At 36.7% G+C, this 115,343-nt stretch carries 119 protein-coding genes, 1 tRNA gene and 3 riboswitches (1 of these 123 cut by a window edge); of the genes, 92 read left to right on the top strand and 28 right to left on the bottom strand.

Annotated features, from left to right (window positions below; translation table 11 throughout):
• Nucleotides 1-71: 71 nt before the first annotated feature.
• Nucleotides 72-935 carry an AraC family transcriptional regulator gene (locus BQ6100_RS17560; RefSeq protein WP_075982842.1) on the bottom strand — a complete coding sequence of 288 codons (864 nt, stop codon included), beginning with the start codon at nt 933-935 and terminating at the stop codon, nt 72-74.
• Nucleotides 936-1,266: 331 nt separating this feature from the next.
• On the opposite strand from BQ6100_RS17560, the gene BQ6100_RS17555 reads away from it, so the two are divergent.
• From BQ6100_RS17555 to BQ6100_RS17490, 14 genes are all read left to right on the top strand, one after another.
• Nucleotides 1,267-1,896, top strand: a complete 630-nt coding sequence (locus tag BQ6100_RS17555) for a phosphatase PAP2 family protein (protein WP_075982841.1) — start codon at nt 1,267-1,269, stop codon at nt 1,894-1,896.
• A 93-nt stretch (nt 1,897-1,989) separates the two neighbouring features.
• Nucleotides 1,990-2,637 carry an HAD family hydrolase gene (locus BQ6100_RS17550; protein WP_075982840.1) on the top strand — a complete coding sequence of 216 codons (648 nt, stop codon included), beginning with the start codon at nt 1,990-1,992 and terminating at the stop codon, nt 2,635-2,637.
• Nucleotides 2,638-2,799: 162 nt separating this feature from the next.
• A complete protein-coding gene (deoC, locus tag BQ6100_RS17545; RefSeq protein ID WP_075982839.1) occupies nt 2,800-3,480 on the top strand; it encodes a deoxyribose-phosphate aldolase in 681 nt (226 codons plus the stop codon).
• A gap of 836 nt (nt 3,481-4,316) precedes the next feature.
• Nucleotides 4,317-5,984, top strand: a complete 1,668-nt coding sequence (locus BQ6100_RS17540) for a peptide ABC transporter substrate-binding protein (RefSeq protein ID WP_075982838.1) — start codon at nt 4,317-4,319, stop codon at nt 5,982-5,984.
• A gap of 135 nt (nt 5,985-6,119) precedes the next feature.
• A complete protein-coding gene (opp3b, locus tag BQ6100_RS17535) occupies nt 6,120-7,049 on the top strand; it encodes an oligopeptide ABC transporter permease (protein WP_075982837.1) in 930 nt (309 codons plus the stop codon).
• Complete coding sequence (gene opp3C / locus BQ6100_RS17530) at nt 7,049-8,074, top strand: oligopeptide ABC transporter permease (protein WP_075982836.1); 1,026 nt, start codon at nt 7,049-7,051, stop codon at nt 8,072-8,074. Before opp3b ends, opp3C begins: the two co-directional genes overlap by 1 nt.
• A gap of 18 nt (nt 8,075-8,092) precedes the next feature.
• Entirely contained in the window at nt 8,093-9,127 is a 1,035-nt protein-coding gene (locus tag BQ6100_RS17525) for an ABC transporter ATP-binding protein (protein ID WP_075983618.1), read from the top strand.
• Between the two features lie 19 nt (nt 9,128-9,146).
• Nucleotides 9,147-10,091 carry an ABC transporter ATP-binding protein gene (locus BQ6100_RS17520; protein WP_075982835.1) on the top strand — a complete coding sequence of 315 codons (945 nt, stop codon included), beginning with the start codon at nt 9,147-9,149 and terminating at the stop codon, nt 10,089-10,091.
• 73 nt (nt 10,092-10,164) lie between these two features.
• Nucleotides 10,165-10,578 carry a MerR family transcriptional regulator gene (locus BQ6100_RS17515; protein WP_075982834.1) on the top strand — a complete coding sequence of 138 codons (414 nt, stop codon included), beginning with the start codon at nt 10,165-10,167 and terminating at the stop codon, nt 10,576-10,578.
• A 79-nt stretch (nt 10,579-10,657) separates the two neighbouring features.
• The gene (locus BQ6100_RS17510; RefSeq protein ID WP_075982833.1) at nt 10,658-11,962 is read left to right on the top strand and encodes a helix-turn-helix domain-containing protein; all 1,305 of its coding nucleotides are present in this window, start codon (nt 10,658-10,660) and stop codon (nt 11,960-11,962) included.
• Between the two features lie 113 nt (nt 11,963-12,075).
• Nucleotides 12,076-12,453: a MerR family transcriptional regulator gene (locus tag BQ6100_RS17505; protein WP_075982832.1), complete on the top strand. Its 378-nt coding sequence runs from the start codon at nt 12,076-12,078 to the stop codon at nt 12,451-12,453.
• 1 nt (nt 12,454) lies between these two features.
• Complete coding sequence (locus tag BQ6100_RS17500) at nt 12,455-13,972, top strand: class I adenylate-forming enzyme family protein (protein ID WP_075982831.1); 1,518 nt, start codon at nt 12,455-12,457, stop codon at nt 13,970-13,972.
• A gap of 37 nt (nt 13,973-14,009) precedes the next feature.
• On the top strand, nt 14,010-15,683 hold the full coding sequence (locus BQ6100_RS17495) for an acyl-CoA dehydrogenase family protein (RefSeq protein ID WP_075982830.1): 1,674 nt from the start codon (nt 14,010-14,012) through the stop codon (nt 15,681-15,683).
• A gap of 512 nt (nt 15,684-16,195) precedes the next feature.
• Nucleotides 16,196-16,744, top strand: coding sequence for a YobA family protein (locus tag BQ6100_RS17490; protein WP_084780456.1), 549 nt, complete (start codon nt 16,196-16,198; stop codon nt 16,742-16,744).
• 82 nt (nt 16,745-16,826) lie between these two features.
• Here BQ6100_RS17490 and BQ6100_RS17485 read toward each other — a convergent pair whose 3' ends face one another.
• Nucleotides 16,827-17,024 carry an IDEAL domain-containing protein gene (locus BQ6100_RS17485; RefSeq protein WP_075982829.1) on the bottom strand — a complete coding sequence of 66 codons (198 nt, stop codon included), beginning with the start codon at nt 17,022-17,024 and terminating at the stop codon, nt 16,827-16,829.
• A 144-nt stretch (nt 17,025-17,168) separates the two neighbouring features.
• Entirely contained in the window at nt 17,169-18,614 is a 1,446-nt protein-coding gene (locus tag BQ6100_RS17480; RefSeq protein WP_218921362.1) for a PAS domain S-box protein, read from the bottom strand.
• A gap of 302 nt (nt 18,615-18,916) precedes the next feature.
• Between BQ6100_RS17480 and BQ6100_RS17475 the strand changes: the two genes are divergently transcribed.
• From BQ6100_RS17475 to BQ6100_RS17430, 10 genes are all read left to right on the top strand, one after another.
• The gene (locus BQ6100_RS17475; RefSeq protein WP_075983616.1) at nt 18,917-19,816 is read left to right on the top strand and encodes a polyprenyl synthetase family protein; all 900 of its coding nucleotides are present in this window, start codon (nt 18,917-18,919) and stop codon (nt 19,814-19,816) included.
• A gap of 18 nt (nt 19,817-19,834) precedes the next feature.
• Nucleotides 19,835-19,996 carry a competence pheromone ComX gene (comX, locus tag BQ6100_RS17470; RefSeq protein ID WP_084780451.1) on the top strand — a complete coding sequence of 54 codons (162 nt, stop codon included), beginning with the start codon at nt 19,835-19,837 and terminating at the stop codon, nt 19,994-19,996.
• A 54-nt stretch (nt 19,997-20,050) separates the two neighbouring features.
• Nucleotides 20,051-22,390 carry an ATP-binding protein gene (locus BQ6100_RS17465; RefSeq protein ID WP_075982827.1) on the top strand — a complete coding sequence of 780 codons (2,340 nt, stop codon included), beginning with the start codon at nt 20,051-20,053 and terminating at the stop codon, nt 22,388-22,390.
• The gene (locus tag BQ6100_RS17460) at nt 22,387-23,043 is read left to right on the top strand and encodes a response regulator transcription factor (protein WP_075982826.1); all 657 of its coding nucleotides are present in this window, start codon (nt 22,387-22,389) and stop codon (nt 23,041-23,043) included. The genes BQ6100_RS17465 and BQ6100_RS17460 overlap by 4 nt, the downstream gene beginning before the upstream one ends.
• A gap of 156 nt (nt 23,044-23,199) precedes the next feature.
• On the top strand, nt 23,200-24,102 hold the full coding sequence (locus BQ6100_RS17455; protein ID WP_075982825.1) for a hypothetical protein: 903 nt from the start codon (nt 23,200-23,202) through the stop codon (nt 24,100-24,102).
• A 19-nt stretch (nt 24,103-24,121) separates the two neighbouring features.
• Nucleotides 24,122-25,579, top strand: a complete 1,458-nt coding sequence (locus tag BQ6100_RS17450) for a sensor histidine kinase (RefSeq protein WP_075982824.1) — start codon at nt 24,122-24,124, stop codon at nt 25,577-25,579.
• An 86-nt stretch (nt 25,580-25,665) separates the two neighbouring features.
• The gene (locus BQ6100_RS17445) at nt 25,666-26,355 is read left to right on the top strand and encodes a response regulator transcription factor (protein WP_075982823.1); all 690 of its coding nucleotides are present in this window, start codon (nt 25,666-25,668) and stop codon (nt 26,353-26,355) included.
• A 67-nt stretch (nt 26,356-26,422) separates the two neighbouring features.
• Nucleotides 26,423-26,761 (top strand): DUF1516 family protein, encoded by a 339-nt coding sequence (locus BQ6100_RS17440; protein ID WP_075982822.1) that lies wholly within the window; start codon nt 26,423-26,425, stop codon nt 26,759-26,761.
• 94 nt (nt 26,762-26,855) lie between these two features.
• On the top strand, nt 26,856-27,620 hold the full coding sequence (gene aroD, locus BQ6100_RS17435; RefSeq protein ID WP_075982821.1) for a type I 3-dehydroquinate dehydratase: 765 nt from the start codon (nt 26,856-26,858) through the stop codon (nt 27,618-27,620).
• 89 nt (nt 27,621-27,709) lie between these two features.
• On the top strand, nt 27,710-28,201 hold the full coding sequence (locus BQ6100_RS17430) for a DinB family protein (RefSeq protein WP_075982820.1): 492 nt from the start codon (nt 27,710-27,712) through the stop codon (nt 28,199-28,201).
• A gap of 125 nt (nt 28,202-28,326) precedes the next feature.
• Here the strand turns inward: BQ6100_RS17430 and BQ6100_RS17425 are convergent, their stop codons facing one another.
• A complete protein-coding gene (locus tag BQ6100_RS17425; RefSeq protein WP_075982819.1) occupies nt 28,327-29,025 on the bottom strand; it encodes an SDR family NAD(P)-dependent oxidoreductase in 699 nt (232 codons plus the stop codon).
• 269 nt (nt 29,026-29,294) lie between these two features.
• Here BQ6100_RS17425 and pepF point away from each other — a divergent pair, with 269 nt between their 5' ends.
• The 4 genes from pepF (at nt 29,295) to BQ6100_RS17405 (ending at nt 34,865) form a co-directional block, all read left to right on the top strand.
• On the top strand, nt 29,295-31,199 hold the full coding sequence (gene pepF / locus BQ6100_RS17420) for an oligoendopeptidase F (RefSeq protein ID WP_075982818.1): 1,905 nt from the start codon (nt 29,295-29,297) through the stop codon (nt 31,197-31,199).
• A gap of 233 nt (nt 31,200-31,432) precedes the next feature.
• The gene (locus tag BQ6100_RS17415; protein WP_075982817.1) at nt 31,433-32,866 is read left to right on the top strand and encodes an amino acid permease; all 1,434 of its coding nucleotides are present in this window, start codon (nt 31,433-31,435) and stop codon (nt 32,864-32,866) included.
• Nucleotides 32,867-32,972: 106 nt separating this feature from the next.
• Nucleotides 32,973-33,049, top strand: a riboswitch (glycine riboswitch).
• A gap of 96 nt (nt 33,050-33,145) precedes the next feature.
• Nucleotides 33,146-33,421: an ACT domain-containing protein gene (locus BQ6100_RS17410; protein WP_075982816.1), complete on the top strand. Its 276-nt coding sequence runs from the start codon at nt 33,146-33,148 to the stop codon at nt 33,419-33,421.
• Between the two features lie 82 nt (nt 33,422-33,503).
• The gene (locus BQ6100_RS17405; RefSeq protein ID WP_075982815.1) at nt 33,504-34,865 is read left to right on the top strand and encodes a PFL family protein; all 1,362 of its coding nucleotides are present in this window, start codon (nt 33,504-33,506) and stop codon (nt 34,863-34,865) included.
• A 57-nt stretch (nt 34,866-34,922) separates the two neighbouring features.
• Here the strand turns inward: BQ6100_RS17405 and BQ6100_RS17400 are convergent, their stop codons facing one another.
• The gene (locus BQ6100_RS17400) at nt 34,923-35,360 is read right to left on the bottom strand and encodes a ferritin-like domain-containing protein (RefSeq protein WP_075982814.1); all 438 of its coding nucleotides are present in this window, start codon (nt 35,358-35,360) and stop codon (nt 34,923-34,925) included.
• 195 nt (nt 35,361-35,555) lie between these two features.
• Between BQ6100_RS17400 and BQ6100_RS17395 the strand changes: the two genes are divergently transcribed.
• On the top strand, nt 35,556-35,789 hold the full coding sequence (locus BQ6100_RS17395; protein WP_075982813.1) for a hypothetical protein: 234 nt from the start codon (nt 35,556-35,558) through the stop codon (nt 35,787-35,789).
• A 120-nt stretch (nt 35,790-35,909) separates the two neighbouring features.
• On the opposite strand, the gene BQ6100_RS17390 is transcribed toward BQ6100_RS17395, so the two are convergent.
• Together BQ6100_RS17390 and BQ6100_RS17385 are read right to left on the bottom strand one after the other, a co-directional pair.
• Nucleotides 35,910-35,982 (bottom strand) — tRNA-Lys (locus BQ6100_RS17390).
• 175 nt (nt 35,983-36,157) lie between these two features.
• On the bottom strand, nt 36,158-36,949 hold the full coding sequence (locus BQ6100_RS17385; protein ID WP_075982812.1) for a TIGR00266 family protein: 792 nt from the start codon (nt 36,947-36,949) through the stop codon (nt 36,158-36,160).
• Nucleotides 36,950-37,212: 263 nt separating this feature from the next.
• Between BQ6100_RS17385 and BQ6100_RS17380 the strand changes: the two genes are divergently transcribed.
• The 6 genes from BQ6100_RS17380 to BQ6100_RS17355 all read left to right on the top strand — a co-directional run bounded on the left by BQ6100_RS17380 (nt 37,213) and on the right by BQ6100_RS17355 (nt 44,679).
• Entirely contained in the window at nt 37,213-38,037 is an 825-nt protein-coding gene (locus BQ6100_RS17380; protein ID WP_075982811.1) for an amino acid ABC transporter substrate-binding protein, read from the top strand.
• A complete protein-coding gene (locus tag BQ6100_RS17375) occupies nt 38,024-38,725 on the top strand; it encodes an amino acid ABC transporter permease (protein WP_075982810.1) in 702 nt (233 codons plus the stop codon). The genes BQ6100_RS17380 and BQ6100_RS17375 overlap by 14 nt, the downstream gene beginning before the upstream one ends.
• Nucleotides 38,726-38,742: 17 nt before the next feature.
• Nucleotides 38,743-39,477 (top strand): amino acid ABC transporter ATP-binding protein, encoded by a 735-nt coding sequence (locus BQ6100_RS17370; RefSeq protein ID WP_075982809.1) that lies wholly within the window; start codon nt 38,743-38,745, stop codon nt 39,475-39,477.
• Between the two features lie 270 nt (nt 39,478-39,747).
• Entirely contained in the window at nt 39,748-40,215 is a 468-nt protein-coding gene (locus BQ6100_RS17365; protein ID WP_075982808.1) for a MarR family winged helix-turn-helix transcriptional regulator, read from the top strand.
• Nucleotides 40,212-43,340, top strand: a complete 3,129-nt coding sequence (locus tag BQ6100_RS17360; RefSeq protein WP_075982807.1) for an MMPL family transporter — start codon at nt 40,212-40,214, stop codon at nt 43,338-43,340. The genes BQ6100_RS17365 and BQ6100_RS17360 overlap by 4 nt, the downstream gene beginning before the upstream one ends.
• A gap of 217 nt (nt 43,341-43,557) precedes the next feature.
• Nucleotides 43,558-44,679, top strand: a complete 1,122-nt coding sequence (locus BQ6100_RS17355) for a CaiB/BaiF CoA transferase family protein (protein ID WP_075982806.1) — start codon at nt 43,558-43,560, stop codon at nt 44,677-44,679.
• 61 nt (nt 44,680-44,740) lie between these two features.
• On the opposite strand, the gene BQ6100_RS21505 is transcribed toward BQ6100_RS17355, so the two are convergent.
• The 3 genes from BQ6100_RS21505 to BQ6100_RS17345 all read right to left on the bottom strand — a co-directional run bounded on the left by BQ6100_RS21505 (nt 44,741) and on the right by BQ6100_RS17345 (nt 45,954).
• A complete protein-coding gene (locus BQ6100_RS21505; protein WP_173719865.1) occupies nt 44,741-44,890 on the bottom strand; it encodes a hypothetical protein in 150 nt (49 codons plus the stop codon).
• Between the two features lie 69 nt (nt 44,891-44,959).
• The gene (locus BQ6100_RS17350) at nt 44,960-45,706 is read right to left on the bottom strand and encodes a (S)-benzoin forming benzil reductase (RefSeq protein WP_075982805.1); all 747 of its coding nucleotides are present in this window, start codon (nt 45,704-45,706) and stop codon (nt 44,960-44,962) included.
• Nucleotides 45,707-45,765: 59 nt separating this feature from the next.
• Entirely contained in the window at nt 45,766-45,954 is a 189-nt protein-coding gene (locus BQ6100_RS17345; RefSeq protein ID WP_075982804.1) for a hypothetical protein, read from the bottom strand.
• 245 nt (nt 45,955-46,199) lie between these two features.
• Between BQ6100_RS17345 and BQ6100_RS17340 the strand changes: the two genes are divergently transcribed.
• The 4 genes from BQ6100_RS17340 (at nt 46,200) to BQ6100_RS17325 (ending at nt 50,627) form a co-directional block, all read left to right on the top strand.
• Nucleotides 46,200-46,991 carry a DUF4931 domain-containing protein gene (locus BQ6100_RS17340; protein WP_075982803.1) on the top strand — a complete coding sequence of 264 codons (792 nt, stop codon included), beginning with the start codon at nt 46,200-46,202 and terminating at the stop codon, nt 46,989-46,991.
• Nucleotides 46,988-47,446, top strand: coding sequence for an SAM-dependent methyltransferase (locus BQ6100_RS17335; protein ID WP_075982802.1), 459 nt, complete (start codon nt 46,988-46,990; stop codon nt 47,444-47,446). Before BQ6100_RS17340 ends, BQ6100_RS17335 begins: the two co-directional genes overlap by 4 nt.
• Nucleotides 47,447-47,681: 235 nt before the next feature.
• On the top strand, nt 47,682-48,854 hold the full coding sequence (locus BQ6100_RS17330) for an FtsW/RodA/SpoVE family cell cycle protein (protein ID WP_075982801.1): 1,173 nt from the start codon (nt 47,682-47,684) through the stop codon (nt 48,852-48,854).
• An 855-nt stretch (nt 48,855-49,709) separates the two neighbouring features.
• Entirely contained in the window at nt 49,710-50,627 is a 918-nt protein-coding gene (locus BQ6100_RS17325; protein ID WP_075982800.1) for a proline dehydrogenase family protein, read from the top strand.
• 64 nt (nt 50,628-50,691) lie between these two features.
• Here BQ6100_RS17325 and BQ6100_RS17320 read toward each other — a convergent pair whose 3' ends face one another.
• Nucleotides 50,692-50,823: a YuzL family protein gene (locus BQ6100_RS17320; RefSeq protein WP_075982799.1), complete on the bottom strand. Its 132-nt coding sequence runs from the start codon at nt 50,821-50,823 to the stop codon at nt 50,692-50,694.
• A gap of 272 nt (nt 50,824-51,095) precedes the next feature.
• Here BQ6100_RS17320 and BQ6100_RS17315 point away from each other — a divergent pair, with 272 nt between their 5' ends.
• The 22 genes from BQ6100_RS17315 to BQ6100_RS21135 all read left to right on the top strand — a co-directional run bounded on the left by BQ6100_RS17315 (nt 51,096) and on the right by BQ6100_RS21135 (nt 74,418).
• Nucleotides 51,096-53,480 carry a 3-hydroxyacyl-CoA dehydrogenase/enoyl-CoA hydratase family protein gene (locus BQ6100_RS17315; RefSeq protein WP_075982798.1) on the top strand — a complete coding sequence of 795 codons (2,385 nt, stop codon included), beginning with the start codon at nt 51,096-51,098 and terminating at the stop codon, nt 53,478-53,480.
• Between the two features lie 58 nt (nt 53,481-53,538).
• Entirely contained in the window at nt 53,539-54,714 is a 1,176-nt protein-coding gene (locus tag BQ6100_RS17310; protein WP_075982797.1) for an acetyl-CoA C-acetyltransferase, read from the top strand.
• 58 nt (nt 54,715-54,772) lie between these two features.
• Nucleotides 54,773-56,557, top strand: a complete 1,785-nt coding sequence (locus BQ6100_RS17305; protein WP_075982796.1) for an acyl-CoA dehydrogenase family protein — start codon at nt 54,773-54,775, stop codon at nt 56,555-56,557.
• Nucleotides 56,558-56,762: 205 nt separating this feature from the next.
• A complete protein-coding gene (locus tag BQ6100_RS17300) occupies nt 56,763-57,122 on the top strand; it encodes an arsenate reductase family protein (RefSeq protein ID WP_075982795.1) in 360 nt (119 codons plus the stop codon).
• A 122-nt stretch (nt 57,123-57,244) separates the two neighbouring features.
• A complete protein-coding gene (gcvH, locus tag BQ6100_RS17295) occupies nt 57,245-57,628 on the top strand; it encodes a glycine cleavage system protein GcvH (protein WP_075982794.1) in 384 nt (127 codons plus the stop codon).
• 280 nt (nt 57,629-57,908) lie between these two features.
• The gene (locus BQ6100_RS17290; protein WP_075982793.1) at nt 57,909-58,265 is read left to right on the top strand and encodes a toprim domain-containing protein; all 357 of its coding nucleotides are present in this window, start codon (nt 57,909-57,911) and stop codon (nt 58,263-58,265) included.
• A gap of 19 nt (nt 58,266-58,284) precedes the next feature.
• On the top strand, nt 58,285-58,590 hold the full coding sequence (locus BQ6100_RS17285; protein ID WP_235816543.1) for a thioredoxin family protein: 306 nt from the start codon (nt 58,285-58,287) through the stop codon (nt 58,588-58,590).
• A gap of 211 nt (nt 58,591-58,801) precedes the next feature.
• The gene (locus tag BQ6100_RS17280; RefSeq protein WP_075982791.1) at nt 58,802-59,128 is read left to right on the top strand and encodes an SCP2 sterol-binding domain-containing protein; all 327 of its coding nucleotides are present in this window, start codon (nt 58,802-58,804) and stop codon (nt 59,126-59,128) included.
• 85 nt (nt 59,129-59,213) lie between these two features.
• A riboswitch (SAM riboswitch) is annotated at nt 59,214-59,315 on the top strand.
• A 133-nt stretch (nt 59,316-59,448) separates the two neighbouring features.
• Entirely contained in the window at nt 59,449-60,765 is a 1,317-nt protein-coding gene (locus BQ6100_RS17275) for an O-acetylhomoserine aminocarboxypropyltransferase/cysteine synthase family protein (RefSeq protein WP_075982790.1), read from the top strand.
• A 152-nt stretch (nt 60,766-60,917) separates the two neighbouring features.
• A riboswitch (SAM riboswitch) is annotated at nt 60,918-61,029 on the top strand.
• A 212-nt stretch (nt 61,030-61,241) separates the two neighbouring features.
• A complete protein-coding gene (locus BQ6100_RS17270) occupies nt 61,242-62,270 on the top strand; it encodes a methionine ABC transporter ATP-binding protein (protein ID WP_075982789.1) in 1,029 nt (342 codons plus the stop codon).
• Nucleotides 62,260-62,928, top strand: coding sequence for a methionine ABC transporter permease (locus BQ6100_RS17265; protein WP_075982788.1), 669 nt, complete (start codon nt 62,260-62,262; stop codon nt 62,926-62,928). Before BQ6100_RS17270 ends, BQ6100_RS17265 begins: the two co-directional genes overlap by 11 nt.
• A gap of 12 nt (nt 62,929-62,940) precedes the next feature.
• Nucleotides 62,941-63,777 (top strand): MetQ/NlpA family ABC transporter substrate-binding protein, encoded by an 837-nt coding sequence (locus tag BQ6100_RS17260; protein ID WP_075982787.1) that lies wholly within the window; start codon nt 62,941-62,943, stop codon nt 63,775-63,777.
• A gap of 260 nt (nt 63,778-64,037) precedes the next feature.
• Nucleotides 64,038-64,820, top strand: coding sequence for a Fe-S cluster assembly ATPase SufC (gene sufC / locus BQ6100_RS17255; RefSeq protein ID WP_075982786.1), 783 nt, complete (start codon nt 64,038-64,040; stop codon nt 64,818-64,820).
• Between the two features lie 17 nt (nt 64,821-64,837).
• Nucleotides 64,838-66,148 carry a Fe-S cluster assembly protein SufD gene (sufD, locus tag BQ6100_RS17250; protein WP_075982785.1) on the top strand — a complete coding sequence of 437 codons (1,311 nt, stop codon included), beginning with the start codon at nt 64,838-64,840 and terminating at the stop codon, nt 66,146-66,148.
• The gene (locus BQ6100_RS17245) at nt 66,148-67,377 is read left to right on the top strand and encodes a cysteine desulfurase (protein WP_075982784.1); all 1,230 of its coding nucleotides are present in this window, start codon (nt 66,148-66,150) and stop codon (nt 67,375-67,377) included. Before sufD ends, BQ6100_RS17245 begins: the two co-directional genes overlap by 1 nt.
• A complete protein-coding gene (gene sufU, locus BQ6100_RS17240; protein ID WP_075982783.1) occupies nt 67,367-67,807 on the top strand; it encodes a Fe-S cluster assembly sulfur transfer protein SufU in 441 nt (146 codons plus the stop codon). The genes BQ6100_RS17245 and sufU overlap by 11 nt, the downstream gene beginning before the upstream one ends.
• Before the next feature lie 57 nt (nt 67,808-67,864).
• Complete coding sequence (gene sufB, locus BQ6100_RS17235; protein ID WP_075982782.1) at nt 67,865-69,262, top strand: Fe-S cluster assembly protein SufB; 1,398 nt, start codon at nt 67,865-67,867, stop codon at nt 69,260-69,262.
• A 183-nt stretch (nt 69,263-69,445) separates the two neighbouring features.
• The gene (locus BQ6100_RS17230) at nt 69,446-70,804 is read left to right on the top strand and encodes a bifunctional metallophosphatase/5'-nucleotidase (protein WP_075982781.1); all 1,359 of its coding nucleotides are present in this window, start codon (nt 69,446-69,448) and stop codon (nt 70,802-70,804) included.
• 57 nt (nt 70,805-70,861) lie between these two features.
• Nucleotides 70,862-71,164 carry a YunC family protein gene (locus tag BQ6100_RS17225; RefSeq protein ID WP_075982780.1) on the top strand — a complete coding sequence of 101 codons (303 nt, stop codon included), beginning with the start codon at nt 70,862-70,864 and terminating at the stop codon, nt 71,162-71,164.
• Between the two features lie 267 nt (nt 71,165-71,431).
• Nucleotides 71,432-72,520, top strand: a complete 1,089-nt coding sequence (locus BQ6100_RS17220) for an HD-GYP domain-containing protein (RefSeq protein WP_075982779.1) — start codon at nt 71,432-71,434, stop codon at nt 72,518-72,520.
• 276 nt (nt 72,521-72,796) lie between these two features.
• Entirely contained in the window at nt 72,797-74,305 is a 1,509-nt protein-coding gene (locus tag BQ6100_RS17215; RefSeq protein ID WP_075982778.1) for a sodium-dependent transporter, read from the top strand.
• Entirely contained in the window at nt 74,305-74,418 is a 114-nt protein-coding gene (locus BQ6100_RS21135) for a methionine/alanine import family NSS transporter small subunit (protein ID WP_141770161.1), read from the top strand. Before BQ6100_RS17215 ends, BQ6100_RS21135 begins: the two co-directional genes overlap by 1 nt.
• A 79-nt stretch (nt 74,419-74,497) precedes the next feature.
• Here the strand turns inward: BQ6100_RS21135 and BQ6100_RS17205 are convergent, their stop codons facing one another.
• Nucleotides 74,498-75,448 (bottom strand): M23 family metallopeptidase, encoded by a 951-nt coding sequence (locus BQ6100_RS17205; RefSeq protein ID WP_075983615.1) that lies wholly within the window; start codon nt 75,446-75,448, stop codon nt 74,498-74,500.
• 293 nt (nt 75,449-75,741) lie between these two features.
• Here BQ6100_RS17205 and lipA point away from each other — a divergent pair, with 293 nt between their 5' ends.
• Complete coding sequence (gene lipA / locus BQ6100_RS17200) at nt 75,742-76,659, top strand: lipoyl synthase (RefSeq protein ID WP_075982777.1); 918 nt, start codon at nt 75,742-75,744, stop codon at nt 76,657-76,659.
• Nucleotides 76,660-76,742: 83 nt separating this feature from the next.
• Here the strand turns inward: lipA and BQ6100_RS17195 are convergent, their stop codons facing one another.
• Entirely contained in the window at nt 76,743-77,360 is a 618-nt protein-coding gene (locus tag BQ6100_RS17195) for a YhcN/YlaJ family sporulation lipoprotein (RefSeq protein WP_075982776.1), read from the bottom strand.
• 115 nt (nt 77,361-77,475) lie between these two features.
• On the opposite strand from BQ6100_RS17195, the gene BQ6100_RS17190 reads away from it, so the two are divergent.
• Nucleotides 77,476-77,751: a YutD family protein gene (locus BQ6100_RS17190; protein WP_075982775.1), complete on the top strand. Its 276-nt coding sequence runs from the start codon at nt 77,476-77,478 to the stop codon at nt 77,749-77,751.
• A 73-nt stretch (nt 77,752-77,824) separates the two neighbouring features.
• Here the strand turns inward: BQ6100_RS17190 and BQ6100_RS17185 are convergent, their stop codons facing one another.
• Together BQ6100_RS17185 and BQ6100_RS17180 are read right to left on the bottom strand one after the other, a co-directional pair.
• Nucleotides 77,825-78,109, bottom strand: a complete 285-nt coding sequence (locus BQ6100_RS17185; RefSeq protein WP_390622444.1) for a cytosolic protein — start codon at nt 78,107-78,109, stop codon at nt 77,825-77,827.
• Between the two features lie 67 nt (nt 78,110-78,176).
• The gene (locus tag BQ6100_RS17180) at nt 78,177-78,443 is read right to left on the bottom strand and encodes a DUF3055 domain-containing protein (RefSeq protein ID WP_075982773.1); all 267 of its coding nucleotides are present in this window, start codon (nt 78,441-78,443) and stop codon (nt 78,177-78,179) included.
• A 213-nt stretch (nt 78,444-78,656) separates the two neighbouring features.
• Between BQ6100_RS17180 and hepT the strand changes: the two genes are divergently transcribed.
• Together hepT and BQ6100_RS17170 are read left to right on the top strand one after the other, a co-directional pair.
• Nucleotides 78,657-79,094 (top strand): type VII toxin-antitoxin system HepT family RNase toxin, encoded by a 438-nt coding sequence (gene hepT / locus BQ6100_RS17175; protein ID WP_075982772.1) that lies wholly within the window; start codon nt 78,657-78,659, stop codon nt 79,092-79,094.
• Between the two features lie 56 nt (nt 79,095-79,150).
• On the top strand, nt 79,151-79,915 hold the full coding sequence (locus BQ6100_RS17170; RefSeq protein WP_075982771.1) for a TIGR01457 family HAD-type hydrolase: 765 nt from the start codon (nt 79,151-79,153) through the stop codon (nt 79,913-79,915).
• A 54-nt stretch (nt 79,916-79,969) separates the two neighbouring features.
• Here the strand turns inward: BQ6100_RS17170 and BQ6100_RS17165 are convergent, their stop codons facing one another.
• Entirely contained in the window at nt 79,970-80,467 is a 498-nt protein-coding gene (locus BQ6100_RS17165; protein ID WP_075982770.1) for a phosphatidylglycerophosphatase A family protein, read from the bottom strand.
• Between the two features lie 203 nt (nt 80,468-80,670).
• Here BQ6100_RS17165 and yutH point away from each other — a divergent pair, with 203 nt between their 5' ends.
• From yutH to thrB, 4 genes are all read left to right on the top strand, one after another.
• Nucleotides 80,671-81,681, top strand: a complete 1,011-nt coding sequence (gene yutH, locus BQ6100_RS17160) for a spore coat putative kinase YutH (RefSeq protein ID WP_315970026.1) — start codon at nt 80,671-80,673, stop codon at nt 81,679-81,681.
• 223 nt (nt 81,682-81,904) lie between these two features.
• Nucleotides 81,905-83,200, top strand: coding sequence for a homoserine dehydrogenase (locus BQ6100_RS17155; protein ID WP_075982768.1), 1,296 nt, complete (start codon nt 81,905-81,907; stop codon nt 83,198-83,200).
• Nucleotides 83,200-84,261, top strand: coding sequence for a threonine synthase (gene thrC, locus BQ6100_RS17150; RefSeq protein WP_075982767.1), 1,062 nt, complete (start codon nt 83,200-83,202; stop codon nt 84,259-84,261). The genes BQ6100_RS17155 and thrC overlap by 1 nt, the downstream gene beginning before the upstream one ends.
• Complete coding sequence (gene thrB / locus BQ6100_RS17145; protein ID WP_075982766.1) at nt 84,258-85,172, top strand: homoserine kinase; 915 nt, start codon at nt 84,258-84,260, stop codon at nt 85,170-85,172. Before thrC ends, thrB begins: the two co-directional genes overlap by 4 nt.
• A 56-nt stretch (nt 85,173-85,228) precedes the next feature.
• Here thrB and BQ6100_RS17140 read toward each other — a convergent pair whose 3' ends face one another.
• Entirely contained in the window at nt 85,229-85,465 is a 237-nt protein-coding gene (locus BQ6100_RS17140) for a NifU family protein (protein WP_075982765.1), read from the bottom strand.
• 175 nt (nt 85,466-85,640) lie between these two features.
• On the opposite strand from BQ6100_RS17140, the gene BQ6100_RS17135 reads away from it, so the two are divergent.
• Nucleotides 85,641-85,961 carry a YuzD family protein gene (locus tag BQ6100_RS17135; RefSeq protein WP_075982764.1) on the top strand — a complete coding sequence of 107 codons (321 nt, stop codon included), beginning with the start codon at nt 85,641-85,643 and terminating at the stop codon, nt 85,959-85,961.
• A 49-nt stretch (nt 85,962-86,010) separates the two neighbouring features.
• On the opposite strand, the gene BQ6100_RS17130 is transcribed toward BQ6100_RS17135, so the two are convergent.
• Entirely contained in the window at nt 86,011-87,075 is a 1,065-nt protein-coding gene (locus tag BQ6100_RS17130; RefSeq protein ID WP_075982763.1) for an NAD(P)/FAD-dependent oxidoreductase, read from the bottom strand.
• Nucleotides 87,076-87,404: 329 nt separating this feature from the next.
• Here BQ6100_RS17130 and BQ6100_RS17125 point away from each other — a divergent pair, with 329 nt between their 5' ends.
• On the top strand, nt 87,405-87,644 hold the full coding sequence (locus BQ6100_RS17125) for a YuzB family protein (RefSeq protein ID WP_075982762.1): 240 nt from the start codon (nt 87,405-87,407) through the stop codon (nt 87,642-87,644).
• Between the two features lie 87 nt (nt 87,645-87,731).
• On the opposite strand, the gene BQ6100_RS17120 is transcribed toward BQ6100_RS17125, so the two are convergent.
• Nucleotides 87,732-88,433 (bottom strand): DUF2225 domain-containing protein, encoded by a 702-nt coding sequence (locus BQ6100_RS17120; RefSeq protein ID WP_075982761.1) that lies wholly within the window; start codon nt 88,431-88,433, stop codon nt 87,732-87,734.
• A 182-nt stretch (nt 88,434-88,615) separates the two neighbouring features.
• Here BQ6100_RS17120 and BQ6100_RS17115 point away from each other — a divergent pair, with 182 nt between their 5' ends.
• On the top strand, nt 88,616-88,978 hold the full coding sequence (locus BQ6100_RS17115) for a HesB/IscA family protein (RefSeq protein WP_075982760.1): 363 nt from the start codon (nt 88,616-88,618) through the stop codon (nt 88,976-88,978).
• Between the two features lie 33 nt (nt 88,979-89,011).
• On the opposite strand, the gene BQ6100_RS17110 is transcribed toward BQ6100_RS17115, so the two are convergent.
• Nucleotides 89,012-90,010, bottom strand: coding sequence for an NAD(P)/FAD-dependent oxidoreductase (locus BQ6100_RS17110; RefSeq protein ID WP_075982759.1), 999 nt, complete (start codon nt 90,008-90,010; stop codon nt 89,012-89,014).
• 360 nt (nt 90,011-90,370) lie between these two features.
• On the opposite strand from BQ6100_RS17110, the gene BQ6100_RS17105 reads away from it, so the two are divergent.
• The 5 genes from BQ6100_RS17105 to BQ6100_RS17085 all read left to right on the top strand — a co-directional run bounded on the left by BQ6100_RS17105 (nt 90,371) and on the right by BQ6100_RS17085 (nt 94,946).
• Nucleotides 90,371-91,588, top strand: a complete 1,218-nt coding sequence (locus tag BQ6100_RS17105) for an NAD(P)/FAD-dependent oxidoreductase (RefSeq protein ID WP_075982758.1) — start codon at nt 90,371-90,373, stop codon at nt 91,586-91,588.
• Between the two features lie 209 nt (nt 91,589-91,797).
• Nucleotides 91,798-92,088 carry a YuiB family protein gene (locus BQ6100_RS17100; RefSeq protein WP_075983614.1) on the top strand — a complete coding sequence of 97 codons (291 nt, stop codon included), beginning with the start codon at nt 91,798-91,800 and terminating at the stop codon, nt 92,086-92,088.
• 188 nt (nt 92,089-92,276) lie between these two features.
• A complete protein-coding gene (locus BQ6100_RS17095; RefSeq protein WP_075982757.1) occupies nt 92,277-92,990 on the top strand; it encodes a 3D domain-containing protein in 714 nt (237 codons plus the stop codon).
• A 154-nt stretch (nt 92,991-93,144) separates the two neighbouring features.
• Nucleotides 93,145-94,650 (top strand): leucyl aminopeptidase, encoded by a 1,506-nt coding sequence (locus tag BQ6100_RS17090; RefSeq protein ID WP_075982756.1) that lies wholly within the window; start codon nt 93,145-93,147, stop codon nt 94,648-94,650.
• Between the two features lie 113 nt (nt 94,651-94,763).
• Nucleotides 94,764-94,946, top strand: a complete 183-nt coding sequence (locus tag BQ6100_RS17085) for a hypothetical protein (RefSeq protein WP_075982755.1) — start codon at nt 94,764-94,766, stop codon at nt 94,944-94,946.
• Between the two features lie 316 nt (nt 94,947-95,262).
• On the opposite strand, the gene BQ6100_RS17080 is transcribed toward BQ6100_RS17085, so the two are convergent.
• Nucleotides 95,263-95,670 carry a hypothetical protein gene (locus BQ6100_RS17080; RefSeq protein ID WP_075982754.1) on the bottom strand — a complete coding sequence of 136 codons (408 nt, stop codon included), beginning with the start codon at nt 95,668-95,670 and terminating at the stop codon, nt 95,263-95,265.
• A 173-nt stretch (nt 95,671-95,843) separates the two neighbouring features.
• Between BQ6100_RS17080 and BQ6100_RS17075 the strand changes: the two genes are divergently transcribed.
• Complete coding sequence (locus BQ6100_RS17075; protein ID WP_075982753.1) at nt 95,844-96,230, top strand: hotdog fold thioesterase; 387 nt, start codon at nt 95,844-95,846, stop codon at nt 96,228-96,230.
• Nucleotides 96,231-96,405: 175 nt separating this feature from the next.
• Nucleotides 96,406-96,963: a DUF5366 family protein gene (locus BQ6100_RS17070; protein WP_075982752.1), complete on the top strand. Its 558-nt coding sequence runs from the start codon at nt 96,406-96,408 to the stop codon at nt 96,961-96,963.
• Nucleotides 96,964-97,002: 39 nt separating this feature from the next.
• On the opposite strand, the gene BQ6100_RS17065 is transcribed toward BQ6100_RS17070, so the two are convergent.
• Nucleotides 97,003-98,862 carry a transglycosylase domain-containing protein gene (locus BQ6100_RS17065; RefSeq protein ID WP_075983613.1) on the bottom strand — a complete coding sequence of 620 codons (1,860 nt, stop codon included), beginning with the start codon at nt 98,860-98,862 and terminating at the stop codon, nt 97,003-97,005.
• 322 nt (nt 98,863-99,184) lie between these two features.
• Here BQ6100_RS17065 and kapD point away from each other — a divergent pair, with 322 nt between their 5' ends.
• The gene (kapD, locus tag BQ6100_RS17060) at nt 99,185-99,808 is read left to right on the top strand and encodes a 3'-5' exonuclease KapD (protein ID WP_075982751.1); all 624 of its coding nucleotides are present in this window, start codon (nt 99,185-99,187) and stop codon (nt 99,806-99,808) included.
• A 127-nt stretch (nt 99,809-99,935) separates the two neighbouring features.
• Here the strand turns inward: kapD and BQ6100_RS17055 are convergent, their stop codons facing one another.
• Nucleotides 99,936-100,316, bottom strand: a complete 381-nt coding sequence (locus BQ6100_RS17055) for a kinase-associated lipoprotein B (RefSeq protein WP_075982750.1) — start codon at nt 100,314-100,316, stop codon at nt 99,936-99,938.
• 154 nt (nt 100,317-100,470) lie between these two features.
• Between BQ6100_RS17055 and BQ6100_RS17050 the strand changes: the two genes are divergently transcribed.
• A complete protein-coding gene (locus tag BQ6100_RS17050) occupies nt 100,471-100,680 on the top strand; it encodes a hypothetical protein (protein ID WP_075982749.1) in 210 nt (69 codons plus the stop codon).
• A 38-nt stretch (nt 100,681-100,718) separates the two neighbouring features.
• Here the strand turns inward: BQ6100_RS17050 and BQ6100_RS17045 are convergent, their stop codons facing one another.
• Nucleotides 100,719-101,888 (bottom strand): MalY/PatB family protein, encoded by a 1,170-nt coding sequence (locus BQ6100_RS17045; protein ID WP_075982748.1) that lies wholly within the window; start codon nt 101,886-101,888, stop codon nt 100,719-100,721.
• 230 nt (nt 101,889-102,118) lie between these two features.
• On the opposite strand from BQ6100_RS17045, the gene BQ6100_RS17040 reads away from it, so the two are divergent.
• A complete protein-coding gene (locus tag BQ6100_RS17040) occupies nt 102,119-102,619 on the top strand; it encodes an Lrp/AsnC family transcriptional regulator (protein ID WP_075982747.1) in 501 nt (166 codons plus the stop codon).
• Nucleotides 102,619-103,785, top strand: coding sequence for an aminotransferase (locus BQ6100_RS17035; RefSeq protein ID WP_075982746.1), 1,167 nt, complete (start codon nt 102,619-102,621; stop codon nt 103,783-103,785). Before BQ6100_RS17040 ends, BQ6100_RS17035 begins: the two co-directional genes overlap by 1 nt.
• Before the next feature lie 218 nt (nt 103,786-104,003).
• On the opposite strand, the gene BQ6100_RS17030 is transcribed toward BQ6100_RS17035, so the two are convergent.
• Complete coding sequence (locus BQ6100_RS17030) at nt 104,004-104,201, bottom strand: helix-turn-helix domain-containing protein (protein WP_075982745.1); 198 nt, start codon at nt 104,199-104,201, stop codon at nt 104,004-104,006.
• A gap of 196 nt (nt 104,202-104,397) precedes the next feature.
• Here BQ6100_RS17030 and yugI point away from each other — a divergent pair, with 196 nt between their 5' ends.
• Both yugI and BQ6100_RS17020 read left to right on the top strand, forming a co-directional pair.
• Nucleotides 104,398-104,787, top strand: a complete 390-nt coding sequence (yugI, locus tag BQ6100_RS17025) for a S1 domain-containing post-transcriptional regulator GSP13 (RefSeq protein ID WP_075982744.1) — start codon at nt 104,398-104,400, stop codon at nt 104,785-104,787.
• Between the two features lie 222 nt (nt 104,788-105,009).
• Complete coding sequence (locus tag BQ6100_RS17020) at nt 105,010-106,200, top strand: ornithine--oxo-acid transaminase (RefSeq protein ID WP_075982743.1); 1,191 nt, start codon at nt 105,010-105,012, stop codon at nt 106,198-106,200.
• 96 nt (nt 106,201-106,296) lie between these two features.
• Here the strand turns inward: BQ6100_RS17020 and BQ6100_RS17015 are convergent, their stop codons facing one another.
• Nucleotides 106,297-106,530 (bottom strand): DUF378 domain-containing protein, encoded by a 234-nt coding sequence (locus BQ6100_RS17015; protein ID WP_075982742.1) that lies wholly within the window; start codon nt 106,528-106,530, stop codon nt 106,297-106,299.
• A 141-nt stretch (nt 106,531-106,671) separates the two neighbouring features.
• Here BQ6100_RS17015 and BQ6100_RS17010 point away from each other — a divergent pair, with 141 nt between their 5' ends.
• From BQ6100_RS17010 to BQ6100_RS17000, 3 genes are all read left to right on the top strand, one after another.
• Nucleotides 106,672-107,835, top strand: a complete 1,164-nt coding sequence (locus BQ6100_RS17010; RefSeq protein ID WP_075982741.1) for an iron-containing alcohol dehydrogenase — start codon at nt 106,672-106,674, stop codon at nt 107,833-107,835.
• A 193-nt stretch (nt 107,836-108,028) separates the two neighbouring features.
• Nucleotides 108,029-109,378: a glucose-6-phosphate isomerase gene (locus BQ6100_RS17005; protein ID WP_075982740.1), complete on the top strand. Its 1,350-nt coding sequence runs from the start codon at nt 108,029-108,031 to the stop codon at nt 109,376-109,378.
• A 93-nt stretch (nt 109,379-109,471) separates the two neighbouring features.
• Nucleotides 109,472-109,870 (top strand): YugN-like family protein, encoded by a 399-nt coding sequence (locus BQ6100_RS17000; protein WP_075982739.1) that lies wholly within the window; start codon nt 109,472-109,474, stop codon nt 109,868-109,870.
• Nucleotides 109,871-110,002: 132 nt separating this feature from the next.
• Here BQ6100_RS17000 and BQ6100_RS16995 read toward each other — a convergent pair whose 3' ends face one another.
• Nucleotides 110,003-111,001: a potassium channel family protein gene (locus BQ6100_RS16995; protein WP_075982738.1), complete on the bottom strand. Its 999-nt coding sequence runs from the start codon at nt 110,999-111,001 to the stop codon at nt 110,003-110,005.
• 280 nt (nt 111,002-111,281) lie between these two features.
• Complete coding sequence (locus tag BQ6100_RS16990; RefSeq protein ID WP_075982737.1) at nt 111,282-112,001, bottom strand: polysaccharide deacetylase family protein; 720 nt, start codon at nt 111,999-112,001, stop codon at nt 111,282-111,284.
• Between the two features lie 289 nt (nt 112,002-112,290).
• Here BQ6100_RS16990 and BQ6100_RS16985 point away from each other — a divergent pair, with 289 nt between their 5' ends.
• The 4 genes from BQ6100_RS16985 to efeB all read left to right on the top strand — a co-directional run.
• The gene (locus BQ6100_RS16985; RefSeq protein ID WP_075982736.1) at nt 112,291-112,656 is read left to right on the top strand and encodes a hypothetical protein; all 366 of its coding nucleotides are present in this window, start codon (nt 112,291-112,293) and stop codon (nt 112,654-112,656) included.
• A gap of 166 nt (nt 112,657-112,822) precedes the next feature.
• A complete protein-coding gene (locus BQ6100_RS16980; protein WP_075982735.1) occupies nt 112,823-113,098 on the top strand; it encodes a YqhV family protein in 276 nt (91 codons plus the stop codon).
• Nucleotides 113,099-113,231: 133 nt separating this feature from the next.
• Entirely contained in the window at nt 113,232-114,089 is an 858-nt protein-coding gene (gene efeO / locus BQ6100_RS16975; RefSeq protein ID WP_075982734.1) for an iron uptake system protein EfeO, read from the top strand.
• On the top strand, nt 114,090-115,343 hold the 5' portion of the coding sequence (gene efeB, locus BQ6100_RS16970) for an iron uptake transporter deferrochelatase/peroxidase subunit (protein WP_075982733.1). 39 nt of this gene lie beyond the right edge of the window; only the first 1,254 of its 1,293 coding nucleotides appear in the window; it begins with the start codon at nt 114,090-114,092; the stop codon falls past the right edge of the window.

Here is a 115,343-nt window from a genome sequence, read left to right as displayed (position 1 = left end):
ATCATCGTTGCTCTTTACAATTTATCGGTGCTGTGTTTTACATTGCACTATATACAATGATGTTCTGTGTGTTATTTCTTCCGAACAGGAATCCAAATTTCACTATAAGCATAATCCTTTTTACTCTTATCCATTTTAGTAAATGAAAAAGTAGGTGCTTGGATGATTTCATAGTCGGAAGTGGGAAGCCATTCTGAATATGTTTTTGCCATGGTTTCTTGTAATGTAAATGGGAATGGCCCTTCATTTGGGAATATCGCCCAGGTACATGCTCCAACTGGCACCTTATCTAATCGATCACTTACTTGATTTTTAGTCGTTAAAACACCTATCAAGTGAGTCAAATCTCCTTCTTCTTTTAGGAAATTTGCGTCAGCATTATAGGAAGCATTAACAATTTCGTAAGGCTCTATATTTTGAAGGGAACGCATTTCTTTTCTTTGATCATCCGTTATGCTTTTTGCAAGCTTTACTATTTCCTGATTTACCCCTTCAAATTGCATTGGGACACGTTTACTTACACCAACTAAATTAAATGCTGGCTTGTCTTCAATTCTAAATTCCATAGAAACCCCTCCTTTTACAGTAATTACAAATGAAAGTTTGGGAAATGTTTTGCTTATCCTCTTTTTTATTACATCTGAGGGTAAAAAACCACACCACTTTTTAAATGCTCTAGTAAAACCATCGACTGACTGATAACCATATTTAAAAGCAACATCCGTTACCTTTTCTCCGCTCAATAACTCTTTATTTGCTTCAGATAGTTTTCTGTTTTTTACATACTCATTTAATGTCATCCCTGAAAGATGAAAAAATACAGTTCTAAAGTGATAGTTGGAAACCCCAGCATAATCTGAAATGCTTTCAAGAGATAGGTCATCGGTTAAATGAAGATCAATATATTCAATCACTTGATTTAATTCTTTTAACAACATATCCCTCCTTTCTTGAATACATAATAGCAAAGCAAGTATAAAAATACTCGACACTTTTAGCATAAAAATATCGTATTGGTAAACCTTATGTAAGCTAAAGGGTGGAAAGAGTTAAGGAATGGAATGGCATTATGATTTCTGCATTCTAGATAGAAGGGTCTTAGTGAAGTCTAAGACTGTTAGGACAGAAATCATATTTTAGTTATTCCATTAACGGACGTTTTAGAAAGAAAATATTATAAGTATTTTAAAAGCATTTTTGGTATAGTTATCTCAGAATTATTACAATCTAACCTTTATACAAAATACATGAGGTGTGGGAATAATTATGAGCTTTAAATTCGAACTATCTATTTCCCTAATATTAAGTTTTATTTTCTTAGTGGGATTTAGTTCTGTTGCTTTTTTCGTTAGCGCTAATGATATTCTACAATTTGATAGAAGGATTATTTCGTTTATTCAAGGGCTGGAGTCGCCGATAATGACAAAGTGGATGGAGCTTATTACATTTATTGGGTCGACGAGGCAGGTAATAATCATCTCCATTCTTGTCATGTTGTTTCTATTTATTGTATTAAAGCATCGTTCTGAGCTTATTTTAATGATGGTTACGATTGCTGGTTCGGCTCTTATTAATCAAGGCTTAAAACATTTTTTTCAACGAGCAAGACCGGAGTTTCATCGACTTATTGAGATTGAAGGATACAGTTTTCCAAGTGGACATGCAATGAACGCATTTACCGTGTATGGAATTATCACGTTTCTACTTTGGCGTCATATCCATAAACGCAGCGGTCGTATAATATTGCTTCTATTCAGCACCCTTATGATTTTGGGAATTGGAATGAGCCGAATCTATCTCGGAGTACATTATCCAACAGATATTATCGGTGGTTATTTAGCTAGTGGCTGCTGGCTAACCATTGTAATTTGGGTCTATAGAAGGAAACGGAGGTGACAGGCACCATCCAAATTTTGGATGGTGCCTGTCACCTTTTGAAATTTACATGTATAATGAATGAGGAATACATACTTCAGGAGGAGACTCAAAATGATTAAGGCAATGATATTTGACTTTGATGGTACGATAATTGATACGGAATCCTTGTGGTTTAAAGTGTATAAAGAAGTATTACATAAGGAATATGACGTTGAATTACCGCTAGAAGAATTTGTGAAGGTGATTGGAACAACGGATGAGGCCCTGGTTGCATATATTAATAATCAATCGAAAAAAGAGGTAGATCATGTTGAATTAAATCAAAGGTTGCATGAGAGATTTCAGTCACTAAAATCCACTCTTGTGCTTAGAGATGGTGTCAAGGAATTGATGAATGAGGCCAATAAATTAGGTTTGGAGATCGCCATTGCATCTAGTTCAGGGCGTAAATGGGTTGAGGATTTCCTAATTCGTTTCCAAATAAGAGATTACTTTAAGGTTATTAAAACAAAAGAGGATGTTTTGAAGGTGAAGCCTTCTCCAGAGCTATATATGAAAGCAGTCAAGGATATCGGCATCAATCCATATGAGGCCATTGCTATAGAGGATTCTGTAAATGGAAGTATTGCCGCTATTAAGGCGGGGCTTTCTACGGTAATTGTTCCGAACGATGTTACTAGTTTACTAGAATTTGACGCAAGGGCACAGGTTTATAAGAATTTTTCAGAAGTTAAGCTTAGTGAAATAATAAAAAAATGAACGTTTTTGTGTCGAAAAATTGACGTAAATCCAAAAAGTGATAAAAATCCCTTAAATATGCATGCGACCTAACATCAAAGGATTATAATGATAGCAGAACATTAAAAACCACTTTTTCCATACAAATAAAGTTAATGGAAAAAACATATGAGGTGACAGCAAATGAAGAAATTTACAGAAAAAGAATTAGCCCAGTATATTGATCATACGATATTAAAACCATATGTTTCTTCTGAAGAAATAAAAGCTATTTGTGATGAATGCCGAGAATATGATTTTAAAATGATTGCCATTAATTCTGCACCGGTAGCATTTTGTAAGGAACAGCTTAAAGATACGAATGTTCATGTAGGGGCAGCCATTAGTTTTCCCTTAGGTCAAACTACGATAGAAACAAAGGTCGCAGAAGTAAGGAATGCCATTAAGGATGGCTGCGATGAGATTGACTATGTTATTAATATTACAGAGTTAAAGAATAAAAACTATGCGTACATAAAAAAGGAAATGGAAGAAATCGTTCATGTGTGCAGAGAACACGAGATTCTTTCAAAGGTGATTTTCGAAAACTGCTATTTAACTAAGGAAGAAATCGAGATTATGTCTAAAATCGCTCTAGAGGTTGGACCTGACTTTATCAAGACTTCCACTGGGTTTGGTACAGGTGGAGCAACAATTGAGGATGTTAAACTAATGAAAAGCATCGTAATAGATAAAGTAAAGGTGAAAGCAGCTGGTGGAATACGTGATTTACAAACCTGTTTAGCCATGATTGATGCAGGTGCTGAAAGAATAGGTACCTCGAATGGTGTGAAAATCATAAAAGAATTGCGAGAACTAAACTAAAAAGGGTGACAGGCACCTTCCAGTTTACTGGAAGGTGCCTGTCACCCTTTTTGAATAAATATACAGCTCCTTAAACTTACTACTCCCCTAGCTTACCCTTCTAACTTTATTCGCGTCGAGAAATTACTTTATTAAAATAGCTCATAAGAGGTGTTTCTAGTATCTACTCGCTGGATAACCAAATATCTTTTCCTAACTATATAGGAAATAGGATGATCCCAAGCCTTTTATCTCTCTCAATTATCTTTCACCCACCCCCAAATCTTACCTCTAAAAATCACAATACATATAAAGGAAGAAACTGGTTCTTTTCAATGTAATCTAGCATTCCAAATTTCCCCTAACCCTTAAGCATCCTCTTTTGAAATCAAGCTCTCAAGATTTGTTTGTACATTTTTCATTTAGCCCCGTTGTTATTCCAAAAACGACTATTCAATTCATTGCTTTTAACGATAAAAGCATAAAAGTAGAAAAAGATGAAAGGATTGAAGATGTATAAATATTAAAGTACCTGAGGTTAATAACATAGGAAAATATGGCCTGTAGAGCTTTTATCTTTTCCTGCTTTAAAGCAATTCTATTAAATTTTTGAGTTAAAAAATAAACAAAAGTCAAAAAAATAAGATTAAATTTTACTTCTTCTATTTAACAAGGAAATACATTTATGCTATATATTGTAAAAATCGTCAAATAGTTTTAATATTTGAAAATTCATTGTAGGTCTAATCTTTCATTTTAACTTTCGCATCTTGGGTATCAACATACTTTTAGATTGGTAGTATTTGAGGCTGACTCAATTACATACATAACTGTGTTATAGAAAAAAGGAGGTCACTATGAAAAAAAATAACTTTACAAAAGTTCTTGCCCCAGCTGTTGCATTAAGTGTTATTTTATCAGCATGTTCTGGAAGCGGGAGCGAAAAAGCATCAAAAGATAAAGATAATAAAAAAGCAGTCAAGCAGGAATTAACTATGCTTGAAACTACAGAGGTCGGTACGATTGATACAATAATGTCTCAAGACATTGCCAGCTCAAACCTTATTGAAAACATATTCGAAGGTTTATATCGACTGGATGAGGAAAATAACCCTGTTCCAGCTATGGCAGATGGAGAACCAACTGTTAGTGAAGACAAAAAGACATATACATTTAAAATAAAAGATGCGAAATGGTCAAATGGAGACCCAGTTACTGCAGAAAACTTCGTATCAGCATGGAGAAGAGCAGTTGATCCAGATACAGGATCTGTATATGGTCCATATATGTTTGCAGGAAGAATCCTTAATGCGGATAAAATCGCTGCTGGAAAAATGAAGCCTGAAGAACTAGGTGTTAAGGCCATTGATGAAAAAACTCTTGAAGTAAAATTGGAACTTCCAATTCCATACTTCTATTACTTAATGGCATTCAGTACCTTCTATCCAGAGCCAACAAGTGTAGTTGAAAAAGAAGGAAAGAACTATGCAAAAACAGCAGAAAATGCTGTGTATAATGGTCCTTTCGTATTAGAGGGTTGGGATGGTTCTCAAGATGTTAACTGGCAAATTAAGAAAAATGAATCCTATTGGGATGCTAGTAATGTGAAGCTTGAAACAGTAAATTTTGAGGTCCAAAAAGATGCTCAAGCAGCATTAAATATGTTCCAAGCAGGTGAAGCGGATATTACAACTAAGCTTGCTACTCAAGGTGTTATTCAGCAAATTAACGAAGATCCACAATTAAATCGTTACTTAGAACCAGGTGTGTTCTGGCTTAAATTTAACCAACACGTTCCTGAATTAGCTAATGAAAATATTCGCCGTGCGATTGCAACTGCATTTGATAAAGAGGCTCTAGTAAATGACGTATTAAATAACGGATCTATTGCGGCTAACTTTATCGTTACGGAAGGATTCCATATCGGACCAGACGGTTCTGACTTCCGGGATAAAAACGGTGATATGTTGAAATATGATCTAGAAAACGCGAAGAAGCTTTGGGAAAAAGGCCTAAAAGAGGTTGGGAAGAAAGAAATCACTTTAGAATATGTAAGCCAAGATACAGAGGTAGCAAAATTAACAGATGCTTGGCTGAAGAACCAATTAGAAACGAACCTTCCAGGTTTAAAATTGAATGTTGTAGGGATTCCTTTCCCACAAAAGGTTGAAAGGGAAACAAAAGAACAATATGACTTATTATTTGCAGGATGGGCACCAGACTTCCGTGATGCATTAACCTTCATGGATCTATACATCACTGATGGAGAAAACAACCACATGGGTTATTCCAACAAGCAATACGATAAGTTAATCAAGGATGCCCAAACTACTTATTCTGCTGATGATCAAAAACGTATGGAAGCGATGCAAGAAGCTGAGAGAATTGTTTTAGAGGAAGATGCAGCTGTTGCTCCTATCTATCAAAGGTCTGTAAATAGAATGGTTTCCGATTCTGTTAAAGGGTATGTATACCATTTATATGGACCAGAGTATTGCCTAAAATGGGCTGAAAAAGTTAAGTAATAGAAGATTAGTAAGTTAAGAGGATACAAAGCTTAATATCACGCAGGATAAAGAGAGTATATGCGTCAATATACTCTCTTTTCCCTGCTATAGACATAAGGGTAAGCAAGTACGATGAAATGTGGAGGAACGTTAATGGCAAAATTTATTGGACAACGTATTTTATATATGTTTATAACTTTGTTTATCATTGCCAGTATTTCCTTTTTCTTAATGAAGATGCTTCCTGGGTCACCTTTTAGTAATGCAAGTAAGCTTTCTCCAGAGCAGATGCAAATACTATTAGATAAATACCATCTAGATGACCCAGTACCTGTTCAGTATGCAAACTATTTGTTGAACATGGTGAAAGGAGATTTAGGAACATCCTTTCAATTCGGAAATAAGGAAGTCACGGAGCTAATTATGAGTCGAATAGGTCCTACGATGCATCTAGGATTACAGGCCATTATCCTTGGGGCTCTGGTTGGAACAATCCTAGGAATTATTTCTGCCTTGAGGCAAAATACCTGGATGGATTATGGTTCTACCTTTATTGCCGTCTTGGGCAAATCGATACCAAACTTTGTTTTTGCGGGATTGCTTCAATATTATATTGGAGTAAAACTTGACTGGCTTCCAGTTTCTTTATGGAAAGGCCCGGAATATACCATCATGCCAACCATTGCCCTTAGTATGTTTACCCTTGCAACCACATCAAGGTTTGTAAGAACAGAGATGATAGAGGTATTAAATTCTGATTATATTACTCTAGCAAAAGCAAAGGGTGCATCAAAGTATGATGTTGCGGTTAAACATGCTTTGCGAAACGCTCTTATACCGGTCATTACCGTATTGGGTCCTTTAGCGGTCAATATGATGACTGGATCTTTAGTTATTGAGAATATTTTTGGGGTACCCGGTATAGGAGAACAATTTGTAAAATCGATTAATTTAAATGATTATCCGTTGATTATGGGAACAACCATGCTGTATGCATTTTTGTTCATTATGGTTACTCTTCTTGTAGATATTTTATACGGGATAATTGATCCACGGATAAGGGTAACAGGAGGGAGCCAATAATGTCCCAAATTGAACTTAATTCTCAAGATTTATTTAAACCTACAGTAACCGATTCAAAAAAAAGAGAAGAGATATCCAAGCCTAGTTTAAGCTTTTGGCAGGATGCGTGGCTGCGTGTTAGAAAGAACAAAGGAGCTATTGTTAGTTTAATTATGATTGTTCTTTTAACCATTATGGCATTGGTAGGACCATATATGAGCTCTCACTCTTTTGATAAACAAAACACAGCTCATTCTAATTTACCACCGCGTATTCAAGGGCTTGAAAACGTTCATTGGCTCCCCTTTGATGGTGTAAGGACGTTTAAGAATGGAAAAGAAGTTAACTTATACGAGCAAAAAAACATTAAGGATTATTATTGGTTTGGGACGGACAGCTTAGGTCGAGATCAATTTGCAAGGGTTTGGAAGGGAACACAAATCTCATTATATATTGCCTTTTTGGCCGCTTTGATTGATATGGTGATAGGGGTAACCTATGGGGCTATTTCAGGATACTATGGTGGCCGCGTGGATACCTTCATGCAAAGAATTATAGAAATCATTATGGGAATTCCTAATTTAATCGTTGTTATTTTAATGATTCTCGTATTGAAGCCTGGAATTCTTTCCATCACAGTGGCTTTAACCATTACCAGCTGGACCAGCATGGCACGGGTTGTCAGAGGTCAGATATTAAAGCTAAAGAGTCAGGAATATGTATTGGCCTCAAAAACCCTTGGAGCGGGTAATGCCAAAATTATCTTTAAGCATATGTTGCCGAATATGTTTGGAGTCATCATTATCAATGCGATGTTCACCATTCCAAATGCCATCTTCTTTGAAGCCTTTTTAAGTTTTATCGGGTTAGGGCTTCAAGAGCCATTAGCTTCACTCGGAACCTTAATCAATTCAGGGTTCGGAAATATGCATGTATTCCCAGAACAGATGCTTTTTCCGGCAATCATCATAGCGATCATCATGGTTGCATTCAATTTAGCGGCAGATGGTTTGCGTGATGCATTAGATCCAAAGATGAGAGATTAGTTGGGAGGTGAAACATTTATGGAAAAGGTATTAGAAGTAAAGGACTTACATATCTCTTTTCAAACTTTTGCTGGGGAAATTAAGGCCATTCGTGGAGTGGGTTTTGATTTATTCAAAGGAGAAACATTGGCCATTGTTGGTGAATCCGGCTCAGGTAAGTCTGTAACATCAAAGGCAGTGATGAGATTGCTTCCAGAAAGCAATTCTAAGATAAATAATGGAGAAATCCTTTTTGAAAATCAGGATCTTACAAAGCTCTCTGAAAAGCAGATGCAAAAGATTCGTGGGAAGGAAATATCAATGATTTTCCAGGATCCCATGACATCTCTGAATCCAACCATGACCATAGGTAAACAAATCATGGAACCGATTATTAAGCACCAAAGATTATCTAAATCAGAGGCTAAGGAACGAGCAATTGAATTATTAAAATTAGTCGGAATTCCAAAGGCGGAGGCCCGTTTTAAGCAGTATCCTCACCAGTTTTCCGGGGGAATGAGACAAAGGGTCGTGATTGCGATATCTCTTGCGTGTAATCCAAAGATCTTGATTGCCGATGAGCCAACAACGGCGCTTGACGTTACGATCCAGGCTCAAATATTAGATTTAATGAAGGACCTACAGAAGAAAATGGATACTTCCATTATTTTTATTACACATGATTTAGGTGTAGTTGCTAATATGGCTGATCGAGTAGCAGTGATGTATGGAGGCAAAATTGTGGAAATAGGCACGGTAGATGAAATTTTTTACAATCCAAAGCATCCTTACACTTGGGGCTTAATTAGCTCAATGCCAGATTTAGACACATCTGCTGAAGAACTGTACGCAATTCCGGGAACACCACCGGATTTATTACATCCTCCCAATGGGGATGCGTTTGCTCCAAGAAATGAATATGCCTTAAAGATTGACTTAGAAAAAGAGCCACCTATGTTTAAGATTTCAGAAACTCACTATGCTGCGACATGGCTTCTGCATGAAAATGCGCCAAAGGTGGAACCTCCAGTTGCTGTACAAAAAAGAATGAAACAATTCGTAGGACTGAAATAATTGGAGAATGGAGGCTATGATGGTGGAGAAGCAACAAAAGCTTGTCGAGATTAAAAACCTAAAGCAATACTTCAATATTGGTAAAAAGAATGAAGTAAAAGCTGTAGATGATATTAGCTTTGATATATATAAAGGCGAGACGTTAGGTTTAGTGGGTGAGTCTGGCTGTGGAAAGTCAACAACTGGTAGGTCCATTATTAGATTGAATAAGGCAACAGGTGGAGAGATTTTGTATGATGGGAAAACCATTCAAGGGAAGAAGTCAAAGGCTGAGCAAAAAAGCATCCATCGGAAAATGCAGATGATTTATCAGGATCCTTATGCCTCCCTTAATCCAAGAATGAAGGTCTCGGATATCATTGCAGAAGGAATCGATATACATGGACTTGTAAACAGTAAAAATGAACGTATGAATCGAGTAATCGAACTGTTAGAGACAGTGGGATTAAATAGAGAGCATGCAAACAGATATCCGCATGAATTTTCTGGTGGGCAGAGGCAGCGTATTGGTATCGCCCGGGCGCTTGCCGTTGAACCTGAGTTTATTATTGCAGATGAACCTATTTCAGCACTTGATGTGTCCATTCAGGCACAGGTTGTTAATTTAATGAAAAGCTTGCAGCGGGAGAAAAAATTAACCTATCTATTTATTGCGCATGATCTATCGATGGTGAAGTATATTAGCGATCGAATTGGAGTTATGTATTTTGGCAAATTAGTAGAATTGGCTCCAGCAGAGGATCTTTACAAAAATCCATTACATCCTTATACACAATCTTTGCTTTCTGCAATCCCGCTTCCAGATCCAATTTCTGAAAGAACTCGAAGACGCAAATCCTATGATCCATCTTCTCATAACTACAGTGAAAATGAAAAGGTGGAAATGCGTGAGGTAGCGAACGGTCATTTTGTCCTATGCTCCGAAAAGGAATTTCAGCAAATAAGGAATCGGTATAAAAACTAGTACTTAAAGATGAATTTTATAATGAGCTTTCTCTCATTTTGGGTTCTTCTATATGAACAAAGGGGTGAATATAATGTATAGCACATCTGCCGTTTCAAAAATTACGGGAATAAGTAAGGATACCCTTAGATATTATGAAAGGATAGGAGTCGTCCCTATTTCCGGCAGAAAAAAACTCTACTCCGAGCGTCTATTAGATCATTTATTACACGTAAATAGCCTTAAGAAAAGTGGATTAACATTAGAGGAAATAACGAAATTTTTGAATGAAAAATCAGAATTAAGCATAATGAAGGATAAGGAATTGTCTAAAGAAGATCTCCTATATTTAAACTGTCGAATTTCGTTTATGATTGATATATCGGAGAGAATGAAAAAGGTGCAGCAGGAACTGGATCATACTCTTCAGTTTATTAATGATAAGATGCATTTATATAAGCGAGTCTTAAGAGATATAGAAGATTTGAAGGCAAGGGAATTAAAATGAATTGAATTTTTATATTATTAGTTAAATTATGATAGTATAGAAACGAATTTACATATCGTTGAGTCATGAGGGGTAAAAGATGATAGGTGAAAGAATAAAAAAAATTCGTTTGTTTAGGAAAATGACACAAGAAGAGCTTGTGGAAGGTATATCCTCCATAGCTTACCTCAGTAGAATTGAAAATGAACAAATTAATCCATCGGGGCAATTTTTACATAAAGTTGCTGAGACATTGGATATTCAAATAGAACTTTTAACCAATCAATTGTCAGCAGAAATGATAGAGGAAAGAGTTAAACAGGTGTTCCATGATTTCTGGTTGAAAGACGAAATGGATGAGGAATCCATTCTGTTTTTACATTTATATTCTACTGAAATGCAAAGTAATAAAGTCATGTTAATGATTTTTTCTATGCTAATTTTTTATTATAATGCAAATTCTAGATTAAAAGAGGCAAAAGAGGTTTACCATTACTCATTGGATTTGATCAATTTTGAAGACGATTCCGTTTCAAATGAGGTTTATTATTACTATTTACTTTCTTGCGGAAATTTACATTATGACCTATTTGAGTTTGTCAAAGCGAATAAGTACTTTATAAATGCAAAGGCGTTTTTACCAGAAAATAATAATAAAGAAAAGGGAAGATTTTATTATTATTTAAGCCTTGTCCACCAACGGATAAGTGATGACGATTCATTAGCCCTTTACTTTGCCAATAAATCTTATAATTTATTAAAAAACGCTGGCAATAATCATCTTCTAGTAAAGGTAGTTTTGTTTCGTTCCTTTTTGTACAATCATATAAATGAGGTTAATAAAGCGTTGGAATGCTCTACTGAGGGACAGAAAATTCTCGATTCAGATCCAGGTCTGTTATTAAGACCAAGCGTCGTCTATACAATTGGGAAGGTTTGTCAGGAAAATAAGGACTTTCAAAGCTCTATAAAATATTTTAATGATTATGTTTCAATGGCGAAGAATCGGTATCCTGAGCGGATTGTTAGAGGCTACAAAAAGCTAATTGATATATATATTGAGTTAAAACAGTGGGAGATGGCAGCCAAATATCTTGAACTTGCTAGAACAGAGGCTAGTTATTATAAGGACGTTTTCTTTGATAAGGAATTGAAATTACAAGAGATTGAGATATTCAAGATCAAAAATATGCATGATAAATATGAAAAAGAAATGCAAAAGCTAATTGAGTTTTGTTCAGAGGAAAATGACATATTAACTGGGAAATATTTAGCCAATGAGCTAGCAGATCATTACTTTAACAACCAGTCCTATAAAAAATCAGCAAGATACTTCAAACTGGCCTTTGATTTTGATAAACGTTTAAAAAATAAATCAGATTCCCTCGGAAAACGATACTTTTAGGTGACAGGCACCATCCAAAAAATGGATGGTGCCTGTCACCTTTTATGCTTGAAGTTTACGTTAACGTAAATGATAAAATAATATTTAGAAAAAGAAAGACCAGGTGATCCGAGATGAGATATGACATTTCAAAATTAGCAGAGGAATTCAAAGTCAGTACAAGGACAATTAGATATTATGAAGAGCTCGGTCTTTTAAAGCCGGAACGATCAGAATCGGGAAAAAGACTCTTTTCAAAGAAGGATTACACGCGTTTAAGGCTCATTTTTAGAGGTAAACGATATGGGTTCCAATTAGACGAAATAAAAGAAATGATTGAGCTGTTTGATAAAGACCGGACGGGTGTTAAGCAACTTGAAAAAACGATCACCTTTGGAAAGGAGAAAATAAAGGAGGTGAATGAAAGGATCGAAGAATTAACCTTACTTAAGGGAGAAATGGAAAAATTAATTCATGATTTTGAAGAGAGACTAAGGAATGGAGGAAAATAGTATGAATATCTCAGAATTATTAGCCCGAAATGCTAGAAAATACCCTTTACAGGAAGCGGTTGTTGCCGACAATGAAAGACTAACCTATAAAGAATTAGATATTCGCGTGACTAAATTGGCCAATGCCTTAAAAGACCAAGGGATTGGAAAAGGTGATAAAGTCATTTTATTTATGCCAAATACACCTGAATTTATCATCACTTATTTTGCCGTATTACGAATAGAAGGAATCATTGTTCCTGTAAATGCCAAGCTGACCGAGGTTGAATTATCCTATATCATCAATCACTCTGATGCAAAAGCGTTGATTATTCACGACCTTCTGTATGAGCAGGTAAAGGGACTACCAGAAAAGTATGACATTCAATTGATCAAAACAGGAGAAAAACAGCCAAACTGGGTGAGCTTCCAGGAGCTTCTAGATTCGGGAAGTACGAATGAAGTCATCTGTTTATTAAAGGAAGATGATGAAGCAACGATATTATATACCTCAGGGACAACAGGAAATCCAAAGGGAGTACTTTTTACAAACCGTAATATTTTAACTTCAGCGATTATGATGGCTGTTGAAATGTCCATGAAACCAGAAAGTCGTATGCTTCATTTAATGCCTCTAAGTCACTCAGCACCACTCCATTTGTTTTTAGTGGCTGGTACATATGTGGGAGCCACACATATCGTCGCCCCAACCTTTACTCCAGAGCTATTACTAAAGCTAATACATGAAGAAAAAGCAACTCATTTCTTTGGTGCACCTGTCGCCTACCTTTTCACAGCAAAGCAGCCAAACATTCAAGAATACGATCTTTCCTCCATGAAATATTGGGTATATGGGGGCGCGCCATTAGGGCAAAGGGAAGTTCAATTTGTCAAACAAAGCTTTAAAACGGATAACCTATTCTGTGTGTATGGATTGACAGAAGCTGGACCAAGCGGAACCTTATTATTAGCTGAAGAGCACGATACAAAAGCAGGAAGTATTGGGAAGAGAGCGGCGTTAGGAACTGAGCTTGCGATTGTCAATGATCATGGAGAATTGGTCGAACCAGGGGAAGTTGGCGAAATTGTTCTAAAAGGTGAAGCTGTCATGAAGGGATACTATAAAGATGAAGAGAAGACATTGGAAGCGATGAAGGCTGGATGGCTCTATACAGGGGATATGGCTAAATATGATGAGGATGGATATATCTGGGTCGTTGATCGTAAGAAGGATATGATCATTTCCGGTGGAGTTAATATTTATCCAAAGGAAATTGAAGAATTGCTAATCACTCACCCTCAAATAGCAGAGGTGGCTGTAGTTGGTGTTCCACATCCTGAATGGGGAGAAACAGTAAAGGCATTTATCGTGCTGAATGAACCAATGAATGACTTAGCTGATGAATGTAAACGCTTCCTAGACCAAAGACTAGCAAGCTACAAAATTCCAAAGCTATATGAAGAAATTGACACTCTACCTCGAAATGCCACTGGGAAAATTTTGAAGCAAGTACTAAGGAAGCAGGAGCAATCTGTATAAAGAAATAAAGGATAATAAGAATAAAGGGGAGTTTGGAATGAATTTTTACAGAGAAGATCCTAATTTAAAATTTATTTTAAAACAGTATTTACATGATGAGTTTTTTGCATGGGCTGATAAGGAGCTTGATGAATTTGGAGAGCTTTGCGGAACAGAGATTGATGAGCGCGCGGTCCATACGGATAGGGAAGGACAGCCTCGTCTCATAAAATATGACCGCATGGGGAATGATATTTCTCATATTTGGGTAAATGAGGGTTATAAAAAAACGGTTGAGCAGACCTATAATGCAGGAATTGTTGGCTATGTCCACAAAACGATTCCTGAGTTAGGTAGAAAAGGGAACTATATGTACTCCTATGCACAAGGCTATTTACTATCCCATGCGGAGCCTGGATTTTATTGCCCTGTCACGTTAACAATGGCTACAGCCTATTTGATTGATCATTATGCTGATGAGGAATTGCGTGCTAAATATTTGCCACATGTCATATCAACAGGTGAGGTAGAGCTTTTTGAAGGAGCAACCTTCTTGTCTGAACGTCAGGGCGGATCAGATGTTGGTGCCAATGAGGTCAAAGCCGTCATTGAAGAGGGGAAATATCGGATTTATGGCGAGAAATATTTTGGATCCAATGCAGGGCAATGTGGCGTGGCTATGATTTTAGCAAGAATAGAAGGTGCACCAGCTGGAACAAAGGGATTGAGTCTCTTTTTAGTGCCATGGAGGAAGGAAGGCTCAGGAGAATTAAATCATTTAGAGATTAGAAGATTAAAGGATAAGCTTGGGGTTAAAGCAGTTCCGTCTGCAGAGGTAGTCTTTAATGGAGCTGAGGCATATTTAGTAGGGGATGCAAAGAAGGGCTTTTATTATATGATGGAGGCTTTAAATCTCTCCCGAATCTGTAATGCAATCGCCTCACTAGGGATTATGCAAAGGGCCTATTTAGAGGCAAGAAATTATGCCTTTACCCGTCATACTTTTGGCAGTTACTTGGTTGATTTTCCTATGGTAAAGGAATCTCTTGTAAAATTGGCTGCTAAGCAAGAGGTAGAAGCCAGTGCCGTATTTTCACTCGTCTCACTGTTTGATCATGTAACTGAAAACGTTGGATTTGTTTCGAAGGAAGAAGAGGCCATGAACCGCTTATTAATTGCTTTGCTGAAAATGGAATCCGCTGAGCAGGCGATTCATTTTGCCCATGAGGCAATTGAAATGCATGGTGGAAATGGATATATGGAGGACTTCGTTACCCCAAGATTACTTCGCGATGCGCAAGTGCTAACGGTATGGGAAGGAACGGCGAATATTCTAGGTTTGGAAGTACTACGTCTAATTGAAAAATTCAATGTCCATGAGTTGTTTTTAAAGTATGTAGACGAGGAGCTGGAGAGTTTACCTGTTGAGCTTCAACAGTATACAGCTCCAATTCAAAAGGGCGTCGTTCAATTAAAGACCCTTCTAAGTACGCTATCAAAAGAAAATCGTGATGTGCAAACCTACCATAGTAAGCGAGTGGCAAAGCTGATGACCAAAATCTATGAAAGTATCATAGCATTGAAGGATGCAAGTATTGGTGGGGAAAGAAAGGAAATCATTGCCCGTGTATTCCTTAATGAAACCTGGAGACTAAATGAAATTGTTGATGAAGAACTGCTCGCTTTGAAGTATTTTGATGAGATTGTTAAGGTGGCACAGCCGCAAAAATAGTGTTAATGGAGGACAGGTTCCGCGTCCAATTTTTGGATAGGGAACCTGTCATCTTTACTCTGAAAAATTGACAACAAAAATATGGGGTGCATCTGGTATTAACGACTGTCCACCGACCGACAGATAAAGGTCATTTCTGATAATAAGGGATTGAGTGTCGGTTATTGCGAAGGTCTCTCATATTCCAACTTTTATCGGACCAGAGATCCGTTATTTAGTTTAAAACACCAACAAAATGGAAATTAACGGACTAAGGATCTGTTATTTGCTATAAATTAGTAAGACTAGGGGCGGATTTTGGCCATTAACGGAACCAGTGTCCGTAAACCATCCGAGAATTAGTAATTTAATATAAATAACGGAACCAAAGTCCACAAATTCACAAAAAATCAAATAAAGATGATTCGAGGCAAAAATTAATAGTAAACTCACAAACAATATACAATAAAAAGCCTCCATCTGTAACTCATTGAACCCAATGTCGTCCATTAGAGTAAAGGAGGTTTTTTTTTATGAAAAAAATGATCTTCTTCATCTCAGTGATTCCTTTGTTTGGACTTCTACTGTTAGGGTGTGGAACGCAAGATAAAGGGGAAATCGGCTCAATCGATGATAAAATGACCGATCCTGATATAGAAGGCTATATTGTGAAGATGACCGAGCAAGGAATTCTTGTGGTAAGTGTTGAATCAGAGGATCTAAGTTCAACTGGCGGTAAAGAAGAGTTCTATAATGCCGTTTGGGCTTCTAATGTGAATCGAGAAGTAGATATTGGGCAAAGGGTGCGGGTTTGGTTTGATGGACCCATTATGGAATCGTATCCAGGTCAAGGCAAGGCTAATAAGGTGATTCCTGTATTTAGTGAAAAGAAGCTAGGGGCAAATTTAACAGAGGAACTAGCAATCAAAAGAGCTCTTTTAGATCAAACTAAAAAAATAAAAACATTATTTGTACCTGCTATTAAAAAGGTGGAATACGTGAAAGAAACCGACACATGGAAGGTTGAAATAAAAGATACAGAGGGACAAAAAATCCTCAAAGTAACCGTTAAAGATGAATAGGTGACAGGCACCATCCAAAATTTGGATGGTGCCTGTCACCACCCGATTTCTTTAAGAAATCGGGTGGCTATTTATATTGGGATTAAAGGCATTTTTTTAATTCCTCAGTTAGGCGAAGGAATTCTTTTTTGTTTCTGTCCCGTAAGGATTGGTCGATTTCCTTATGGAGCATCTCTTTTCGATAGTTAAGTAGCGCTCTGTCTAAAACCATTTCTGCAAATAAGGTATCGGTGTAATGTGCCTCTGTTTCTGGTAGATCATTTAGAAATTTCTTTTCCATGGAAATCAACTCCTTGAGCTTTTTTTGATTATATCAAGAATAATCAGATAATTCAATTATTTTTTATTTGTAATATTATCCAAATATAATTTAAAAGCTTTCCAACAAAAAATACAGACCCAAATAATTTTGAGTCTGTATAGTTCACTGTTCATTATTTTTATCGATTGGTAAAACAATTGACACAGTAGTACCTTCATTTTCCTTGCTATTTATCTGAAGCGTTCCCCCATGGTTCTTAATAATATTTTGGCAAATCATCATTCCCAAGCCAGTTCCTTTTTCCTTTGTACTAAAAAAGGGTTCTCCCAATTTGGTTAAGTGATCCTTAGGAATCCCAATGCCTTCATCAAGTATAGAAAGCTCTAAGAAGTTGTGATTCTGTTTTGTATTTAAGGTGATGGTTCCTCCATCTGGCATCGCCTCAATAGAGTTTTTAATCAGATTGATTAGTAGCTGTTTAATTTTATCTACTTCACAGAAAATTGGAAGCTTCGGTGAAAGATGGACCTCTTTAATCGATATATCGCTTAATGCAGCCTGGGAATTCATTAACACAACAACACTCCTAATAATATTCAGGAGGTCCTCCTTTTTTGCCTTTTTAGGTTGAGGCTTTGCCAATATGAGTAGGTCATTTACTATTCCTTCAATTCTAATTAGCTCATTTAGGATCACGTCGGCATATTTATTTGATCTTCCTTCATTTAAAAACTGGGCGAAGCCTTTTATTGCAGTCAGTGGATTACGGATTTCATGGGCTATTCCAGCAGCGAGCTGACCGACAATTGAAAGCTTTTCTGCATTTTGTAATTGCTCCTCCGTTTCTTTTTGACCGGTAATATCTCGAATAATGATTTGAAAGGTCTTTTTATCTTTGGAATTCATTGGGGTTAATTGAATATCTGTTTTTTTTGAATGCCCGTCTGTTCTTAATAGATTCATCTCAAAGTTAATATTATCTTCCATTTGGAGAAAGCTAGATAATTGGGCTTGGTCTACCGTAGTTAAATAATCGAATAATGTTGTCCCTAATAGATCATCGCTGTTAGAACATCCAAATAATTGGCTTCCTTCAGGATTTACACAGATCCAAACGCCATCTTTATCTATGATACCAATGGTGTCTTTAGAGTTTTCAAACAGTAAGCGGTATCTTTCCGATATTTCAGCAAGCTCCTCTTCTAATGATATTTGGTTGGTGATATCACGGGAGATACAGAGAAACTCATCTCCATTACATACGCTTGAGCAACTAGTTTCTAGCCAAATATAATGCCCATCCCTTCTCCTCATTCGAAAACGGATTAATTCCTTTTCATCAATACTATTTAGTTGGAATTGTGTTAGGGCATGTGATTTATCCTCAGGATGGCATAATGTAAAGAAACTTTTATTTTGAACCTCTTGCTCAGAATATCCTAGCAAAGATTTGATAGAGGGTGAAACATATTGGAAAATCCCTTTTCTATTGATTCTTGAAATCAAATCCTTTGAATTCTTTAAAAAAAAGTGAAGGATACGATCCTCATCCTGATTGACCAAATTAAACAAAAATGAACTTTCACTACCAACAGGATACAATGACATCCATCCTTTCTTCATCTTCCACAGCATATATGAAAAATCAATCATAATTGTAAATAAAATGGTAAATTTTCTGATATTTTAAAATAGAGCTTAAATATTCCTTCTACTAAAGAGCTTATAATCTCTAAAAGTTATTAATTATAATAATCATTATTATCCCACATTATTAACGCAAAAGTGTTTGCGGATATACGCATCTATTCCTGCGGTGAAACCATCATTTAAATAGGGTAAAATAATAGTAGCCGTTCATCTTAAAACTTGAAGTAATCAAGAGGGTGAGGACATTGGTAGATACAAAAATGAGTAAAATTGAAGAATCCATTGAAACAATCGTCTATCGAAATATAGATGATGAATTTTTAAAAGATTTAATTTTACAATATGTAGATTATCAATCGAAAAAGGGGTTTCCATTCGGAGAGTTACTAGTTTTACACTATCAATTATACAATGGACCTGAAACAGATGAAATATATGAAGTAGCTGCAGCGGTGGAGATTCTAATCCTAGCCTTTGATATATTAGATGATTTTGAGGATAAGGATATTCATACTAAACCATGGGCAATAAGGACTCATCTAGCATTAAATGCAACAACTGCTATGCAGTTTTTGAGTGGAGAGATCATAAGAAATAGTAGTTTCACAAATAAAGAACATGCCCTCTCTATTTTCTTTCAATATTGCTTGAAATCAATCAATGCCCAGCATAAGGATTTATTAAATAATTGCCGATCAGAAGCGGATTACATCAATATGACCTTAGGGAAATCCGGCTCCCTAGTCACCTTTGCTTGTTTATTAGGTGCGTCATTAGCAGCAGATGAGTATCCAAAAGAAATAGAAGAATACTCAAAATACATAGGATTAATTGGCCAAATTAATAATGATTTAGAGGATTTAAAAAATTGGAAGGAAAAAAATGATTTCATACATAGAAAATATACCCTCCCTATCATCTACTTGCTTAATTGCAAACATGAAGAAATGATGTTTATTCATCAATACTACCAAAACAAACTATCCAAGAATCAATTATTAAAAAATCGGCAAGTAATTGAACGAAGGCTTCTGGAATCAGGGGCAATCCATTACACGAACGTTATTAAGAAAATTTATCAAAACGAGACCATCAATATATTAAAAAAACTTAATATAGATTCATATTATTTTAATCAATTATTAAAATATATTTTATAATAAAAGGAGGAGTTTATTATGCAAGAAGTGGTAGAGTTTCTAATGAATAATTTGGATGTATTAGCCAAGGTAAAGGAAGGAACTGCATCCTTAATAGGGGTTTCCGCTGATGAATTAAAAGCCATCCTGGAAGTATTCTCAGATGGTATAACGACTCCAACCGCTTATTACTGGAAATAAAGGATACATACTGTAGCCGGGATACAATTCCCGGCTTTTTTAAGAGGAGATAAAATGGGAAAGCATATAAAAATGAGAGTATTAGGTATTTTACCGTTTATATTTGCGGTCGCGTTAACGATCTATTTTACCGTTATCGTTTTAAAATATCCATTAGTCGGGCTAGAGGTAACAGAAAAGGATAACCGATGGGTTGTGGATACAATCTATGATAAGGGATGGGCATCTCACCATTCCATAGAAGAAGGGGATGTTCTAAAGCTAGTCAATGGAGAAAATCCTAACGAGCATTCCACTGTCACACATTTTAATCGGGTTGAGATGGCTGAATCCATAACAATAGTTGACAAGCATTCTAGAGAACAAGAATATACGATTTCCTATTTTCATTTGGATACTCAATATATCTTTTATCTTTTGCTCCCTTTTCTATTTATATTAACTGCTCTATTATTGAGTACTTTTCTTTATCGTAGAAAAGGTGATGACAAATCTGCCATTATATTAATTTATTTCTTATTGTCATTAGGTATTTGCTATCTGAGTGCTTCGGGGTCATCTAGAGGAGAGCTAATTGGAAGAGTCACTACTACAGTGACATTACCAGGCTCACTCATTCTATTTATTCATTTTATAAAGAGCTATTTTATTCGCTATTCTTTACCATTTATTAAAACAAAATCTTTAGGCATATTATATTTGCTATATACAGTTTATTTAATCTTGATGCTCGCTAATTACATCTTTAAAGAGCTTAACTCCATTATGGGTGTTGTAGAGCTCGGTTTTTATGCAATCTTACTATTTTTTGCTCTTGTGACCCTTACTAGATTTTATTTTACATACAAAAATTCTGAGGGGAAAAGTATTTTAAAAATTCTATGGATTACCATATTTATAGCCTTTGCCCCTTTTGTGTTTTTCTATGTTATCCCCAATATTGTTTTTGGAAAGGAAATCGTCTCGGCAGAAATATCGGCATTATTTCTCATCATCATACCGCTAGTTTTTACATATATGCAGCTTGCTGAGAAGCTGTTTGATATTGAGTATTTATTAAATCGCTTTCGGTATTATTCAATGCTCTCGTTTCCTTTTACAATCATAATGACATTATTGCTTTGTCTCTTGTTTAAGATTAAGTTTTTTTCAGGCTTGAATTTCGTGACTTTTATCCTTACCTTCACAATAACGACGCTATTTTTGTATATTAAGGAATATGTAGATTATAAAATGAGGCATCACTTGTTTTCGAATCGACACAATTTTGAAACGAGCTTATACAAATTTTTCCAAAAGACAAAATATGAGACGAAGGTAAGCAGCTTAATACGTAACCTTATGAATGAAATCAAAGATGTATTAATGGTAAAAGAAGTCATGTATATAGAAGTGATAGAAACAGACAAAAATAAGTGGACTATTTTAAACCAAGATTCTATTTCAAAAGAATTAGCTATGGTTCTTGAGAAAATCCAGTGGGAGAATCATACTGTTGGTTCCTTGATAGAAGTCATGGAAGGGTTTTGTATTGTTATTGGAGGCGAATACAATAATAAAAACATCATATTCTGTGGGTTGAAAAATTTTAAAACCACATTAAATATTGAAGAAAAGGTTTGGCTAGAAACGCTAGCTTATTTCTCTAGTATTCTATTAGAAAATTTCCTGCTCATTGAAGGATTATTCCAGAAGATTGAGGATTTTAAAGTGAAAATTGAAGAGGAGAAAAGCAATTATCCTCTCTGGCTGTCGAGACTATTGTTTTCTTTATCGGAAAAGGAAAGGGCAAACCTCTCGATTGATATTCATGATTCGGTTTTACAGGACCAGTTACAGCTTTTGAGAGAAGTAGATAAAATGATTGATGGATGTGACTCAGAGCCTCTGAAAGAGGAGTTACATGAACTGAAGGAAAGAATGCTAGACAATATTCATTTAATTCGCGAGACATGTAATGAGTTAAGACCACCATTCCTAAGTGAGTTAGGGATTATTCAATCGATTCAAAACCTCATGGACCAAACGAAGCTAAGAGCGGATTTTCTCTTATTTTCAAAATTGGATCCATCGATTCATATGCTTGATAAAGATTGTGAGTTAACCATATATCGAGTCGTCCAGGAGCTATTAAATAATGCGATGAAGCATTCACGGGCAACTGAGGTTAAAGTTTCGTTAAATAAAAATCAGAAAGGATTAACTCTTATCTATGACGACAATGGAATTGGGTTGGATATTTCTACCCTAAATGATTCCTTTAAAACAATGGGGATTGCCGGAATTAAAGAAAGGGTAAAAAGTATAGGCGGTAACATTGAGATAAATTCCAGCCCCGGTAATGGGATGCATGTTGTCATAAACCTTAATACAGGAGGGAAAGGAATTACATGATTAATGTATTGATTGTCGATGATCATCCTGCAGTTGGAGAAGGTACAAGGGCCATCATTGAACAGGAAAGGGATATGAAGGCGGATGTTATTACCAATTCCGAAGAAGTAATACAAACGATTAATAAACAAAAATATCAAGTGTATTTAATTGATTTATATATGCCAAAGCTGAATGGACTTGGATTAACCAAATTAATCCTGCAACACGATGCTGACGCCACCATTCTCATATACACCGGATTTGATATCATTACCCACTATAATCTATTGATTGATGCAGGAATCGCAGGATTTATTAGTAAGACGGCAACAAGGGAGCAGCTAATCACAGCTATTCGCTGCGCATTAAGAGATGAAGCGGTTGTTCCTCTTCAGCTATTAAAGCAATTAAGAAGGGTAGAAACAGGTCCTTCAACAAATGAAGGGATTCAAAATCTGGGTGATATCACTTTATCTAGTAAAGAACAGCAAATATTAGATGGAATTGCAAAAGGCCTAACAAATAAGGCTATTGCTATTAACCTTTCTATGAGCCAACGAACCATCGAATATAATTTAACAAAGATATTTTCTAAGCTTGGGGTAAGCTCAAGAACAGAGGCTTTAATGAAGGCAAGAGAGTTTGGATTATTATCAAGACAAATGGTCTAATAAGGGCTGGCAAAACTGCTAGCTCTTTTTGTATGGCTGTGATTAATTGAATTCCCTCGATTAAATTTAATAATTATTTAAGAATTCGTTTAGAAATCCTTTATAAGTAATCGGTATTCTACGGGTGTAAATAAATAATAGAAAGGTTGAATGGATATGAAAAAGAAGGTCATTATCGCAACCGTATTAAGCGCCGTTCTAATAGGAGGTGCTTCGATAACGATTTATGCTAATAACGATGGTTATCATCTTTACAAGGATGCGGCAATCAAAACACATACAATCAAAAGTACAAATATGAGTGTTGAGGCAAAGGTCATAGATAATGGTATGGTTTTGAATGAAGTTCAAATGGATACGAAGTACAATTTACAGCAAGAAAAGATGCAAAGCAAAGTGGAAGTTGATATGAATGGAGTAAAAGAATCATTTGAGATGGCCTATCAGGATAAAGGTATTCTAGTTAAAAATATAAACCAAGACTCTTACTATTTATTAAAAGATAATGAGTCCCAAGAGGAGAAACAGGAGAAGTTCAAAGCCCATCATAATCCGGAATTAATGAAAATCATGGGGCATGTCTTCGATACATTAACCGTTCAGGTCCATGATGAATTTAAAGTCTCCAAACTAGCTGGAGGGAAAAAGGAAATATCAGTCAATATGACAAATGGTGATATTCCTGTCGTATTCCGTGAAATCGGGCAATATATGGTGAAAAAGAGTACAGGAATACATGAAAATGTTACAATGAAAACGGCAGAATATCCTTTTCTAACTCAAGACCTAACCGCGGATATTCCAGCTCTTGTAAGTGATATTCAAATTGAAAAGGTAAAGACAAATGCCCAATTAACAAGTGACAATATCATCGAAAATCAAAGGATGTATATAGTGATTTCAGGAAAAGACAAAAATGGCAAGAGTCACAAGTTAGAACTTTATTTAACCATTGAAAATAGCAAAATTAATTCTACTAATCTGGACTCAGTTGAACTTGATGACAACAAAATAGAAATGCTGGATTCCTCAAAATATAAGGAAGTCCATCATTTTTAAGAAATAGGTAGGGAATTACATGTCCATCCGGAAAAAAATCGTACTTTCAAATATCGCGATTATCCTCATCCCTTGTTTATTATTCACATTAGCTATGCTTTTATTATTTTTTTCCTTTGTCGGTAATGACAATATGATAAATACTAAGCAGTATGAGGAACAAGTGGCAATGGAGCACAAGCTGTTTTCAAAGGTAAAATTAATGACGACTTCTCAACCAGAGAATCTAGTTAATTTCACGTATCTTGAAGACATAGACAGGGAGTTAAAGAAATTAAATTCTTATTTAATGGTTCGAGTGGATGATGATGTCATCTATCAATCTGCTAAACTTGTCAATCTCCCAATAGATGACTATTTAGCGTCATTTGGGGAGTTTAAGAAGTATGCCCACGATTCCATTACAATCGATGATCAGGCATATAAATATGAACAATATGATTTTTATTTTCCGGATCATAAACAGGGTAGTATCTTTCTTGTGAAAGAGACAAGCAAAATGGAGCAATTCATGGTAAATTACCATCCATGGTTATTTGCAGCCTTGCTGCTCATACTCGTTATCACTAATGGGGCTATCTCATACTTAATCTCTAAAAATATTATTAATCCAATAATGACCTTGAAGGATGCAACCAAAAAGATTAAACAAGGTGATTTGGAGTTTCATATTCAAACGGATCGGAAGGATGAAATTGGAGAACTGATTTCATCCTTCGAGGACATGAGAGGGCAATTGAAAAAGTCTATTGATTTACAAGTTAAATATGAAGAGAATCGTAAGCTCCTTTTATCCAATATTTCTCACGACCTGAAAACTCCAATTACGGCTATTAAAGGGTATGTTGAAGGAATTCAGGATGGAATCGCTAATACCCCAGACAAGGTAAATCAATATATGAACACAATCTACAAGAAGGCGAATGATATGGATGGGATGATTGACGAGCTGTTTCTGTTTTCGAAGCTGGACTTAAAAAGAATTCCCTTTCAATTTGTCGAAACCGATATTGTTGATTATATAAAGGAATGCGTTGATGAACTATCCTTCGTTCATAAGGAGAAAGGGATAAAGCTTGAGTTTTCGAATGTATATGAAGAACCGGTCCTTGTGTTAGCAGATCGTGAAAAACTCATGCGTGTCTTTACAAATATTATTTTAAATAGCATGAAGTACATGAATAAACCTGATGGGATTGTTACTCTGACAATGACAAATAGCAGTGAATGGGTCGAAGTGGTTATTGAAGATAATGGCCCAGGAATACCAGAAGCCTCCCTTCCATTTGTGTTTGAACAATTTTATCGAGCGGATCAATCAAGAAATAGTGAAACAGGCGGGAGTGGACTTGGATTAGCTATTGCTAAGCAGATTATTGAAGGGCATGGAGGACAAATATGGGTTCATTCGGAGGAAAATTGCGGAACGGAAATTCATTTTACCTTAAAGAAAGTAATCCATAATATGGATAAATAAAGCCTCGTGTGAAGTCTTTGTTCCTGCACAGAGGCTTTATCCCACTTTTTAGTTATAAGAAGACACGCTATATGGGAGAGTAAAGGATGAAAAAGATATTAATCATTGAAGATGATCATAGTATCGCTGAGCTGCAAAGGGATTATCTCGAAGCAGAAGGCTTCCAAGTGCATTTGGAGGAAGATGGCGAACATGGACTTCAACAGGCATTGAATGGGGGATATGATCTTTTTATTTTAGACCTGATGCTTCCGATTGTGAATGGCTTTGAGATTTGTAGACAAATCCGTAAAGAACAGGATGTTCCGATTATTTTTGTATCAGCTAAAAAAGAGGATGTCGATAAAATTCGTGGATTTGGACTTGGTGCCGATGATTATTTAGTCAAGCCTTTTAGCCCAAGCGAGCTTGTAGCTAGAGTAAAGGGGCATCTTGCAAGATATGAGCAATTGATTGGCAGACATGTTAAAAGGGAAAACAAATTTATCATCGGAAATATTCAAATAGATATTGATGATCGCAAAGTATATATCAATCAACAAGAGGTCTCTTTAACATCGAAGGAGTTTGATTTGCTACTGTTTCTTGTTCAAAATCCTAATCATGTTTTTAGTAAGGATGAACTATTTGAACGAATCTGGGGGATCGACGCGATTGGAGACGTATCAACTGTTACTGTTCATATAAGAAGGCTTCGTGAAAAAATAGAAAGCGATTCATCCAATCCTCAACACATTGAAACCATCTGGGGAGCAGGCTATAGGTTTAAAATTTAGACTTTTATCTTAATAGAATCGAATTGTATACTCTTATAAATAAATGATGATTAGGAGAAAATAAAGAATGATTTTTTCACATGTGGCCACTTGGATTATTGCCATAGTTTTATTTATTACAAGCATTGTAATGGTTAGCAAAGGAAACGATAAGGCACAAAAAATCACCCATATGACCTTACGCTTATTTTATTTATTAATCATAGGGTCGGGGGTAGGCTTGCTTGTTTTATATCAATTTATTGGGATTGTAATAATTAAGTCATTCATTGGTTTAATTGTGATTATGGCAATGGAGCTTGTTTTAGTTCGCGCCAAAAAGGGCAAATCTATTAAGGGCCCCTTTACACTCTTCGGATTAGCTTTTATATTGGTTTTATATTATGGATATTTTGTGATTGGCTAAACGGTAGTCATTTCAAATTAAATTTTATAGTTACATATAAAGATTCTGTTAACGGGCTAGAGCTTTCAATCTAGCAAAAGGGGAGCTGAGTTTATTGGGGGAAATCATTAAAGTTAAAAATGTCACGATAGGAGAAGGGATACCAAAAATTTGTGTCCCATTGGTGGGGAGAACACTTACCGAACTATTACAGGAAGCAACAGAATTTCGAGGACTGGATATTGATATAGTGGAATGGAGAGTGGACTTTTTCGAGCTTGTTGAAGAGCTTGAAAAGGTGAAAGAGGCTCTTATTGAAATAAGAAAAAGGCTTGGGAACCTACCACTTATCTTTACCTTTCGTAGTGCAAAAGAGGGTGGAGAAAAGGAAATAAGTAAGGCTTATTATATGGAATTAAACAAAACTATGGCCGAATCAAGACTTGTAGATATCATTGATGTGGAATTGTTTAATGATCCTGAGATTTTAAGGAGTCTAGTCGATGTGGCGCATGAACATCAAGTGTACGTTATTATTTCTAATCATGATTTTCATGGTACCCCTCCGAAGGAAGAGATCATTGAAAGACTACAAAAAGCTCAAGAATTTGGTGGAGATTTACCGAAAATTGCTGTTATGCCAAAGGATGCAGCCGATGTTCTGACACTACTTGATGCCACCCTCACAATGAAGGAACATTATGCGAACCGACCTATTATTACGATGTCGATGGCTGGAAAAGGTGTTATCAGTCGCCTATCCGGCGAAATATTTGGCTCTGCCTTAACATTTGGCGCGGCTAAGAAGGCCTCTGCACCAGGTCAATTAGAGGTAAAAGAACTACGACATGTATTGTCACTCTTGCATGAAAATATATAGGGATAAACTCATTGATATTAATGGAATTAAAGCCATTGGAAGGGTTATGATAATGAAGTGAGACAACCAATCTTAGGAGGTATTCCAATATGACAACCATTGCAGAAATAATCGAGGAATGGAATCAAGAGGCAGTATTGACCCAAAAGGTGTTAGACGCATTAACTGATGCTTCATTAGAACAACAAGTGTTTCCAAATGGTCGTACATTGGGTAGACTTGCATGGCACACTGTGACTAGTATCCCTGAATTCCTTTCTGCTTTTGGAATTTCACAGGCAGGAAGTCACGATACTGTGCCAACATCTGCTCAGGAAATAGCCGAAACCTTCCGAACAATCAATGCTGATGTAGTTAATAAAATTCAAGAACTTCAAGATGATTCATTAAAGCAAGTACAAAACCTTTTCGGCAGGGAAATGACCAATTCAGCCGTATTCTCACTACTGATCAAGCATACGATTCATCATCGTGGACAATTAACAGTTTTGATGAGACAAGCTGGATTACCGGTTCCTGGTATATATGGCCCTTCTCTAGAAGAATGGGGTCAAATTGGAATGAAGCCACCAGCAATATAAAATTAAATGAAGTAATTTTGTTAAATAATATTTAGGATTAAAAATGTACCAGAGGAGGCTTTTATCAGTCGCCTTTGGTACATTTTTTTGGGAGTTTTTAAAGGGAAGAGTTTGCTTTAAATGTTTCAGCTGCTTAACAATTGGAAGTCTTCGGGAGTAATGACTCTACTTTCACAAAGAGGAGAAGACTGTACTAAATGAACTAAATACGGAGCAATATTTGCAGGATGTTCACCAACACGTGCTAAATTAGTTTTCATCACTCCAGGATTAAAGACATGGATTTTTATTCCCTTACGATGCTCTTCATCCTGTACGGAATAGGTTAACGCTTCAATCGCCGCCTTACTGGCTGCATAAGCGCCAAATCCGGCAGCACCTTCTTTTACAATCCCAGATGTAATATTAATGATATGCCCTGATTTTTCACTTCTCATGTATGGTAAAGCTTCTCTCATCATTAAAAATACACTTGTGGCATTATTGTTGATTTGATATTCCCAAGAATCTAATGGACTATCAATGACATGATATTGTTGAAATATGGCCGCATTGTTGATAAGAATATCAATTCTTTGAAATTTAGCTATTACCTTACGAATTAGCCTGTTTACATCAGACTCTGTTGAAACGTCTGCCTGTACTGACAATACTTCTACTTCAAATTGTTCATGGATTAGCGCCTCTACAGGCTGAAGAATCTCATAACTGCGGTCGCAGATGACGACATTTGCTCCCTCTCTTGCAAACGCAATTGCTGTCTCCTTTCCAAGTCCACTACCTGCACCTGTAATGATCGCTACTTTTTGATGTAAACTATTCATTTCATTCCCCCTCTTATTAATTCTCTAATTCATATGTGATTAATAATGTATAATAGTTCTTTGTAAAAGTCAATATATTCTGAAAATTATATTAGTTATTTTTTATAAAATATGTCAAATTTTTGTCAATAACCTCCCTTTACATATTTCACCAGGTAAATGCCAAACTAATAATTCAATTAAAGCACGTACAATTATCCTAAAAATGGAGTTAAGCATTTCTCCAGGTGACCATTTAAAGCATTATACGTAAACAGGAGGATAGGGCATTGAAAAAAAGAATGATAAGGGCCGTCATGAGTATGGCAATCACTTTGTTAACTATTGAACTTTATCCAGGCATTATTCTCGCCAAGGAGGGTAAGCGTGTTCCGACCTTTCAAACACGCCAAGATATTCCCCATCAATACAAGTGGAATCTTGAGTCCATGTATCCATCAAAAAAAGAGTGGGAAGAGGATGTGAGGGAGGCAGAAGAATTGTCTGAAGACTTCAAGAAGAAATATAAGAATAAACTTTCAAAGTCCCCCTCAATTATGAAAAATGCCATAGAGGAATATATCAAGCTGTCAAGGATTGAGGAAAAGGCCTATGTATATGCCCAGCTATCATTTGACGTCAATCAATCCAACCCAAAGTTGCAAACCATGACAGACCGTTCTGAGAATATGGCAACAATGGTGTATGAAAATACGTCTTGGTTCAGGCCTGAGGTAGTAAGTATTCCTAAAAGGCAAATGAAAAAATATCTAAAGGATCCCTCACTTAGACATTATAAAAAGGTGCTGTCCAATATTGTTCACTCCAAGCCTCATACTCTTTCAAAGGAAATGGAGTTACTTTTGGCAAAAATATCACCACTTAGTTCAACCGGATCCAATGTATATGAAATGCTCGAAAAGGATATCCAATTTCCGGCCATTAAGGATGAGAAAAATCAGTTGATTCCATTAACTCGGTCCAATTACCCTGTGTTTATGGGAAACAAGAACCGAGATATTCGAAAACAAGCCTTTCATACTTATTATCGAACATTGGCTAAGTACCAGGATTCATTTGCAGAAACATTAGGAGCAGAAGTTAAAGCTGATAATATTTATGCCAATATAAGAAAGTATCCCTCTGCCCTTGAAGCGTCATTAAATTCTAATCACATTCCTGTAGAGGTTTATAACAAACTTATACAATCCGTTCATAAAGGGTTGCCCCTATTGCATCGTTATGTTGAGTTGAAGGGAAAGATGCTCCAGGTAGATGATTTACATATGTATGACATTCATGTGCCAATTGCCGAAGAAAATGACAGCTATATTCCATATGAAGAAGCCCAGAAAATGGTCATAGAAGGTTTGAAGCCTATGGGAGAAGAGTATGTTAATGAAATTAAAAGGGCATTTGCAGAAGGTTGGGTAGATGTTTATGCAACTGAGGATAAAAGAAGTGGGGCATATCAGTGGGGTGCATATGATGGGCATCCGTATATATTATTAAATTATCATGGAACAAAAAATGATGTTTACACCCTTGCCCATGAATTAGGTCATGCGATGAATTCCTTATATTCAAATAAGCATCAACCATATATTACCTCTGGTTACACCATCTTTACCGCCGAGGTTGCTTCAACTCTTAATGAAGCCCTCCTTTGGAATAGTGAATATCAAAAGGCAAAAACGAAGAAAGAAAAAATGGTTTTGTTAAATCAGCGGCTGGAGGATTTTCGGACGACCCTATTTCGTCAAACACAGTTTGCTGAATTCGAAAAGATGATCCATGATTTAGAGCAAAAAGGGGAGTCTCTCAATGCAGAGGCATTAAAGAAAATATATGGTGACTTAAATAAAAAATATTATGGGACTGCCATGCATAATGATAAAGAAATCGAGATGGAATGGGCTCGTATCCCACATTTCTATAATAGCTTTTACGTGTACCAATATGCGACAAGCTTCGCTGCATCAGCTGCCCTTTCTGATCAAATTAGGAAAGAAGGTTCAAAGAAAGTATCAATTATTAAGGAAAAGCTATTAAGCGCAGGAGGATCCAAGTCCCCAATAATCCTTTTAAAGGAAGCGGGTATTGATATGTCGACTACAAAGCCAATTGATCAAGCGCTAGAGGTTTTTGAAGAAACTTTAGACGAGTTAGAAGCTTTATTGAAAGAGAAATCCTAGATAGGCATAAATAAAAAAGCTGGAGAAGGTGGTTTGAACTTTCAACAGCTTTTTATTATTTCTTTATTTATTTACCAATTTACCAAACTAAAGTATCGTGCTATAATAAATCGCGTGATAAAAAATTGTTCGAATGCTACTAGAAATATCATTGTTCTTCCTGTTAGGTTAAGAACCCGTGATAGATAAAATATTTTTAAAAAATGATTAGACAGCATGGAAGGTGTTTGCAGATGGAAAATAAAAAATGGGGACTGTTTATTTTAACAACATTTGTTATTGGAAATATGATTGGTGGTGGAATCTTCATGATTCCAGCTAACCTTGCTCAAGTATCAAGCTCAGAAGGTGCACTATTGTCATGGGGTGCTACTGGGTTAGGTGTATTAATGCTCGCCTTAGTTTTTGGGAATTTAGCCATTCGAAAACCTGAGCTAAAGGCTGGACCGCAGAGCTATGCCCAAGCAATATTTCAATCTCCGAAGAGCGGGAAAATAGCTGGGTATAGTATGGCATGGGGATATTGGGCGGCTAATTGGGCCGCAACAGCATCAGTTATTATCTCATTCGCAGGATATCTATCTACATTCTTTCCGATTATGCAAAGCTCACATATATTATTTTCAATCGGAACATTTCAGTTAGAATTGGGTAAGGGGATTACCTTCCTTGTTTGCAGTATTATGCTATGGGGAATTCAGTGGATTTTAACACATAATTTTAATCATGCAGGGAAAATAAATTTAATTACAACGGTTGCAAAAATAATCGGGTTTGTACTTTTTATTGTTATAACTCTCTCTATTTTTGACTCCACGAACCTGGGATTTGGAGATTCGTTTACAAATGTTGAGGGAGAACAGGTGGCATTTGGAGGTCAAATCAATGCAGCTGCTATTTCAACCCTATGGGCATTTATTGGGATTGAAGCTGCAGTTATGCTATCCAATCGTGCGAAATCTCAGAGAGATGTGAAAAAAGCAACGATGCTAGGGCTAGTGATTTCAGTGATGATTTATATGGGCATTACCTTGCTTACCATGGCGGTAGTACCACATGAAAAGCTCATCTCCTCACAGAAGCCATTAGTTGACGCCCTTCAAGCAGTGATTGGAAGCAATGGAGCAACTATTATGGCCATTCTTGCCTTAATTTCATTATTTGGTTCTACTGTTGGGTGGATTGTGGTGAGTTCTGAGGTCCCATATCAAGCGGCAAAAACAAACTTATTTCCCAAGTGGTTTGCCAAAACAAATCAGAAGGGTAGCCCGAAACGTTCATTAACATTAACGAATTTAATGACACAAATCTTTCTTTTTGCAACTGTTTCTAGCACGGTTACCCAAGCCTATAATTTTGCTATGGTAGTGGCTACACTTGCCTATTTGATTCCTTATTTGGTTTCAGCTATCTATCAAATGAAGTTAGTCATTACTGGGGAAACCTATAATGAGGTCAAAGGCTCTAGATTAGTAGACGGAACCATTACCGTACTTGCTCTCATTTATTCTTTATGGGTGATTAAAACAGGAACAGCCGATTTAAAAACCTTCTTCTTAGGTATAGGGCTTTTTGCAGTAGGTCTTGTTTTGTATCCGTTCATTATGAAAGAACCGGAATCTAAAACTGTGGTAGTTGGACAAATAAAAAAAGGTGAAATGATTTAATTATCGTCGTGAGACTAATGTTATTGACCAGTACCTTTAGAGTTGCTATAATTTTTATTATTTTAATAAAATAGTAGCGGTGAGTGTTATGGGTAAAACTATAGCAGGAGCAGCTTCTGGAGAGACCGCAGGAAGCGGCGCCGAAGGATTCACAATCTCAGGCAAAAGGACAGAAGAGTAACAGGTACTTGATTGATCGTTATTCGACTGAACTGGAGATTGGAGGGCATCCAATCTCCTTTTGTATGTCGATTTATAAAAATTATTGAGGTGATGAACATGGGAAGAAGACGTGCGGTTGTTAGTGTTATTGGAAAGGACCAAGTAGGGATCATTGCAAAAGTAACAACGGTTTTATCGGAGAACCAAATTAATATTCTTGATATCAGCCAGACGATTATGCAGGATTTTTTCACAATGATGATGGTTGTGGACGTTTCTGGATTTGAACAATTTGATGTTTTACAAAATAATCTAGACCTTTTAGGAACAGATCTTGGATTGAAAATAAATATTCAGCTAGAGGAAATCTTTGAGGCTATGCATCGAATTTAAAGGTTTCTCCTGAAAAGTTTCAGAACTTAGGGCACCTTTCTTTTTAAGGGCTAATGAAAATAGGGAAAATAGGAGGACGAACATGAACATTGCTCTACAGGAAATGATTGAAACAATCCGAATGGTGCAAATGGAAAATTTAGATATTCGAACCGTAACGATGGGGATCAGTCTGTATGACTGTGCCGATTCAGATTTTGAAAAGATGAATAAGAAGGTATATGACAAAATCACCCGCTTAGCTAGCCGCTTAAAGGAAGTAGCAGAAGAGGCTGAAAAAGAGTATGGGATACCTATCATAAATAAAAGAATTTCCATCACTCCAATTGCAGAAATTTTAGGGAATGCAACAAAGGAACAAGCTGTTGAATTAGCCAGGACATTAGATAAAGCGGCTACTGTTCTTGGGGTTGATTTTATTGGAGGTTATTCAGCTCTTGTACATAAAGGAATCACAAAAGGAGACCAAACCTTGCTTGATGCTCTCCCTGAAGCATTAAGTGTAACTAATCGTGTGTGTGCTTCTGTCTCAGTGGCATCAACAAGATCCGGTATTAATATGGATGCAGTAAGAAGCATGGGTCATATTATTAAGGAAGCTGCTGAAAGGACTAAAGATGAAAATGGACTAGCATGTGCGAAGCTTGTTGTCTTTTGTAACCCTGTTGAGGACAATCCCTTTATGGCTGGAGCCTTTCATGGGGCCGGCGAAGGCGAAGTCGTTCTTAATGTAGGTGTAAGTGGCCCAGGGGTGGTATTGAATGCCTTGAAAAAGCATCCGGAGGCAGACTTAGGTGAAGTGTCAGAGGTCATTAAAAAGACAGCCTTTAAAATTACAAGGGCTGGTGAATTAATTGGACGTGTCGTTGCAGAACGACTAGGGGTTCCTTTTGGAATCATGGATTTATCGCTTGCACCCACCAATGCTATGAATGATAGTGTGGCGGAAATATTGGAGGAAATTGGACTTGAGCGTGTAGGAACTCATGGAACAATTGCAGCTCTTGCCCTTATGAATGACGCAGTGAAAAAAGGAGGCGCCATGGCGAGCTCCTATGTAGGCGGATTAAGTGGTGCCTTCATCCCGGTCAGTGAAGATAATGGAATGATACAAGGGATTTTGGACAACGCCCTTACGCTTTCTAAGCTAGAAGCAATGACTTGCGTTTGTTCTGTAGGTCTAGATATGATTGCTCTTACTGGTGATGCTACTCCAGCTACACTCTCAGCCATTATTGCAGACGAAGCAGCGATAGGCATGATAAATAAGAAAACAACGGCGGTCCGTGTTATTCCTGTTCCAGGGAAGGTAGAAGGAGACACGGTTGAGTTTGGAGGCTTGCTTGGTCGTGCTCCAGTAATGGGAGTCAATCCATATAGCTCAGAAAAACTAGTTCGCCGTGGGGGAAGAATTCCTGCTCCATTACAATCATTAATTAACTAAAAATCAAGGTGTTTCAGGTGTCAGGCATTGCGGTGCTTGACACCTTGCATATTGCTTTCAACCTTTTGCAGTCAAATAGTACAAAAACCAAACTGCATGATTTTGCTCGTCTGCAGCTGCTTTTCTAAAAATCTCTCGAATATAGGGATCCTGTGTTTGATCAGAAATATCTAAATAGAAATCAACAGTTTCCTGTTCATCCTTAAATGCGAAGTTTAACCCCTCAATCCATGTATCCGGACATTCCTCACTAATTTTTGGACTAGGTTTTTTTCCGGATAATCGTGTATAAAGCTGAACAAATTGTTGAAAATGCTTTTGTTCATCCTTTCTAATCTCAAGTATTTGCTCCCTGACCTCATTTGACCGGGCAAGCTTAGCTAGATTTTCATAACATCGAATAGCGCTATATTCTCCATTAATAGCTTTTTCGATATTGGAAATCAGGTTTGTTTGTCTACTTTGATCCACTAAATAATATAAGTATGGATACAATTTTATTCACACCCTTCTATACGCTCATGATTAACGGGAAGTCTAACAAAATTTAATACATAGCAAAAAAATGAAAATTCATAGCATGATACGGAAACTTTTTTGAACCGTGCAAGTCATAGAGAATTTTTTTGGAAAAAAGTTTGACAATTTTGTGAACGAACATAGAATAGAAGTATAGGAGGGTGATGGGTCATGAAGAAAGACATGGATAAATGCCTGACAATTGTTCGCGTAGTTTCAGGAATTGGATTATCAGTGGGAATCATCATATTTTTTATCAGCCTTTTTGTAAACGGTTTCAATGGAGAGAACCTTGCTTTATTCATGAGCTTAAGTGTGATGGCATCAGCGATGATGATTTTTGGCTTCTTTCACTTTTTACACTTGATGGATAAAGTCAGTGGTCGAACTCAAAGGGTGGAATAATAAAAAGATATCGACAAAGCATTTGTATGGGAAAATTGGTTTTTAAAAAATCTACTATAATAAAAAAATCCTGTGCTTCCAAAATCAGAAGTTCAGGATTTTTTTTGAGAAAATATTTGATGGGATATGTAGGGATCGAACCTACGACCTGCTGATTAAGAGTCAGCTGCTCTACCAACTAAGCTAATATCCCGAGAACGTCTATTATAATACCATAATATTCTAGTGGAGGCAATACTAAAATTCATTTTATTGGAAAAAATAAAGGCCGGATAAAAAACCGACCTTTTTACAATAGATAAGAAGATTTATTCTTTTACTTTCCATATCTAATAAGCTTAGCGCCAACCGAATGGTTTATGCTATTTTCAATCTCCATCTAACATATTGAAAATGCCTTTTAACACGCTGCCCTCTTCGCTTGCCCCACCTCTATGCGGTGCAGCAGCAAATACACGACTTGCTAAACGGCTAAATGGTAAGGACTGAATCCACACTGTTCCTGGTCCTCTAAGGGTTGCGAAGAAAAGACCTTCTCCACCAAATAATGCCGTCTTTACTCCTTTAACGAATTCTATATCATAATCGACCCCTGCTGTCATAGCAACTAAACAACCAGTATCAACTCTTAATTTCTCTCCCGGAGCAAGATCCTTCCTATGTAATGTTCCTCCTGCATGTACAAAAGCCATTCCATCTCCTTCAAGCTTCTGCATAATAAATCCCTCACCGCCAAAGAATCCTGCACCAATTTTGCGTTGGAATTCGATACCGACTGATACCCCTTTTGCTGCAGCTAAAAAGGCATCCTTTTGACAAATAATTTTTCCACCTAATTCACTTAAATCTAATGGGATGATTTTTCCTGGATATGGAGAGGCGAATGAAACATGACTCTTTCCATGGCCTTGATTAGTGAAGGCTGTCATAAATAAGCTTTCTCCAGTAAGAACGCGCTTACCAGCACTAAAAAGCTTACCCATTAATCCACCACCGCCACTTCCGCTTCCATCGCCGAAGATCGTTTCCATGTTAATGTCATCTTCCATCATCATTAGGCCGCCAGCCTCTGCAATAACGGTTTCCTGTGGATCTAATTCCACTTCAACGAACTGCATATCGTCGCCGTATATTTTGTAGTCAATCTCGTGGTTATTCATATTTGATCCCTCCATTTTTTGGGTTTCTTTCCATCTTTAATTTTAAAAGAAAAGAGCAGTAGAATCTATGTTTATTTAGATTCTTTAGGATCAAATTATATTTTGTAATAAAAAGGAGGCGAAATTCATCTGAACCAATAAAATTAGATTAATTTTGACAATAATGAAGAAAATAATTGTAAATAAATTTCCTTTGACGAATGGCTGTTTTAATGCTAGTATAGCAAATACCGATAAAATCTATCAGAATTAGGGGGATTTAAATGAAAAAACTATCACTATTTTACGCATTACTTTTAAGCTTTAGCCTTCTATTAGCTGGCTGCGGCACAAATGATGATAATGCGACAGACAAAAAAGAAGACAAGACTGAAGCTACAAATGGTGATTTGCTTTCAAAAATAAAAGATGAAGGCAAAATATTAATTGGAACAGAAGGTACATACCCGCCATTCACTTTTCATGATGACAGTGGTAAGTTAACTGGTTTTGATGTGGATATTGCAAACGAAGTAGCGAAGCGCCTAGGAGTGAAAGCAGAATATCAAGAAACTCAGTGGGATGCAATGTTTGCTGGTTTAGATGCCAAACGCTTTGATATGATTGCCAACCAAGTTGGTATTCGTCCAGATCGCGAAGAAAAGTATGACTTTTCAAGTCCATATATTACCTCAAAAGCAATTCTTATTACACACAAGGATAATAAGGATATCAAGAAATTCGAGGATATAAAAGGAAAGAAATCTGCACAATCACTAACTAGTAACTATGGAGATATGGCAAAATCACTAGGTGCCGAATTAGTCGGCGTGGAAGGATTTAACCAATCAGTTGAATTGCTCTCATCCAAGCGTGTGGATGCAACTATTAATGATAACCTTACCTATCTGGATTATAAAAAGAAAAAACCAGATGCTCCTATTAAAGAGGTTGCCATTCATGAGGAAGCTTCTCAAAGTGGACTTATGTTTAGAAAAGGTAGCGATGAGCTTGTGGAAGCTGCAAACAAAGCATTAGCTGATATGATTGAAGATGGTACGTATTTACAAATTTCAAAGAAATGGTTTGGTGAAGATGTACTTAAGTAGTATATTTGCTGACCCTGAAAGAATGGAAAGACTAGTATCGATAGCTCAAAGTTCCCTTCAACCTTTATTGAAGGGAGCTCTTTTGTATACCATTCCATTGACGCTTATTACTTTTGTCATAGGATTGGTATTGGCTGTATTAACCGCCTTAGCAAGGATCTCTAGTATTAAAATATTGCAGATAATCGCTCGAATTTATGTTTCGGCAATCCGCGGCACGCCATTATTAGTTCAGTTATTTATCTTATTCTATGGATTGCCTACCATTGGAATCGTTATTGATCCTTATCCTGCAGCAATTCTAGGTTTTTCGCTAAGTGTTGGGGCGTATGCATCGGAAATAATCCGAGCAGCTATTCTTTCGATTCCAAAAGGCCAGTGGGAGGCAGGGTATTCGATTGGAATGAGCTATTCACAAACAATGAAGAGAATCATTCTACCACAAGCAACTCGAGTATCAGTTCCACCATTATCAAATTCATTTATTAGCTTAGTAAAGGATACATCCTTGGCGTCGCTTATTTTAGTAACAGAGATGTTTAGAAAAGCCCAGGAAATTGCCTCGACTAACTATGAGTTTTTATTACTCTACAGTGAGGCGGCTCTAATTTATTGGATCATTTGCTTCTTCCTCTCTATTGGACAAGGAAAACTAGAAAGTCGATTAGATCGGTATGTTTCGAAATAGAAAGGAGGAGGAATATAATGATTTCAATAAAAGATCTTCATAAACGTTTTGATGATTTAGAAGTATTAAAGGGAATCAACCTTGAAGTTGAAAAAGGAAAAGTGATTGTCATTATTGGACCATCTGGTTCTGGAAAGACAACCTTGCTGCGATGCTTTAATTTATTAGAGGAGCCAACAGCAGGAGTTCTTACTATTGAAAATCAGGAGCTTAACTTTTCAACAAAAGTCGATAAGAAGAAAATTCCTGCCTTTCGCCGTTTAACTGGTATGGTTTTTCAAGGGTATAATCTTTTTCCACACAAAACAGCGCTGGAGAACGTGATGGAAGGCCCAATTACCGTAAAAAAAGAGGCAAAGAGTGCTGCACGAAAAAAGGCTGTAGATTTATTGAATAAGGTGGGCTTAGGAGATAAACTAAATTTTTATCCACATCAGCTTTCAGGCGGACAACAACAACGTGTCGGAATTGCAAGAGCCTTAGCAATGGAGCCAAAGGTCATGCTGTTTGATGAACCGACCTCTGCCCTAGACCCTGAATTAGTGGGAGAAGTATTAAAGGTAATGAAGGATTTAGCAGATGAAGGGAAAACGATGATTGTCGTTACCCATGAAATGCGTTTCGCAAAGGAAGTTGCTGATGAAGTGATTTTCATGGATGGAGGCGTCATTATCGAGAGAGGAAAGCCAGAACAAATCTTCTCTAACCCTCGAGAAGAACGCACAAAGCAATTTTTAAACTTAATCCAATAAAGGAAAACCCGTTACACTAAGTGGAACGGGTTTTTTTAGGTGTGGGTGGTCAACTACGCCTATTAACAACATGGACAGCTTGAACGATTCCCCCTGATTCTAACGGACACAGGATCCGTTAAATCAGTAAAACACCACAAAAAAGCAAGACTATTATATATTTCCCGTATATAACAACTTCCTAATTGACAAGACGGGCACATGATGATTATAGTTAAATACGTTAATAGTTAAATAGTTGAACCATTAATAGAAAGGTAATGATTGTCAATGGATCCGAATCAAATTGATGAACTTATTAATCGGTATCTTCGTGTTTCATTTACTGTGAATAAAAGAGCTAGTACCTTGATTAAAGGGCAAATTGCGGATGATATTACGGATGATCAGTTTAATATCCTGAGGCATATTCACCAATCCGGCAAAGTAACCTCGACTGAACTTGCGGAGATTTTTGAAGTAAAAAAGAGTGCGATTACGGCAATTATCACTCGTCTTGTTGATAAGGGATTAATCACCCGGACTAGAGATGAAACCGACCGGCGCATTGTCTATTTGACTTTGTCGAAATTAGGGATTGAGTTTTTTGCTAAAACGGAAAAAAAAATCAACTGTCTTGTTGCCATGTTTTTAACTAGGTTTGAAAAAGAGCAAATAGAAACCTTTTTAAAAACATATGAAAAACTTTCAGATATTTTGCTAGAGATTAAGGAAGACAACTTGGAGGAGAAAGAATGAGAGGAATAATTAAAGGAAAATGGTTCATTTTACTCGCGTGGATAGCAGTTGTTGCTGTCCTTCTAGTTACAGCCCCAAACATGGCTGACCTAGTTCGGGAAAAAGGGGAACTAACCGTACCGGATAGCTATTCATCGGCTAAAGCGGACCAAATCATGAAGGAAATATCCAACGGCGATGAGAGCCAGGTAGCACTTATCTTTCATAGTGATAAGAAGTTAACTGGTGAACGTTTAGATGAAGTGAAAATGGCGATTGATGAGCTAGAGGCCAATAAAGCTGAATTAGGAATTACAGAAATAACTACTCATCTTAAAGAAAAAGGTTTAGAAGAACAGCTCGTATCAAAGGATGAAAAGTCCATCCTAACTGCAGTAACTGTTGAACTGGGAGACCGTTCAGCAAAAGCGGAAACTGAACTTTTATATAAAGCGTTAAAAGACATTAAAGTCGATCACTACTATACAAGTAGCTGGATGATCGGTGAAGACTTAAATACAAATGCTCAAGAAGGACTGAAGAAAACGGAAGGAATTACGGTTGTATTTATTTTGGCTGTGCTCCTACTAGTTTTCCGTTCCATTGTTGCACCTTTTATTCCGCTGATTACAGTAGGCTTTACGTATTTAGCGTCGCAATCTGTTGTATCATTTTTAGTCGATAAGGTGAATTTTCCGATATCCTCTTACACACAAATTTTCCTTGTTGCCGTTTTATTCGGACTTGGAACAGACTATTGTATCCTTCTTTTAAGTCGATTTAAAGAGGAGTTTTCAAGACATGAAAGCTTAACAGATGCCATTGTAGAAACATATCGTACAGCTGGTAAAACCGTATTATTTAGTGCAATTGCGGTTATGATTGGTTTTTCAGCTATTGGACTTTCAACATTTAATCTTTATCAATCAGCTGCTGCAGTTGCTGTTGGGGTTGCTATACTCCTTGTGGCAATTGCGACAATTGTTCCATTCTTTATGTCCGTCCTTGGCAAGAAGATATTCTGGCCTTCCAAAGGACAGCTTGAGCATAAAGAAAGCAAGCTATGGGGGACGATTGGAAGCTTTGCCCTTGCTCGTCCAATTATCACCTTATTGATTGTTGCAGGGGTAACCGTCCCATTTTTAGTTACTTATGATGGAATTCGTTCTTATAATGCGCTAGAAGAGGCTGGAGACAATGCTCCATCTATCAATGCGTTTAATTTAATTGCAGATAGTTTTGGTCCAGGTCAATCCATGACAACGAAAATTGTCATTAAAAATGATGATGCCATGGATAACTCTGAATATATTGGTCTAGCAGAAAAAATTAGCGGAGAGCTCGAAAAAATCGATGAGGTTGACCAAGTAAGGTCTGCAACTCGTCCAATGGGTGAACCAATTGAGGATCTCTTCGTCTCCAAACAAGCTGAAACCCTTGGAGATGGATTAGGCGATGGGAATGAAGGGATTAAAAAAATTAGTAATGGTCTTCATCAAGCTGGGAGTGAAATGTCCAAATCTGCTCCAAAACTCAAAACTGCAACCAATGGGATTAGCGAGTTAATTACAGGAACCTCTAAATTACAATCTGGTATGACCGAGCTTCAAAAGGGCTTAAGCCAGATTGAAGCTGGAATTCGTAAAGGCTCCATGGGATCAGGTGAAGCGAAAAAAGGCTTAGAGGAAATTCGAGCGAATGCTGTCAAGCTACAAGCCGGAAGTGTACAGTTATTAAACGGCTATCAAGGGGTAGCGAGCGGGTTAACGACTATTGAAAAGAATTATGAAAATGTGGCAAACGGATTATCCAGCTTATCAAAAGGATTAAGCAATGTTAATCAATTATTCCCAAGTCTTGAGAATGATTCAAGATATGAAGGCCTAGCATCTGATGAAAGGTATTTAACCATTAAAGGCAGTGTACAGCAGGCTCAAGCAACGACAGCACAGCTATCAGCCGGATTGAAGCAATTGAACACTTCTCTATCTGGTGCTGCGAATGGGGTAAAAACGGCCAATCAATCATTTAAGAAGATTACAGATGGCCAAAAGGCCTTAAATAATGGGATGTCAACACTTATCACAGGTCTCGATCAGCTTGAAAAAGGAATGACAGCTGCAGCAGATGGTCAAGCGCAGGCAATTGAAAAGTTACCCCAAGTTTCAGGCGGGCTATCTAGCATTAATGATGGTCAACAGCAGCTTCTCGATGGATTTTCTAGCTTAGGCGGTCAAATCAGTGATTTAACCAATGGTTTGAATCAAAGCGCTGAGGGTCTTGATAAGGTCCATAATGGTCTTGGTACGGCACAGGATTATTTAATGGAGCTTTCATCAACCGAGTCAAGTTTGACTGGAATGTATATTCCTGATGAGGTTCTAAGTAGTGAGGATTTCAGTAAGGTTCTTGATACTTACATGTCTGAAAATCGTAAGGTTATGACTTTAGACGTGGTGTTTAAGGAAAATCCTTATTCAAATGAAGCAATAGATACGATTCCAGAGATAAAATCAACGATTAAACAGGCAACGAAAGGAACGAAACTTGAAAATGCTACGATAGCAGTTGGTGGAACGACAAGTACGTATGCAGATTTGAGATCAGTATCAGACGATGATTATTCTAGAACTGTATTTTTCATGTTAACGGGAATTGGAATTATCCTATTCTTCCTACTTCGTTCTTTAGTTATGCCAATCTATTTATTACTTTCATTAATATTAACCTATTATACTTCGATGTCGATTACGGAATTAATCTTTGTTAATGGGTTAGGGTATACAGGCATAGGCTGGGCCGTTCCATTCTTTGCATTTGTTATACTTATTGCATTAGGAATAGATTATAGTATCTTCCTCATGGATCGATTTAATGAATATAAGCAATTATCGGTTAAGGAAGCAATGTTGCTTTCTATGAAAAAGATGGGGACAGTAATCATCTCGGCTGCCATCATTTTAGGCGGAACATTTGCTGCCATGATGCCATCTGGTGTACTATCCTTGCTGGAAATTGCGACCATTGTTTTAGTTGGGTTGTTCCTATATGGAATGATCATTCTGCCACTGTTTATCCCGGTTATGGCTAAATTATTTGGTAGAGCAAACTGGTGGCCGTTTATTAATAAAAATATTAATAAGTAAAAATTAAGTACAAGAAAGGAGCTAGAAGGCTCCTTTTTTGTATACAAAAACGAAGAAACCTTTTTTCCATAAATCATATCGGATTATTTTACTGAATTTTAAGAAAATTATTTGGCAACTATACTAGTCTCATTTATAATTTTAAATAGGCAAGTGTAATATTTTACATTTTTGTATGTGATTTCAATTACGAAGAGGAATGGATGTGTATCGTTAAATGACATTACTTAGTAATTTAAAGATTTTGGATTTCTCCACTCTTTTACCAGGTCCATTTGCAACCTTATTAATGGCCGATTTAGGTGCTGAGGTCATTCATGTTGAAAAGCCATCTAATAATACGATTACTCAGGAATTAGATTCCTATCTGAACCGCTCGAAGAAGTCTCTTGCTTTAGATTTGAAAAAATCAGAGTCTATTGAAATAGTAAAAGAGCTAATTAAAGAATACGATATTATAATTGAACAATTTCGTCCGGGTGTAATGGAACGCTTTGGACTGGGTTATGAGGAATTAAAAAAGATTAATCCACGCCTTATTTATTGTTCACTAACAGGATTTGGGCAGACTGGTCCATTGAGGAATCGACCTGGACATGATATTAATTATCTTTCAATTGCGGGTGTGTCAAGTCATTCAGGAACGCAGAATGGAGGTCCAGCTAATCTTGGAATCCAGGTGGCAGATATTGCAGGGGGATCCTTACATTCCGTGATTGGAATCTTGTCTGCTGTTATTTACCGTGAACGAACTGGTGAAGGACAATTGATTGATATTAGCATGACGGACTGTAGCTTTACTTTAAATGCCCTTTCAGCTCCGCTCTTTTTAAATCGAGGAATCAACCCAGAGTCGGAGAAATCGTTGCTTAATGGGGGTACCTTTTACGGCTATTATGAAACAAGTGATGGGAGATATTTCTCAGTAGGTAGCCTTGAACCAAAATTTAGAAAGGCTTTATGTGAGGCCATTGGGCGTGAGGATTTGATTGAAATTAGCTTAAGCAATAAACCTGAACATATCTCTACCTTTAAACAGGTCGTTCGAGAAGCCTTTTTACAAAAAACTTTTGAGGAATGGCAGGACATTTTTAATGAATTTGAAGCCTGTGCTGAACCAGTCTTAACCTTTGCAGAGGCCTGTGAGCATCCGCATTTAGTGGACCGTGGGATGATTGTTGATGTTCCTCAATTAAATGGTGGGACTGAGAAACAAATGGCTTGCCCAATTAAGTCATCTATCTTTTCCCCAGAATACAGACATGCCGGTTTACATTCAGGTGCGAGTAATGAAGAGATTTTAGAAAAACTAGAGGGAATCCTACCTTCTAATAAATGATGATAAGACAAAGGAAGTCGGATAAGATGTACTCATTCCTTATCCGACAGCTTTATTAACCTTATTGACCATCATCAGTTTTATCATTCTGATCCTTATTTCTTTTATTCCCCTTACTATTGTCCCCACTGATGATTTCTTGGGCAAATTCTGTGTTCCCTTTTCTTGGAGAGTTTTGATTCATACTTCCTTTATTATACTTCTTTGTCATTTCAACCAGACTCCTTCATAAAATGGTCAGAATTAGTATGGCGTTAAGGGGAAATTTTATGTAGGGAGATTATAACAGATCATTTACATGATAGACTTCACCATTATGAAAGTCATCCTTTAAAACGAACCGAATTAAAGCTGATGCAACCTCTTCTGGGCTTCTTAACAAACCATTTTCCTTATAATCTTTGAATTTCTCGATGAGATGAAATTCCTCATTTGTGGAGTTCCGTATCTTTGCCTGCATGTCTGTATCCATTATTCCAGGGCTAAAGGCGATAATCTTGTGGTTTTTGCCTTCGATTTCCTGTTCTAAAGCAAATGCACGAGAAAACATATTGATTCCAGACTTTGAGCTGCAGTAGGCACTCCAGCCATGATAAGGCTTTTCAGCTGCTCCAGAAGTAACGTTAATAACTGTTAAATTTGATTTCATCCTTTTTAACAAAATATTCGTTATCAGCATAGGCGCAATTAAATTTATCTCAATATTAGATATAAGTTCTTGATTATCCATGTTTCCAACTGTATGAATTGGATTTACGACGCCAGCATTATTGATTAAATAAATAGTCTCTAGAGATGCAAAATCAATTTGTTGGGAAAGATTAGAAAACACCATCTCCACCTGATTCAAATTGCTAAAATCGCATGAAAGGTGCTGATAAAATAGCTGCTTCGAGAGGGTATCATTCTTTAATTGTTCATTTTCCGTTCTGGAAATCGTCATAATACCAATTTTCTTTTCCAACAATTCTTTAGCAATAGCAAGGCCTAATCCTTTAGAAGCACCTGTAATAATAGCCAGTTTCATTACTTGTCATCACCTCGAATATTTGATGGGTTCAATCTAAAAAAGGAGAATGATCGTTATTATAAACGATTATTCTCCTCCTCGTAAAATTTCTTATCTTCCTCAAGAAAATTAATGGTTGATAAGATAACACCGGAGCAAAAACAGGCAATAGTTAATGTTGAAATTCCAACGACTAAATAGAAGCCAACTGTACTCAGTACCGTCCATATTAAGCAATAGTGCGGTGCTTTTAAAAACTTACCCATCGGTAATCATCTCGTCTTTCTGTTGATAATCGTTGAATATTCATTTTATTCTGTATAATTTAGTGTTATCACTCAAATATGTATTTTTCAAGCGAAATAGATAAATATTTCATAATATTTAATAATTTATGAAATATTTGTATAATTCGATAAAAAATCATTATGTCAAAGGCTTTAAACTCGTAAATCGCTTTTATTTTTACTAATATTAAAACTAAGAAAAGAATAAAGGTAGGAATTAGGGGATGAAATACAATCATTTATTATTTAAGACGTCTATTGGAAAGGCAAAACCAAATAGTATAAGAAATAAAGAGACGAGCTGTCCTTTTTGTGCAACGGATCAATTAACTGGGATTATCGATATGTGTGATTCCATCATTCTATTAAAAAATAAATATCCTGTTTTAGAGGATACGTTTCAAACTGTTTTAATTGAAACAGATGATTGCCATGGGGAAATCTCTACTTATTCGAGTGATCATTTAATAAAATTAATTAACTTTGGGATTAAACATTGGCTAGCAATGGAGGAGAGTGGGGAATACCAATCGGTTATCTTTTTCAAAAACCATGGCCCCTTATCTGGAGGTTCAATTGCTCATCCACATATGCAAATTATTGGGCTAAAAACAGTAGATTACAAAGAAAAGGTTCAACTGCGAGATTTTGAAGGTTATGTGATCCAAGAAAAAGAAGGGGTAGTTTTCTCTGTTTCAAATAAGCCAAAGATTGGATTTACTGAATTTAATGTCAAAATGAATGATATAAAGGGAATGAATCAGTTTGCTTCTTTTATTCAAGTAGCAACCCATTACACCTTACATGCTTTTCCTTATCGCTGTTCAAGCTATAATATCTTTTTCTATCATATGGGTGAAGATATTTTTGCAAAAATTGTTCCAAGATTTATCACGACACCTATCTACATTGGTTATTCGATTCCTCAAATCCCAGATAATCTCGAATGGATGGTTGAGGATATTCAATCAAAATATTTTTCAGAGGTTAATAAAGGGAGGGAGATTCCATCATGATTACCATGAATCCAATAGGATTTGTCAAAAGTACCAGAAATGAAATGATAGACGATCATTGGGGGAAGGAAACTGCTTTTATTAGACTTGATGAAAATATTTTTTCAGAAGAGGCTCTTTATGGTTTAGAGGATTTTTCACATGTTGTAGTTATCTTTTATATGAATGAAGTGAAGGCTGAAAAAATTGAAACCAATGCAAGACATCCAAGAAATAATCCTAATTGGCCAAAGGTAGGTATCTTTAGTCAAAGAGGAAAAAATAGACCGAATCAAATTGGGATTACAGTCTGTGAAATCATCAAAAGAGATGGTTTGAGCTTGGAAGTGAAAAATTTAGATGCTATAGAAGGTACTCCAGTATTGGATATAAAGCCATATATGGTTGAATTTGGGCCAAAAGGGGAAGTTAAGCAACCAAATTGGGCTACTGAATTAATGAAAGATTATTTTTAACAATCCAGGTGATTAAGTATTTGTAATAATAACCATCATTTAAAAAAAGTTGTGCTTTTTCCCTAATAAAAATATAATGATGAGTTGTAGTAGATTTTAATTTGTACTATACACACAAAGAGTTGGTAATTGCTTATTTCTTGTTTTATATTTGTAAGAAAGGTTAATCAAGTCTTATGTTTTGCTCATACTAAAACTAACATCAATCTGTTTTCTCATCAAAGGGGAATAAAGCATGACTTCAAATAAGAATACTCAATCTAGAATTGATTTTAATTTAATTTTTATATTATCATTATTGTTTTTGTCTAGCTGTGTTGCTATATTTAGTGCACAATCCACAGGTCAATATCAAGAAAATTTCCTATTAAAGCAGATTGTTTGGTATATTGCTGGTTCGGGAATTATTGCCGCTGTGATTACACTTGATTCGGATCAGTTAAGAAAGCTTACCTGGTATGTGTATGGTTTTGGACTATTCTTGCTTACATTCTTAATTGTTGCGCCAAGTAGCATTGCTCCAGTAATCAATGGGGCAAAGAGCTGGTACAAGGTACCTGGAATGGGCTCCCTGCAGCCATCTGAATTCGTGAAGGTGTTCATCATTTTAGCCCTTGCCAGGGTAATTGAAGATCATCATCAAAAAAACCGTGTAAAGACCCTGAAAACCGATATGTGGTTACTTGTAAAAATCGGAATTGTAACCTTTATCCCATTGTTGCTCGTTATGCAGCAGCCTGATTTAGGTACATCTCTTGTGTTTATTGCTATCATGATCGGAATGATTTTTATCTCAGGTATTTCATGGAAAATATTGACTCCAATTTTCAGCTTTGGAGTACTGATGATTTCTGTCATTTTCTATTTTGTACTTATAAAGCCAGATATCCTAGAAAAGTACTTAGGAGTAAAGGAATATCAATTCGGACGAATTTATTCTTGGCTGGACCCTTACAATTACCAAAGTACCACTGGCTTTCAGTTAACTAAGTCACTACTTGCCATTGGATCTGGTGAAACGACGGGTAAAGGCTATGGTACTAGAGAGGTATATTTACCAGAGAGCCATACGGACTTTATTTTTAGTATCATAGGTGAAGAGTTCGGATTTATTGGTGCAAGCGTATTAATTAGTCTATTTTTCCTTTTAATTTACCATATAACGAAGGTTGGAATGGAAACGAAGAACAATTATTATACCTATATATGTGTAGGTGTTATTAGCATGATAACCTTCCATGTCTTTCAAAATATCGGTATGACGATCGGTTTATTGCCTATCACGGGGATTCCTCTCCCGTTTGTAAGCTATGGTGGGAGTTCGTTAATGGGGAATATGCTTGCTATTAGTCTTATTTTTTCAATTCGGTATCATTATAAAAAGTATATGTTTGCCAGTAGTGATTAAAGCGGAGGATGTCCTTCGCTTTTTTGTTTGTTTGGGGTTTGATGAGGGATGGGATGTGTATTGGATTGAACGGATAGAGATTCGCTATTAGTATAAAAGCACGACTTAAATTGAATCTAACGGATAGAGGATCTGCTGTTAGCGAAATTGAGGCGGAAAAGGCTTGATTTGATGCAATTAACGGAACTGGTGTCCGTTACGGAGGAAGCTGCTTGAAAAATCCAAGTGAACCGAAACTACATAGACTTTTCAACAAAGCCACCATCATTCAATTCAGAATTCCTTTATCAATACAAAAGAACCTGCGGGAAAAACAGGTTCTTCTTTAAGGGGCTCCTGAAAGGGGGGAGGAGCTATATATTCAAAGTTAAGAGAATATTTAATAGGAATTTCCTCGATGTCATATGGAATGGAGTTCTCGTCGAGTACACCGTCCACTCCATTCCAAATGCATCACTTAATTCGACGGTTCCATTTTTAACAGCAACTAAATCAGAGATGTACGCATTCTCATTGATAATAATTATCAATTATATTTTTAATCATAATTCACTTTCCACGTATTGTCAATAATTAAATGAAAATAATTTTCAATAACAATTTCCGCTAAACAACCCACTACTAGACTTCACACAAAAGCGAGGATTTCTGCTACCACAGTATATTTTTTTGTTAAAGGAACCTAACGGGACAACCACTTGTTTCATAATTTAAAAATATGAATATATTTTATTAAGACAAAAAATGTTAAAATAATAGGGCAATTCAATTATCTAAAGTAATTCGTTCAAAGGGTTGTACTTCTATTACTTTCGATATTTACTATAAAGATTTAGGAGATTAGGAGGATACAGGATGGAACAACTTATGAGAGACATTTTTCTTTTTTTATCAAAGAATAAAGCGCTTACAAAAATAGCGAAGAGGTATGGGTTGCGTTTTGGAGCCTCCCGTTTTGTTGCCGGGGAGACCATTGAACAGGCCGTGAAGGTAATTAAAGATTTAAATCATAAAGGGCTTGAAGTAACCATAGATTATTTAGGGGAATTTGTTGATAATGAAAGGGAAGCTAATGAGATGGCAGATAACTGCATCGTTGCCATTGAGGCTATAGGTCGTGAGAATTTAAAAGCACAGCTATCATTAAAAATGACTTCAATGGGCTTGGATATCTCTGATAAAATTGTGATGCAAAATATGCGCAGGATTCTAGACGTTGCAACAAAGAATAATGTATTTGTAACAATCGATATGGAGGATTACACGCGCTGTCAAAAAACAATAGATATATTTAAACAATTGAAATCTGAATACGACCATATTGGTACGGTCATCCAAGCCTATCTTTATCGGACTGAGCAAGATATCATCGATTTAAATGAATATTCCCCTAACCTCCGACTAGTGAAGGGGGCCTATAAGGAATCTCCTGAGGTGGCATTTCCGGAAAAGAAGGATGTTGATGAAAACTATAAAAAAATCATCAAAATGCATTTGCAAAACGGAAATTATACTGCCGTGGCGTCACATGATGAAGCAATCATAGAATATACAAAGCAATTTGTTAAGGAAAATAACATATCCAATGATCAATTCGAATTTCAAATGCTGTACGGGATTCGAAATGAAAGACAATTGGAACTTGTTAAGGAAGGTTACAGAATGCGAGTTTATGTTCCATATGGGACTGATTGGTATGGATATTTTATGCGTCGATTGGCTGAGCGTCCAGCCAATGTTGCATTTGTATTAAAGGGTATGTTTAAGAAGTAATTTAAATTGATAGAATGAGGGCGTCCATAAGGTGCTGACGCCTAACTGGACACCCTCAATTGAGTTATTTTTTATATTGGTTATTTTGGCTATTCACTTTCCCTCCACCATCTCTTTCAACGGTTGGCCCTGCATCTCCCTTAACACTTGCAGCACTCACACCAGCCTTTGATGGATTTTTCTTTACTCGAGCCATGTGGTCACCTCCTTTACGGGATCCCAAGACATTCACAAAGGAAATTCACTAAATAATGTGCCCGAAACAAGTTTAATTATCATGGATATCTCCCAAGAATTCATCGTGTAATTAGTGGAACTTTCAAAAAAATATAAAAACTTCCGCATCTAATTATTGCGAAAATTTTTGAAATATTTTATAGTATTAATTAGGTAAAACTCATTCGAGTATATTTTTTTCGACAAAAAATGAATGAGTGTTCATTCAAAAAGCAAAAGGGGGAGAAATAGTTGGTCCAACAAATTAAAAAAGCAGCAGTTTTAGGGTCAGGGGTTATGGGATCCGGAATTGCAGCACACTTAGCGAACATTGGTATTCCTACATTGTTGCTAGATATTGTACCTCGTGAATTAACAGATGCTGAAAAAGCAAAAGGATTAACCCTTGAAAATAAGCAGGTTCGCAATCGTATAAGCGCAACTGCACTCCAAAAATTATTAAAACAAAAACCAGCACCACTAACTTCAAAGAAAAATCTTGCCCTAATCGAGGCCGGTAACTTTGATGATGATATGGAACGCTTAAAAGATGTAGATTGGATCATTGAAGTTGTCGTTGAAAATCTTTCAATTAAACAACAGATTTTTGAAAAGGTTGACCAAAATCGTAAACCAGGAAGTATCGTAAGCTCCAATACTTCAGGGATTTCTGTAGAGGCGATGGCAGAAGGCCGTTCAGAAGATTTTCAAAAGCATTTCCTTGGAACACACTTCTTTAACCCACCAAGATATTTGAAGCTTTTAGAAGTAATTCCTACAAAAAATACCGCTCCTGAAGTTTTAGCCTTCATGAAACAATTTGGCGAAGATGTTCTAGGTAAGGGTGTTGTTGAAGCAAAGGATACTCCAAACTTTATCGCAAATAGAATTGGTACTTATGGTTTACTTGTAACAGTTCAAGAGATGTTAAAAGGCGGTTATAGTGTCGGGGAAGTAGATTCAATAACAGGTCCTTTAATCGGTAGACCAAAAAGTGCAACATTTAGAACATTAGATGTAGTAGGTCTTGATACTTTTGCCCATGTAGCAAAAAATGTTTATGACCAAGTCGAAGGAAAAGAAAAGGAAGTATTCGAAGTACCTGCCTTCATGAATAAAATGCTTGAAAACGGTTGGCTTGGTGCTAAATCCGGTCAAGGTTTCTTTGTGAAAAAAGGAAAAGAAATTCTTGAATTAGATCCAAATACTTTAGAATACGGACCAGTTAAAAAATTAAAAACTGCTTCCGTTGAATTAAGCAAGCAGCAAAAAGGCTTATCCAATAAATTGAAAGCGCTACTATATGCAGATGACCGTGCTGGACAATTATTATGGAATATTTCAACGCCTACATTCATTTATTCTGCAGAACTATTAGGAACCATTGCAGACGATATTGTTGCAATTGATAACGCCATGAAATGGGGCTTTGGTTGGCAACAAGGGCCATTTGAAATCTGGGATGCAGTTGGTGTAGAAAAGTCCGTTCAGAAGATGGAAGTGGAGGGCTTAACTATTCCTGCATGGGTAAAAGAAATGTTAGCTGCGGGAAATACTTCATTCTATAAAGAAGAAGACGGTAAAAAATATTTCTATCAAAATGGTGATTACAAACAAGTTCAAGAAAATCCAAAAGTAATTAACCTTAAAGCATTGAAAAAGCAAAATAAAGTGATTATGAAAAACAGTGGTGCGAGCCTAATAGATTTAGGTGACGGCGTTGCTCTTCTAGAATTCACTTCTCCTAATAATGCTATTGGACCTGATATTACGCAAATGATCAGCCTCGCTATCGATGAGGTAGAGAAGAATTATAAGGGCTTAGTCATCGGAAATCAAGGGAAGAATTTCTGCGTAGGAGCCAACTTAGCCATGATTCTAATGGCTGCACAAGATGATGATATTTATGAGTTGAATGCGACGGTTAAAGGATTCCAACAAGCAACGTTAAAAATCAAATATTCGTCAAAACCAGTAGTAGCGGCTCCTTTTGGTATGACCCTAGGTGGAGGAGCAGAGGTATGCCTACCTGCTGCCCATATCCAAGCATCTTCTGAAACCTATATGGGACTTGTTGAAGCTGGAGTTGGTTTAATCCCTGGAGGAGGCGGAAATAAAGAGCTGTATATTAAGCATCTGAATAGCCTACCAAATGGAATTGACTTTGATCTGCAACTAGTTGCTAATAAAGTATTCGAAATGATTGCAACAGCAAAGGTATCCACATCAGGAGAAGAAGCAAGAGACAATAACTTCCTACATTTTGCGGACGGAATTAGCGTAAATCCAGATCATCAGTTATATGATGCTAAACAAGCAGTTCTTGCATTATATGAGGCTGGTTATAAACCACCTGTTCGTAAAAAGGTTCCTGTTGTTGGGGAAGTAGGGTATGCAACATTACTACTTGGTGCACAATCCATGCTTTATTCTGGTTATATTTCTGAGCATGACCTGAAGATTGCTAAAAAGCTAGCTTATGTCATTGCTGGTGGTAAAGTACCATACGGAACAGAAGTGGATGAAGAATATCTATTAGATTTAGAAAGAGAAGCATTCTTAAGCCTTGTTGCGGAGCAAAAGTCCCAACAACGTATGCAGCATATGCTATTAAAAGGAAAGCCATTACGCAATTAATGAATAATAGAATAGTAGTAGTTTATTCTCTAACAGATACGGAAAGAGAGGGAATGAGATGAGAGAAGCGGTAATAGTAGCAGGGGCTCGTACTCCAGTCGGTAAAGCAAAAAAGGGGTCTTTAGCGAATGTCCGTCCAGATGATTTAGGCGCTCTTGTTGTCAAAGAAACTTTAAAGCGTGCTGGAAATTATGAAGGAAACATTGATGATTTAATTATTGGAAACGCAATGCCAGAGGCTGAGCAAGGTACAAACGTGGCTAGAATTATTGGTGCACTAGCTGGCTTGCCAGACACTGTTCCAGCGATTACGGTGAATCGTTTTTGTTCGTCAGGATTACAAGCAATTGCCTATGCAGCAGAAAAAATCATGATTGGTCACGCTGACACGATTATTGCTGGTGGAGCAGAATCCATGAGTATGGTACCAATGATGGGCCATGTTGTCCGTCCGAATGTAAAGCTTGCTGAAACAGCACCTGGATACTATATGGGAATGGGACATACTGCAGAGGAAGTAGCAAAAAAATACGGCATTTCTCGTGAAGATCAAGATGCATTTGCAGTAAGAAGCCATCAAAGAGCTGCAAAAGCGATTGCTGAAGGAAAATTTGTTGATGAGATTGTCCCTGTTGAAGTAACAAAACGTTCAGTGGGACCTGACAATAAATTAGTAGAAAAAACCTTCCTATTTAGCCAGGATGAAGGAGTTCGAGCAGATTCAACTGTAGAAACACTTGGTAGATTACGTCCTGCATTCAATATCAAAGGTACAGTAACTGCAGGAAACTCTTCACAAACAAGTGATGGTGCTGCAGCAGTGATGGTAATGGACCGTGAAAAGGCTGAAGCAAATGGCTTAAAGCCGATGGCTAAATTCCGATCCTTTGCTGTCGGTGGAGTTCCTCCAGAAGTAATGGGAATTGGACCTATCGTAGCCATTCCTAAAGCATTAAAGCTTGCAGGATTGGAAATATCCGATATCGGATTATTTGAACTAAATGAAGCCTTTGCCTCTCAAAGTTTACAGGTTATTCGTCAATTAGGATTGGATGAGGAAAAGGTGAATGTAAATGGCGGAGCAATAGCATTGGGCCATCCACTTGGATGTACAGGTGCAAAATTAACCGTATCCATCATCAATGAGTTGAAGCGTCGCAATGAACAGTTTGGAGTTGTTACTATGTGTATTGGCGGCGGAATGGGTGCTGCTGGGGTATTTGAACTTTTATAAAAAATGTTAGGGGCTTTTTAATAAAAGCCCCGTATAAAAAGAACGGAGGAAAAGAATTATGACAAATACAACTGAAAACGTAATTAAAGGCGGAAGCTTTTTAATCGAAGATGTTACCTATAATCAAGTTTTTACACCAGAGGATTTTTCTGATGAACAAAAAATGATTGCGAAAACATCTGAGGATTTTGTTATTAATGAAGTATTACCAGAGGTTCCATATTTAGAAAAACATGAATTTGATCGCTCTGTTAAATTATTAAAATCTGCTGGAGAACTTGGTCTCTTAGGCGCAGATGTTCCAGAAGAATACGGCGGTCTTTCTTTAGATAAAATTAGTTCAGCACTAATTGCAGAAAAAATGGCTATCGCCGGTGGCTTCGGAATTACTCACGGAGCTCACGTTGGAATCGGTTCACTACCAATTGTTCTTTTCGGTAATGAAGAACAAAAGCAAAGATATCTTCCTCTATTAGCAACAGGGGAAAAAATCGCAGCCTATGCATTAACAGAACCAAGCTCTGGGTCTGATGCTCTTGGTGCAAAAACTGTTGCTAAGCTAAATGAAGCAGGAACTCACTATGTATTAAACGGTGAAAAGCAATGGATTACAAACTCCGGTTTTGCTGATGTATTTGTTGTATATGCAAAGATCGATGGTGACAAATTCTCAGCATTTATCGTTGAAAGAGAATTCCCTGGAGTATCAACCGGTGCAGAAGAAGATAAAATGGGGATTAAGAGTTCCTCAACTCGTACATTAATCCTTCAAGATGCAGAAGTTCCAGTTGAGAATCTACTTGGAGAAGTTGGTCGCGGACACGTAATCGCATTCAACATCCTTAACATTGGTCGTTATAAATTAGGTGTAGGTGCTCTAGGTGGAGCGAAGCGTGCAATGGAAGTAACCGTTCCATATACTAACCAACGCCAACAATTTAAAACTCCACTTTCTGCATTCAATTTAACAAAAGAAAAGTTAGCTACAATGGGTTCAAAATTATATGCGGCAGAAAGCTCCATCTATCGTACAGTTGGATTATTCGAAGACCGTATGAGCAAGCTTTCTGATGAGGAAGCAAAAACTGGTGCAGCTGTTGCGGCATCTATTGCAGAATATGCGATTGAATGTTCATTAGGTAAATTCTTTAACACAGAAGTATTAGACTATGTGGTAGACGAAGGCGTTCAATTACATGGAGGATATGGCTTCATGGAAGAATACGAGATTGCTAGAGCTTACCGTGATTCTCGTATCAATCGTATCTTTGAAGGAACAAATGAAATCAACCGTCTATTAGTACTTGGAACATACCTAAGAAAAGCAATGAAGGGTGAACTTCCATTATTCCAAAAAGCCCAAGAGCTTCAAGCAGAAATTATGACTCTAATGCCTGAAGAACCAGGTGATGAGCCGTTAGCACAAGAAAAATATTTAGTGAACAATGGTAAGAAGATTGCCTTACTTGCTGCAGGTCTTGCTGCATTGAAATTCGGTAAGGAAGTTGATAAAGAACAAGAAATTTTTGTTAATATTGCCGATATCGTGGCAAACGTTTATGCAATGGAATCAGCTGTTCTTCGTACAGAAAAAGCTATTGCTAAAGAGGGATTAGAAAAGAGCAATCAAAAACTTCTTTATACTCAAATTTTCTGTCAAGAAGCTTTCAATAAGATTGAGCTTGATGCAAAAGAAACATTGGTTGCTGCGGAAAGCGGAGATTCTTTACGTATGATGATTTCTGTTTTACGTAAGCTAACTCGCCACACTCCAATCAATGTGATTGCGAAAAAGCGTGAAGCTTCATTAAAAATCATCGATGCTGAGCGTTATGTTCTATAATTAATTCATTCGTTCAAAGCTCCCTGCGTGATAAAGCGTAGGGAGCTTTTTGTGAATGTTAGAACTGAGTGTGACCCCTTCAAGAGGAAGGTTTTAACGTTAGGGCAATAAGGTTCAATAATAGGATTTAAAGTAAAAATATGTTATTATTCACTTGTCTGTTAACGACATAATATGAAAAAGATGATTGGAGGATGGTGAGTGTATGACATTAAAATTTTATTGGTATCCAAAATGCGGCACATGTAGAAAAGCTAAAAAGTGGCTTGATGAACATCAAGTATCATATGAAGAAATACATATTGTAGATAATCCACCATCACGTTCTAAACTAGAGGAAATATACAAAAATAGTGGGTTGGAAATGAAGAAACTATTTAATACAAGCGGACAAAAATATCGGGATCTTGGCATGAAGGATAAAATACCATCATCTTCAGTAGATGAATTGTTAGACTTATTAGCCTCAGATGGAATGTTAATTAAGCGTCCATTAATAACTGATGGGAAAAAGGCAACGGTTGGTTTTAAAGAAGAAGATTATGAAAAGACATGGCTCAAGTAACTAGAAGTGTTAACATCCAATTCACATGAATACCGCTTGATTAAAAGAAGCTTTCATGTCATGATGGTGGTAGAAATTGATTATTCAAAATAGTTTATACATAGTAGATGGAGGGATTTATAATGAGTATTCCTAAGGATTTCCGTTATTCAAAGGAACACGAGTGGGCAAAAACAGAAGGGGAGAAAGTCCGAGTAGGTATTACGGATTTTGCACAATCAGAATTAGGAGATATTGTTTTTGTTGAATTACCTGAAGTTGGTGCAGAATTAAAAGTAGATGAGCCATTCGGAAGTGTTGAATCAGTAAAAACAGTATCTGAGCTATATGCACCAATAAGTGGAACGGTTGTAGAGATCAATGAAGAGTTAAACGATAATCCTGAATATGTCAATGAATCTCCTTATGAAAAAGCATGGATGATTGTGATTCAGCCTACAGATGTAAGTGAATTGGACAATTTAATGAGTGCGGAACAATATGAAGAAATGATTAAAGAGGATTAATTATTTAATATATAAAGGGGGTCGAGCAGCAATCACGTTGTTCGACCATTTATTATTTTGAGCCACTTCCTACTATAATAATATCCAATAGCTGAACGAGTTTTGGACTATTAATCGCCATGATCAAATAAATTTAAGAAAAAGTCTATCCATTATTAATAAAACTTCATTGGTTAAAGGAAGCTTACTTTAAAATAGTACATAATAAAGGATATGTACACCATTTTTTAGTATAAAGAATATGGTAAAGTAATTATATAATTCGATCAAGGTGATTCTAATGAACGAGGGAAAAACCGATAAAGTGATTATCGTTGAAGGAAAATCAGATAAAAGAAAAATTATTAATATCATAAAAGAACCAATAGATGTAATCTGTACGAATGGAACCATTAGCATGACAAAATTAGATGAATTAGTGGATACATTAATTGATAAAGACATTTATATACTGGTGGATGCAGATGATGCTGGAACAAAACTTAGAAACCAATTAAAAAGGGAATTTCCTGAGGCAGAGCATCTTTATATTGATAAGTGTTATAGAGAGGTGGCGACCGCGCCCGAATATCACCTAGCTACCGTCTTAATGGGTGCGAATATCGATGTATATGCAGAGTATTTAGATCGAGGTTAATCAAATGCAGGAAGTATCAATGAAAGATTTACCATTATTATTAGGTCAGAAAGGCTATAAGTTTCTCTATTTATATACTCCATTATGTGGAACATGCCAACTAGCGGGAAAGATACTCCATGTAGTTGAAGAATTATTACCAAACGAGAATTGGGGAAAATTAAATTTGAATTTCATCCCAGATTATGCTCGAGATTGGTCTGTGGAAAGTGTACCCTGCCTTCTCATACTATTTGATGAGAAGATTTACGAAAGGATATATGCTTTTCACTCCGTTCCCTATCTATATGAAAAAATAAACGGAATCTTAAAAACAGATACGTAAGAAAATTTTAAAATGGTAATTTATCCCAATAATTCGACAGTAGCAATGAGCTTTTTGTAATTTTTGACATATTTCTCAGGAAATAAAGGCAGTGGAATTGATAGAATCCATTGCCTTTTTGTATTTATTTTGTCGAAAGGAAAATGAGATGAATTAAAGGGATTTATCACATTTGAGAGAATTATTATGTATTAAAGGGAGCGTGAGGACATTGCAGGACGTTTTAGTTGATTTTATTAACGGGGTCAAGGACAAAAAGCATTTAATGGAACTGGTAAGTGATTCATTAATATTAAGCATTAAAACGGAAAAAGGCAATGCAAACCTGTTCATTGGAAATGGTGATCTTACTCTACTCGATTCTGAAGAAATTCTACCTGATGTTGAAATAAAAGGTGAGGAAAATGTTATTTCCTCCATCCTTCAAGGTAAGCTGAAACTGAGAGAAGCTGTTAAAAGGGAACATCTGGAAATAGAAGCAACCTATCGATCTACTCTTTTTTTAGAAACACTATTTATTCTTGGTAAGCCCTATTAATTTTTCTTTATAAAATGTATTGACTGACTTTCAGCGTTGTGATAATATTCATATAATCTTAATCTTAAGAAAACAATTACATATAATCTTATCTAGAGAGGCGGAGGGACTGGCCCTACGAAGCCCGGCAACCGGTTTTATTTACACGGTGCTAATTCCAGCAGAGCAATGCTCTGAAAGATAAGAAGAGATAGAATAAAACCTCTTCTTATGAAGAGGTTTTTTTGGTATCTGGCTTTATTGAGAGGAAATCAACTTACAAGTTTAAAAGCCAATTCAGGAATAAAGCAAAAATAATAATATAAGGGGAGATAAATTCAATGAGTGAAAAACAAAAAAATTACCGTTTTGAAACACTTGGAGTACATGGGGGATTAGAACCAGATCCAATTACAGGTGCACGGGCGGTACCAATCTATCAAAACAATGCTTATCAGTTCAAAAATACAGAACATGCTGCAAATCTATTTGCTTTAAAGGAAAATGGATATATTTATACTCGTATTCATAATCCAACCTTAACAGTCTTCGAAGAAAGAATTGCATTACTTGAAGGTGGAATCGGTGCATTATCTGTTGCTAGCGGAATGGCTGCCATTACTTTAGCGATTTTAAATCTTGCACATGCAGGGGATGAAATTGTTGCTGCCTCTAATCTCTACGGAGGAACATACAATTTATTTGCAGTAACTTTACCGAAATATGGAATTAATGTAAAACTAGTTGATCCTGAAAATATCAACAATTTTAAAGAAGCGATTACGGACAAAACAAAGGCGATATTTGCTGAAACCATCGGGAATCCTAGTCTAAAGGTTTTAGATATTGAAGCTGTAGCAAATATTGCCCATGAAGCGGGAATCCCTTTAATAGTTGATAATACATTTGCTACTCCGTATCTTTGCCGTCCTATTGAACATGGTGCAGATATCGTTATTCACTCTGCTACAAAGTGGTTGCTTGGAAATGGTACAACACTTGGTGGAGTCATCGTAGATGGTGGTAAGTTTGAATGGAATTCGCCGAAGTTCCCGGGATTCACTGAGCCAGACCCAAGTTATCACGATATTGTCTACAGCGAAGCATTAGGAGCAGCGGCTTATATTGTAAAGGCAAGAGTACAGCTTCTTCGTGACCTGGGACCTTCCTTGAGTCCACAAAATGCATTCCAATTCACTCTTGGTCTTGAAACATTACATGTAAGAATGAAGGAACATGTAGCAAATACGAAGAAGGTCGTAGAGTACTTAGAAAATCATCCAGCTGTAACATGGGTACTTTATCCAGGTCTAGAAAATAGTCCAGACAAAGCTCTTGTTGATAAATACCTACCTAAAGGTGCTGGCTCTGTTGTTGTATTTGGTATTGCAGGTGGAAGGGAAGCAGGGGCTAAATTTATTAACAATCTTGAGCTATGGGCACACGTAGCTAATGTTGGGGATGCGAAAAGCCTTGTGATTCATCCAGCTAGCACCACACACCAACAATTAGATGCGGAAGGTTTAGCAGCGGCTGGAGTTCCTGAGGATTTAATTCGCTTATCCATTGGTATTGAAAATGCAGAGGATCTTATTGAAGATCTAGAACAAGCTATTGAGGCAGCAACCAGCATTACAAGTCTTACTACAAAAGCATAAATGGTGTTTAGAATAATCAGCTTGATTTGTAAAACCAGAAAAAACCAGAGAGATATTCGTTGACACCCCTTTATATACGTGATACGATAACTTTTGTATTAATTTAAGAACTTTTCTGAAATAGAAGATTAATTGAATATAGATGAGATTCACTCTTATCAAGAGAGGTGGAGGGATGTGCCCGATGAAACCCGGCAACCGTCAATAGGCTGTATTGAAATGGTGCCAATTCACACGAAGCAAGCTTGCTTTGGTAGATGAGAGAAAGGTCGTTTATTTTACCTTTCTGCTTATCTGCGCAGAAAGGTTTTTTTATAAAGAAAATAAGGAAAGATATATATGATTACCAATTATAAGGAAGTAAAGCTACATGATACTCTATTGTATCTTTAAGCAATAGAATGAAGCTCAAAATCTCTTTAACTATTATTCAATGTAATTCTATCAGATAAATCGGAAATTAAGGGGTGACACAGATGATCTCAATAAGCAATGTAAAAAAGATTTATTCTTCAAAGAATGGAAAAATTACAGCGGTAGAGGATGTCAATCTTGAAGTAAAGAGTGGAGAAATTTTTGGTGTCATTGGTTATAGTGGAGCTGGGAAAAGTACCCTTATTCGCATGCTAAATGGATTGGAATTACCTACTGAAGGTACTGTGACGGTCGCTGACCAACTTATAAGCAAAATTAAGGGTAGCGAATTAAGAAAGGCAAGACAGCAAATCAGTATGATTTTTCAACATTTTAATCTTCTATGGTCTAGAACAGTAAAGGAAAATATCGCTTTTCCGCTAGAAATTGCCGGGGTTCCAAAAAGTGAAAGAAAAACCCGCGTAGATGAGCTGATTAAGCTTGTAGGATTAGAGGGAAGGGAAGATGCCTATCCTTCTCAGCTTAGTGGAGGTCAAAAGCAAAGAGTCGGAATCGCAAGAGCATTGGCAAATAATCCAAAGGTTCTCTTATGTGATGAAGCAACCTCAGCGCTTGATCCACAAACGACAGATTCCATTCTTGATCTATTAGTGGATATTAATAAAAGACTTGGATTAACGATTGTGTTGATAACCCATGAAATGCATGTTATTAGAAAAATATGTCATCGTGTAGCTGTTATGGAAGAAGGAAGGATTGTAGAAATCGGATCAGTACTGGATGTGTTTAAGAATCCACAACAGTCCATCACAAAAAGGTTTGTACAACAGGTGACAGAGCCGGAGGAAACAAAGGAAACTGTTGATCATTTATTGGCCAATTATCCTCAGGGAAAAGTTGTTCAGCTTGGTTTTATTGGAGAATCAGCAGAACAACCGGTCATTACAAATATTATCCGCAAGTACAATGTTACCGTTAATATCCTTCAAGGGAAAATATCACAAACACAAAGTGGTTCGTATGGAACATTGTTTATCCATTTAGATGGAGATGAGGAAGAAATATTGAAAGCAATTGAATACATCCGTTCTGGGCAGGTTGGAGTGGAGGTGATTACCAATGCTAGATAAATTTTTTCCAAATGTTGACTGGGAAGCTATGTGGTCAGCAACGATAGAAACCCTTTATATGACAGGTATCTCTGTATTGGTAACATTTATTTTGGGAGTCATTTTAGGTTTATTACTGTTTTTAACATCAAAGGGAAATATCTGGCAGAATGTGACGATCAACAAAGTCACCAGTGCTGTAGTAAATGTATTTAGATCGATTCCTTTCATTATATTAATTGTATTGCTTATTCCGTTTACGAAGCTTTTATTAGGAACTATGATAGGTGCAAATGCAGCTCTTCCTGCATTAATCATTGGGTCAGCACCATTCTATGCTCGTATGGTTGAAATAGGTTTAAGGGAAATTGATAAAGGTGTCATTGAAGCAGCAAGATCCATGGGTGCAAAAACAAGCACTATAATATGGAAGGTTCTTTTACCAGAATCCATGCCAGCATTAATTTCAGGAATAACCGTCACCGCTATTGCCTTAGTTGGATATACGGCGATGGCAGGGGTTATTGGTGCAGGTGGATTAGGAAACCTTGCTTATTTAGAAGGATTCCAAAGAGGCAGAAGTGACGTTACCTTAATGGCCACAATCATAATTCTTATCATTGTTTTCATCCTCCAATTTATTGGAGATTATATAACATCAAAATTAGATAAAAGATAAGGGGAGTTAAAAATGAAAAAATGGTTTAGTCTTATTTTAATTCTTGCAGTTGCTCTTGTTGCTGCTGCGTGCGGTACAGCTGAAGATAAATCAGACGGTGGAAAAGCAGATGAAACAAAGAAATTAGTTGTTGGTGCATCGAACGTTCCACATGCTGAAATTTTGGAGAAGGCAAAGCCTATTCTTAAAGAAAAAGGTATTGAATTAGATATTAAAAAGTTCCAGGATTATGTTTTACCAAACCAAGCTTTAGAATCAAAAGAGTTAGATGCAAACTATTTCCAACATATTCCTTACTTAGAAGCACAAATTGCAGAAAATGGTTATGATTTTGTTAATGCTGGTGGCATTCATATTGAACCAATTGGAATCTATTCTAAAAAGTATAAAAAGCTAGAAGACCTACCAACTGGAGCTACAATCATCATGAGTAACTCCGTTGCTGACCATGGACGTATTTTAACAATGCTTGAAAGCAAGGGTTTAATCAAACTAAAAGATGGTGTAGATAAAGTTGCAGCAACTGTTAAAGATATCGCTGAAAACCCTAAGAAATTAAAATTTGATACCGAGTATGAAGCATCCTTACTACCACAAATCTTTAACAATAATGAAGGCGATGCTGTATTAATCAACTCAAACTATGCAATTGACGCTGGCTTAAATCCGTTAAAGGATTCCATTGCCATTGAGGATAAGGAATCTCCATATGTAAACGTAGTTGCAGTAAGAAAAGGCGATGAAACAAAAGAGGAAATCAAAGCATTGGTAGAAGTTCTTCATTCAAAAGAAATCCAAGACTTTATTCTTGAAAAATATGAAGGTGCGGTTGTACCAGTTAGCGAATAATTAGATCTATTAAAAGCCTATCCAACTGGATAGGTTTTTTGTCTATTCTAGGAATTGATCATCTGTATACACGTTACATTAAATCATCTGATTAGGAGAAATTATAACCGTCAGAAAGAAGGAAGTTTCCACTGCTAAAGAGTTGCTAATAGATTTAATTTGTTATAAGATTGTAATGAGAATAGATTGAGAATGAAAAAATAGCTTATACTTTAGCTAATTAATACAATACTTCTATACAACAACGGAGGGTAATATTTATGGTGGGATCTACATTAACAATTAAAGACCTTCATGTAGCAATTGAAGGGAAGGAAATATTGAAAGGGGTCAACCTGGAGGTAAAGGGTGGAGAAATCCACGCAATCATGGGACCGAACGGAACGGGGAAATCCACCTTATCTTCTGCTATCATGGGACACCCAAAGTACGAGGTAACTAGCGGAAGCATAACACTTGATGGACAAAATGTTCTTGACATGGAAGTGGACGAAAGAGCTCGTGCTGGCCTTTTCCTAGCTATGCAATATCCAAGTGAAATTAGCGGTGTAACAAATGCCGACTTTTTACGTTCAGCAATAAATAGTCGTAGAGAAGAAGGAAATCAAATCTCTTTAATGAAGTTTATTCGCAAGATGGATGAAACAATGGATTTCCTCGAAATGGATCAAGATATGGCACAACGTTATTTAAATGAAGGGTTCTCGGGTGGAGAAAAGAAACGTAACGAAATCCTTCAACTTATGATGATTGAGCCTAAGATTGCCATCTTAGATGAAATCGACTCAGGTCTCGATATCGATGCATTAAAGGTTGTTTCAAAAGGTATTAACCAAATGCGTGGTGAAGATTTCGGCTGCTTAGTTATTACCCACTATCAGCGTTTATTAAACTACATTACGCCAGATGTGGTTCATGTAATGATGCAAGGTCGTATCGTGAAGACTGGTGGTCCTGAGCTTGCACAACGTCTAGAAGCTGAAGGCTACGATTGGATTAAGAAGGAACTTGGCATTGAAGACGAATTAGTTGAGCAGGAATAAGAGCAAGGGGGATCATAATGACAACGGAGACAAAATTACCATTCGGCGCTAGTCATGTTCGTTCGTTTTCAGAAGAAATGGGTGAACCTGCATGGCTAACGGAGCTTCGATTAGATGCGCTTTCAAAGGTAGATACTTTACCTCTACCTAAAGTAGATAAAACAAAAATTGTGAAATGGAATTTCACACAGTTTGAAAAACATATTGTAAAAAGTGATGACTTATCTGACCTCAGCGACTTACCTGAAGATGTTAAAGCCTTGATTGATATAGATACTCATAATAGTAATCTTTATATTCAGCGAAACAATCGCCCAACCATTCTTTCCGTATCGGATGAACTGAAAGAAAATGGCGTTATTTTTGTTGATATTTTCACGGCTGCTAGAGAACATGGGGATTTGCTACAAAAGTACTTAATGAAGGATGGAGTAAAGGTAGATGAGCATAAGCTAACTGCCCTACATGCAGCATTATTGAACGGTGGAGTGTTCTTATATGTTCCAAAGAATGTTGCTGTCTCACAACCAATCCAAACTGTATTCATACATGATGACAAAGAAGCGAATCTTTTTAACCATGTATTAGTCGTTTTAGAGGATAATAGCTCTGTTACTTATGTAGAAAACTATATATCAACAATGGATTCAGCTAATGGCGTATTTAATATTGTTTCTGAGGTTATAGCCGGAACAAATGCAAGAATTCAATATGGTGCTGTAGACAATATTTCTAAAGGGATTACTTCCTATGTGAACCGTCGAGGTGTTGCCTTTAGGGATGCTCGAATTGAATGGGCATTAGGGCTCATGAATGATGGAGATACCATCTATGATAATACGACCAAGCTCATTGGTGATGGCTCATACGGTGATACCAAAATTGTAACAGTTGGCCACGGAGAACAAACGCAAAACTTTACAACACAAATTATCCATTATGGTAAAAATTCAGAAGGCTATATCTTAAAGCATGGTGTATCAAAAGATGAAGCAACTTCAATTTTCAATGGTATTGGAAAAATTGAGCATGGTGCATCAAAGGCAAATGCTCAGCAGGAATCCCGTGTTCTAATGTTAAGTGAGAAGGCACGTGGGGATGCTAATCCAATGCTACTAATAGATGAAGATGATGTAATTGCTGGACATGCGGCATCTGTGGGACGAGTAGATCCAGTTCAGTTATATTATTTAATGAGTAGAGGAATTCCGAGAAAAGAAGCACAACGATTAATCATTCACGGCTTCCTTGCACCTGTAGTAAATGAATTACCTATCGAGGGTGTTAAAAAGCAGCTCGTTGAATTGATCGAAAGGAAAGTAAAATAATGGATATCAAAGATATTCGCTCACAGTTTCCAATCTTGAACCAGGAAGTCAATGGAAATCCACTTGTATATCTCGACAGTGCAGCAACATCACAAAAGCCAGTACAAGTGATTGAAGCATTAGATCGTTATTATCGCGAGTACAATTCAAATGTGCATCGAGGTGTTCATACACTTGGAACAATGGCTACCGATGCTTATGAAGGAGCACGTGAAAAGGTCAAACGGTTTATCAATGCAAAATCTATTGAGGAAGTAATTTTTACAAGGGGAACAACAACTTCACTTAATACGGTTGCCGCTAGTTATGCAAGAGCAAATTTACAAGAAGGTGATGAAATTGTTATTTCCTATATGGAACATCACAGTAATATCATCCCTTGGCAGCAAGCGGCTAAGCATACGGGTGCAACCTTAAAATATTTACCTCTTCAAGAGGATGGTACCATTTCATTAGATGATGTGAGATCCACGATTAATCCAAATACTAAGATTGTATCAATTACAAGAGTATCGAATGTATTAGGTGTCATCAATCCAATTAAAGAAATTGCACAAATAGCTCATGAAAATGGGGCAATCATGGTGGTGGATGGTGCACAAGCTGCTCCTCACATGAAGATAGATGTACAAGAATTAGATTGTGATTTTCTTGCATTTTCGGGACATAAAATGTGTGCACCGACAGGAATCGGCGTATTATATGGTAAGAAGCATCTTCTCGAAAATATGGAACCAGTAGAATTTGGCGGAGAAATGATTGACTTTGTAGATTTATATGATTCTACTTGGAAGGAACTTCCTTGGAAGTTTGAAGGTGGAACCCCAATTATAGCTGGTGCTATAGGACTTGGAGCTGCCATCGATTTTCTTGAAGAAGTTGGTTTAGAGAAAATAGAAGAACATGAACATAAGCTTGCAGCATATGCACTAGAAAGAATGTCAACGATCGAGGGAATTAAGATCTTTGGACCAATCGATCCGGCAAAAAGAGCAGGATTAGTGACCTTTAATCTAACGGATGTTCATCCTCATGATGTGGCAACTGTTTTAGATGCAGAAGGAATTGCTGTTCGTGCAGGTCATCACTGTGCACAGCCATTGATGAAGTGGTTGAAACAAACGGCCACCGCACGTGCTAGCTTTTATCTATATAATAATGAAAATGATATTGATAAGCTTGTAGATGGGCTTGTGAAAACAAAGGAGTATTTTAGCGATGTCTTCTAGAAACTTAGACGCCCTTTATAGACAGGTAATAATGGACCATTATAAAAATCCTCGGAACAAGGGGGTTTTAGAAGACGACACCGTCACGATTAACATGAATAATCCTACATGTGGAGATCGTATTCAGTTAACGTTAAAGGTTGAAGACGGGAAGGTCGTTGATGCAAGATTTGATGGAGAAGGCTGTTCCATCTCCTTGTCATCTGCTTCAATGATGACACAGGCAATAAAGGGGAAAAATATTAAGGATGCCCTTAAGCTTTCTGAAGCATTTTCAGAAATGATACAAGGAAAAGAGTATGATGATAATCTTGATTTAGGAGATATTGAAGCTCTTCAAGGTGTATCAAAGTTTCCTGCCAGGATTAAATGTGCAACATTAGCATGGAAGGCAATGGAAAAGGGATTAAATGAAGGAAATAATCAATAATATTGGTAAATGGGAATAGTTTGTTCCATAGCCTAATAAGAATGGAGGAACACGACGATGGCGAAAAAAATGCCTGAGATCGGTGATTATAAATATGGTTTTGCCGATAAGGATGTTTCCATTTTCCGCTCCAAGCGTGGTTTAACACGTGAGATTGTTGAGGAAATTTCAAAGATGAAGGAAGAACCACAGTGGATGACGGATTTCCGCTTGAAATCATTAGAGCATTTTTATAATATGCCTATGCCTCAATGGGGTGGAGACTTATCATCCTTAAATTTTGATGAAATAACTTATTATGTGAAACCTTCCGAGAAAGCTGAGAAGTCATGGGATGAAGTACCGGAAGAAATTAAGCAAACATTTGATAAATTGGGAATTCCAGAAGCTGAACAAAAATATTTAGCAGGGGTTTCTGCACAATATGAATCTGAAGTAGTTTATCATAACATGCAAGAGGACCTAGAAGCGTTAGGAATAGTCTTTAAGGATACAGATTCAGCATTGAAGGAAAATGAAGAGATTTTCCGTGAGCATTGGGCAAAGGTTATCCCACCAACTGACAATAAATTTGCAGCCTTAAACTCTGCTGTTTGGTCAGGTGGATCCTTTATTTATGTGCCTAAAGGTGTCAAGGTTGAAACTCCTTTACAGGCTTACTTCCGTATTAACTCAGAAAATATGGGTCAATTTGAACGGACATTGATAATAGTAGATGAAGGGGCGCATGTTCACTATGTAGAAGGGTGTACAGCACCAGTTTATACAACAAACTCCCTGCATAGCGCAGTTGTCGAAATCATCATCAAAAAAGATGCTTATTGCCGTTACACAACAATTCAAAACTGGGCAAACAACGTATATAACCTTGTGACCAAGCGTGCCGTTTGTGAAGCAAATGCAACGATGGAATGGGTAGATGGAAATATCGGCTCAAAATTAACGATGAAATACCCGGCTGTTATTTTAAAAGGAGAAGGCGCACGTGGAATGACTTTATCTATCGCAATTGCTGGTAAAGGTCAGCACCAGGATGCAGGAGCAAAAATGATTCATTTGGCACCAAATACTTCTTCAACGATTGTATCAAAATCCATCTCAAAACAAGGTGGGAAGGTAACCTATCGTGGAATGGTGCATTTTGGACGTAAAGCTGACGGAGCACGTTCAAATATTGAATGTGACACGTTAATCATGGATAATAAATCAACTTCTGATACGATACCATATAATGAAATATTAAATGATAATATCTCACTAGAGCATGAGGCAAAGGTATCTAAAGTATCGGAAGAACAATTATTCTATTTAATGAGCCGTGGAGTTTCTGAAGCGGAAGCAACGGAAATGATTGTTATGGGCTTTATTGAACCATTTACAAAGGAACTTCCAATGGAATATGCGGTTGAAATGAATAGACTCATCAAGTTCGAAATGGAAGGGTCTATTGGTTAATGTACTTATTCAGTCCTCAGGTGGTTTGACCACCCTGGGGGCTTTTTTTTGTTTTGATTCGGCAATTTCTGTCCATACCTCTTTTGTTTTTCATTTCAAACGAATATCAAATATAATAGAGGAAACTCAAGTATATACTTAAGGTAGGATCATATTTTTTCTAGAAAAAGGGGAAGAGTTGGTATGGAAAGGATCCATATTTATCATACAAATGATGTTCATAGCCATTTTGAACATTGGCCAAGGATTCAAAAGCTTCTCCTTGATCGAAAAGAACTTCATAAAGAAGCAGGAGAAGAATGCTACATATTTGATATCGGGGATCATATGGACCGCTATCATCCCTATTCTGATGCAACAAGGGGAAAGGGAAATACAGATATATTAAATGAGTCTGGGTATACAGCAGTGACAATCGGAAATAACGAGGGAATTACTCTCCCTTATGAAGATCTTGATCATATGTACGGTCATGCTCAATTTGATGTAATCATTGCGAACTTATTTAATAATGAGGGGAATATTCCTGATTGGGCAACTCCCTATAGGGTTTATGTAACTAATAATGATTGTAGGATTGCTGTCATTGGATTAACGGCTTTTTTTTCTCATTTTTACAGTTTATTAGGCTGGAATTTATCAGAACCATTTTCAGAGCTTAAAAGGCTTTTAGACACTTTAAAAAATCGATGTGATGCCATTGTCTTATTATCTCATTTAGGAATACATGATGACGAAAGGCTAGCCGAGGAGTTCCCTGAGATTGATGTGATACTCGGGGCACATACACATCATATATTACATACAGGGAAATTGGTTAATCACACGTTGTTAGCGGCTGCAGGAAAATATGGAATGTTTGTTGGTCACGTAACGTTAACTATTGATGATAAGAGAATAGTGTCTAAAGAGGCTATTCTTTACGATACAAATGATTTACCACCTGTGGACAATGAAACAAAAATGATTGACTTTTGGTATGCGGAGGGAAAGGAACAACTAAGCCAAGTATTCTTAAATATCCCGCCGATTAAAGGAACGAAATCTAATCTTTCACTTATACTTTGTCAGGCATTAAAAGATTGGTGCAAGGCAGATTGTGCATTTATTAATGAAGGAATGATTTTACAAGACATGAAGTCGGGGGCAGTCTCAGATTTTGATTTATTAACCATATGCCCACATCCAATTAATCCATGTGTTGTCAACTTAACGGGCAATGAGTTAAAGGAAGTGCTAATTCAATCCCAGGATGAAGAATGGCCCGATCTCAAAATTAAAGGATTTGGTTTTCGTGGAACCTTCATGGGTGAGATGGTTTATGAAGGAATAGAAATAGAGAAGTTGAAAAGTGGTTTTAACTTCCGTATTCAATCATCAGAATTAGAGGGAGATAGAAGGTATCGGGTCGCCATTCCAGATATGTATACATTCGGAATGTTTTTCCCAGAAATAAAAAGGGCTAAAAATAAAACCTTCTTCTTTCCTGAGTTTTTACGGGATATCTTAAAATGGAAGCTGATTAGTACATTTCAAGGGTAATCCCCTCACCTTTTACCCCTTGTCTTCATAAGATGATGATGAAGGGAGCATGGAAGAATGATTGATCTGTATCCAATAAATATAGAAGGCTATACGTTTATTTGTGTTTCAGTCCAATTACCAAAGACTAACTTACTCGTGGTTACAAATGATAAGGGTTATATTATGTGTGGTGCATTGGATGTAGCATTACTAAATGAAAAATTAAAAGAGAGAAAAGTAATTGCTGGAAGAGCGGTTGGAGTCAAAACTATTGAACAGTTGTTAGAAGCACCCTTGGAATCTGTAACCTATGAAGCAGAGACTTTAGGGATTTATAAAGGAATGATTGGAAGAGATGCTTTACTTAAGATGGTTTGAATAACATGGGCTTGCTTAAATAGGCAGGCCTTTTTATTTATTTTATTTTATCAGTAATTGGATTTGCGTTTTTTTCAAAAATACCCAAATACGGAATTATTGAATTGAAATATATACAATCCTTTCAAAAATAATACTTCAAAAAAATATTGAAAAATAGGTATAAAGTCGTGTTGTCAGTGTTATATAACAAAGTTATTGTAAAAATAAGCAGAAGAATGTCGAAAATTGCAATATTTTATTTGTAAATAAAGTTAGGAGAAAATCATGAGACTTGTTGAGACTGCATCAGTACTACCGGGAACAATCCTTGCAAAATCAATATACAATGAAAAAGGCCAAGTACTCCTTAATGAGGGTGTGGAACTGAAAGATAAGTTGATTGAACGACTCCTATTGCTCGGAGTTCCTTATCTATACATAAAAGATGAAAATACAGAAGATATAGTCTATAAAAGCTCTATATCTGATAAACTCAGGAATGAATCCATTAGAACCATCGAATCAACCTTTATTGAGGTTCAGAATGAATCCTATTTAGAGAGTGCATTCGTCATTGAGAAATCTGCAAGACAATTCAAAGCGATCATTCGACAATTACTCTTAGAAATTCAAAATAATGATGATTTGATAACACTATTAACCGATGTTTTTTCTTATGACAAGTATACTTTTACTCATTCTTTAAATGTTACCTTGTATTCTTTAGCTATTGGCATGGAATTGAAATTAGCACCTAGGGAGCTGGAGATATTAGGAATGGGTGCAATCCTCCATGATATCGGGAAAATGAAAATCCCATCTGAAATATTACTTAAACCAGGAAAATTGACTAAGGATGAATTTGAAGTAGTTAAAACACACGCTGAAGAGGGATTCCAAATCTTAAGAAATGTGTCCACTATTCCATTATTAGTAGCCCATTGTGCATTTCAGCATCATGAAAGGCTCGATGGCTCTGGCTACCCAAGAGGGCTTTCAAGAAAGGAAATTCATCCTTTTGGAAAAATCATTGCCGTAGCAGATGTATTCGATGCTGTTACCTCGAATCGAATCTATCGAAGAGCGATGCTGCCTCATGAGGGGTTAGAGATATTATATTCAGGGGTAGAAAACTTATTTGAAACCCACATAGTGGAAGCCTTTCGAAGGGCAGTGGCCATCTATCCTATTGGTATTACAGTTGAATTAAGTGATGGAAGAAAGGGCGTTGTTTCAAGACAGAATGTCGGACTCAGTGATCGTCCAATTGTACGTATACTAGAGGAAAATGGAAAAAAGGTTAAACCATATGATGTAGATTTATCAGTTGAACTTTCGGTTGTAATTACAAATTGTGATACAACACTACAATAACGATGAGAATTGATGAGGGAGTGTCCCACAGGTGCTTGACACCTTGTGGGACACTCCTTTTTTCGACAAAATAATTCTTTATATAATATAAAAACTATTTAATTATAATAAAATTTACAACAAACTAAATAAAAAATTATACAGATAAATAAATCAATTCGAAATAATGTCACAAAATATTATTTTGACATATATAAAATAGTCTTTTATAATAATTTATATTATACAAAAAAATCAGAAAATATAGTTTTTTCAACTGTAGGAGGAATTAACAAAATGAATAAACGTCAAGAGTGGGGAACAAGGTCAGGATTTATTTTAGCAGCAATTGGTTCAGCAATTGGCCTAGGAAATATTTGGAGATTTCCCGCTGTTGCATATGAAAATGGTGGCGGTGCCTTTTTTCTTCCATATCTCTTTGCGCTATTAACTGCTGGAATTCCATTGTTAATTATGGAATTTACACTGGGACATAAATTTCGGGGTTCTTCGCCATTAACGTTTTCCAGATTAAATAAAAAAACAGAATGGCTTGGTTGGTGGCAGCTTGCGATTACATTTGTTATCTCAACCTATTATGCGGCGATCATTGCATGGTCTATGTCATATTCCATCTTCTCATTTAATTTAAATTGGGGTAAGGATCCAGAGGGATTCCTTTATGGAAGCTATTTAAAGCTAGCAGAGACTCCCGGTGAAATCGGTGGAGTGGTTCCTGGGGTACTAATTCCCCTCATTCTTGTTTGGGTAGTGACCCTATCCGTATTATTTAAGGGTGTAAAGAAGGGAATAGAAAAAGCAAACAAAGTCATGCTCCCAACCTTAATTATCTTGTTTTTAATTATTGTGATTCGTGCATTGTCCCTTGAAGGTGCAACCCAAGGATTAGAAGCATTCTTTAAGCCGAATTGGGCTTTAATCGCAAATCCGAAGGTATGGGTTGCTGCCTATGGGCAAATATTCTTTAGCTTATCTATCGGGTTTGCTATCATGATTACTTATTCAAGCTATTTACCAAAGAAAACAGAAATTACGAATAGTGCATTTATTACTGGTTTTGCAAACTCAGGATTTGAATTACTCTCTGGAATTGGTGTATTTGCTGCACTTGGGTTTATGGCAAATCAGCAAAATGTTCCAGTTAATGAGGTTGTATCTGCAGGAGTGGGGTTGGCATTTGTTGTCTTTCCAAAGATAATTAACGAATTCCCAGCGTTTAATGGATTTTTTGGCTTTGCCTTCTTTGGCTGTCTTACGTTAGCAGGGCTAACCTCCATGATTTCTATTGTAGAAACGTATGTGGCTGGGATACAAGAGAAATTTAAAATGTCAAGAACGAAAGCGCTCATGTTTGGTGGTGGCTTGTCTGCCGTTTTTTCAATCTTGTTTGCAACACATAGTGGTTTGTATATTTTAGATTCGGTTGATTACTTTATCAATCAATTTGGTGTTGTTTTAACAGGTTTAACAGAGGTGGTTCTTGTTGCATGGGTTCTAAAACAATTAAAGCCACTCCAATTACATGCCAATAGTGTTTCAGACATAATGATAGGAACAAAGTGGAGACTATGCCTGGGAGTAGTCACGCCAATCATCTTGGGCTTTATGACTATACAAAACATCATTTCAGTTGTGAAAGATAACTATGGAGGTTATCCAACTAGCTTCCTTATCTATTCTGGATGGCTGGTGGCGATTGTAGCATTCAGTATTGGATTATTGTTCATGAAATTTAAATGGGATCAATCCATACTAGATGTGAATGAACAGAAGGAGGCGGCGTAATGTCAGCAGGTGCAATAACTATGATGATTGTTGGAATGACTGTAATTTGGGGTGGATTGATTGTAAATATCATTTTTGCTAGTTACAAAGGAAGAGAAACGAAGGCTAGTTAAAATATTATAAATCTAAGGAGCCAGGGCACCACAAACTAGATAAGAGTTGTGACGCATGGCTCCTTTTCTTTAAGAAGCATTATCTTTTTTTCAATCTTTGTCTCTCTTGTCTTTCCCATAAACGTAAATGAGGATAAGGGTCATAGGACCATTCAGTGTATCCATTATCCTTGTAGATACCATAATGCAAGTGTGGCGGGAATTTTCCTGACGTTCCAGGAGGTCCATAACCTGAACTACCTACTCCGCCTATAATCATTCCGGGTTCAACAATTTGTCCAACCTTTAAATCCTTTGCGAAACCGCTAAGGTGGGCAAAATAATGATAATTATTGTTAATATCCCGAAGGCCAATCCTCCATCCACCGTATTTATTCCAACCCTTCATTTCAATAATTCCATAGGATGTTGCTCTGACTGGTACACCGTAGCTAGCGAAGATATCTGTACCTTCATGTATTCTTCTTCCACCCCATCCTCGGGCATCACCCCAAGTACTTCTATAGCTATGGTTACTCCTTAATGGAACTGGAAATGAATGATTATCGAGCTTTAAATGACCAAAATGATTGTATATCTTTGCCTTTCCAATGATAATTCCCACTGTTTTATCTCTTTTATAGTAATTCCAAAGACCAATCTTTATATTGTCATGATCAACCCCATAATTAAGGATAAAATTGGCAAATGAAAATAAAACATCCTCGTCATCCGAAAGCTTTGCTTTTCCATCTCCGTTCCCATCACTCCCAATACCTCCAAACAGTTGGATGGAAAGGGGATTTTCGTCCTTTTGATCTGGATTAAGTACCCCGACCCATTCTTCTGGCTTGAAATAGATTCCTATCAATCCTTCAGAGTCTGGTATATCCTTTCTGGATAAGCGAACATTGCGTTCATATTGGTCAATTGCCGCCAAATAATACCACGGTATATTCGTTACTGCCTCCACTTTTTTGTAAAGCTCCATCCTTTTTTCATACGCGTTATCACTTGTTGTATTTGCATCAACCTGGATGGTAGTGCTAATAAATAATAATGATAAAATAAAAATCACGAAAAAAGGCCGCACAGGAATCCTCCCCTCTTAAAATGTGACATTTCTAGTTTGTGAGTAAACAGAAAATTAATAAATGTGAATTGTTGGTAATATGTTGAGTATCAGTTACTTGTTTTCAAAACAATCTATATGTTAAAGTGGCAACAGTAGGGGATGGATCAAGTGAAACTTCCATCAGTGGGGGCTTACTGCCCGTTATTCTGCGATAAAAGTACTTTTAGTATCCATCAGCTTTCTTTCCAAGGGGGGTAGGATTTAAAATAATGAAAAGAAATAAAGAATATGTACCAAAACCAGAATGGTTAAAAATAAAACTAAATACGAATGAGAATTATGTTGGACTCAAGAAAATGATGAGGGAAAAAAATTTACATAGTGTTTGTGAAGAGGCAAGATGTCCAAATATACATGAATGTTGGGCAGTTAGAAGAACTGCGACCTTTATGATTCTAGGTGATATTTGTACAAGGGCATGCAGATTCTGTGCGGTTAAAACAGGGCTTCCTAATGAACTTGATTGGCAGGAACCAGAGAGAGTTGCTGATTCCGTTCATCTTATGAATTTAAAGCACGTAGTCGTCACTGCTGTTGCGAGGGATGACTTAAAGGATGGAGGAGCTGCTGTATTTGCTGAAACTGTAAGAGCTATTAGAAGAAAAAATCCATTCACTAGTATTGAGGTGCTTCCATCTGATATGGGTGGTGTTCATGAGAATCTTGAAACCTTAATGAACGCACGACCAGATATTTTAAACCATAATCTTGAAACGGTTAAAAGGCTATCACCAAGAGTGAGGGCGCGTGCAACCTATGAGCGTTCCTTGGAGTTTTTGCGTCGTGCGAAGGAATTACAACCTGAGATTCCAACAAAATCAAGTATTATGATTGGACTTGGAGAAACAAAGGAAGAAATTATAGAAGCAATGGATGATTTGCGCAGAAATCATGTAGATATAATTACAATCGGACAATATCTACAGCCTTCAAAATCCCATTTAAAGGTCGAAAAATATTATCATCCTGATGAATTCCAGGAGCTAAAGGAAATCGCCTTACAAAAAGGGTTTAGTCATTGTGAGGCTGGACCGTTAGTACGCTCCTCTTATCATGCTGATGAGCAGGTAAGTAGTTCAGTCAAGAATGCAACAAAGCTTAGTGAGCAGGAAACAAAGGAAGCATAGAAGAAGGGGATTTTTGTAAAAAGTTATCATCAAAGGTGCTCGGCATTGGTGCCAGGCACCTTTGAATTTATTTCAACCGAATGTCATTTTTCATTTGCTTCTTCTCCATTTGCATTTTCGCCATTATTCATCTTTTTTCCTTGAGGAGATTTTTGCATTTGTTGAATAATCCGGTCAATAGCAGCATCTACATTTTTGCTATCTGAATCAAGTTGCGCATAACTTTCTACATCTTTCCTTAAATTTGGATTATCTGAAACATACACATGATACCATCTTGGAACAACAGACATAGCAGTTCTTTTGACTTGGTCCGCTGTTTTTGAACGGTCCTTTGTGTCTGTGCTGTATATAATTAACACTTCTTCGTCCGTAACAAGTGTAGAAACATCATCAACGTTTGGAACATCGGTAGCATATTTTCCAATAATGTCGGACATTTTTTCTCTATCTATGGAAGCATAATGCTTATTTGATGTATTTTCTCCTTGGACAGGGCTTCGTTGGTGGCGGGTATAGCCAAAGTCTTCAGTTACATCATTATGCCCTTCGTTATATAATTCAGCACGATTGTCATTAACATTAATGGTATTTCCGCTTCTCTTATATATTCCTGCTTTTGAATTATCATCATTGTTATTTTGACACCCGGATAGCGCAGCAATTCCACAAATTGCAACTGTAATTAATGACTTTTTCAAAAATAAACACCCCCTTATTACTAGAATGACCTTGAACATTTCTTTTTTTTCTTAGTAATTGATGGGGAATCAGTTATAATTTATATTAGAGTCCTTTTGAGGTAGGTGTAATATGATGGTCTGCATTAATAATATTTGTTATGAGGTTGTTGAGGAAAGAGGAGAGGGCTTTAATGAAGAGGCCTTTCGCAATCGATATAGCGATATTTTATCGAAGTATGATTTTATTGTTGGTGACTGGGGCTACGGTCAGCTTCGCTTAAAAGGGTTTTTTGATGATCAAAATCAAAAGGCATCCTTTGATACTAAAATTAGTATTTTAACCGAATATCTATATGAATACTGCAATTTTGGCTGTGCTTATTTTGTATTAAAAAGAGTGAATAAGTAGTAGAAATTTCGAGGCCATCTTGAGAGTATGACTAGCCTTTACTCAGGATAGCCTCTTTTGTAAAAAGTATTATTTATACGGAATAAGGTGGATCCTCCCTTTTCGATGGGCTATCATGAGGTGGATGAGCCCCGTCCATTTGGCGAGGTAGGCTTTGATGTAATGATTTATATTCATAATTATAGGCGCTATAATGACGCTGTCCCTCATGCCAAGGTGTTTCTTTATTTTTGACAGGTTCATTCTGCCCAATAGATGAACCGTATGGACCCTCTGGAAACTCCTCTGCTGTTAGATAATCCCTTTGCTTTTCCACATTTGAAAAATCAGTATAAACCTCTTCCTTCTCTTTCAAAATAAACACCCCATTTGTAAATGGTTTGTAGATAGTATTTGAAAAAGAAGTAAAAACCATTAGAAAATTTTTATATCACATCGTAAAGAAAGGATTTTAGTTCTTCTGCGTCTTCTTCAGAAAGATTGAAAGCATATTCTAAGTAACCTTCCTCCTCTAAATCATCTGTTCCAATAATTGCAAAACGGCTTCCTTGTATATCCAAAACAAGCTTTTTTCCATAATATCGATCGGATGTAATAATTGCTAAATCAAAGCGGGAATTTTCGGACATAAAGCTGATAAATCGAGTTTTAGTATTTTCGGTATCATCATATAAGTAAAAGCGTTCAGTCACATGAAATCCTCCTTTATTCGTATGAGCGTATATTGGTGAGCTTATTCATATCTTAACAAATTTCTATACGTAGGTATTGTAGTAAAACTTCATTAAATGACATTATGTTCAAACATGGTACAATATGAAAGAGAATATAAAAGGGTAAAAGATTGAAGAGTGAGATACTTTTTAATAAAATGAGAGGGTATGTTGTCGAAAGGATGATGAATCATGTACTTTGTTGATCGAGAAAAAATTGAGAATACATTACAGTTTTTTGAAAAGCAAATTGTGGTTTTTGAAGAGCATACTAAATGGGAGTCACTAATTGAAATAGCTGCTTTAGAACGATTGACACATACGATGATTGAATCGATTTTGGATGTAGGAAATTCAATGATTGATGGTTTTATTATGCGAGATCCTGGAAGCTATGAGGATATTGTGGACATTCTAGATGATGAACTGGTTATTACAAAGGAAATGAGTGAAAGCCTAAAACAAATCATCAAATGTCGCAAAATGCTGGTCACTGATTACATCGCTATTGACCATAAAGAATTGCTAAGTATTTTTAACAATCACTTGTCAAAATTGAAAGAGTTTGCCACTAGTGTTAGACAATATTTGGAGAATGAGCTGGGCCCAGTTTCAGCCTTTAGAAATTAACCACACGATTACTTAACGTTATTCATCTAAGATTATAAACACTGGAGTGAGAATGTTTGAAGAAATACAAGGGTTACTTAATTGATTTAGACGGTACAATGTACAAAGGAACGGAATTAATTGAGGAGTCGGCAGGCTTCATAAAGTCACTAATCGATCTTCAAATCCCATATTTATTTGTAACAAATAATTCCTCAAGGACTCCTTCACAGGTTGCAGAAAAACTAAGAGGTTTTGGGATTCCAGCAGAGGAAGAACAGGTGTTTACCACAAGTCAGGCAACTGCCAATTATATATATGAAAAAAATAAAAATGGGACTGTATATGTGATTGGTGAGGAAGGAATCCGTTCGGCAATTTCAGAAAAGGGATTTACATATGCAGAAGAAAATGCTGACTTTGTCGTTGTGGGAATTGATCGTGACATTAATTATGAAAAGCTCGCGATAGGGTGCTTAGCAGTTAGAAATGGTGCTACATTTATTTCAACTAATGCGGATATTGCTCTTCCAACAGAAAGAGGATTTCTACCAGGGAACGGTTCTATTACCTCTGTCATCTCCGTTTCTACGGGAACGAAGCCTACTTTTATTGGGAAACCAGAATCAATTATTATGAACCAGGCATTGAAGGTTTTAGGAGTAAGCAAAGATGAAACCTTGATGGTTGGGGATTATTACGATACTGATATCAAAGCGGGTATTAATGCGGGTATGGATACTCTTTTAGTTCATACAGGTGTGACTACTAAAGAGCTGTTAAAAAATTACGAAATTCAACCAACATATGCTATTGATTCTTTAGATCAATGGGAATTTTAAAAAGGATGGAAGCTCCATCCTTTTTCGTATTTTTCACTACAATTATTTTTTTATTTAATTATGAGAAGCGCTGTGGGCCAGGCGGCTTGATGCTGCAGCTGCGATAGCACCGACGATATCATCTAAAAAGGTATGACATTTACCCGTGGACTTATCGTTCAGCATTTGTAATATTCCTGGTTTTAATTTATCGATATAGCCATAGTTCGTGAAACCGATAGAACCGTACACATTAACAATGGAAAAGGCAAGAACTTCATCCACACCATATAATCCTTCGTCTGTTTCAATAATTGATTGGAGAGGATCCTCCAACATCCTTTTTTCAGCTAATATATCAAGCTGAATGCCAGTTAAAATAGCATTTTGAACTTCTCTTTTTGATAAAACCTTTTCTACATTGTGTATGCATTTATCTATAGTTAAATTAGGGTGATATTTTTCCTGGAGATAATAAACGAGCTCAGCCATGTCATGAACGGTTACCCCTCTTTCCTTTAACCATCTTCGAGCCGTTTCCTCAGAAATACTAATTTTTCTTTCTTCATTCATATTTTTCACCTTTTCTTAATCATTTTCAATTATATAGCCTTATATAACAAAATATTCAATAAGCCAATATGGGTTAATGTATGCGATATCCTCTTCTTTCATCCACATTTCATATATAAAGGAATAGAAATTACTTCAAGTTTCCCTTAAGACTATCATATATATGGCAGTAGTAATATTGGAAAATGAGGTGTAAAGCCATGATGGCAAAACTGCTTCAGCAACAGTATGGAATAAAGGTTGAGGGACGTCTAAAGGTCGGGATGTATGAAGCTTTCAATAATAAAAACGAATTATATTTAGTTATTCCCATCGGTCATGTCGATCAAGAGGAATTAAAGGAACTAGAAAATTTATCTTTGCATTTAATCCAAAATGGGGATCGAAATGTTTGTGAAATGGTTAAAACAAAAGATGGTTTATCCTTTGCTAAATGGGGAGAGCAATCCTTTTGTGTGATCGTCAATCGTCATCCGAAAATGGCACAAGTAAAGCATATTGGACGAAAGCTGGCAAAATTTCATCTTAGAGGCAGGCAAGTATCGTTTCCAGTAACGAAACTTAATAGAATTGGTCAGTGGAAGCAATTTTGGGAGACCAGGTTAGACCAGATGGAAAAGGTATGGACAGATAAATTATTTATTCCCCCAGAAAACGACTTTGAAAGAATGTTCCTTGAGTCATTTCCCTATTATATGGGGCTAACGGAAAATGCTATTCAATATCTCGTTGATACTGAACTCGATGGAGAACCAGGTTTGATTGATTATGGAACAGTTTGTCATGTGAAATTTCATGGAAAGACATGGGGGGATCATTATATTATAAAAAATCCATTCGATTGGGCCTTTGATCATTGTGCAAGAGATATTGCAGAATGGACGAGGGAAAGATATTTTCGGAATAGCCAAACCTATCAGCCAGAATTGATCCAATTTATCAAGGATTATCAAACGATTACACCATTATCGCCCTTTGCCTGGAGATTATTGTATGCTAGACTTTTGTTTCCTTTGCATTATTTTGAATGCGTGGAAGGTTATTATATTGCAAATTCAGAACAACAAAAGAATTTAATGCAGGACCGTTTAAAAAAATATCTTCAGCATTCAAGTGATCACGAACATTTTTTAGCGGAATTTTTCCAAATGGCAGAGGTACCTGTTAGAAAAAATAATATCCCCATAGTCGAATGGTTGAGCAAAATTCGATAATTTGTGATGTTCATGGAGGCCCTCTTACTTTATTATATTAAGTAAGAGTTTTTTTTGTTTAATTCAAAATTTTTTAATTTTTATTGGAATAACAGCGTAGGAATCGTTTGCAAATGTTTTTACTATTAAAAAAACTGTTGTAAAAGGCAAAAGTAATCTTTATAATGTCTACTATACAAAGACAGATGTTCATCTTAAATAGACTGGGGAGAGGGATGATTAAGTGAAGGCTATCAATATTGGATTACTTGGCTTAGGAACAGTCGGGTCTGGTGTTGTTACAATTATCGAAAATCACCAGGATAAGCTTATGCATCAAGTGGGCTGTCCTGTCGTAATCAAAAAAATATTAGTGAAAGATGTCCATAAGGAAAGGGCTGTGGATGTTCCTGCGTCCATTCTGACAACCAATCCCGATGAAATAATTCATAATTCAGAAATCGATGTTATAATTGAGGTTATGGGTGGAATAGATACAACAAGAGCACTTCTCCTTAATGCCTTGAAAAATAAAAAACATATCGTTACTGCAAATAAAGACTTAATGGCTGTTTATGGATCAGAATTATTAACCGTTGCCTCAGAAAATGGTTGTGATTTATTTTATGAAGCGAGTGTTGCTGGGGGAATCCCTATTTTACGTAGTTTAGTAGATGGATTGGCATCCGATCGGATTACAAAAATGATGGGAATTGTCAATGGTACAACTAACTTTATCTTAACAAAGATGAGTAAATATGGTGCCTCTTATGATAATGTGCTTAAGGAAGCTCAAGAATTAGGATTTGCAGAAAGTAATCCAACCTCTGACGTGGAAGGCTTGGATGCTGCTAGAAAGATGACTATTCTTGCGACGTTAGGCTTTTCAATGAAAATTGATTTAGACGATGTTAAGGTGGAGGGAATTACAAAGGTTACTCAAGAAGATCTGCAATATGGAAAGCAATTGGGTTATACAATGAAACTAATTGGGATTGCAGAACGGGATGATGAAAAGGTGGAGGTAAGTGTGCAGCCAACCCTTCTATCAGATTCTCATCCACTTGCTTCAGTCCAAGATGAATATAATGCTGTTTATGTTTATGGAGAAGCGGTGGGAGAGACGATGTTTTATGGCCCTGGAGCAGGAAGCTTGCCAACAGCGACATCTGTCGTTTCTGATTTAGTAGCTGTTATTAAGAATATGCGCCTTGGCGTAAACGGAAAAAGTGCAGTCGATCTTCAATATAAAAAGAATTTAAAGGGACCAAGTGAAATTTTTTCTAAATACTTTTTAAGGCTGCATGTTAAGGATGAAGTAGGAGTATTTGCTACAATTACATCAATTTTCTCCCAGCATGGGGTAAGCTTTGAAAAAATTCTCCAAATGCCTGTTAAAGAAAAAGGGCTTGCAGAGATTGTTTTAGTTACTCATCATGCATCATTGAGTGATTACGAGGATATCTTAGTTCAATTAAGAGATTTAGAGGCTGTGAAGGAAGTAAAAAGTTCATATAGAGTAGAAGGAAGTGGAAAATAATGAGATGGTGCGGATTGCTACAAGAATATAAAGCTTTTTTGCCAATTAATGATCAAACTCCAATGTTAACACTAAATGAAGGGAATACTCCGCTCATAAAGCTAGAAAGGCTTTCTGAACAATGGGGAATTGAATTGTATGTGAAAACAGAAGGTGCCAATCCAACCGGCTCTTTTAAAGACCGCGGGATGGTTATGGCTGTAGCCAAAGCGAAGGAGTCAGGAAGCAATACGGTTATTTGCGCATCTACAGGAAATACATCTGCTTCTGCAGCTGCCTATGCTGCTCGTGCAGGGCTTAAGTGTATTGTTGTCATCCCAGAAGGAAAAATTGCATTCGGCAAGCTAGCACAAGCCGTCATGTATGGTGCAGAAATCATATCCATTGAAGGTAACTTCGACCAGGCATTAAAGATGGTTCGAAATATTAGTGAAACTGAACCGGTGACTCTTGTTAACTCAGTCAACCCTTTCCGATTGGAAGGACAGAAAACTGCTGCGTTTGAAGTATGTGATCAATTAGGTGGAGCACCAGATGTTCTTGCGTTACCTGTAGGAAATGCCGGGAATATTAGTGCATATTGGAAGGGATTTAAAGAATATCATGAGGCAAAGCAAACAGGACTGCCAGAAATGCGAGGATTCGAGGCGGCTGGCGCAGCGGCGATTGTACATAATCGGGTATTTGAAAATCCTGAGACCATTGCAACAGCTATTCGAATTGGAAACCCTGCAAGCTGGGATTTAGCGGTTAATGCTGCAAAAGAATCTAATGGAAAAATTGATGAGGTTACGGATGAAGAAATCTTAAACGCCTATAAATTAATCGCCTCTACAGAAGGGGTATTTGCTGAGCCAGGTTCCTGTGCATCGATTGCCGGGGTCTTTAAGCAAGTACAAAGTGGAGAAATTAAAAAGGGTTCAAAGGTAGTTGCTATCTTAACCGGAAATGGTCTTAAGGATCCGGATACGGCCATTGATCATAGCGAAATTAAACCAATTGTATTACCGAATGATGAACAAAAGGTTATTGAACATATTAAGGGAGCTGTTCTTCTATGAGCCCAGATGACATGCTCATAATCAAAGTACCGGCCAGTACAGCAAATCTTGGTCCGGGTTTTGATTCAGTAGGTCTTGCTCTAAGTCTTTACATCACTTTAGAAGTTGAGCAAGCTGATAGATGGGAGGTAATTCCTTTATCAGAGGAACTAAAGGCCTTTCCTTCTGATGAATCAAATATGATGATTTCTATTGCGTTAAATACAGCAAAGCAATTTGGCAAAACCCTTCCTCCTTGTCAAGTTCGTGTGAAGAGTGACATTCCTTTAGCGCGTGGGCTTGGTTCCAGTGCTTCTGCGATTGTTGCAGGTATTGAGCTGGCAAATTATTTGGCAAAACTGGGATTAACAAAGGAAGAAAAGCTGGAGCTTGCTACAAAAATTGAAGGACATCCTGATAATGTTGGGGCATCCATTTTTGGCGGACTCGTGATTGGAAGCATGTCAAAGGAAGGTACGGAGCTAGTTCATGCTAGTAATGTCAACTTTGATGTTGTCGCAGTCGTGCCATCAGAGGAATTGCTTACAAAAGAAGCTCGTGGCGTTCTTCCAGATCAGATGCCATTTTACGACTCTGTACAGGCAGGCTCCGTTTCAAATGTGATGATAGCCGCCTTACTAAGTGGAAATTTACGATTAGCGGGGAAAATGATGAGTAAGGACCTTTACCATCAGCCATATCGAAAGAAACTAGTTCCACATCTTGAGGAGCTAGAGGAGCACGCTCCAAAGCTTGGTGCATATGGGGTCGCATTAAGTGGTGCAGGGCCTACTGTTATGTGCATGACTGAAAGCGGAAAGGGGAAGGAATTACTTAATAGGCTAAAGCAACAACTTCCTCAATTACATTATTTATATCTAACAGTTGATCAGGAAGGCAGCATTTCAACTTTTAAGAGGAAAGTTAAATAAAAAGAATGAAAAAGAGACTGATATACAAATCAGTCTCTTTTTCAAATCAACAATAATTAAAAAACTTGTTCTACTTCAACAACCCCTGGTACTTCCTCTAGCAGTGCACGTTCAATACCTGCTTTTAAAGTAATGGTTGAGCTAGGGCAGCTTCCGCAAGCTCCAAGCAAACGCAATTTGACGATACCGTCTTCAACATCAACTAATTCGCAATCTCCGCCATCACGAAGAAGAAATGGTCTTAATTTATCTAGTACTTCTTGAACTTGTTCTTTCATTTCTAAATCTAACATGAGAAAATCGCTCCTTTCTTTATATAATATTATAATCACATCAACATGAAAAATCTATTATTGAGAATCGAGTTCAACGTAATTGGACTATTTTAGTAGGTATGAACTACGCTTATATTGTAAAATAAAAAGAGACTTTATTAAAGACATTTTTTATGAAAAGGTGGTGCGATAAATGAAGCAAGAATCAGTCGAAATAATTATCTATGGTGCAGAGCAAGTATGTGCAAGCTGTGTCAATCTTCCATCAGCAAAAGAAACCTATGAATGGATTGAAGCAGCGGTGAAAAGAAAATTTATCGACCAACCTTTTACAATCACCTATGTTGATATCCATAATCCCCCTCAAAATATAAAACAACAGGAATTTGCTAACAGAATTATTGAGGAGGATTTATTTTATCCTGTTGTGGTAATAGGTGACAAAATTGTCGGAGAAGGTAATCCAAGGTTAAAAACCATTTTTGCTGAAATGGAAAAGTACGGTTATCAATGAAAGGCAGCCTCCAGAGTAATAATCAATGGAGGCTGGTGTGTATAAAGTATCAACCATTATGATAACGATACATCCATAAAATTCCTGATTTCAATAAGCGTGCAACTCTTCCTGTAATTGCCTTTTCGTTAACAAGACCAAAGCCATGCTTTTTCCCAAGTGAGCCTAAGATTCCTTTTAATTTAATTGAAGGAAGTGAATCAGGAAGCGCTTCACCGTTCCAGCGTTTTAAAAGAATTTGAACAATTTGATCTGCTTGACCTTCAGCGAGTTGAGCACTTGGAGCATGTGGTAAGCTTGCACAATCTCCAACGACATAAACATGTTCGTTATTTGGTAGATTGTGATAAGGAGTAATAACCAGTCGATCATGTGTATCCTTTTCAGTTTCCATTTCACGAACGATAATATTTGGCTGGATTCCCGCAGTCCAAACAATAACGTCACAGAAAATTGGCTCATCATGGTTAAATACAGTGTTCTCTTCTATTCTAGTAATATTGGAATTATTGATGATCTCAATATTATGATTGTCAAACCAATTCTCTACATAAGTGCTCAGCCTTTCAGGATAAGCAGATAGGATATGTCTTCCGCGGTCGAACAATTTAATTCTTAAATCAGGCCGGCTCTCAATCAATTCACTAGCTAACTCCACACCACTTAATCCCGCACCGACGATGGCGACAATGGAATCAGGTGGTAGGTTATTCAGTTTTTTGTATGTGCTACGAGACTTTTCAATGGACTGAATGCTATAGGTGTATTCCTTAGCACCAGGTACATTATGATAATTGTCTTCACAGCCTAATCCGATGATTAAATCATCGTATGATACTTCTTCGGCTTCTAATGAAACCTTGCATTCCTCTAGATTAATACTCGTGATCTCACTAAATACTAATTTTAATCTAGGGTGCTCTGGAAAAGGAACGCGAATATTTTGGTCTGATACTGTCCCCGCAGCTAATGCATAGTATTCTGTTTTTAAACAATGATAAGGATGACGATCAATTAAGGTAATGCTGACATCCTCTGGAAGAGAGTTCGGCAAAAGTTTTGCTAGGACTCTCATTCCTCCATACCCTCCACCAAGAATAACTAGATTTTTCATCTTAATTTCCCCTTTTGTGACCTTTCTCTTTGTTCTTTAAATCCCCCTGGACAAACATTATTAAAAAAAATTGATATTATTGGAAAATAATAAATATCAAAATAGTTAAAATAATAAGCAACATTAAAAGTATATCTAAATTGTGACAAAATCTCAACACTTCGATGAAGAATTATTGACAAAGCAATAGAAAAGTGTTGTTGTTTGATTTGTGCTAAAATACTTATGTGGTGCTATTTGATATAAAAATCTGTAAATTTATTATTATATTTTATAATTTTTTCATTTTTCTGATAATATTTCCAGTAAATTATTTTGAGGTGAATACTTTGATTAGACCTATTATAGAATTTTGTGTGAGTAATTTAGCTAGCGGCTCACAAGCAGCAATGGAGCAGTTAGAAAGGGATCCTAATTTGGATGTAATTGAATATGGATGTCTTAGTTATTGTGGCAAATGTGCAGCCACCATGTTTGCATTAGTGGACGGAGAAGTAGTAACTGGGGAAAATACGGAAGACCTTGTCAACAATATTTATCGCCATATTGAAGAGAACCCCTTGTTTTAGGGTTTGTCAGGTCAAAGTATCTGAAAGTTAGTCATTTTAAAAAGACATAAGGGGCAGTTTAATTGATTAGCCCCTTATGATTTTTCTTTATATCGGTTCTTTCTCCGCTTTTTTCGTATCGCGGATTTCATACCAACGTTCTTTAGCCATTTCAACAATCTTTGATTCTACAGTTTGATTTTGTTTTTCAATTACCTTAGAAAAATATTTGACGGCTTGATCAAAATCAGACATTCTTCGTGACAAATCTCCAATTAAATATAGAATTCTTACATCAGAGACTTGTGTTCCTTTGAAATCATCTTCCATATAAGATTCCATGTATTCTTGGCAAGCAAGCTTCATAAAGCGATTTTCCTGGTCATTGTTTTTTAATCTACGATATAACCAAGCCAATCTCATATATAACCCCGCAATAAATATGTGCTTTTCTTTTTTTAAGGTTGCACAATAAACAGATAGCTTGTAGGTTTTTATGGCTTCCTGGATGGTTCGATTACCTCCAAAATCATGTGGAACCCAATGTTTACAGACCTTTTCTTGGATTAATTCTTTACTGCCTGGAGGAAAATAGGGAGCAAACTCATCTGTAAAGGAAAAACCGCAATGAGGGCATACATTGACATAATAAAAAACAGGATTTGTCTCGTCAGACGCATAGGTTGGATTAAAATCGGTATCATACTCAAGTACCTTAACATATCTTGAACGAACTTTTTTTGTCGTGAAAGGTTTTTTACATAATAGGCACTGGCATTTTTTATCATAAAGAGGAGGGATTTCTGGCATATCATTCACCTTCTAAACTAGGTCTATTTACTTGTGAAAAAAATAAGTTTGATAAGACTATTATACCTCATTTTTTGAACATAAAGAACTATTTTATAGGTTATATTGGGACTCTTGAAAGTTGAGTAATAAGGGGGAAGTGTATATACTATTAGAAGAAATGAACATAGGGAGGGATATAAATGACAAATGTTGTAGAAATTACGGAAGCAGCATCATTACAGATAAAAGATATGATGAAGGAAAATGATGAGGAAAATGCTTATTTGAGAATTGCCATTCAAGGCGGTGGCTGTAGTGGGTTATCCTATGGAATGGGATTTGCTCACGAAATAGAAGAAAATGATTTACAGCTTGAACAGTTTGGTATTAGAATCCTTGTTGATCAAGAGAGTGCTGCCATTTTGAATGGTACTAAAATTGATTATAAACAATCCTTGATGGGCGGAGGCTTCACCATTGACAATCCTAATGCGATTGCATCCTGTGGCTGTGGTTCTTCCTTTAGAACAGCCGCTAATCAAGGTACACCCGAAGAATGCTAAAAAGAGAGGCAATTTGCCTCTCTTTTGTTCGATTTAAGACTTAAACATAGATGAACTATGTAATGGTTGAATTCTTGCTTTAGGGTCAATATAAGCTTTAGCATTGTTGACGGCAGTTGGAGCCTCTCCAAATCCACAAGCAATTAATTTTACCTTTCCGTCATAGGTACAAATGTCTCCTGCTGCATATATTCCTGGGATATTTGTTTCCATCTTTGAATTGACGACAATGGAATTCTTTTCGATGTTTAAGCCCCATTCTTTTATAGGCCCTAGAGATGAAACGAACCCATAATTTACAATGACTGCATCGACGTCGATGGTTTCTTGCTTCTCCCCATTTGCTTCTTGGATGACAACCTGTCTAACCCCATTTTCATCACCAATTAGTTCAGCAGGAACAAAAGGTGTTTTGATATCGACTTTAGAATTTTGCAGGTTTTCTACACTATGCTCATGTGCACGGAACTTATCCCTGCGATGGATAATAGTGACCTTTTCTGCAATTGGTTCCAACATTAATGCCCAGTCAACAGCAGAATCCCCACCACCAAAAACAACTACTTTTTGGCCAGCAAAATTGTTTAAATCATCAATAAAATAGTGGAGGTTTTTTCCTTCATATTGAAGGGCTGATTCTAATTCTAAGCGACGTGGTTGAAATGCGCCATTTCCTGCAGTTATTATGATGGATTTTGAATAATGGGTCTCCTTATCCGTTGTCAGCATAAAGATGCCATCATCTTGCTTAATCAGTTTTTCTACTGATTGCTCTAATACCACTGTAGGAGTAAACTTTGCCATTTGTTCTTTTAAATTATTTATTAGTTCTTGTGCACGAATCTTTGGAAAACCAGCTACATCATAAATATATTTTTCTGGGTAGAGCGCCGAGAGTTGTCCACCTAGTTGTGGTAAGCTTTCAATAATTTTTACAGAGGCTTGTCTCATCCCACCATAGAAAGCAGTAAAAAGGCCAATCGGTCCCCCTCCAATTATTGTAATATCATAAACCTTTTGTTCTTCTTTCACTTCGAGTCCTCCTACTATATTTCTACATTTTTCTCCCATTATAATACCACAAAAGGAGTATAATCACTCGAAGAAATGATTATTGAATGAAATTTTTTTAGAAAAATTAAAAATATCGGATAATTCGTAAACTAAAATTATTATTATCTGATGAAAATAAATGCTTGAAAATCATAGTAAAAAGGCATATCATGATATTTAGATATTATGTTAACTTTTCGTGACAACTTTCTAACATTTTTTTGTCCGACTTCGTGAAGAATATCACAAACTTTTTGTACTAATCAAAAAATAATCTTATCAGAAGCGGACAAAATAAGGGAAACTGCAGAAAATAATAAAGGGTGGAAGTGATTAGTCTTGAGAAAGCCAAAGATAGTCATTTTAGGAGCCGGATATGGCGGATTAATGACAGCAACTCAGTTACAAAAATCATTAGGGGTTAATGAAGCTGATATTGTTTTAGTAAACAAAAATGATTACCACTACGAAACAACTTGGTTACACGAAGCCTCCGCTGGAACTCTACATCATGATCGTGTACGTTATGATATCAGAAGTATTTTAGATAGAAATAAAGTTGAATTTGTACATGGAACAGCTTTAGAGGTAAAAACAGCAGAAAAAATAGTTGTGTTAGATAATGGTGAAATCACTTATGATTATCTTGTTATTGCATTAGGCGCAGAGTCTGAAACCTTTGGAATTAAAGGGTTAAAGGAATATGCGTTTTCAATTGTCAATGTGAATGCAGCACGTCAAATCCGTGAACATATTGATTATCAATTCGCGACTTATAATACCGAAGAAGTGAAAAATGATGAACGACTTACCATTGTAGTAGGTGGGGCAGGATTTACCGGCATAGAATTTTTAGGGGAGCTCACCAACCGTGTTCCTGAATTATGTAAAGAATATGATATTGATCCACATAAGGTGAAAATTTATTGTGTAGAAGCTGCACCAATGGTATTGCCTGGATTTGATCCAGAGCTAGTAGATTACGCAGTTGCTAAGTTAGAGAAAAAAGGCGTTACTTTCATGATTGGAACCGCGATCAAAGAGGCAACTGAAGAAGGTATCCTTGTAAGTAAAGGCGAGGATGAGGTTGAACTAATCAAAGCAGGTACGGTTGTTTGGGCAGCAGGTGTTCGTGGAAATTCAATTATTGAAAAGTCTGGTTTTGAAGCCATGCGTGCCCGAGTGAAGGTTGAAAAGGATTTGAGGGTATCAGGACACGACAACATCTTTATTATTGGAGACTGTGCTCTTATTATTAATGAAGAAATCAATCGACCTTACCCACCAACTGCACAAATTGCTATGCAGGAAGGGATTACTTGCGCGAAGAATCTAGTTGCATTAGTTCGTGAAAAGACAGAATTAGAAACCTTCGTTCCTGATATTAAGGGGTCTGTTTGTTCATTAGGCCATGACGATGCAATTGGGCTAGTTTTTGGTAAGAAACTTGTCGGAACATCGGCTTCCTTTATGAAAAAGGTAATCGACAATCGTGCATTGTTCATGATTGGTGGACCATCCTTAGTCATGAAAAAAGGAAAGTTCAAGTTCTTTTAATAAACAAAAGGCTGTCCCTGAATGTACCAACTCAAGGGATAGCTTTTTTACTTTTTGTAAGAAAAAGGTTTTTTAGAAAAATGAAATGTTTTATATGAATAAAATTGACTCCCTTTTGATTATTCAGTTAAACTTATGAATGATGGGTATAAGGGAGGGTACAAGCTTTGCAAGAGACAATATTAGCATTACCAATTACAATCATTTCCATGTTATTATTTTTTGTTTTGTTTTTCGGAATAGGATTTATTTTAAATATGCTCTTGAGAATGACATGGATCATGGCAATCGTGTTCCCGGTAGTTGCTATTTTTCTTATTGATAAGGTTCGGTTTATTGACTATTTTACGAATAGCAAGGAAGCATTTTCAAGTTTAGGTCATGAGCTCACTGGAATGGCCTTGGTTGATGTACTTATTGTTGGAAGCGGTTTTTTAGGAGCGATAGGTGCTGGATTTACGATGAGGATTTTACGAAAAAAAGGATATCAGATGTTTTAACCATTAATTTTGCCTCTTAAGGTAAATCACGAATCTTCATTAAAAGATGACCGTGATTTACCTTTTTTATTCGGATGTTTAGCTGAAAAGTCAAAAAATTTACACAATTCTTTCTGTTTTTCACCTTTTTATGAATATTTCACTTCTTATTGGGAAATGAATATTCATGGGAGGAGTGAAAATTTTCTATGAATAATTTGAAAAAATGGACAAGGCGTTTGATTATGGCAATCTTGTTTTTAGCAGCACTCTTTACAACCTTTCAATCTATTTCAGGAGTGAAGGCAGGTTCAATTGAGCTAACGGTTGAGCAATTCGGATATGAATCTATGGATGAATTAGATGGGACTAATAATGCAGATGATTATAAACTACTTGGATTAGCAATGAAGGAGTTAAAACATATTAGTAAGGAAACCACACTTATTTCTTCTAGTGAGGAGGTTAAAGGGAGTATTCCAACCCTTGAGGAGAAGGATTGGTCTAAATATCCTTCTACCACTGTAGTAGCTACAGGATATACAGCAGGATATGAATCAACAGGAAAAAATCCTAATCATCCTGAATTCGGATTTACTTATTCTGGAGTAAAAGTCAAAAGAGATCTTTTTTCTACGATTGCAGCTGATTTAAATGTTTTTCCGATAGGAACTATTTTATTTATCCCTGGATATGGCTTTGGAGTTGTAGCAGATAAGGGTGGAGCTATTAAAGGGAATAGATTAGACCTCTACTATGAAACCGTTAAAGATGTTTATGAGCAATGGGGTAAGAAAACAATTAAGGTCTATGTTGTCGAGCGTGGTAATGGAAAATTAACGGAGAAAAAATTAAGGCAATTAAATGAAAACAAATCGATGCAAGTATTTCGTCAAGCATATACAAAGTCTGAAAAAGAATAATATAGTGATAACGAGACAGTCATAATGGTGTCTCGTTTTTTGTGTAAAAGAGCTAAATATTATACATCAATGGATAGGTAAAAAATGTATTTTTAAAGTTTTTTCGATATAATAGAATTTGTATCTTCAATAGAAATGAGTTAGGAGGATTTATATGTTTACTGTTCAAAATCAAATAAATTTCTCAAACAATCACGAAACCTTCATTATTGGAATTTTTGAAAGGCCAGTGAAATTTGCAGGTAGCCTTGAGACTTTAGATCAGGCATTTAATGGGTATCTAACTGAGCTAGTTAGATTAGGGGATATATCTGCTAAGAAGAAATCAATTTCCACCATACATACTTTTGGAAAAGTTGGAGCAAAAAGATTACTTTTCGTAGGATTAGGAAAAGAAAAGGATTTCGACTTTGAAATTTTGAGGGAAGCATTAGGAAAGGCTTTTAAAACGGCGGAAAATGGAAAAATAGATGAAGCAGCTGTATTATTAGATTCCTTTACAACTGAAAGTGTAGATTCTTTAGATGTTGCACATGCAATCAGCGAGGCTTTTGCTTTGGCTACTTACCAATTTGAAGGCTATAAACAATTGTCGAATGAGCCTAAGAAGAAAATAGAAAATATTACGGTATATAGTGATGAATCAGATGTAGACGAAATCCATGCATCCTTGATTGTAGGCTACTCTTTTGGTATAGGAACAAATTCTGCCCGTACACTCGTAAATCTACCCGGAAATATGCTGACTTCCACAGATTTAGCGAACTATGCGAGAGAATTAGGACAGGAATATCAATTTGAAGTAGAGATTTTAGAAAAAGAAGATATGTTGAAATTAGGAATGGGTGCTTTGTTAGCTGTGAATCAAGGTTCAACTGAGCCCCCTAAGATGATTGTCTTAAAATATCAAGGTAAGGAAGAATGGAAAGATGTCATCGGACTTGTTGGAAAAGGAATTACCTTTGATACTGGTGGGTATTCCATCAAGACGAAGGATGGCATTGTTGGCATGAAGACGGATATGGGAGGAGCGGCAGCAGTTTTAGGTGCCATGCAAATTATCGGCGAATTGAAGCCAGAGCAAAATGTGGTCGCTGTTATTCCATCTACTGATAATATGGTTAGTGGCAATGCCTTTAAACCAGATGATGTTATTACTTCATTGAGCGGAAAAACCATTGAAGTTCTGAATACAGATGCAGAGGGCCGTCTTGTTCTAGCAGATGCTGTTACTTACGCAAAACACCATGGAGCTAATTATGTAGTTGATGTGGCAACTTTAACTGGAGGAGTCATTACGGCTCTTGGAACTTATACGACAGGTGCATTTACGAATGATGAACCTTTATTTGAGCAAGTATTGGAAGCTGCCTATGAAGCAGGTGAACCAATCTGGAGACTTCCTATCTTTGAAAAGGATAAGGAAAGAGTAAGGAACAGTAAAATTGCCGATTTAAATAACTCACCTGGTCGAGAGGGACATGCAATTATGGGAGCTGCTTTCATAGGAGAATTTGCTGAGTCCACTCCATGGGTACACCTTGACATTGCAGGAACAGCCACAATCAATAAAGACCATGACCTCGGACCTTCTGGTGCAACAGGAGTGATGGCACGGACGCTTGCTATATTGGTTGAACGGTTTGAAACCGTTGAATAATAATCAAATTAGGATTACTCCCGTCTAATGTCTAAGCTAGCCCACGCGAATCATAGGCAAGTTGCATAAAAAATAGTGTAGGGAAGTACAGACTTGAAGAGGAGGTTGCCTGAGTGAATTATTGTCGAAATCCGTATAATCAGAGAGGTTTTTTCTTTGGAGTTCCATTTATTGGAGGATTGTTAGGTGGCTTGCTAGGTTCTGCGTTAATTTATCCAAGACCTAGACCTTTTTATCCACCTTTTCCTTATCCGCCATTCCCGCCATATCCTCCATATGGATATCCATTTTATTAATAACATTAGGGCTTCCTGAGATATGGAAGTCTTTTTTTTGAAATTAATTATAGTTAAACAGCTATTGGTACTGTGGATTTCTTATAAAAACTTAAATAACGGAACCAGTGTCCGTAAGGGGATTTCTATAAAGAGGTAAGAAGAAACTGACCTTCTGTTCAAAGAGGATACAAATTTATCGGGTGAGGATGATGGAATTCCACAACTTTTTTTATATGAAAGATATTTATTTTATTGAAATTTTTGGTTTCCATCATAACACACAAAAATGGGACCGGGTTTACCCGGTCTTTCCTATGTGCAGCTCTATCATTTTTTAAAACCACCTTAAATTTAATGAAAGCTGACAGCAATCTGATTGTTTATCGTTCGCAATAAAGGTTAGTTTCAGCCCATCCGGATTATAGGTGACTTGAGGATTCGACTTAATCCCTGATGAGTGAATAAGTTCCTGTACTTTCCTTTTGTTGGATTGCTGTGCGGCACTCATTAGTTCGTAGGAAAATTTCCGATTACTAGCCATTTTTTCCAATAGGGAGCTTGCATCCAGCATAATCACCTGCATATGCTTTGCGCTGGACATGAAAATGTTTGGATTTACAGGTGGATAGGTTCTATAGGGAATGTAGGGTATGGAATCGTTCTGGATTGATGAGTAGTACGGTGGATAGGGATAATGGGGAGCAGGATAATATGGTTGATCATATCGATAGTATGGATACATTTTTAATCCCCCCTTTCATTAAGTAATCCCTTTTCAATCTATGTCTATGAATGCATATCCTATGAATATTTTTTCCCTCATTAATAAAAGGGAAAAAAGGGAAGGCGGCGAATATATATTAAATATCCATTTTAAAGGAAATATAGTTATAGTTTGGAAAAGGGGAAAACAGTATGGACTTAACAAAGACACTAATTAACCATCTTGGCATCGAAGTGACTGAGCTTACTAAGGGGAAAGTTGTTGCAAAAATGCCAGTTGATGAACGAACAAGACAGCCCTTTGGCTTACTGCATGGAGGTGCATCCGTTGCATTAGCGGAAACAGTTGCCTCTGTTGGAGCATTTGAGCTTGTTGACCAAGAAACCGAAGCAGTGGTTGGTTTAGAGATCAATGCAAATCATATAAGGGGAAAAAGGGAAGGGTACGTTACGGCAGTTGGAACGGTTCTCCATCAGGGAAGAACGACTATGGTTTGGGATATCAAAATTGTGGACGAAGAGGAAAAGCTAATTTGTGTGTCCAGATGTACCATGGCGGTAATAAAAAGAAATAAGTAATTTTCTTAAGAAGGAAAGCTTGCTATTATATGAATAGGCGGTCTTTCCTTTTTTATTTGGCTGAGTTTAAACTCAATGTTGTTTTTTATCCATAGTTGATTGGAATGGAGATCAATAGGGAGAAGACTTTCACTAAATAAGAATGCCACCTTGACAAAGCATATGGAGAAAAAAGATGAGAAATACGTATTTGACAGGTTATTTACCACTTCTTTCAATAATATTATTCAGCTTAAGTACTTCCATTAGGGTAGAGCTTACCTTAATTGATTTTTTAAAGAAAATAGGGATTTATGTAGGGATGAGGGAATTCTTCTCTGAGGGGGGAATCAAGCTTTCCCTCCTTATCCTACTTCTTGTTCTCTTTTTTATGGTATTTGCCGCTTTAAAGCTGATTGCCGATACGATTAATCAGTTATCCCTCCTTTTCTTTTCTAAAGATTCGGAAGGGGATAGTTTGAAAAATATTCGATCTGGTTCCATCATATACTTTATTGGTGGAGCTCTTTCATTAATAAGTATGTTTAGTTTTATTGGGATAGCGGGGATTTTCCTTGCTACGACAATTGTTTATTTTATTTATTTTGTGTTTAAAGTAAGTTCTCGGATATCTATGGTAGGTTTGATAGGACTGATTTTTTTTCAAGTAATCGTTTGGTCAACGCTTTTAACAGGAGTAGTATTTATTGGAATTAAGGTTTACAACAGCATTATGTCAAGTTTGCCTATTTAGCGAAAAAGGATGAAATCAAGTTTCATCCCTTTTTTTAAGCTAATATTCAGATACGATACTTTTCCAAATGTATAAGTGAGGGGCTGCGGACTCGATGGATTGGATGCTCTTAGATTGATCGTTTCCTACCCATACCCCTGCAGTTAAATCCTTTGTCAGACCAACAAACCAATAATCCTTATAATCATTTGTTGTTCCTGTTTTTCCACCAGCATACTCCGTTTGAAAATAGGCTTTACGGGCCGTACCTGAAGTCATTGTTTTTTGCATTAAACTACGTATTTTAGATACGGTATCCTTACTCCAAACCTTTGATTTCTTATCATCCCACTTGAAAAGGATATTTCCGTTTAAATCTGTTACCTTTGTTATTGCACGAGGAGGTTGATAAAACCCATCATTGGCAAAAACAGTATAGGCTCCAGTTAGCTCGATTGGAGACATTCCGTACGTAAATCCACCAATTGCTGCAGCTAATGTATAATCCTTTGAAGTTAGCTTTTGAAACTGAAAATGCTTAAGGTCTGAAAACCCATGATTAATTCCAATTGCATCTAACAAACGGATCGCTGGGGTATTATACGAATGGATAAATGCCTGTTCAAGGCTCACCATTCCATAAGTTGCCCCGCCATAATTTTCAGGGCAATAGCCTTTACTGCAAAAGGGTCCAGCATTAATGGTTGCTGTTAACGATGATTGTGTTCTTTCAATATAAGGGGCATAATCTAACAGCGGCTTTATGGAAGAACCAGGTTGCCGATATGCTTGAAATCCCCGGTGAAAATTATACTTTTGATAATTTTTCCCTCCTACAAGGGCAATGAGTTGATGGCTGCTGTGATGAACAACAGCGACTGCACCCTCGACATCCTTGTAAGGTAAATATTGATTGACTGCTTTGACTGCCCGATCCTGAACGAATCCATCCAAGGCAGTATGGATGATAATCCCTGAATCAATAATAGATTGGACACGTTTCGATAGCTTTTCGTCAAGCTGTTTTTGTTCCTTTGAATTTGCCCTTCTTATTTTACTGTCATAGCCTTCTTTAAGGGAAATTAAATCCCTTAACTCTTTCTCAACAAACGTAGTATAATCAGGGTATAAATCAATTCTTTTCTTTAAGCTCAGATGAATAGGCTCCCTTGAAATTTTTAGAGCCTCCTCATGGCTTAAATATCCTTTTTCACTTAGTTGATTTAAGAGTCGTTCTTGTCGATTTTTCGTACGCTTAAAATACGCAATCGGGTCATATAAGGAAGGATTGTTAGGAATGGCGGCCAAAAAGGCTAGCTCAGCCTTTGATAATTTTCCAGTGCTTTTTTGAAAATATTTTTGTGCAGCTGCCTCAATTCCATAAGCGCCTTTTGAAAAATAAATTGCATTAATATAGAACTCTAAAATTTCCTCTTTAGAATACTTCCTTTCTAACTGATAGGCATATAGCAGCTCACTTAATTTACGATTATAGGATTTTTCATAATTTAAGTAGAGATTGCGTGCAAGCTGCTGAGTAATCGTACTGGCACCTTGCTCAATGTCACTGGAACTCACATTAATGGCAAGGGCTCTAGCCATTGCAGAAAGATCAAATCCTTGATGATTATAAAAATTCTGATCTTCAGAAACGATTAGTAAATCTTTAAGAAAAGAAGGAATCTTATCATCTGTTAAATAAATTCGATGAATGGGGCCATAAAGCTCTGAAATGACTCGATGATTATCATCCTTTATATAACTTGTCTGTGTAAGCTTGACGTCCGTCATAGGAATCCTTTCGTCAAGAACCTCTGGAAGACTTTGAACCTTCTTTGTTTCATTTGTGATTGTGATGGTTAGGTATATAAAAATGGGTAAGATTAATAGAGTAATAATAAAACCAGTGAAAATTCGCACCGTAATAAGTTCATTCCTTTTTAGAATTAAATATGGGTTATTCTCATGGATTGAAGATACCCTTCTCTCATCATAATTCATAATACCCAAACTATAAAGGCACATATTTTATATATAAGATGGAATTTATTAACTTGCGCAGATATCAGTGACCATGGACAAGGGGAAACATGTATAAGGACACATTCTTTTTCAAGAATATTTTAGAAAAATAAAAAAACTCTATGTTATCGTGATATAATAGAATATAAAATTTGAGAACCTCATTTTTTGTAAAAGTTCCATATTGTTAGTTTAGTATTTATGGGAAGTAGGTGGATTAATGAACGAGGAGCACCAGCACATCTTTATTGATTTTGAGTTTACCATGCCAGAAAAAAGTCCAAACTACAGGGGATTTTATCCAGAGATTATTGAAGTTGGGCTGGTTACAGTTGTAGATGATAAGATAAGTAACATGTTTTCTTCCTATGTAAGGCCAGTCCAATTTCCAGTTTTGTCAAGAAGATGTAAGTCATTTCTCAATATTTCACAAGAACAGGTCGATAATGGAATGACATTCATTCAACTAGTTAAAAAGTTAGATGAAATCAATAATAAAACCAACAAGAATTCCATCGTTACTTGGGGGAATATGGACATGAAGGTTTTGAGACAGAATTGTAGAAATGCGAATCTCCAATTTCCTTTTAATGGAAGGGAAATTGATTTATCTATGGAATACAAGAAATTCTTCGGGGATCAAAACCAAACAGGATTATGGAAGGCTGTACAGGCGTATGGGAAGGAAGGAACGGGTAAACACCATCGAGCATTAGATGACGCATTAACGACCTACAATATCTTTAGCTTAGTTGAAAAGGATAAAAGATATTTAGGAAAAGCCGAACCAACCACGATTGGGGACCGTGTCGATTTCTCAAAGCTATTAAATAAGTTTGCATAAAAGCCAAATCCTAATAAAGTGATTTGGCTTTTATCATTTTATCATTATTCAACCTGTCAGTTTATTGGAACGTAGGGCATTTTGTTTTCTTTTGGCGTACCCTGAAGCTTTCGATAGAAACGATTAATTACTTAAAGTAGTCATTTTCCAATGATTGTATGTTCCTTAAACTCATTTCTGCCCAGGGAGATGAATCATTTTCTAATTCCTGTTTTATTTTTTCAACGGCGATTTTCAATGATTCTTGATAGTTAGGTAATTCTTCTTCGAATCTTTTAACCATCTTTTTTGGGACGTTGGTTTGCTCTCGATAGGCTAATGCTCTTCTTTCATGAAAGAAACCAACCTCGACATCCTTAGGATGGTGAATATCTCCTTGCATGGGGTGGCGTACTACGGCTAATATGCGAACCAAGTAATGCTGAGGTCGAATATCTGTAATTTCACCAATATATTTCCCAGTTTTGTAAATGGCCGTTACTCTTTCTCCAATTTGAAGCTCTTCCATCTCATTTCCCCATTTCCTTCATATTTCTAAATGTATTATCCCGCAAAACGGTTAAAAAGACAAAAAGACGGATTCAATCCTTTTTGTTGGATTGGGGTTTATTTACTGATATAATCTATTTGAACAATGTCAATAGGAGGAAAGGGAGAAGACTTTGTTTCATTCTTATGTATTAGCACTGTTTTTATATTTTCCTGAAGACAAAACGGAATATATCCCTGCTGCCATTTGGTTAGTGATCTTTATGATTGCAGCGGTATTGACAACAAGATTAATCATCCATGTGTCCCGAAAAGAAGCGAGAGAAGCAAAAAAAATTGAGGACAGAATGAATCTATTAAATGAAAAGGAGAGCAGCCGTTAGTGGGTTGTTCTCCTTTTTTGTTTTACGTTTATAAAAGCCTATTCAAAAGCAATTTTGAGCCGTTCGAGTCCATCTAATAAGGTATTTCTCGTGCAGGCTATGTTCATCCTTACAAAGCCCTCTCCACCAGGTCCATATTTCATTCCTGGCTCTAGAGCAAGCTTCCCTTTCTGTAACAGGCTCTCTCGTATTTCTTGATCAGATAATCCAAGATTTCGGCAATCAAGCCATAATAAATAAGTACCATCTGGATTAATGAAATTAATCTTAGGAATATGATTCGCGATATATTCTCTTGCGATATCGACATTTTCCTTTAAATATGGAAGTAATTCCTCTAACCACTGTTCCCCGTAGCGATAGCTAGCTTCTAAAGCAATAATACCGAAAATATTAAGTCCATGTAATCCCTGTTTGGCTAAGGTTGCTTCAAAGGATTTTCGAATGGATGGATTAGCAATAATAACTGCAGACGCTTGCAGACCAGCAATATTGAAAGTCTTGGTAGGTGCAATGCAAGTAAGGATAAAATCCTTATATTGCTCATTTAATGACGCAATTGGAATATGCCGATTTGGCTTGAAGATTAAATCAGAATGAATTTCATCAGCGAGTATAAGACAATTATATTTCTGGCAAAGCTCGGCTATTTGTCTTAGCTCCGCTTCAGTCCAAACTCTTCCTCCTGGATTATGAGGATTACAGAGCAAGAAAAGTTTCACTCCATTTTTCAGATTTTCTTCAAACTGGGAAAAATCGATTTCATAGCGATTATTCACTAGCAGCAAGGGACTATTTACGACTTCACGATTATTTTTCTCAATCATGGTAAAAAAGGGTGTATAAACAGGTGATTGCAGCATCACTTTGTCACCAGGATTTGTTAATGCCTGAATCGCAGTACTTATGGCTGGGACTATCCCGGAATGAAATTTAATCCAAGAAAGTTCAATATCCCATCCATGTCTATTCTTTACCCAAGCTTGAACAGCCTTTGAAACGGATGGAGAAGAATAGGTGTAACCAAAAATTCCGTGATTTAATCTTTTTTGAATAGCTTCCTTTACTTCAATCGGTGATTCAAAGTCCATATCAGCGACCCACATAGGAAGTACATCACTAGTCCCAAAAATTTCCTTTGTTAATTCCCATTTGACTGACGAAGTATTTTTCCGATTTACTACTTGATTAAAATCATAGCTAGCCATAACGTCACCCCTTTTAAAATTCTTATGTACCTATTTATATGATAAGGGGTGGAAATAAAAAGTAAAATCATTAACTCTAATTAATGAAAAAAGTTACCTGCATGAAGCAGTTTCCCTTTCTTATGAAGCTTAATTAATGGTATTTTTAGAAAAGTAGCAAAATGATGAGATAATGTCATGAAATTCTGCTATAATAATTGTATTTCAAAAAAGGTTATGGAGTGAAAGACATGAAGTTAACGGAACAGGAACTCGAAATTCTAGAGGTTCTTGAAAAAAACGCAAGAACAACCAATGAGGATCTTGCAAAAATGACCAATCTTGATATTTCTGAGGTTGAATCCATTATTAAAAAGCTGGAGCATGAAAAAATTATTGTTACCCATACTTCGATTGTCAATTGGTCAAAGGTCGAGGGACATGTGGGAGTAACAGCTATGATTGACGTAAAGGTTACTCCACAACGAGGAGTAGGCTTTGATGATGTTGCCCAAAGAATTTATCGTTTTAAAGAGGTAAAATCCGTTTATTTGATGTCTGGAGCCTATGATTTATCTGTAGTCATTGAAGGAAAGACAATGAATGAAGTTGCCCATTTTGTATCAGAAAAACTTTCAACACTGGACTCAGTTATTTCAACGACTACTCACTTTATCTTGAAGAAATATAAGCATGATGGGAAAGTTTTTGAACAAAACGACGAAGATAAACGAATCGTGGTGTCACCATAATGGAACAAACGAAATCCTATATATCTAAAACAGTTGATGAACTTAAGCCATCTGGGATTCGACGTTTTTTTGATTTAGCAGCTGGTGTAGAGGGCGTCATATCATTAGGAGTAGGAGAGCCTGACTTTGTGACCTCTTGGTCCATTCGAGAGGCAGCCATTTTATCACTTGAGCAAGGCTATACTTCTTATACTGCTAATGCTGGTTTAATCGAATTAAGAAAAGAAATTTCATATTATTTAAGCGACCGATTCAAGGTTGATTATAATCCGAAGAACCAAATCATCGTAACGGTTGGTGGTAGTCAAGCATTAGATATAGCATTAAGAACCATTCTTGACCCTGGGGATGAGGTTATTGTATTGGACCCAAGCTTTGTTGCCTATGCTCCTTTAGTGACTCTAGCAGGTGGTAAACCAATTGAGGTTCAGACATTAAAGGAAAATGATTTCAAGGTTACTCCTGAGCAGCTTGAAAAAGCTGTCACAGAGAGAACAAAGGCAATTATTCTATGTTCTCCAAATAATCCAACTGGATCCATGATGACGAAAAAGGAATTAGAAAGGTTTTCCGACTTCGTTATAAAGAATGATTTGTTAGTCATTTCGGATGAAATATATGCAGAGCTTAGCTATGATGAGGAATATACAAGCCTTGCAACAATAAGAGGAATGAAGGAACGGACCATTCTAATTTCCGGTTTCTCAAAAGGATTCGCAATGACTGGATGGCGCCTTGGCTTTGTATGTGCTCCAATCGAAATCTCGGAGGCAATGTTAAAAATACATCAATATGGAATGATGTGTGCTTCCACAATGTCCCAATATGCGGCCATTGAGGCCTTAAAGAATGGCAGAGACGATGTGGAGGAAATGAAAAAAAGCTATCGCCGTCGTAGAAATTATTTTGTCCAATCACTTAATGAAATTGGACTCACTTGTCATGTTCCTGGTGGAGCATTTTATGCTTTTCCATCGATCAAAAGCACAGGATTAACCTCTGAGCAATTTGCTGAAAGATTGATACTAGAAGAAAAAGTGGCTGTTGTACCTGGTGATGTATTCGGTATTAGCGGTGAAGGTCATGTGCGTTGTTCCTATGCTTCATCAATGGAACAGCTTCAAGAAGCGATTAAAAGAATGGAGAAATTTCTCAAGAAATTTTAGTGGCTTTTTTAAGAGTCATTTAGGAAGATAAAAAAAAGGACAAACGATTGACGGTTTGTCCAATACAAAAAGGGGGGAATACTAGAAAGCCTTATCATAAGGTTAACCAGTATTCCCCTTTTTATACCTTTTTTGGGAGAGTTTTTATACTATCTGGTAATTTTTCTATTGTATTTGCTTATAAAATCCTCTATTTTCATAAAAAATAACTAAGGAGCTCATTGAGCAATTAACTCTGAGGTGGGTACATCTAGAACAGTAGATATCAACAGAATCATATTTGTGTCAGGAATCTGCTCTCCCGACTCATATTTTTCAACCCTTGCTAAACCTACTCGAAGTTTAAATGCAAGTTCTTCCTGGGTTAAATTATGGTTCTCTCGTGCTTTTTTTATGTTTTGACCAACAGTTGACATCATCTCATCCCCCTTGCAATTGTTCTTTAAGTTGATTTTAACACGGCTAAATGTAAATTTATTCTATTTAATTGAACATTCTGTTAATTCGAAGAAACAATCTATTCCCTTATCTTTTGTATTAAGAAGGAGTTTGTGATATAATTTTTTATTGCGTATAAATGGGATAAAATAAAAATGATTTAGGAGTGTTTCTATGGCAGAAACTATCGAAGTAGGCAGTGTGTTAAAAGGAAAAGTGACTGGAATTCAACCATATGGAGCATTTGTTGCTCTTGATGAAAATACTCAAGGTCTTGTTCACATTTCTGAAATTACTCATGGATTTGTAAAGGATATTAACGAATTCCTAAAAGTCGGCGATGAGGTTAATGTAAAAGTATTATCCATTGATTCAGAAGCTGGAAAAATTGGATTATCCATTCGTGCAACCGAAGAAGCACCTGCACAACCTGAAGTACAAAAGGTTAAAAAGCCACGTAGACGTCAAGCAGCTGCTGCAATTAAGCAAGAAGCTGAAGCACCACAAGGATTTAATACTCTAAAAGATAAACTTCAAGAGTGGATTGATCAATCACAAAAATAATCCCAATTATTAATGGCCAAGTTATTGCTTGGCTTTTTTTATTGGCCACATACTCCTAACTCAATCTATTCCTTTATTCTAATTCGTCACATATTATATATATTTATTATAATTTTAAGAGATTGGGTGTGTATGTTATCATATAGTTAAATTGGTATTCAAACAATTTAAAGAAGTTAAAAAGCATAGAGTATTAAGATAATTAGAAAAGGAGGACTGGATATGACAAAATCACAATCCATCATTGAACAGACTGAAAAATATGGTGCAAATAATTATCACCCTCTTCCAATCGTCATTTCTAAAGCAGAAGGGGTCTGGGTAGAAGATCCCGAAGGAAACAAATATATGGATATGCTAAGTGCGTATTCTGCCGTAAATCAAGGTCACCGTCATCCCAAAATTATTCAAGCATTAAAAGAACAAGCAGATAGAGTAACCTTAACTTCACGGGCCTTTCATAATGATCAGCTTGGGCCATGGTATGAAAAAGTATGTCAATTAACAAATATGGAAATGGTACTTCCTATGAATACTGGTGCAGAAGCAGTAGAAACTGCAATAAAGGCTGCTCGTAGATGGGCATATGATGTGAAAGGGGTTGCTGAAGATCAAGCAGAAATCATCGCCTGCATTGGGAATTTTCACGGCCGTACAATGACAGCGGTTTCATTATCGTCAGACCCGGAATATAAAAGGGGATTTGGTCCGATGCTCCCTGGAATTAAGCTTATTCCGTTTGGTGATCTCGAAGCATTAAAGGCTGCCATTACTCCAAATACTGCTGCATTGTTAATTGAACCTATTCAAGGGGAAGCTGGAATCATTATTCCACCGGAAGGATTTTTGAAGGAAGCATCAAATATATGTAAGAAAGAAAACGTCTTATTTATTGCAGATGAAATACAAGCTGGTCTTGGACGTTCAGGGAAGATGTTTGCCTGTGAATGGGAGGATGTTGTTCCCGATATGTACATTCTTGGTAAAGCACTTGGAGGGGGAGTATTTCCTATTTCCTGTGTCGTCTCAAATAATGAGATCTTAGGGGTTTTTAATCCAGGGTCACACGGCTCAACCTTTGGGGGAAACCCAATGGCCTGTGCAGTATCCATTGCATCCCTTAATGTATTAATAGAAGAAAAACTTGCAGACCGTTCCCTCCGCCTTGGAGAGTATTTTGTTTCAAAGTTAAAGGAAATCAATAATCCTTTGATTAAAGAAGTAAGAGGAAAGGGTTTATTTATTGGTGTTGAGCTCAGTGAACCTGCAAGGAAATATTGTGAAGAACTTAAAGAAAAGGGGCTCTTATGTAAAGAAACCCATGACACGGTCATTCGCTTTGCCCCACCACTTGTCATAATGGAAGAGGAATTAGATTGGGCCATTGAACGAATTAAAGAGGTATTGTGTTGAATTAGAGAAATAAAGCTAGGGTCTTATTATTATAAAAAAACAATCCTTGTGATTTGATGCAAGGATTGTTTTTTCAATTTCTCATATGAGTAAATACTATCTGCTTGGCTTAGCCTGAGGCGATCTTTCCATTTCTTCATTTGGCTTAAAGAGTAAGCCAAGGTTTATAAGACCACAAAGCCCAACTAAACCGTATATGATTCGAGCAAGGGTAGAGGATTGTCCACCAAAAATAGATGCTACAAGATCATATTGGAAAAATCCAATTAAACCCCAGTTTATTGCTCCAATGATGGTAAGAACTAGTGCAATACGTTGAATAAAGCTCATGATGTATCCTCCTTTTTTTGGGTTCACTAATATAGTTAATCATCAAACCATTATTTATACAGGAATTCCATTGAGAATTTCTTGTTTTTGCATTAATTTCCTTTTTATTAGATAATATATTCGAAGAGGAGGTTGAATTCTTTGCAGAACTTTACATATTGGAATCCAACAAAATTGATTTTTGGAAAAGATCAACTTGTACAACTGAAAAAGGAAGTTCCTCGCTATGGAAAGAGGGTACTACTTGTTTATGGTGGGGGTAGCATCAAGAAAAATGGGCTGTATGATCAGGTAATTGACACTTTGAAAGAGATTCAAGCAGAGATTTTTGAACTTTCTGGTGTGGAACCTAATCCAAGGATTACAACTGCTCGAAAGGGAATTGAAATTTGTAAAAATGAAGGAATTGATTTTATTTTAGCAGTCGGTGGAGGCAGTGTTATTGACTGTACGAAATTAATCGCCGCTGGAGCAAAATATGATGGCGATGCGTGGGATATTGTTACCAAAAAATCATTTGCAACGGAGGCATTACCTTTTGGTACAGTCTTGACCCTTGCTGCAACAGGATCTGAAATGAATTCCGGCTCGGTTATAACGAACTGGGAAACAAATGAGAAATATGGTTGGGGATCACCAGCTGTATTCCCGAGATTTTCGATTCTGGATCCGACGAATACATATACTGTACCAAGAAATCAGACTGTCTACGGAATTGTAGACATGATGTCTCATACCTTCGAGCATTATTTTCATCTGGAAGAAAACACTTTATTGCAGGACCGTATGTGTGAAGGATTGCTATTGACGGTGATGGAAGCTGCGCCAAAGCTACTAGAAAATCTAGAAAGCTATGAGCACCGTGCCACAATTTTATATAATGGGACGATTGCTCTAAACGGGATGATTTCCATGGGATTCAGAGGAGATTGGGCAACTCATAATATTGAACATGCTGTTTCTGCCATTTATGATATCCCTCATGGTGGAGGATTAGCTATTCTATTCCCTAACTGGATGAAGCATAATTTGAGTGTGAAGCCAGAGCGATTTAAACAGCTTGCAGTTCGAGTTTTTGGTGTGAATCCAGAAGGAAAAACCACAGAGGAAGTGGGACTCGAAGGAATAGAAAAGTTAAGAGAATTCTGGAGTAGTCTCGGTGCCCCATCAAGACTAGCTGATTACGAAATCGATGATAGCAAAATTGATGTAATGGCAGATAAAGCAATGGTTAATGGAGAATTTGGTGTATTCAAAAAGCTAAATCGCGACGATGTGCTCGCTATTTATCGCGCTTCTCTGTAAAAATAATAAAGGAACCATTTTCAAAAGTTAAAATGGTTCCTTTATATGTAGATATTAAAACATATACATATTTAAGTTGAATAAGTAAAAAATATGTCATAATTGGATGCGCTTACAAATAAAGGGACTCCTTGATTCCGACTTCGGACTTCGATAAAGTGAAATAGTAAATAATATAGATGGAGGATCATTCATGACACATATTCGATTTGATTACTCAAAAGCACTTAGTTTTTTTGGCGAACACGAAATTACATACTTGAGTGATGCAATTAAGGTTGCTCATCATTCACTACATGAAAAAACTGGTGCGGGAAATGACTTCTTAGGATGGATTGACCTACCTGTAGACTATGATAAAGAAGAATTTTCACGCATCCAAAAAGCAGCAGAAAAAATTAAAGCGGATTCTGATGTATTACTTGTAATTGGAATTGGCGGATCTTACTTAGGAGCACGCGCTGCAATTGAGATGCTTCAACACAGCTTTTATAATGCACTTTCAAAAGAACAGCGTAAAACACCACAAATCATCTTTGTAGGAAATAACATTAGCTCGTCTTATATGAGAGATGTAATGGATCTACTTGAAGGAAAAGATTTTTCCATCAATGTTATTTCTAAATCTGGTACAACAACAGAACCTGCAATTGCCTTCCGCATTTTCCGCAAACTTCTTGAAGAGAAGTATGGTGTAGAGGAAGCAAGAAAAAGAATATTTGCTACAACTGACAAGGCTCGTGGAGCATTAAAAACTTTATCCAATGAAGAGGGCTATGAAACATTTGTTATTGCAGATGACATCGGCGGCCGTTATTCCGTATTAACTGCTGTTGGGTTATTACCGATTGCTGTAAGTGGTGCTGATATTGAAGCTATGATGAAGGGAGCAGCTTCAGCTCGTGAAGACTTTAGTAAGTCTGAAGTAGAGGAAAACCTTGCTTATCAATACGCTGCTGTTCGTAATGCCCTTTATAATAAAGGAAAAACCATCGAGATGTTAATTAACTATGAACCAGGTCTTCAATATTTCTCAGAATGGTGGAAACAGCTATTCGGAGAAAGCGAAGGGAAAGACCAAAAGGGAATTTACCCATCTTCAGCTAACTTTTCAACTGATTTACACTCTCTTGGACAATATGTTCAAGAAGGTCGCCGTGATTTATTTGAGACCGTTATTAAGGTTGAAAACCCACGTCACGAATTAACAATCGAAGCAGCTGAAAATGATCTAGATGGTTTAAATTATCTTGCTGGAAAAACCGTTGACTTTGTAAATAATAAAGCATTCGAAGGAACCATGCTTGCTCATACAGACGGAGGAGTTCCTAACTTAATCGTATCTATTCCAAAAATGGATGAATACACATTTGGATATTTAGTCTATTTCTTTGAAAAGGCATGTGCGATGAGCGGCTATTTATTAGGAGTAAATCCATTTGATCAACCTGGTGTTGAAGCATATAAAGTAAATATGTTTGCCCTTCTTGGAAAACCAGGCTATGAAGAAAAGAAAGCAGAGCTTGAAAAACGCCTAAAATAATAAATGATTTGAAATACGAAAGAGTGTTAGTCATAGACTAACACTCTTTTTTTCGGAGAAACTAATCAAAAATCGTGAAAGGAGAATGAATGGATGATTGAAATTCCTTCCAAAATTGAAGGCAAGCAGTATGATTTGTATAAACTTGAACAGCTTTTGAAACCCCTAGGATATGCAATTGGGGGAAATTGGGATTATGATCATGGTTCGTTTGACTACAAGATTGCAGATCAGGGTGAGTATCAATTTTTACGGGTTCCTTTTCAGGCAATTGATGGACAATTGGATTCAAGGGGTTGTACGGTAGAGCTATCAAGGCCGTATCTCCTTGGGCATCAATATGAGAGGGGATTGGATCAAGCTTCAACTGGGAACTTTTCTGCTTCTTTTAATCAATTTGCTGAACCTGTTAACAAAGATGCCGATGTTCCAGAGAGGTTTGTGGAGCTAGGAAAAGCAATGATTTTTGAACTGGAGTCTATACTGACCTAAGATTTTATTAGTAATATATTGATTTTGGTGGTTATTAGGTCAATTTTTCAAACCTAAAAAATAAGGCAGTAGAAAGCCGAAAAGGGAAAGGAGAGCCACTAATGCCGCTATATAGTCGGAATATGAGCGGCATCAAGTTCTATTTTTCTCAACAACAAGCAATTGGTCGCTATTATTTATTACGTAGGTGTGAGGAGGATTAATCAAGGTTTCTTCCCCTTTTCGAATTCCAATAAGGAGGGTGCCCTGCTTTAAAAGTTGCGCACTAAGCCCCGATACTGTATACCCTTCGTAGGGCTGCCCTGAGTTTAAGGATAATTGATTATCCTGCAAGTGATTAAGCAAAAGTAAAAGAGAGGAATGCCCTACCTCACCGATTGAAAGACAATTTGACATGACATAGCTTGTTAAAACATTCGATTGGATAATCTCATCTGCTCCGGCCCTTTTTGCATTTGCGACATAATCGGATGTTAAAATCTCAACGATGCATATTAGATTCGGATTAAGTCCCTTTATGGCAAGAAGGGTTAGAATGGTATTCATATCTGCATGCTGTTCGTCCTTATTTTGATCTGCAGTAAGAATAACCTTTTCAGCTTCAGCAATATTCGCTTTCATTAAAATATCATCTAAATTAGCCATTCCTTTAATAAAATGCACTTGTTTATGGGGAATGGGATTGGATTCTAATGTTTGGTCAATTAAGATAATTGAATGTGAATCATGATTAAGTAATGTTGAGATTATTACTCTGGACCTTTCATTCCAACCTACGATAATAAAATGACCTCTCCCCTTAAAGACCATTTTTCCTTCCATGTATTCATTTTGTTTCGTTACGGCTGTCGTTGATAAAGCAACAAAATAAGAGGAAAGAATACCGGCTCCTAAAAATATTAGTATCATTCCAATTACCCTACCGAGAATGCTTTCAGGGACCAAATCACCGTATCCAACAGTTGATGCAGTAATCATCGCCCACCAAATGCCATCAAAAATGGTGGGAAAAACATTCGGTTCAATGACTGAAATAATTAATCCAAATGTAAAAATAATAATTACAGCAATTAATAGTATTCTTAATAAAAGAGGCAATCTCAAAAAGCTTGTATATAAATGGTGTGACATCTTTCTCACCTCTAATCGGTCAAAGTTTACCCTTTCATTATTGACGAGAATGGTGAAAAAAAAACTGGGGCTTCCTTAGAGGGAGGTTATTGTTTCCTTTCCCCTAGGGATAGCCCCAGTGTGATATTTGAATCGTGTTTATCCCGCCTAAACGGGTGTAAGACCCCTGCCTCAGGGTTCTGCGTGTATGCAAAGAAGATAGTAGAGGATTAAAGGTCCGATTGGGTCAACTAACCATCAGTGGGGGATGAAGAAAACCCCGACTGATGGAAGTTTCACTTTATAATCTTTTATCTTTCCAAAAATTCATTTGGAAATGATGGTTAGGATCATAGATTGCAAAGGTATATCCATTTTTTCGAAGGTAATCAATAATCTCTGGTAATTTTTGGATAGTTCCCTTTTTCTCATGGAAAAGTATGATAACAGGGCCTTTTTTTCCTTTTAATCCTGTTTTTACGTTACTGACAATTTTTGCAGGATTACTTGAACTATATTTCCAATCAAGAGAGTCTATATTCCAATCCCACATTTTTAATTTCTTTTTCACAAGTGCATTTCTGAAGGACGTGGTCATATATGGTTTGCTTCCATAAGGGACTCTAGTTAGATGACTATCGACATTTGTAACTTTTTTAAGAGTTAGTCTCGTTTTCTCCATTTCAGTTGCCACATTAGTTGGGCTTCCTTTATATAGCCTGGCTACCGAGTGGGAAACACTGTGTAAACCAACGTAGCTTCCTTCCCTCACAATTCGTTTTGCCGTTAATGGATAACGCTTAATATTCGGTTCAATAAGGAAAAATGTTCCCTTTACTTTTTTTCTATTTAATATATCTAATATTTTTCGAGTATTAACACTTGGACCATCATCAAAGGTTAAATAAACTACTTTTTTTGGACTGCTACTCGTTTTTGCTTGAACGAGTGAGCTGTCACCAAAAATAAAGCTAATAATAAAAATAAATGAAATCAATAGGATGGTTATTTTCTTAGACATTCGTTTCTCCCCTGTACTACTATCTGTTAATATTAGTTTAATATAATAAAATGTAAAAATAAACATATTTAGGTAATATTAAATAATTGTAGTTTGATAAAAAAGGCTTTCCAGTCATCAAAAATTTCTATTTATCATTGTCACCGTGTATTACATAAAAGTTCTTTCCCTGAGGTCCATTGCTGATAAAGATGTATTTATTCTTATGATATGCTACCCTTGATTCTTTGGAATGTATTAAAACCAAAAGAACTTCCAATAATAGTAAAAAAGGCGAGGAGGTATTTCGATGCGAGAAGAAGTGTGTTTAATGAATGTTTCTCGAATCACTGATGCCAGAGCTAAAACCATAAAGTCATTGAATTACTATTTACAGGATGACCATGATAATTGTGTGAGGGCGCTTTGTGATGCATTAAATGGGATTAACCAATTTGAAGCTTCTATGGGATTTGAATTTAATCACAGTGACATGTTTCTAATCATTGCGGATTTAAAGCATTCCATGCTTGAGGCTTTACAGTATTTATATAATAATGATTATCACAATTATGAAAGATTTATTACTGAATTCGTTGGAAAAGCGATTCAATACGAAGGATCACTGCTTGAAAATGTGCTAGGAAATTATAAAGATGATGAGATTATTTCATAATATCCATTAAATTCGTGGACTATCCTCCTAAGAAGGGTAGTCCTTTTTCTTTATGTTAAATGGAAATAGATGTTGTTCTCCCTAACAGAGTAATAAAAATTACTTGTCCTTGTCTGCCTTGCAGCTGCATATACTGTTGTAGAAATAGTTAGCAGGGGGAGAGGAAATGTTTATATTACTAGAAAAGGCTATTCTCGGAATGGCACTATTAAGGATTCTTTCTGGTAGCATTGAAATATTTGCTGCCATCTTAATGATGAAATTTAATGAAATTGAAAAAGCATTGATTATTAATAGCTCATTAGCCCTTGTAGGCCCCATTATATTAATAGCTACCACTACGATTGGTTTATTTGGAATTGCAGAAAAGATTTCGTTTATTAAAATGTTTTGGATTTTCTTAGGGGTTGGATTTATCCTATACGGTATAAAAAGTCATTAGAGGACAATGGCTATCCTTGAGCCAATCTGAATATTCATAACTTTTTTTTACCTACCTATTGAAAATGATTATCAATAGGGTTATCATGGTAAATGAAAATTGTTATCAATAAGAAGTTGGTGGGGGAATACATATGAAAAAGGGTTTGGCTACAGCATTACTAATATTAGGTTCTAGTATTCTATTATTTGGCTGCTCGGATGCAAGTGAAAAGGCCTCAAAAGATCATGCGACAGACAACGAATTATCCAAAAAAGAAACAGCTATTTTGGAACAAGTTACAAAGGATTATCGTGAATTTGCACTAGCTGAAATTGAAGAATTTGTAAAAGAAACGGAGCAATTCACTCATGCAGTAATTGAAGGGGATATTGATTTAGCCAAGGAATTGTATGCTCCAGCTCGAATGCATTATGAAAGATCCGAACCAATAGCTGAGGTGTTTGGGGATTTAGATCCAAAGATTGATGCACGTGAAGGGGATGTGCCTGAGGAGGAATGGTCTGGGTATCATCGAATTGAACAAGGGTTGTGGGTAGAAAAAACTACAGAGGGCTATACCGAATATGCAGAACAATTAATGAAGGATGTCACCTTACTCCGTGCAAAAGTAGAAACAGTTGAGGTAACTCCTGAATTATTGATAACAGGAGCGGTTGATTTACTCAACGAGGTTTCTACTTCAAAGGTAACAGGGGAGGAGGACAGATACTCTCATACAGATTTATATGATTTTGTTGCAAATGTTCAAGGTGCAGAAAAGATCTATCAATTATTGAATCCAACTTTAAAGGAGAAGAATCAAGAGCTATCTTCAGAAATTCAGTCCCGATTTGATGATGTATATACGTTATTAGATCAACAAAAACAGGGCGAAGGATATAAATTATATACGGAATTGACGAAGGATGAGGTTAAACAATTAAGCCAGGCAATTGATGCACTAGCAGAGCCCCTTTCTCAAATTGGAATAGTTGTGGAGGGATCATAATTGAAGAATGAGCTTGAAAACCATAGAGAACGAGGAGAAATAGTCAGACCAGTATCAAGGAGAGAGGTACTGAAAATGGCTGGGATTGGGGGAGTAGGAGTTATTCTCGGAGCGTCTGGTTTAGGAGGGATTCTATCTGTCGCAGAAACCCATTCCGTTGAGGAAAAGGAAACCAATATTGTTCCGTTTTACGGGAAGCACCAAGCTGGAATTATTACCCCTGCGCAAAATCATATATATTGTGTAGCTATGGATATGACGACTAATGAGCGGGATGAGTTGGTAAAGTTGTTTCAAGACTGGACAAAGGCCTCTGCGTTGATGACGAAGGGAAAACCAGTAGGAGAGCCTTCAGCAAATGGATTTTTACCCCCAAAGGATACTGGGGAGGCATCCGGCCTTTCTCCATCTAATTTAACCATTACCTTTGGTGTTGGCCCAAGTCTTTTTGAGAAAGAGGGAAAGGACCGTTTTGGTTTAAAAGCTAAACAACCTAAAGAATTAGTTGATTTACCCAAATTTCCTTTGGATTCCTTAAAGGAAGACTGGACCGGTGGAGACTTGTGTATACAAGCCTGTGCAGATGATGCACAGGTTGCTTTTCATGCTGTCAGAAACTTGGCTAGGATAGCGAGAGGAAAAGCAACCATTCGATGGGCACAAACTGGTTTTCAGCGTTCAAAACAAGCGGACACTAAAAATGAAACACCGAGAAACTTATTTGGTTTTAAGGATGGAACCATCAATCCTGATGTGAAAAATCAAAAGGAAATGAATCAACATGTTTGGGTTCAGCCAGGGGATGGTCCAAATTGGCTTATAAATGGCAGCTATATGGTGATAAGAAGAATACAGATGTATATCGAGGTTTGGGATCGTTCTACATTAAAGGATCAAGAAGTTACCTTTGGACGCTACCGGGATAGCGGGGCTCCATTAGGTCAAAAGGATGAATTTGATTCAGTCGATCTAAACAAAAAAGATGAAAAAGGAAATACTTTTATCCCCGCAACAGCACATGTCCGACTTGCACATGGCAATGGGAAAGAGATTATTTTGCGGAGAGGATACTCTTATGCAGATGGTATGGACTTAAAGACAGGCAGCTTTGATGCCGGGTTACTTTTTATCAGCTTCCAAAGGTCTCCGAGTAAGCAATTTATTCCAATCCAGGAGCGCCTTGCAAAAAACGATAAATTAAATGAGTACACGGTTCATCGGGGAAGCGCAATTTTTGCCTGCCTACCAGGAGCA

The sequence above is a fragment of the Bacillus massilinigeriensis genome (assembly GCF_900117315.1).
GTDB lineage: Bacteria > Bacillota > Bacilli > Bacillales > Cytobacillaceae > Bacillus_BE > Bacillus_BE massilionigeriensis.
Note: the sequence above shows the minus strand (reverse complement) of the source record. Positions and strands in the feature narration are given on the sequence as shown.

Bases quoted from the DNA above. Each gene is read 5' to 3' on its own strand.
- BQ6100_RS17080 (WP_075982754.1), bottom strand. From the start codon at position 95,670: ATGTATCCATACTATCGATATGATCAACCATATTATCCTGCTCCCCAT.
- BQ6100_RS17455 (WP_075982825.1), top strand. From the start codon at position 23,200: ATGAAAAAGAAGGTCATTATCGCAACCGTATTAAGCGCCGTTCTAATA.
- thrB (WP_075982766.1), top strand. From the start codon at position 84,258: ATGAGCCCAGATGACATGCTCATAATCAAAGTACCGGCCAGTACAGCA.
- BQ6100_RS17495 (WP_075982830.1), top strand. From the start codon at position 14,010: ATGAATTTTTACAGAGAAGATCCTAATTTAAAATTTATTTTAAAACAG.
- BQ6100_RS17045 (WP_075982748.1), bottom strand. From the start codon at position 101,888: ATGGCTAGCTATGATTTTAATCAAGTAGTAAATCGGAAAAATACTTCG.
- hepT (WP_075982772.1), top strand. From the start codon at position 78,657: ATGTACTTTGTTGATCGAGAAAAAATTGAGAATACATTACAGTTTTTT.
- BQ6100_RS17005 (WP_075982740.1), top strand. From the start codon at position 108,029: ATGACACATATTCGATTTGATTACTCAAAAGCACTTAGTTTTTTTGGC.
- BQ6100_RS17220 (WP_075982779.1), top strand. From the start codon at position 71,432: ATGAGACTTGTTGAGACTGCATCAGTACTACCGGGAACAATCCTTGCA.
- BQ6100_RS16985 (WP_075982736.1), top strand. From the start codon at position 112,291: ATGCGAGAAGAAGTGTGTTTAATGAATGTTTCTCGAATCACTGATGCC.
- BQ6100_RS17055 (WP_075982750.1), bottom strand. From the start codon at position 100,316: ATGGAAGAGCTTCAAATTGGAGAAAGAGTAACGGCCATTTACAAAACT.
- thrC (WP_075982767.1), top strand. From the start codon at position 83,200: ATGAGATGGTGCGGATTGCTACAAGAATATAAAGCTTTTTTGCCAATT.
- BQ6100_RS21505 (WP_173719865.1), bottom strand. From the start codon at position 44,890: ATGACAAAGAAGTATAATAAAGGAAGTATGAATCAAAACTCTCCAAGA.
- BQ6100_RS17515 (WP_075982834.1), top strand. From the start codon at position 10,165: ATGTATAGCACATCTGCCGTTTCAAAAATTACGGGAATAAGTAAGGAT.
- BQ6100_RS17040 (WP_075982747.1), top strand. From the start codon at position 102,119: ATGAAGTTAACGGAACAGGAACTCGAAATTCTAGAGGTTCTTGAAAAA.
- BQ6100_RS17325 (WP_075982800.1), top strand. From the start codon at position 49,710: ATGGAACAACTTATGAGAGACATTTTTCTTTTTTTATCAAAGAATAAA.
- BQ6100_RS17430 (WP_075982820.1), top strand. From the start codon at position 27,710: ATGACAACCATTGCAGAAATAATCGAGGAATGGAATCAAGAGGCAGTA.
- BQ6100_RS17425 (WP_075982819.1), bottom strand. From the start codon at position 29,025: ATGAATAGTTTACATCAAAAAGTAGCGATCATTACAGGTGCAGGTAGT.
- BQ6100_RS17285 (WP_235816543.1), top strand. From the start codon at position 58,285: ATGAAAGATTTACCATTATTATTAGGTCAGAAAGGCTATAAGTTTCTC.
- opp3b (WP_075982837.1), top strand. From the start codon at position 6,120: ATGGCAAAATTTATTGGACAACGTATTTTATATATGTTTATAACTTTG.
- yutH (WP_315970026.1), top strand. From the start codon at position 80,671: ATGGCAAAACTGCTTCAGCAACAGTATGGAATAAAGGTTGAGGGACGT.
- BQ6100_RS17245 (WP_075982784.1), top strand. From the start codon at position 66,148: ATGGATATCAAAGATATTCGCTCACAGTTTCCAATCTTGAACCAGGAA.
- BQ6100_RS17350 (WP_075982805.1), bottom strand. From the start codon at position 45,706: ATGAAACTGGCTATTATTACAGGTGCTTCTAAAGGATTAGGCCTTGCT.
- BQ6100_RS17265 (WP_075982788.1), top strand. From the start codon at position 62,260: ATGCTAGATAAATTTTTTCCAAATGTTGACTGGGAAGCTATGTGGTCA.
- BQ6100_RS17525 (WP_075983618.1), top strand. From the start codon at position 8,093: ATGGAAAAGGTATTAGAAGTAAAGGACTTACATATCTCTTTTCAAACT.
- lipA (WP_075982777.1), top strand. From the start codon at position 75,742: ATGAAAAGAAATAAAGAATATGTACCAAAACCAGAATGGTTAAAAATA.
- BQ6100_RS17440 (WP_075982822.1), top strand. From the start codon at position 26,423: ATGATTTTTTCACATGTGGCCACTTGGATTATTGCCATAGTTTTATTT.
- BQ6100_RS16980 (WP_075982735.1), top strand. From the start codon at position 112,823: ATGTTTATATTACTAGAAAAGGCTATTCTCGGAATGGCACTATTAAGG.
- kapD (WP_075982751.1), top strand. From the start codon at position 99,185: ATGAACGAGGAGCACCAGCACATCTTTATTGATTTTGAGTTTACCATG.
- BQ6100_RS17395 (WP_075982813.1), top strand. From the start codon at position 35,556: ATGAAGAAAGACATGGATAAATGCCTGACAATTGTTCGCGTAGTTTCA.
- BQ6100_RS17520 (WP_075982835.1), top strand. From the start codon at position 9,147: ATGGTGGAGAAGCAACAAAAGCTTGTCGAGATTAAAAACCTAAAGCAA.
- BQ6100_RS17090 (WP_075982756.1), top strand. From the start codon at position 93,145: ATGTTTACTGTTCAAAATCAAATAAATTTCTCAAACAATCACGAAACC.
- BQ6100_RS21135 (WP_141770161.1), top strand. From the start codon at position 74,305: ATGTCAGCAGGTGCAATAACTATGATGATTGTTGGAATGACTGTAATT.
- BQ6100_RS17380 (WP_075982811.1), top strand. From the start codon at position 37,213: ATGAAAAAACTATCACTATTTTACGCATTACTTTTAAGCTTTAGCCTT.
- BQ6100_RS17365 (WP_075982808.1), top strand. From the start codon at position 39,748: ATGGATCCGAATCAAATTGATGAACTTATTAATCGGTATCTTCGTGTT.
- BQ6100_RS17340 (WP_075982803.1), top strand. From the start codon at position 46,200: ATGAAATACAATCATTTATTATTTAAGACGTCTATTGGAAAGGCAAAA.
- BQ6100_RS17225 (WP_075982780.1), top strand. From the start codon at position 70,862: ATGATTGATCTGTATCCAATAAATATAGAAGGCTATACGTTTATTTGT.
- BQ6100_RS17035 (WP_075982746.1), top strand. From the start codon at position 102,619: ATGGAACAAACGAAATCCTATATATCTAAAACAGTTGATGAACTTAAG.
- BQ6100_RS17405 (WP_075982815.1), top strand. From the start codon at position 33,504: ATGAACATTGCTCTACAGGAAATGATTGAAACAATCCGAATGGTGCAA.
- BQ6100_RS17355 (WP_075982806.1), top strand. From the start codon at position 43,558: ATGACATTACTTAGTAATTTAAAGATTTTGGATTTCTCCACTCTTTTA.
- BQ6100_RS17335 (WP_075982802.1), top strand. From the start codon at position 46,988: ATGATTACCATGAATCCAATAGGATTTGTCAAAAGTACCAGAAATGAA.
- BQ6100_RS17140 (WP_075982765.1), bottom strand. From the start codon at position 85,465: ATGTTAGATTTAGAAATGAAAGAACAAGTTCAAGAAGTACTAGATAAA.
- sufB (WP_075982782.1), top strand. From the start codon at position 67,865: ATGGCGAAAAAAATGCCTGAGATCGGTGATTATAAATATGGTTTTGCC.
- BQ6100_RS17555 (WP_075982841.1), top strand. From the start codon at position 1,267: ATGAGCTTTAAATTCGAACTATCTATTTCCCTAATATTAAGTTTTATT.
- BQ6100_RS17500 (WP_075982831.1), top strand. From the start codon at position 12,455: ATGAATATCTCAGAATTATTAGCCCGAAATGCTAGAAAATACCCTTTA.
- BQ6100_RS17070 (WP_075982752.1), top strand. From the start codon at position 96,406: ATGAGAAATACGTATTTGACAGGTTATTTACCACTTCTTTCAATAATA.
- BQ6100_RS17505 (WP_075982832.1), top strand. From the start codon at position 12,076: ATGAGATATGACATTTCAAAATTAGCAGAGGAATTCAAAGTCAGTACA.
- BQ6100_RS17275 (WP_075982790.1), top strand. From the start codon at position 59,449: ATGAGTGAAAAACAAAAAAATTACCGTTTTGAAACACTTGGAGTACAT.
- sufD (WP_075982785.1), top strand. From the start codon at position 64,838: ATGACAACGGAGACAAAATTACCATTCGGCGCTAGTCATGTTCGTTCG.
- BQ6100_RS17370 (WP_075982809.1), top strand. From the start codon at position 38,743: ATGATTTCAATAAAAGATCTTCATAAACGTTTTGATGATTTAGAAGTA.
- gcvH (WP_075982794.1), top strand. From the start codon at position 57,245: ATGAGTATTCCTAAGGATTTCCGTTATTCAAAGGAACACGAGTGGGCA.
- BQ6100_RS17270 (WP_075982789.1), top strand. From the start codon at position 61,242: ATGATCTCAATAAGCAATGTAAAAAAGATTTATTCTTCAAAGAATGGA.
- BQ6100_RS17030 (WP_075982745.1), bottom strand. From the start codon at position 104,201: ATGTCAACTGTTGGTCAAAACATAAAAAAAGCACGAGAGAACCATAAT.
- BQ6100_RS17465 (WP_075982827.1), top strand. From the start codon at position 20,051: ATGGGAAAGCATATAAAAATGAGAGTATTAGGTATTTTACCGTTTATA.
- BQ6100_RS16995 (WP_075982738.1), bottom strand. From the start codon at position 111,001: ATGTCACACCATTTATATACAAGCTTTTTGAGATTGCCTCTTTTATTA.
- BQ6100_RS17230 (WP_075982781.1), top strand. From the start codon at position 69,446: ATGGAAAGGATCCATATTTATCATACAAATGATGTTCATAGCCATTTT.
- BQ6100_RS17165 (WP_075982770.1), bottom strand. From the start codon at position 80,467: ATGAATGAAGAAAGAAAAATTAGTATTTCTGAGGAAACGGCTCGAAGA.
- BQ6100_RS17075 (WP_075982753.1), top strand. From the start codon at position 95,844: ATGGACTTAACAAAGACACTAATTAACCATCTTGGCATCGAAGTGACT.
- BQ6100_RS17260 (WP_075982787.1), top strand. From the start codon at position 62,941: ATGAAAAAATGGTTTAGTCTTATTTTAATTCTTGCAGTTGCTCTTGTT.
- BQ6100_RS17360 (WP_075982807.1), top strand. From the start codon at position 40,212: ATGAGAGGAATAATTAAAGGAAAATGGTTCATTTTACTCGCGTGGATA.
- BQ6100_RS17320 (WP_075982799.1), bottom strand. From the start codon at position 50,823: ATGGCTCGAGTAAAGAAAAATCCATCAAAGGCTGGTGTGAGTGCTGCA.
- BQ6100_RS17450 (WP_075982824.1), top strand. From the start codon at position 24,122: ATGTCCATCCGGAAAAAAATCGTACTTTCAAATATCGCGATTATCCTC.
- BQ6100_RS17385 (WP_075982812.1), bottom strand. From the start codon at position 36,949: ATGAATAACCACGAGATTGACTACAAAATATACGGCGACGATATGCAG.
- yugI (WP_075982744.1), top strand. From the start codon at position 104,398: ATGGCAGAAACTATCGAAGTAGGCAGTGTGTTAAAAGGAAAAGTGACT.
- BQ6100_RS17475 (WP_075983616.1), top strand. From the start codon at position 18,917: ATGAGTAAAATTGAAGAATCCATTGAAACAATCGTCTATCGAAATATA.
- BQ6100_RS17215 (WP_075982778.1), top strand. From the start codon at position 72,797: ATGAATAAACGTCAAGAGTGGGGAACAAGGTCAGGATTTATTTTAGCA.
- BQ6100_RS17135 (WP_075982764.1), top strand. From the start codon at position 85,641: ATGAAGCAAGAATCAGTCGAAATAATTATCTATGGTGCAGAGCAAGTA.
- BQ6100_RS17550 (WP_075982840.1), top strand. From the start codon at position 1,990: ATGATTAAGGCAATGATATTTGACTTTGATGGTACGATAATTGATACG.
- sufC (WP_075982786.1), top strand. From the start codon at position 64,038: ATGGTGGGATCTACATTAACAATTAAAGACCTTCATGTAGCAATTGAA.
- BQ6100_RS17100 (WP_075983614.1), top strand. From the start codon at position 91,798: ATGTTATTATTTTTTGTTTTGTTTTTCGGAATAGGATTTATTTTAAAT.
- comX (WP_084780451.1), top strand. From the start codon at position 19,835: ATGCAAGAAGTGGTAGAGTTTCTAATGAATAATTTGGATGTATTAGCC.
- BQ6100_RS17305 (WP_075982796.1), top strand. From the start codon at position 54,773: ATGACAAATACAACTGAAAACGTAATTAAAGGCGGAAGCTTTTTAATC.
- BQ6100_RS17290 (WP_075982793.1), top strand. From the start codon at position 57,909: ATGAACGAGGGAAAAACCGATAAAGTGATTATCGTTGAAGGAAAATCA.
- BQ6100_RS17480 (WP_218921362.1), bottom strand. From the start codon at position 18,614: ATGTCATTGTATCCTGTTGGTAGTGAAAGTTCATTTTTGTTTAATTTG.
- BQ6100_RS17300 (WP_075982795.1), top strand. From the start codon at position 56,763: ATGACATTAAAATTTTATTGGTATCCAAAATGCGGCACATGTAGAAAA.
- BQ6100_RS17490 (WP_084780456.1), top strand. From the start codon at position 16,196: ATGAAAAAAATGATCTTCTTCATCTCAGTGATTCCTTTGTTTGGACTT.
- BQ6100_RS17415 (WP_075982817.1), top strand. From the start codon at position 31,433: ATGGAAAATAAAAAATGGGGACTGTTTATTTTAACAACATTTGTTATT.
- BQ6100_RS17000 (WP_075982739.1), top strand. From the start codon at position 109,472: ATGATTGAAATTCCTTCCAAAATTGAAGGCAAGCAGTATGATTTGTAT.
- BQ6100_RS17540 (WP_075982838.1), top strand. From the start codon at position 4,317: ATGAAAAAAAATAACTTTACAAAAGTTCTTGCCCCAGCTGTTGCATTA.
- BQ6100_RS17485 (WP_075982829.1), bottom strand. From the start codon at position 17,024: ATGGAAAAGAAATTTCTAAATGATCTACCAGAAACAGAGGCACATTAC.
- BQ6100_RS17410 (WP_075982816.1), top strand. From the start codon at position 33,146: ATGGGAAGAAGACGTGCGGTTGTTAGTGTTATTGGAAAGGACCAAGTA.
- BQ6100_RS17445 (WP_075982823.1), top strand. From the start codon at position 25,666: ATGAAAAAGATATTAATCATTGAAGATGATCATAGTATCGCTGAGCTG.
- BQ6100_RS17345 (WP_075982804.1), bottom strand. From the start codon at position 45,954: ATGGGTAAGTTTTTAAAAGCACCGCACTATTGCTTAATATGGACGGTA.
- BQ6100_RS17375 (WP_075982810.1), top strand. From the start codon at position 38,024: ATGTACTTAAGTAGTATATTTGCTGACCCTGAAAGAATGGAAAGACTA.
- sufU (WP_075982783.1), top strand. From the start codon at position 67,367: ATGTCTTCTAGAAACTTAGACGCCCTTTATAGACAGGTAATAATGGAC.
- BQ6100_RS16990 (WP_075982737.1), bottom strand. From the start codon at position 112,001: ATGTCTAAGAAAATAACCATCCTATTGATTTCATTTATTTTTATTATT.
- BQ6100_RS17330 (WP_075982801.1), top strand. From the start codon at position 47,682: ATGACTTCAAATAAGAATACTCAATCTAGAATTGATTTTAATTTAATT.
- BQ6100_RS17190 (WP_075982775.1), top strand. From the start codon at position 77,476: ATGGTCTGCATTAATAATATTTGTTATGAGGTTGTTGAGGAAAGAGGA.
- deoC (WP_075982839.1), top strand. From the start codon at position 2,800: ATGAAGAAATTTACAGAAAAAGAATTAGCCCAGTATATTGATCATACG.
- BQ6100_RS17310 (WP_075982797.1), top strand. From the start codon at position 53,539: ATGAGAGAAGCGGTAATAGTAGCAGGGGCTCGTACTCCAGTCGGTAAA.
- BQ6100_RS17015 (WP_075982742.1), bottom strand. From the start codon at position 106,530: ATGAGCTTTATTCAACGTATTGCACTAGTTCTTACCATCATTGGAGCA.
- BQ6100_RS17095 (WP_075982757.1), top strand. From the start codon at position 92,277: ATGAATAATTTGAAAAAATGGACAAGGCGTTTGATTATGGCAATCTTG.
- BQ6100_RS17510 (WP_075982833.1), top strand. From the start codon at position 10,658: ATGATAGGTGAAAGAATAAAAAAAATTCGTTTGTTTAGGAAAATGACA.
- BQ6100_RS17120 (WP_075982761.1), bottom strand. From the start codon at position 88,433: ATGCCAGAAATCCCTCCTCTTTATGATAAAAAATGCCAGTGCCTATTA.
- BQ6100_RS17020 (WP_075982743.1), top strand. From the start codon at position 105,010: ATGACAAAATCACAATCCATCATTGAACAGACTGAAAAATATGGTGCA.
- opp3C (WP_075982836.1), top strand. From the start codon at position 7,049: ATGTCCCAAATTGAACTTAATTCTCAAGATTTATTTAAACCTACAGTA.
- efeO (WP_075982734.1), top strand. From the start codon at position 113,232: ATGAAAAAGGGTTTGGCTACAGCATTACTAATATTAGGTTCTAGTATT.
- BQ6100_RS17130 (WP_075982763.1), bottom strand. From the start codon at position 87,075: ATGAAAAATCTAGTTATTCTTGGTGGAGGGTATGGAGGAATGAGAGTC.
- BQ6100_RS17115 (WP_075982760.1), top strand. From the start codon at position 88,616: ATGACAAATGTTGTAGAAATTACGGAAGCAGCATCATTACAGATAAAA.
- BQ6100_RS17460 (WP_075982826.1), top strand. From the start codon at position 22,387: ATGATTAATGTATTGATTGTCGATGATCATCCTGCAGTTGGAGAAGGT.